This window comes from Saccharothrix ecbatanensis, assembly GCF_014205015.1.
Lineage (GTDB): Bacteria > Actinomycetota > Actinomycetes > Mycobacteriales > Pseudonocardiaceae > Actinosynnema > Actinosynnema ecbatanense.
In genome coordinates, this window is record NZ_JACHMO010000001.1 from 8,991,288 (window position 1) to 9,103,702 (window position 112,415).

Below are 112,415 nucleotides of genomic sequence, written 5' to 3' on the forward strand. Positions count from 1 at the left end.
AACCGCCGGTAGCCGTAATCACGGAAGACGCTGATCACGCCCTCCCACACATCCGGCACCTCGGCCTCCGGCACCCACGCGCCCAACCGCTTGCCGATCATCGGGTTCGTCGACAGACCACCGCCGACCCACACGTCGAACCCCGGACCGTGCTCCGGGTGATCCACACCGACGAACGCCACGTCGTGGATCTCGTGCGCCACATCCGGCAGACCCGAGATCGCCGTCTTGAACTTCCGCGGCAGGTTCGAGAACCGCGGATCCCCGATGTAGCGGCGCAGGATCTCGTCGATCGCCCCGGAACCGTCGACCACCTCGTCCTCGGCGATACCCGCCACCGGCGAACCCAGCACCACCCGAGGGCTGTCGCCGCACGCCTCCATCGTGGTCAGGCCCGCGTCCTCCAGCTTGCGCCAGATCGTCGGCACGTCCTCGATCCGGATCCAGTGGTACTGGATGTTCTGCCGGTCGGTGATGTCCGCCGTGTCCCGCGCATACGTCTGCGACAACTCGCCCAACAACGCCAACTGCTGCGTCGACAACCGGCCACCGTCGATCCGGACCCGGAGCATGAAGTACTCGTCGTCCAGCTCCTCCGGCTCCAACGTCGCCGTCCGCCCGCCGTCAATCCCCGGCTTGCGCTGGGTATAGAGGCCGTACCAGCGGAAACGGCCACGCAGATCGGCCGGGTCGATCGACTCGAAACCACCGTGGGCGTAGATGTTCTCGATCCGCGAACGCACGTTGAGCGGATTGTCGTCCTTCTTGCTCCGCTCGTTCGGGTTCAGCGGCTCGCGGTAGCCCAGCGCCCACTGCCCCTCACCTCGGCGCTGCTTGGTGCGCTGAGGCGTCGTCGTCGGGGGGACCATCCTCGTCCTCCGGGGATTCGGGGCGCTGGTGCGCGTGCGAGTCCCAGGACAGCCGTGGTGGGGGTCTCGTCAGCGCACCCGGCGCCGACGGGAACAAAAAGGCAGGCGCGGGTTATGCCGAACGACGGCACATCGCGCTGGAGACACGACGGAAGTCGACGTGGCGGCGGACCACCAGGCGGACTCCGGTCGATGTCATGTGCCTCAGCGTGCCACGCGTCCACCCCGTGGTCCACCGCCATCCGCATAGTGGGACGGCGGTCGCGGTGCTGGTAAATGGGACAATGGGCGTCATGCCCTCCGCCCTGCCGATCGGTGATCCCGCGCCCTCCGACGGCTCGCTGCCCGCCTCCGCCCTCACCCGTCTGGGCGACCGCCCGTTCGGTGTGTACGTGCACGTCCCGTTCTGCGCGACCCGGTGCGGCTACTGCGACTTCAACACCTACACCGCCGGTGAGCTGGGCACTTCCGCGTCACCGGCGTCCTGGCTGGAGGGCCTGCGGCGGGAACTCGATCTCGCGGCGGCCGTGCTGGGCGCCCCGCCGGCGGTCGACACGGTGTTCGTCGGCGGTGGCACACCGTCGCTTCTCGGCTCCGACGGGTTGGGCCAAGTGTTGCAAGCGGTCCGGTCGTCGTTCGGCCTGGCGCCCGGCGCGGAGATCACCACCGAGTCGAATCCGGAGTCGACTTCACCCGATTTCTTCACGGCCATCCGTGATGCTGGTTACACGCGGGTGTCGCTCGGCATGCAGTCCGCCGCACGGCACGTCCTCGCCGTGCTCGATCGGGTGCACACACCGGGCCGTCCGGTGGCCGCCGCGCGGGAGGCTCGCGCTGCGGGCTTCGACCACGTGAACCTCGACCTCATCTACGGCACGCCGGGCGAGACGGTGGCCGACCTCCAGGCGTCGCTGGACGCGGTGCGCGACGCGGGCGTGGACCACGTGTCGGCGTACGCGCTGATCGTGGAGGAGGGCACCGCGCTGGCCCGCCGGGTCCGCCGCGGCGAACTGCCCATGCCGGACGACGACGTGCTCGCGGACAAGTACGAGCTGATCGACAAGGCCATGACCGAGCAGGGCCTGCGCTGGTACGAGGTGTCGAACTGGGCCGCGTCGGCGGAGGCCGCGTGCCGGCACAACCTCCTGTACTGGCAGGGCGCGGACTGGTGGGGCGCGGGCCCCGGCGCGCACAGCCACGTCGGCGGCGTGCGCTGGTGGAACGTCAAGCACCCGGCGAAGTACGCCGAACTGCTGGCCAACGGCGCATCACCCGCCGCCGGCCGCGAGGTGCTCACCGACGACGACCGGCGGGTGGAACGCGTGCTGCTGGAGCTGCGCCTGGCCACCGGCCTGCCGCTCGACGTCCTCGACCCGGACGGCCAGGCCGAGGCCAAGTCCGCCGCCGCCGACGGCCTGCTCGACGCCTCGGCGCTGGACCAGGGGAACTGCGTCCTCACCGACCGGGGCCGCCTGCTCGCCGACGCCGTGGTCCGCCGCCTTACGTGAGCGTGGTCGCCTTGCTGTGGTCGCCTTGCTTGAGCGTGGTCGACGCCGACTCGCCGATCGTCCGGTAGCCCAGCGGCCCGTAGAGGCGGGTCACCTTCTCGTCCGGCTCGGTCTCCAGGAACGGCGTGCAGCCCGAGTCGAAGACCCGCGCGGTCAGATCGGCGCACACGGCCGACGCGACGCCACGCCGCCGGAACGACGGCAGCACCGCGATGCCCGCCACCTGCGACAGGTTGTAGCGCGGCGCGGTGTACGCCCCCGCGCCCACCGGTTCGCCGTTCAGACGGGCCAGCACGACCACGCCGTTGTCACGCAGCAGCGCGCGCTGCCGTTCCAGGTCCTCCTCGCCGGCGGTCTCGCCGACACCGAAGGCTGTGTTCTGCACCACCGACGCCGCGAGCAGATCCGCGTCCGACGTCACCGCCTCCACCACCAGCCCGTCCGGCAGCGGCGGCGCGTTCAGCACGTCGATCACCATCATCGGCAGCAGCTGGTCCACCGTGAACCCGGCCGCCTCCAGCACCTCGTCGATCAGCGGCGCCGGCCGCAGGTACTCCAACCTCGGCGTCCGCGACCGCTCGCGGAACGCCGTGACCAGCGCGTCCACCTCGGCGGGCGTCGCCGGGACACCGTCGTCGGGCACGGCGTAGTTCAAGAACAGGTGGTCGCTGTGCACGTCGAAGCGCACCAGGAACGGGCCGACGCGTTCGGCATCGGCCCTGATGGCGTCGCGCAGGGCGGCCTGGATCTCGGTGAGCACACAGCAACCTATCCGGGCATCCCGAACCCCGGCGACCGAGTTTTCCGATACCCGCCCCAACCTCCGTAAACTCAAGGTGAAGCAGTCCGACTTCCTGGAGGTGACGCGCGGTGAACGCTGACGAGCGCCGGTTCGAAGTGCTGCGCGCGATCGTCGCCGACTACGTGTCCAACCAGGAGCCGGTCGGCTCGAAAGCCCTGGTCGAACGGCACAACCTGGGCGTTTCGAGCGCGACCGTGCGCAACGACATGGCCTCGCTGGAAGAGGACGGGTACATCACCCAGCCGCACACCAGCGCGGGCCGCGTGCCGACCGACAAGGGCTACCGCCTGTTCGTGGACCGGCTGAGCGAGGTCAAGCCGCTGTCCACGCCCGAGCGCAGGGCCATCCAGAACTTCCTCGAAGGCGCCTACGACCTCGACGACGTGCTGCGCCGCAGCGTCCGGCTGCTGGCCCAGCTGACCCGCCAGGTCGCCGTCATCCAGTACCCGACGCTCAGCCGCTCCACCGTCCGGCACATCGAGGTGCTGGCCATCACACCGGCCCGGCTGATGCTGGTGCTGATCACCGACACCGGCCGGGTCGACCAGCGCTCGGTCGACCTCGGCGACGTGATCACCGAGGAGAACGTCGGCCGGATGCGGTCGCTGCTCAACGCGGCGATGGTCGGCCAACGCCTGTCCGACGCCTCCGCCGAGGTCGCCAAGCTGCCCGAGGACGTGCCGAACGAGCTGCGCGACGCGGTGCTGCGGGTGAGCACCGTGCTGATCGAGTCGCTGGTGGAGCACCCCGAGGAACGCCTGGTCCTGGGTGGCACCGCGAACCTCACCCGCAACGTGGCAGACTTCCCCGGTTCGCTGCGCCAGGTGCTGGAGGCGCTGGAGGAGCAGGTCGTGGTGCTCAAGCTGCTGGCCGCCGCCCGCGACCCCGGCAGGATCCTGGTGCACATCGGCGAGGAGAACGAAGCGGCCGAGATGCGCAGCACCTCGATCGTGTCCATCGGCTACGGAAGCCGGGACAACCTGCTCGGCGGGATGGGCGTGGTCGGGCCGACGCGCATGGACTACCCCGGCACGATGGCCGCCGTGCGAGCGGTGGCCAACTACGTGGGGGAGATCTTGACCGGACGGTGACGGCGGGGGGAACACCGCGGTCCCGCAGGACGTTTCGCACAGCGAGCGAGCGCGTGTCGCAGCGCGCTCGCAGGAGGAAACACGGTGGCGAGGGACTATTACGGCACGCTCGGGGTCTCCAAGAACGCGACTCCCGACGAGATCAAGCGCGCCTACCGCAAGCTCGCGCGGCAGCTGCACCCCGACATCAACCCCAACGAGGAAGCGCGCTTCAAGGAGGTGACCGCCGCCTACGAGGTCCTCTCGGACCCGAAGAAGCGGCAGGTCGTCGACCTCGGCGGCGACCCGTTGGACTCGGGCGGCGGCCGGGGCGGCGGCGACCCGTTCGCGGGTTTCGGTCTCGGCGACATCATGGACGCGTTCTTCGGCGCGGGCGGCGGTGGCGGACGTGGTCCGCGCAGCCGCGTGCAGCCCGGGTCGGACGCGCTGATCCGGCTGTCGATGACGTTGGAGGAGTGCGCGGCGGGCGCTTCACGTGAGCTGACCGTCGACACGGCGATCCTGTGCGACCGGTGCGTGGGCAGCGGCTGCGCGGACGGCTCGTCCCCGATCCGCTGCGACACGTGCGGCGGGCGGGGCGAGGTGCAGTCGGTGCAGCGCTCGTTCCTGGGCCAGGTCGTGACGGCCCGGCCGTGCCCGGTGTGCCGCGGCCTCGGCGAGGTCATCCCGGACCCGTGCCAGCAGTGCGCGGGTGACGGCCGGGTGCGGTCCAGGCGGACCATCTCGGTGCAGATCCCGCCCGGCGTGGCCGAGGGCATGCGCGTTCGGCTGGCCGGCCAGGGCGAGGTCGGCCCCGGCGGCGGACCGGCGGGCGACCTGTACGTCGAGGTCGAGGAGGTGCCGCACGAGGTCTTCGAGCGTGACGGCGCGAACCTGCACTGCTCCGTGCGCATCCCGATGACGACCGCGGCCCTGGGCGCGGTGCTGCCGTTGCAGACGCTGGACGGCGAGGAGGAGCTGGAGATCGAGCCCGGCACCCAGCCGAACACCGAGCTGGTGCTCACCGGGCGCGGCATGCCCCGGCTGAGGTCCAGCGGGCGCATCGACGGCCGCGGCGACCTGCACGTCCACCTCGAGGTCGTGACGCCGACCAAGCTGGACGCCCGGCAGGCCGAACTGCTGCGCGAACTGGCCGTGTCACGCGGTGAGGACGAACCGACGCTCGCGCACAACGGCAAGGGCGGCGGGGGGCTGTTCTCGCGGCTGCGCTCCGGCCGCAACCACCGGTGACGCTGCCGGTCTTCCTGGTCGCCGCGCTGCCGTCCGGCGCCGAGGCCGTCCTGGACGGGCCGGAGGGGCGGCACGCGGCCACCGTGCGCCGGTTGCGCGCGGGGGAGGAGCTGGTGCTCTCCGACGGCACGGGCGCCCAGGTGCGGTGCGTGGTGGCGGAGGCGTTCAAGGACTCCCTGCGGCTGCGCGTCGTCGAACGCTGGGTCGTGCCGCCGCCGTCCGTGCGGGTGGTCGTGGCGCAGGCGCTGGTGAAGGGCGACCGCGGTGAACTGGCCGTGGAGCTGGCCACCGAGGCGGGCGTGGACGGCGTCGTGCCGTGGCGGGCCTCGCGCTGCGTGACCAAATGGGAGGAAGGTCCGCGCGGGGCCAAGGCCCTCGAACGCTGGCGGAGCACCGCGCGTGAGGCGGCCAAGCAGGCTCGCCGCGCACGCGTGCCGTCGGTCGCGGAACCCGTTTCGACGTCCGGGCTGGCACGGTTGGCGTCGTCCTCGGCGGTGGCTTTGGTATTGCACGAAACTGCATCGGTGGGCATTGGATCGGTTCAGTTGCCCTCTTCGGGTGATGTGCTGCTGGTCGTCGGACCGGAAGGCGGCATCACCGACGAGGAATTGTCCACGTTGATCGGTGCGGGCGCGCAGGTCGTGCGACTGGGGCCTACCGTGCTGCGCGCGTCCACCGCGGCGGCCGTGGCTTTGGGTGCGCTGGGTGTGCTGACCGATCGCTGGGCGTAATGAAGCTTGCTCCCTTCTGGCGAACACCTGATGTAGGGGTTACGCTGATGGGCAGAGGGGTTGCCTTCGTTTAGCCGCGATCAGCCCTTCGACACCAGACTCGCCGGACACCTCCCCCCTCGGTCCGGCGCCGCCGCGTCGTGGTGGGACGACCCCCAGGTCCCACCGCGACGCGGCTTCTATTTTGTCTACGGGTGGTTTCGATTGCGCATCGTCTACGGGCCGCACCCGAGCCAGTTCGGGGAGTATTCCGCCCCGCCCGGTGAATCATTTCCCGTCATCGTGGTAATCCATGGTGGTTTCTGGCATCAGCGTTATGGGCTGGAGCTCGGCCGACCGCTCGCCGCCGACCTCGTGGCACACGGCGTGGCCGCGTACAACATCGAGTACCGGCGGGTAGGTGGCGGCGGCGGGTGGCCCGCGACGGGCGACGACGTGCTGGCCGCGATCGACGCCCTGGATCCCGCACTCGGCCCCGTAGTCACGCTGGGTCACTCCGCCGGCGGCCACCTCGCCGTGTGGGCCGCCGCCCGCCACCCGCGCGTGTCCGGCGCCGTCGCCCAGGCCGGGGTGCTCGACTTCCTCCAGCACCCGCAGATCACCCGCCGTGCGGCCGAACTCCTGGGTGGCACCCCCGCCGAAGTCCCGGCCCGCTACGCCGACGCGTCCCCGGCCGCCCAACTCCCGATCCCGAAGCCCCTGGTCCTGGTCCACGGCGAGGCCGACGAGGACGTGCCGTTCGCCCAGAGCGAGGCGTTCGCCGCCGCCTCCGGCGCCGAGCTGATCGCCCTCCCCGGCACCGACCACATGTCCCTGATCACCCCGGACACCGCAGCCTGGACCACCTGCCGCACCGCCGCCCTACGCCTGACCACCCCGTGAGTCCTACGTTCAGAACGCGTGAGTCGTACCTTCAGGACCACCGTGTCCTACGTTCAGGACCCCCGAATTCAACGCTCGCGTCGCCAGCGGCTGTTCTGAGCGTTCAACTCGGGGGTTCTGAACGTAGGACTCACGCGACGCGAACGTAGGACTCACGGGTGGGTTAGCCTGCGGAGCCATGTCCGACTGCCTGTTCTGCCGCATCGTCGCCCGCGAGATCCCGGCGACCGTGGTGCACGAGACCGACACCACGCTGGCGTTCCGCGACGTCGCCCCCCAAGCCCCGACGCACGTCGTCCTGGTGCCCAAGGCGCACGCCCCGGACGCCGTCGCGCTCGCCGCCGCCTCGCCCACCGTGCTGGACGACCTGTTCCTCGCCGCCGGTGAAGTGGCGAAGTCCGAAGGCATCGCGGACAGCGGCTACCGCCTGCTCTTCAACACCGGTGCGGACGCCGGCCAGACCGTCTTCCACGCCCACCTGCACGTGCTCGGCGGACGGCGGCTCGGCCCGCTGGCCTGACCGCCCTACCCCAGGGCCTGCATCACCGGGGCGTACAGCCGCGAACGGTCGCCGCCGAACGCCCCGCGCACCATCAGGTCGACCGTGTACCGCGGCGCCAAACCGCGCGCCACCAGCCACGACGCCAACGCCGGGTCCCCCACGTCCACCCGCACCGACGTCGCACCGACCGCCACGTCCGAGATCAACTCCGCCGCACGCCCGACCGACGGCGCCACCACCGGCCCCACCATCGTCACCGGCCCGTTGGCCCACGCCGCCACGAACCCGTCGTCGGCCACCCTCACCTGCGACGCGAACCCGAACAGCTCACCCCACATCGCCGACCGGTCCGTGCCGAACACCTCGGCGTCCGCCGCCACGACCTTCGCCCGGTCCGCGTCCTCCACCGGCCGTGACGTGCCCGAAGCCGTCCCGTCGAACGCCCCGACGTGCGCCGTCACCCGACCCACCGACCGGAACCCCAGCTTCTCGTACAGCGGCTTGCCGTACGAAGTCGCGTGCAGCGACACCACCGGCGTGCCCGCGAACGCCAGCGCGTGCTCCATCAACCGCCGCCCCAGCCCGCGCCCACCGTGGCTCGACGCCACCAGCACCATGCTGACCGCCGCGTGCTCGACCCCGAATCGGGTGATGATCACCGTGCCAACCAGCTCGCCCCCGTCGACCAGCCCGAAACCGGTTCCGACGCGCAGCAGGAACGCCCACTTGGCCGGTTCCGGCGACCACTGCCGGTCCAACCCGAGGCGAACGCAGGCGGGCAGGTCGTCGGGGGTGAGCGCGCGCAATTCCGTCACGCTCCGAGTGAACCCGCCGTGTCCAACCCGTTTCTTACTCCGGTGCGGACTGTCGGTGGGGACGGCTAGCATCGGACGCGGTAGGTCGAATTCACCAGAGCACGGCGCGAACGCGCAGGAAGAGGGCCCGAGGCCACGTGGCCGGTACCGCTGACAACACGCCGCAGGCAGGCCAGGCCGCGGCCGACGCCCAATCCAAGTTCGCCGTGCCCGACGGTGCGGTGCTCGCCCTGCTCGGGTCGCGTGACGAGAACCTCCGGCTCGCCGAGGAACTGCTGGACGCCGACGTGCACGTGCGCGGCAACGAGATCACGCTCTCCGGCCAGCCCGCCGACGTGGCGTTCGCCGAACGCGTGTTCTCCGAGCTGATCACCCTCGCCGGCCGCGGCCAGCAGGTGGGCCCGGACACGGTCCGCCGCACGGTCGCGATGCTGTCCGCGGGCACCAGCGAGTCGCCCGCCGAGGTGCTGAGCCTCGACATCATCTCCCGGCGCGGCCGCACGATCCGGCCGAAGACGCTGAACCAGAAGCACTACGTGGACGCGATCGACCTGAACACCATCGTGTTCGGCATCGGCCCCGCGGGCACCGGAAAGACCTACCTGGCCATGGCGAAGGCCGTGCAGGCGCTCCAGGCCAAGCAGGTCAACCGGATCATCCTGACCCGCCCGGCGGTCGAGGCGGGCGAGCGGCTCGGCTACCTGCCCGGCACGCTCTACGAGAAGATCGACCCGTACCTGCGCCCCCTGTACGACGCGCTGCACGACATGGTCGACCCCGAATCCATCCCGCGCCTCACCCAGGCGGGCACGATCGAGGTCGCCCCATTGGCTTATATGCGCGGTCGCACGCTTAATGATGCGTTCATCATCCTGGACGAGGCGCAGAACACGACGCCCGAACAGATGAAGATGTTCCTCACCCGATTGGGTTTCGGCTCGAAGATCGTGGTGACCGGCGACGTCACCCAAGTCGACCTGCCCGGCGGGCAGCGCAGCGGTCTGAAGGTCGTCCGGGACATCCTGGAAGGCGTGGAGGACGTCCACTTCTCCATCCTGACCAGCAGTGACGTGGTTCGCCACCGGCTGGTCGCGGACATCGTCGACGCCTACGAGAAGTGGCAGGTCGACCAGGACGAGGTCGACGCGCACCAGCACCACGCCGGACCCGGTGCGCGGTCGCGTGGACAGCGCCGGGGACGATAGGCGCCGTGAGCATCGAGATCGCGAACGAGTCGGGCGTCCAGGTGGACGAGTCGTCCATCGTCGCCGCCGCCAGGTTCGCCCTGGACCGGATGGGCGTCAGCCCGTTGGCCGAGCTGTCCGTCCTGCTGGTCGAGCTGGACGTGATGGCGGACCTGCACCAGCGCTGGATGGACCTGCCCGGCCCGACGGACGTGATGGCGTTCCCGATGGACGAGCTGGACTCGGCCCGCCGACCGGACGCCGCGGGCCTCGGCCCGGCGCTGCTCGGCGACATCGTGCTGTGCCCGGACTTCGCCAAGGACCAGGCCAAGAAGGCGGGCCACAGCCTGATCGACGAACTGCACCTGCTGACCGTCCACGGCGTGCTGCACCTGCTCGGCTACGACCACGCGGAGCCCGCCGAGGAGCGGGAGATGTTCACGTTGCAGAACCGCATCCTGGGCGACTTCCGCACCGCCGCGGCCGAGGCGGAGCGCAAGTCCGCGCAGCGCGAGGCCGATTCGAAGCTGCTCGGGGCGGTCGGTCTGGAGGACGCGGACCGGCCCGAGTCGACCCCCTGAGGCGGCCGAGGTGATAGGCAGTCCCACCGGCTTGCTGGTGTTGGCCGCGGTGTTGGTGTTGTCGGCGGGCCTGTTCGCGGGCGTGGACGCGGCGCTGGGCACGGTGTCGCGTGCCCGCGTCGAGGCGTTGCAGCGGCAAGGTCGGGCCGGCACCGGTCACCTGATCGCGCTGCTGGCCGACCGGCCGCGGCACGTGAACCTGCTGCTGTTGCTCCGACTGGGCTGCGAGCTGGCGGCGACGGTGCTGGTGACGGTGGTGTGCCTGGGTCTCATCGAGACCGACTGGGTGGCCATGCTGGTCGCCGGCCTGAGCATGCTCGTGGTGTCGTACGTGCTGGTCGGCGTGGGTCCGCGGACCATCGGTCGGCAGCACCCGTACGCGGTGACGCTGCTCGCGGCGGGTCCGATCCGGGTGCTCGGCCGGGTGCTGGGGCCGTTGAGCAAGCTGCTGATCCTGGTCGGCAACGCGATCACCCCGGGCAAGGGTTTCCGGGAGGGTCCGTTCTCGTCCGAGGTGGAGTTGCGCGAGCTGGTGGACATGGCGCAGGAACGCGGCGTCGTGGACGAGGGCGAGCGGGAGATGATCCACTCGGTGTTCGAGCTGGGCGACACGATCTCGCGCGAGGTGATGGTGCCGCGCACCGAGATCGTGTGGATCGAGCAGACCAAGTCGGTCCGGCAGGCGCTGGCCCTGTCGCTGCGCACCGGGTACACGCGGGTGCCGGTGATCGGGGAGAGCGTCGACGACATCGTCGGCGTGGTGAACCTCAAGGACCTGGTGCGGCTGACGTTGGCCGAGGAGCCGAACGGCACGACGGTGGCGGACGTGATGAAGCCGGCGTCGTTCATCCCTGACTCGAAGCCGCTCGCGGACCTGCTGCGGGAGATGCAGCTGTCGCGCAACCACCTGGCGATCGTGGTGGACGAGTACGGCGGCACGGCGGGGCTGCTCACCATCGAGGACATCCTGGAGGAGATCGTCGGGGAGATCACCGACGAGTCCGACACGGACGACCGGCCGCCGGTGGAGCACCTGACGGACGGCTCGGTGCGGGTCAGCGCGCGCCTGCCGGTGGACGACCTGGACGCGTTGTTCGGCACGGAGCTGGACGACCACGAGGTGGAGACCGTCGGCGGTCTGCTGGCCCAACGCCTGGGCCGGGTGCCGCTGCCGGGGACCGAAGCGGAGATCGCGGGTCTGCGGATGCGGGCCGAGGGCGGCAAGGACGAACGCGGGCGGATGCGCATCACGACGGTGCTCGTGCGCCCGGTGAACGGCGACGACAGCGAGGGGACCAACGGTGACTGACCTCGACCCCGAGGACCAGAAGATCATCACGCTGGCGCGTTCGGCGCGGGCCCGGACGGGAACGCCCGAGGGCGCGGCCGTGCGGGACACCGACGGCCGGACGTACGCGGCCACCACGGTCGCCCTGCCGTCGCTCAAGCTGACCGCGTTGCAGGCCGCCGTGGCCGCCGCCGTGTCCAGCGGGGCCGAGGGCTTGGAGGCGGCGGCCGTCGTCACCGCCTCAGGTGCCGTGGACGAGGACTCACTGGCCGCCGTGCGCGACATGACGGCCGATGCGCGGGTCTTCCGCGCCGACGCGTCCGGCGCCGTGCAGGAAACCGTGTAGGTGCGCGACTACATCACCGTGTGCCGTGGCTGCTGCTGCGGCACCGTCAAGAAGCACCCGGACTACGACCACGACGAGCAGTTGCGGCGGTTGCGGGAGTTGGCCGACAGCTCCGGCGGCCGGGTGCGCCTGCGCACCGCCGACTGCCTGGACGCGTGCGAGAACTCGAACGTGATCGTGGTGAAGCCGGCGGGCCAGAAGCCGGTGTGGTTGGGGTTCGTCCTGCACGACGCCGTGATGGACGACCTGGAGCGCTGGCTCGCCGACGGCGGCCCGATGCCGACCACTCTCGAGGTGAACCGCATCGCGGCGCCCGCGACGAAGGCCTAGAGCAGCACGCCAGCGCGACCGAGGTCGTGGTTGAAGAACGCGGACAGGGTCGACGCGGACGCCCGGTAGACGATCGCCTGGGAGGCCGGGTCGAGGACCAGGTAGGCGTCGGCGCGGGCGCGGTTGATCGCGTCGACCGGTCGGCTCGAATTCCACGACCGCGGCGTCCTGCCCGCCGCGAGGAGCGCCGACACGACGCCGGCAGGGCCGCAGTCCTCGCCCTGGTTGGGCCGGCCGTGGAACTGCGAGACCGGCACCAGCCGCCCGGTCTGGGTGCCGCAGTCCGGCACGCCCGGGATCCGGTAGTCGTAGCCGGTGGCCATGTACGCGTCGGCCAGGTAGCCGCGCAGCTCGGGCACGTAGTCCCACAGGTCGCTGGTGAACCCGCGCGTGTTGGTCACCGACTGGCCGCGCACCTGGCAGGAGATGTCGACGCGCCGGCGTGGTTGTCCGTGGCCCAAGTCGGCCGAGCTGTTCGGCATCCCGGAAGGCGCCGTGAAGTACTGGGCCAGTGTCGAGAAGTGGCGTCCGGAATGGCCCTCGCGGCACGCGTCGTTACGCGCTTTCCGGCGCTAAGAGGACTCACACGGCCAAGCGCGGCCTTGGTGTTCCGGAATCCTTGCCGAGGGTTGTCCCACCTGCTCCAACTGTCCCACCGGAAACTCCCCCAACTGTCCCTCGATGCTTTCTGGCCTGCGGTTATACGAGGAGGTGCGACATCATGGCGACCGGTCGGGCGTGCCGATGGGTGATTGTTTCGAAGAATCACAGGGGCAGGTTGCGGCGGCGGGTGCCAAAAGTTGATGTGATGGCATCACGGGATGTTCGGCGATCGAAGACGCCGACTGTTCAGGCATTGCATCCCGCGTTCGATGACTTCAACGCGGAGGGTGGCATGACCTCGACCAAGAGGGATCTCGCTGCTGAAAATGCTTTTTCTTCCAACAGTAAAGACATCATTGTCGTCGTCGACGCGACCCAGGTCGGAGGCAACAGCGATCAGAAGAACATCGTCAAGTATCAAGGTTTCAATCTGAATCAGAATGCATCGGAGAAGATCGACCCGGTGGTCACAGCCCTTTTTCTGGTAGAGGGCAGCCAGGAGGTCCACGTGTTCGAGGCCGCGCCTGTGGATATGCAGGGGACTCAGGTGCATGCCCCGGTTCCGCCTCAGGTGCGTGGCACCGGGATCACTTGGCTGGAAGATGACATGGGCAATCGCAGTAACGTTATCCGGGTCTTGGACGACTGGCCCGCGTCTGAGATGGCGGACACGGTCCGCACCGGTCGGCCTGCTGTCCGACTCGTTCGGCCGCGCCGGACCGCTACCGGGCGGTGCCGGGCGATGCCGGACCGGGACGAGGGGGTGCGGCGATCAGGGCGGAACCCGTTCACGACTACCTCAGGTGGCTCGGCCGGGGGGTCCGACCGGGTTCGGGGCTGTGCGGGCGTTCGAGGCCTTGACAGCCACTGACTAGGGCTGACGCGGCGCGGCCGGCGGGTGCGGGGACAATGGGCGGATGGATGGTTACCGTTCCGGGTTCGCGTGCTTCGTCGGCCGCCCCAACGCAGGCAAGTCGACGTTGACCAACGCGCTGGTCGGGACCAAGGTCGCGATCACGTCGAGCAAGCCGCAGACCACCCGACACACCATCCGGGGCATCGTGCACCGCGAGGACGGGCAGTTGGTCCTGGTGGACACCCCCGGCCTGCACCGCCCGCGCACGCTCCTCGGCCAGCGCCTCAACGACCTGGTCCGCGAGACGTGGACCGAGGTGGACGTGGTCGGGTTCTGCGTGCCCGCCGACCAGAAGGTCGGCCCCGGCGACAAGTTCATCGCCGCCGAGCTGGAGAAGATCGCCAAGCGGACCCCCGTCATCGGCATCGTCACCAAGACCGACCTGGTCAGCCAGCAGCAGGTCGCCGAGCAGCTGCTCGCGCTCCAGAAGGTGATGGACTTCGCCGACCTGATCCCGGTCTCGGCGGTGGACGGCTACCAGGTCGACGCCCTCGCCGACCTGGTGCTGGGCAAGCTCCCCGAAGGCCCGGCGCTCTACCCGGACGGCGAGCTGACCGACGAGCCGGAGATGACCCTGATCGCCGAGCTGATCCGGGAGGCCGCGCTGGAGGGTGTGCGGGACGAGCTGCCCCACTCGATCGCCGTCCTGGTCGAGGAGATGCTGCCCCGCGAGGGCCGCGACGACCTGGTGGACATCCACGCGAACGTGTACGTCGAACGTCCCAGCCAGAAGGCGATCATCCTGGGTCACCGCGGTGAACGCCTCAAGCAGGTCGGCATCACGTCCCGCCGGCACATCGAGAAGCTGCTCGGCACGCGCGTCTACCTCGACCTGCACATCAAGATCGCCAAGGACTGGCAGCGCGACCCGAAGCAGTTGCGCAGACTGGGGTTCTAGGTGGCGAACCTGTACCGGGACACCGGGGTGGTCCTGCGGGTGCAGAAGCTCGGCGAGGCGGACCGCATCATCACGCTGCTCACCCAGAAGCACGGCAAAGTGCGCGCGGTGGCGAAGGGCGTGCGCCGCACGTCGTCCCGGTTCGGCGCGCGGCTGGAGCCGTTCGGGCACGTCGACGTGCAGTTCTACCCCGGACGGTCGCTGGACGTGGTCACCCAGGTCGAGACGCTGGACGCGTTCGGCGTGGTCCTGGTGGACGACTACCAGCGCTACACGGCGGCGTGCGCGGTGCTGGAGACGGCCGACCGGCTGACGTCGGAGGAGGGTGAACCCGCCCTCCGGCTGTACCTGCTGGTCACGGGTGCTCTGCGGGCGCTCGCGGCGAAGGAGCGGGACGCCTCGCTCATCCTCGACGCCTACCTGATGCGGGCGATGGCGTTCGCGGGGTGGGCGCCGGCGGTGGACGACTGCGCGCGCTGCGGTGACCCGGGGCCGCACACGGCGTTCAACGTGCACGCGGGCGGCATGGTGTGCCCGCGATGTCGTCCGCCGGGCAGCGCCACCCCGTCCGCGGACACGCTGCGCCTGCTCGCCGCCCTGCTCCACGGCAGGTGGGATGTGGTGGAGGTCATCCCCACCGGTGCCCGGCGCGACGCCAGCGGCCTGGTCGCCGCGCACCTCCAGTGGCACCTGGAACGCCAGTTGCGGTCGCTGCCCTTGGTCGAGCGAAAGGCGCAGCCGTCCGACGGTTAGAGTCGCCTGCCCCACGAAAAGAGAGGACAGTCATGCTCCGCCGACGGCGGGTTGAGCACGCGAAGCGTGATCCCCGACCCCCGGAACCCCACCCGACCGGCGCCACGCCGCCCGTGCTGCCCGTGGACCTCGTGCCCCGGCACATCGCGATAGTGATGGACGGCAACGGGCGTTGGGCCAACCAGCGCGGCCTGTCCCGGGTCGAGGGGCACAAGCGCGGTGAGGCCGTCGTGGTCGAGGCGGCCAAGGGCGCCATCGAGATGGGCGTGAAGTGGCTGTCGCTGTACGCGTTCTCCACCGAGAATTGGAAGCGCAGCCCCGACGAGGTCCGCTTCCTGATGGGCTTCAGCCGCGACGTGATCCACCACCGCACCGACGAGCTGGACGAGCTGGGTGTGCGCGTGCGGTGGGCGGGGCGTCGACCCAGGCTGTGGCGCAGCGTCATCAAGGAGCTGGAGGTCGCCGAGGAGCGCACGAAGGAGAACGACGTGCTGAACCTCGCGATGTGCATCAACTACGGCGGCCGGGCCGAGGTCGGGGACGCGGCGCGGGAGATCGCCCGGCTGGTCGCCGCCGGGAAGATCAACCCGGAGAAGGTGGACGAGCGCACGCTCGCGAAATACATGTACCAGCCCGACATGCCGGACGTTGACCTGTTCATCCGGCCGTCCGGCGAGCAGCGCACGTCGAACTTCCTGCTGTGGCAGTCGGCGTACGCGGAGATGGTGTTCCAGGACATCCTGTGGCCGGATTTCGACCGGCAGGACCTGTGGCGCGCCTGTGAGGCGTACGCCATGCGCGACCGGCGCTTCGGTGGCGCCGTTGACAAGCCCGACGTGGAGGATTCGGAGTGACCGACGAGGACGCCGCGGTGACCGCGGAACTGCTCACCGCGGCCCGTGAGGCGTTGGAGATGTTCCACGAGGTGCACGTCGACGACGACGGGGCGCTGAGCTTCCAGCACGGTGAGGTGCCGTGCGCGGTGCAGGCGATGCGGTTGGCCGAGGGCCTGACCGTGCTCAGCCTGACGTGCGTGGTGGCGTGGGACCTGCCGAAGGACTCCAACCTGGCCGTGTCCGCCGCTGAACGCGCTGGTCAGGGCCTGTTCGGCACGCTTGGTGTGATCAATACCGAGCGGGGGATGGATGTGACGCTGCGCTACGCGTTCCCGGCCGAAGGGCTCAAGCCGGAGCCGTTGAGCACGCTGCTGATGTTGGTCGTGTCCACTGCTTCGCAGCTGCGCAACGAGCTGCTGGCCGGAACCGGGGACGGTGCCTGATGGCTGGTGTGATCGTGTACGAGCCCGATGACGAGACGGACATCGAGGGCCTGCCCTGGGCCGTCACGTTCGAGGCGTCGGCGGGGGAGGAGTGGGCCTCGTTCGTGTGCGGGCCTTACGAGCGGGACGACGCGGTGAAGCTGGCCGAGGAGGTGCTCGCCGCGAGCCGTGGCGTGACGGCCGTGGTGGAGCCGCTGTTGCCGGTGATCGAGGCGGCGGACGTGCTGGCGACCATCGCCGAACTGCGTGAAGAGGACGAGGCGGAGTGACGAGGACGAGTCTGTCCGCGTGACGATCACGCGGCGGAGTGACCCCCGGGTGGTTGCGGGGGCGTGAAGACCCGACGTAGGTCGGTGAGGCGCGGGCGGTGGTTCTGGCATCATCTCGAAAGTGACAATCACTGGCGAGATCCGTGGATCGCGCCCGCGCCGCCCACCGCCGCGTTGGAAGATCACTTCGCTCGAAGTGCTCTGCGTGCTGCTCGTGCTGGCGCTGGTGTTGCAGGACTGGCTGGTCGGCGTGCTGGACGTGGCGGTGCTGCGTACGGCATCCACCGTCTTCGTCGCGATCTGCGTGCAGGCCCTGCCGTTCCTCGTGCTCGGGGTGCTGATCAGCGGCGCGATCGCGGCGTTCATCCCGGCCAGCGCACTGCGCCGGGCGTTGCCGAAGAGAACCGCGTTCGCCGTCCCCGTCGCCGGGATCGCCGGAGTGGCGTTGCCGGGCTGCGAGTGCGCGTCCGTGCCCGTCTCCCGCCGCCTGATGCAGCAGGGCGTCGCACCCGCCGCGGCGCTGACGTTCCTGCTCGCCGCGCCCGCCGTGAACCCGATCGTGCTGGTCTCCACGGCCGTCGCGTTCCCCAACGCGCCGATGATGGTGCCTGCCAGGTTCGTCGGCGCGCTGCTCACCGCCGTGGTCATGGGCTGGCTCTGGACCCGCTTCGGCAAGGCGGAATGGATCGCCGAGCGCGCGCTGCGCCGACTGCCCGACAACGACGGCACGTCGCGCTGGGTCGTCTTCGCCGAGACCGCGCGGCACGACCTGGTCGACGCGGGCGGGTTCCTGGTGCTCGGCGGGGTGTTCGCGGCGGCGTTCAACGTGCTCGTGCCGCAGGCCTGGCTGGAGACGCTCGGCGGCCAGATCGTCCTGGCCGTGATCGTGATGTCGCTGCTGGCCGTGGTGCTGGCGCTGTGCAGCGAGGCCGACGCGTTCGTCGCGGCCTCCATGTCGGCGTTGCCGCTGCTGCCCCGGCTGGTGTTCCTGGTCGTCGGCCCGGCGGTCGACGTCAAGCTCATCGCGTTGCAGGCGGGCGCGTTCGGCAAGTCCTTCGCGCTGCGCTTCGCCCCGGCCACGTTCGTGGTGGCGATCGCGTCGGCCCTGGCGGCGGGAGCGGTGTTCCTGTGAAGCGTGACATCTCGGGAGGCGTGGTCAGCCATGAGGCGTGAGACGCAGAACATCCTGCTGGTGCTGCTCGGCGGCGCCCTGCTGAAACTGGCGTTGACCGGCACCTACCTGCGGTACGTCAAGGAGTCGTTGCAGCCTTGGCTGATCCTCACCGGGGCCGTCATGGTGGTGTTGGCGCTGGTGTCGGTCGTGCGTGACATCCGCGGTGGTGAGGAGCACCCCAGCGGGATCGAGCACGCCGGACACGAGCACGGGACGTCCCGGAGCCCGTGGATGCTGTTGCTGCCGGTCTTCGCGGTGTTCCTGATCAGCCCGCCAGCGCTGGGCGCGGACACGGTCAACCGGTCCGACCGCAACGCCGCGCAGGAGGCCAAGGCGTCGAACGGCTTCGCACCGCTGCCGTCCGACGAGGTCATCCCTCTCACCATCAGCGAGTTCGTCACCCGCACCGCGTGGGACGACTCCGGCTCCCTGGACGACCGCACGGTCAAGCTCACCGGGTTCGTCGTGCGCAAGGACGGCAACGTGTTCGTCGCCCGGCTGACCATCTCGTGCTGCGCCGCGGACGCCTCGCCGGTCAAGGCGAAGATGGTGGGTCAGGACTTCGAAGCGCTGCCCACCGACCAGTGGATCGAGGCCACCGGCCGGGTCGTGCCCGGCTCGGCGACCAAGGAGAGCGCGTTCGTGCCCACGTTCACCGTCTCCGAGGTGGTGCCGATCGCCGCGCCGGAGGACACCTACGAGGGCTGAGGGTTGGGCTACGAGGGTTGGGCCTTCCCGTTCTTCGCCGATCCAGAACCGGCGGCGCACTCGCGGCACGTGCCGAAGATCTCCACGGTGTGGCTGACCTCGACGAACCCGTTCTCCGCCGCGACGCGGTCGGCCCACTTCTCCACCGCCGGGCCCTCGACCTCCACCGTGCGGCCACAGCCCCGGCACACCAGGTGGTGATGGTGGTGCTGGGAGCAGCGCAGGTAGATCGCCTCACCGGAGTCCGTCCGCAGCACGTCCACCTCGCCGGCGTCGGCCAGCGACTGGAGCGTGCGGTAGACCGTGGTCAGGCCGATGCCCTCGCCACGTTTGCGCAGCTCCTCGTGCAGCTCCTGGGCGGATCGGAACTCGCCGAGCGAGTCGAGCAGCTTGGACACGGCGGTGCGCTGCTTGGTCGAACGCAGCCCGGGAACCGCGGTGGTCGGGCGCTCGCTTGTGGTCACATCTCCTCCGTCCGGGGGGTCCGGTCGGTCTGGTTGATACCACGCGGCCCCTCGTCGACATGGGTCACCGCGTCCACCACGATGTGCGAGAGGTGCTCGTCCACGAGTCGGTAGACGACCTCGCGGCCGTGCCGCTCGCCGTGCACCACGCCCGCGGCCTTCAGCACCCGCAGGTGCTGGCTGATCAGCGGCTGGGCCACGCCCAGTGCCTCGACCAGCTCGTGCACGCACCGGTCCGCCTCGCGCAGTTGCAGCACGATCGCGATCCGCACGGGCGCGGCGAGCGCTCGCAGCAGCTCACCGGCGGCGGACAGGGTCCGCGCGGCTTTCCGCGGCGCCGGCGGGGGCACGCGGCGCTCCGGGGAGTGCACGTGTTCGCCCCGCACTCCGACCGTCACGGCGCCTCCCACGTGGTATGGATTTTCACCACCGATACTACGGCGCTAGAGCACGGACACCATGATGAGCACCAGCAGGGCGAGCACGACCATCCTCAGACCGCGTGCGCCCGGTGTCAGCAGGGGCCAGGTGACGGCGAGCATCACCGCCACACCGAGGGCGAGCACGCCGAGCAGCAGTGCGCCGACCGCGCCCTGGAGCCACACGCCCACCCCGAACAGCGCCAGGACCAGCAGGAACACGACCGGCGCCGGCACACGTGCGAGCGGACCGGAGCCGGGGATCAGGGTGCGCTTCGGGTAACGAGCCACCGTGGCATCCTTGCACCGTGCTGCTCGTGTGCCGCTTCACCGTGGCGGAAACCGATTTCGAGGCGTTCACCGGGCGGGTCGACCGGGCGTTGTCGCTGCTCACGGCCCAGGCGGGCTGCCGGCGGGGTCAGCTGTCCAGGTCGACGGACGAGGCGGACCGCTTCGTGCTGACCGTCGAGTTCGACTCGGTGGTGGCGTACCGGCGCGCGATGTCGCCGTTCGACGTGCGCGAACACGTCATCCCGCTGCTGTCCGAGGCGAACACTGACGAACCGGCCGTCTACGAGCCGTTGCTGGTCGCGGCGGACGGCGCGGTTCAGCGTGAGGTGAGCCTGCTGGCACGTGACGCCGGCACCGTCCGCCTGGGTGAGGCCGCCGGCCCGACCACCCCGCGCTGACGGTCGAGGGGTCGCCTGATCGGGGGCCTCGACGGGGACAGGGTCGAGGGGCGCCGGCCGGGGAGGACTACCCTGGCAAGCCCGTTTCCCGTCCCTTTCTGCATCTCCCGATGGAGTGTCCGTGGCAGCCGATCGCATCGAGACCGTCGTCAGCCTGTGCAAGCGTCGCGGGTTCGTGTACCCGTGCGGCGAGATCTACGGCGGCACCAGGTCGGCCTGGGACTACGGTCCGCTCGGTGTCGAGCTGAAGGACAACATCAAGCGCCAGTGGTGGAACTTCATGGTGCGGGGCCGCGAGGACGTCGTCGGCTTGGACTCGTCGGTGATCCTGCCCCGCGAGGTGTGGGCCGCGTCCGGTCACGTGGACGCGTTCGTCGACCCGCTGATCGAGTGCAACTCGTGCCACAAGCGGTTCCGGCAGGACACGCTGGTCGAGGAGTACGCCGAGCGCACCGGCAAGGACGTCGCCGAGAGTGACGTGTCGGACGTGCCGTGCCCGAACTGCGGCACCCGCGGCCAGTACACCGAGCCGAAGATGTTCAACGGGCTGCTCAAGACGTACCTCGGCCCGGTGGAGTCCGACGAGGGCCTGCACTACCTGCGCCCGGAGACCGCGCAGGGCATCTTCACGAACTTCCTGAACGTGCAGACCACGTCGCGTCGCAAGCCGCCGTTCGGCATCGGCCAGATCGGCAAGAGCTTCCGCAACGAGATCACGCCGGGCAACTTCATCTTCCGCACCCGTGAGTTCGAGCAGATGGAGATGGAGTTCTTCGTCGAGCCCGGCACGGACGAGGAATGGCACCAGTACTGGATCGACGAGCGCAGCCGCTGGTACACCGAGCTGGGTATCTCCAAGGAAAACCTGCGGCACTACGAACACCCGAAAGAAAAGCTCTCGCACTACTCGAAGCGCACCGTCGACATCGAGTACCGGTTCCAGTTCGGCGGTCAGGAGTGGGGCGAGCTGGAAGGCATCGCGAACCGCACCGATTTCGACCTGAACACCCACTCGGACCACTCGGGCGTCGACCTGTCGTACTTCGACCAGGCCACCAACTCGCGCTACCGGCCGTTCGTGATCGAACCCGCCGCGGGTGTCGGCAGGCCGATGATGGCGTTCCTGCTGGAGGCGTACACGGAGGACGAGGCGCCGAACGCCAAGGGCGGCGTGGACAAGCGGGTCGTGCTCCGGCTGGACCGCAGGCTCGCGCCGGTGAAGGCCGCCGTGCTGCCGCTGTCGCGCAACGCCGACCTCTCGCCGAAGGCCAAGGACCTGGCCAACGCACTGCGCAAGCACTGGAACATCGAGTTCGACGACGCCGGCGCGATCGGCCGCCGCTACCGCAGGCAGGACGAGATCGGCACGCCGTTCTGCGTGACGGTCGACTTCGACACCCTGACCGACCACGCGGTGACGGTGCGGGAGCGGGACACGATGTCGCAGGAGCGCGTGTCGATGGACCAGCTGGAGGGCTACCTCGCCGCGCGCCTGATCGGCGCCTGACATCCGGTCCTCCGCGGTCAGCCCGCCGAGCGGTGTTCGGACGGGCTGATGCCGCGTTCCCGCTTGAACGCCGTGCTCAACGCGAACGCGGTGCTGTAGCCGACCTGGCGGGCCACCGAGCCCACGGTCGCGGACGGTTCGCGCAGCAGGTCGGCGGCCAGCGTGAGCCGCCAGTCGGTCAGGTAGGCCATCGGCGGTTCGCCGACGAGTTCGGTGAACCGCCGGGCCAACGCCGCCCGCGACACCCCGACCGCGTCCGCCAGCGAACCGACCGTCCACGGACGCGCCGGGTCGCCGTGCAGGAACCGCAACGCCCGCCCCACCACCGGGTCCGCGTGCGCTGTGTACCAACTGGGCGTGTCCGCCTCCGGCCGGCAGAACCACGACCGCAGGACCGAGATGAGCAGCAGGTCGAGCATCCGGTCGAGGACGGCTTCCTGGCCGGGTTCGTCCCGGGTGATCTCCGCCGCCAGCAGCGGCACGAGGGGCAGTTCGGCGCGCGGCACCACGAGGAACGGCGGCAGCACCGACAACAGCCGTCGGCTCACCTCGCCGTCCAGCTGGTAGGTGCCGCTGAGCATCACGACCGCGCCGTCGGGGTTGGCGCCCCACGTCCGCACACCCAGGCCCCACTGGTCGCAGAGCGCGGCGCCGTCCGGCGTGGTGCTGATCTCGCCGGGGTGGATCACCGCCTGCACGGGCGTGGCCGGGTCGTCCGCCAACGTGTACGGCTCGGGCCCGCGCAGCACCGCCACGTCACCGGCACGCAGCGGCACGGGAACGCCGTCACCGGCCACCAGACACCCGTCACCGCGCACCAACGCCACCACGCTCAGCGGCGCACGGTCCTCGATGCGGATCGAGTACGGCGGGTCGAGGACGGTCCGCATCAGGAACGCGCCCCGGGCGCGCGGCCCGTCCAACAGCCCGGCGAGTGCATCCACGATCCCCAGCCTAGAGACGCCCGCGTATGGATTCGAGCGTTCAGGCCATGGAAAGTCCACAGCCCGTCGACTTGACTGGTCGCATGTTCCCCACGGTGACGATCATCGCGGCCCTCGGCTGCGGGATGATGGCAGGAGTCTTCTTCGCGTTCTCCGCGATGGTCATGCCCGGTCTGCGACGGGCCGAGCCGGCGGTGGGCATCGCGGCGATGCGGGCGATCAACCTCGCCGTGGTGAACCCGGCGTTCATCGGAACGTTCGTCGGCACGGCGGTCGTAGGCGTCGTCGCCGCGTTCGAGGGCGACCCATGGGCATGGGCCGGCGCGGCCCTCTACCTACTCGGCGGAATCGTCCTGACCGGCGCATTCCACATTCCGCGCAACAACGAGCTGGAACGCCGGCCCACCCCCGAATACTGGACCCGCTACCTCCGCGAGTGGACCCCCCTGAACCACGTCCGCGCGCTCGCCTCGCTAGCGGCTGCCGCGTCGTTCATCCTGGCGGCCCTCGACTAGCTGTACTGCCCTGGGAGGTAGTGGGCGGTCCGAGGTGCACCGGGTGCTGCGCCGCTTGCGCCTGGCCCGGCTGGCGCACCTGGACCGGGGCACCCACCAGCGTCTTCGCACCCCACAACGGTCCGTCTCACAACCGCCGGATGTCGAGCGATTCCTCCTGTGCGGTTCCTGACGACTCGTCGCGGCGGACGATGTAGGCGCCGCCGGAAGGCCGCTCGGACACCGCTTCCACGAGTGAAGTGCCGTGGTAGACGAGCCCGGCGCCGTCGTCGGTGCAGTGGGTCACCGGCAGCGCGCCCGACGCGACCGCCTCGTGGATGGTCGGCCTGCGCGCCGCCTCCGAGTCGTAGTGGACCCCGCAGCCATAGGGCAGAAAGCCCAGACCGTTCGTGATCACCCGCAGTTCCGGCCCGAACGAGTCCGTCGAACCGCCCAGGTACCAGCAGATCGACCCGGCCGACACACCGCCGAGCACCACGCCGCTCTCCCACGCCGTGCGCAGAGCGGACCCGAGTTCGTGCACCGCCCACACCGCGAGCAGGTTCGCCACCGAACCTCCGCCGACCCACACCACGTCGTGCTCGCCGACCCAGCCGGTCAGATCCGTCGAAGGCGGCATGGTGAACAGGTTCAGGTGCGACACCTCCCAACCCGCCAGCTGACCCGCTTCGGACAGGTTCGCGTTGAACCACCGCTGGTCGCCCGAGGCCGTGCCGACGTGGCACAACCGGGGCTTGCGGCCCTGCACGCCGGACAGGTCGACGGCGTGGTGGACGAGTCGGTGGAACTCCAGTGGTGTCCGGTGCCCGGCGCGGAAACCACCTGAGGTCGCCACGATCGTCGGCTGGTCTGCTGCCATGCGTCCGATCCTGACACCCCTGTCCCCCGACCGGGTGTGGAATCATTCCCCGCCGTGACGTTCCTGCCGAGACTCCGACGGCTCGTGACTCGAACTGTGCTCGGTGGCCTCGTGATCGGGTTGCTCGTCGTCGGCGGCACGGCTTTCCGCGTGTGGCAGGTGGCCCGCGAGGACGACAGGACGCACGCCGACATGGCGGTGGTCCTCGGCGCGGCCCAGTACAACGGCGTGCCGTCGGAGGTGCTGGAGGCACGGCTGGAGCACGCGCGCCGGCTCTACGAGCAGGGCGTGGTCAGCTACATCGCCACCACCGGCGGCAGACAGCCGGGCGACAACTTCACCGAGGGCGAGGCCGGCCGGATGTGGTTGGAGGCGCACGACGTGCCCGCGGACCACATCCTCGAAGTCGGCGAGGGCACCGACACGCTGGGCAGCATCCGGGCGCTCGCCGCCGCCGCCCGCGCCAAGTCCCTCACCACCGCCGTGATCGTCAGCGACCCGTGGCACTCCCTGCGGGCCCGCACGATGGCCGAGGACGAGGGCCTGTCCGCGTGGACGTCGCCGACCCGCAGCGGGCCGAACGTGCAGACCCGCGAGACCCAGCTGTTCTACATCCGCCGCGAGACCGGCGCGCTGCTCTACTACCACCTGATGAAGGCCCCGGCCGGCGCCTTCGACGGCATCCTGCTCTGAGCACTTACCCTGGGCCGATGAGGCCGGGCACATGATCCAGGGCTACACCGGACACGACTCCGCGAGGCTGCTCCCAGAGCCGCCCAAGGGAGCGGTGCTGCCCGGTGCGCGCACGGAGCGGCGCACGCCGTTCTCCCGGGACCGGGCCCGGGTGCTGCACTCGGCGGCGTTGCGCAGGCTGGCGGGCAAGACCCAGGTCGTCGGCCCCAACGAGGGCGCCGAGGTGACGGGTGTGCCGCGCACCCGGCTCACCCACTCGCTGGAAGTCGCCCAGATCGGCCGTGGCATCGGCGAGGAGCTGGGCTGCGATCCGGACCTGGTCGACACGGCCGGTCTCGCCCACGACATCGGGCACCCGCCGTTCGGGCACAACGGGGAACGCGCGCTGAACGAGTTGGCCGGCTCGTGCGGCGGCTTCGAGGGCAACGCCCAGACCCTGCGCATCCTGACCCGCCTGGAGCCGAAGACCGCCAACGGCCTCAACCTGACCCGCGCGTGCCTCGACGCGGCCACCAAGTACCCGTGGACCCGCCGCCCCGGCATGGTCAAGTTCGGCGCCTACGACGATGACCTGGACGTGTTCACCTGGCTGCGTGACGGCGCTCCGGACCGTAAGCGCTGCCTGGAGGCCCAGGTCATGGACTGGGCGGACGACGTCGCCTACTCCGTGCACGACGTCGAGGACGGCGTGCTCGCGCACCGGATCCACCTGTCCGCGCTCGGCGACCCGGCGGAACGGGCGGCCATCGCGGGCCTCGCCGCCAAGCACTTCTCCGACGAGCCCGCGTCCACGCTCGAAGCCACCGCCGCCGAACTGCTCGAACTGCCCGTCATCGCCGAACTCGCGGAGTACGACGGCTCGCTGCGCGCCCAGGTCGCGTTGAAACGGCTCACCAGCGAGCTGGTCGGCCGGTTCGCGTCGGCCGCCGTCGGAGCCACCCGCGAGGTGCACGGCGACGGTCCGCTGAGCCGCTACCGGGCCGACCTGGTCGTGCCGCCCCAGGTCGCGGCCGAGGTGGCGCTGCTGAAGGCCGTCGCGGTGCGGTACGTCATGAGCGACCCGTCCCGGCTTGCCATGCAGGCCCTGCAACGGGAACTGGTCGCCGAGCTGGTCCACCTCCTGCTCGAACGCGCGCCGGACACGCTCGACCCCGCGTTCCACCCGGCGTGGGCCGCCGCCGGCACGGACGCGGAACGGCTGCGCGTCGTGGTGGACCAGGTCGCCTCGCTGACCGACGCCCAGGCCGTCGCGTGGCGGCGTGCGCTGGCGAACGGAACCCCCGGACGCCTGTGACCGGTGGCACACTCGAAGTCATGGGCGATGAGATGACACGACCGCCCGGCCGTCGGTGGCCGTGGCGCAGGCCGAGCCGCGAACCGGTGCACGTCGGCCGTGAGCTGCCATACGAAGACGGGTGGGACGACGAGCCCGGTGACGGTTCCGCCGGTGTGCGCGAACCACGCCACCCCCGGCCGCTCGGACCCACGAGCGGCGCGGGCGAACGTCCGATCCCGGACGAGCCCATCGCGGTAAAGGAGAGCCAGTGCCTGATCGAGCGCACCTGACGTTCGCCCTCACCCTGCACGACGCCGTCGCGCCCGATCGCACGCGCAACGCCTGCTGGTCGCCGTACTCGGTGGCCAGCGCCCTCGGCATGACCGCGCAGGCGGCGCGGGGCGAGACCGAGGCCGAGCTGGTCGCATTGCTCGGCACGGACCACGACAAGGTGATCAAAGGCGCGGTGGTCGGGGACGACGCCGTGTTCGCCGTCGCCAACACGCTGTGGGCGTCGGACGCGCTGCCGCTGAACGAGGGCTTCCTCACCGACCTGGCCGGGTGGCCGGGCGCGAAGGCGCGTTCCGCGCCGTTCGTCGAGGACCCGGAGGGCGCACGCAAGATCATCAACGAAGACGTCGCCGAGACGACGAACCAGCTGATCCCGGAGCTGCTGGGTGCCGGCTCGATCACGGTGGAAACGGTCGCGACCCTGGTCAACGCGCTGTACCTGAAGTGCGCCTGGACCGAGGAGTTCCCCGAGCACGACACCGCCGACCTGCCGTTCCGGGGCGCCGGGAACGTCCCGACCATGCGCCGTGAAGGAAACATGCGGTACGCGCGGCGTGCCGGGTGGGAGGCCGTGGCGCTGCCCGCACGCGGCGGTGTCGAGGCTGTCGTGCTGCTGCCCGAAGGCGACCTCGGCGGCACGGAAGGCGTGCCCGAGGTGCTGGAGGCGCTGGACCGGGACCGGATCGAACTGTTCCTGCCCAAGCTGGACCTGTCCGTGAACGCCTCGCTCGGCGACGCGTTGCGGCAGGTCGGCGTGCGCACCATGTTCACCGGCGAGGCCGACCTCACCGGGCTCAGCCCCGACCCCCGGCTCCGGGTGGACGACGTGATCCACGAGGCCGTGTTGAGGCTGGACGAGCAGGGCTTCGAGGGTGCGGCGGCGACCGCCGTGCTGATGCGGATGACGTCGTTCGTCCCGGCCGAGCCCGCCCGGACGGTCCGCGTCGACCGGCCGTACCTGCTGCTCGTCCGGCACGGGGAGACGGGCGCGATCTTCTTCTTCGCCCAGGTGGTCAAGCCGTAGAGCCGCAGCTGTCACGTCTGGGGCGCCCTCCTCGTCCACCGGGTGAAGACCCGAAACGAGGAGGGGACATGCCCAGGATCCCGGGCGTCACGACCAAGCAGGCCAACCCGCTGGTGAAGTTCGCCTACCGGTTCGCCAGGAAGCGGTTCGGCGCGGTGCCCGAGCCGTTCACCGTGATGGCGCACCACCAGAAGCTGTTCGTCGCGAGCGCGCGGCACGAGATGGCGGTGGAGAAGGCCGCCAAGACGCTGCCGGTGTCGCTGCGGGAGCTGGTGGTCTACCTGACCGCGGTGAAGCTCGGCTGCTCGTGGTGCGTCGACTTCGGCACCATGCTGATCAAGCACGAGGGCCTGGACATCGACCGGCTCAAGGAGATCCACGACTACCGGAACTCGGACAAGTACACCGAGCTGGAGAAGCTGGCCCTCGCCTACGCCGACGCGATGACCGAGACGCCCACCGCCGTCACCGACGAGCAGGTCGCCGAACTCGACCGGCGGCTGGGCCACAAGGGGCTGGTCGAGCTGACGTACCTGATCGCGCTGGAGAACCAGCGGGGCCGGTTCAACTCGGCGTTCGGCATCACCGACCAGGGCTTCACCTCGGGTGACGCCTGCCGGGTGCCGATGCCCTGAGGGCTCTACGCGGTACTGAGGCTCTACGCGGGGAACGGCACGTGGCCGAGCTTGTCCGGGTTCGACATGTCGTACACGCCGGTCACGAGGCCGTCCCGCACCGCGAACGCGCTCACCCGCGCCGTGAGGTCGCCCTGCGACGGGAACAGCAAACCCAGGTCGCCGTTGACCAGCACCGGCAGCCCGTCCATCTTGCCGCCGTACTTGCGCAGCAGGCCGAGCAGGAAGCGCGCCACCTTCTCCTGGCCGCTGACCACGTTGATCGCCGTCTTCGCCTTGCCGCCGCCGTCGCCGACGAGCACCACGTCCGGGTGCAGCAGGCCGATCACCGCGTTGACGTCGCCGGTGGCCATGGCCTGGAGGAACCGCTCCAGCATCTCCCGCTGCTCGTCCAACGCCACCCGCGGCGGCGGGTCGGCGTCGGCCGCCGCCTTGCGACCCCGTGAGGCGTGCTGACGGGCCGTGGCGACCGTGCAGCCCAACGCGTCGGCGATCTCCGCGAACGGCACGCTGAACGCGTCGTGCAGCACGAACGCCACCCGCTGCTCGGGCGTGAGCCGGTCCAGCACCACCAGCGCCGCCATCCGAACGCCGTCGTCGCGCACCACCGCGTCCAACGGGTCGTCCTCGCCCGATGTGACCAACGGCTCAGGCAGCCACTGGCCGACGTACCGCTCCCGCCGCACCGCCGCCGACCGCAGCCGGTCCAGGCAGATCCGCCCCACCACCGTGGTCAGCCAGCCGCGCAGGTCGCGGATCCCCGCTCGCGCCTCCTCGGTCAGGCCGGCCAGCCGCAGCCACGCCTCCTGCACCGCGTCCTCGGCGTCCGCCACGCTGCCGGTGATCCGGTAGGCCACGCCGACCAGGTGCGAGCGGTGGCCGGTGAAGGTCGAAGCCAGGGTCTGCTCGGCTGCGGTCACGAGCACCAGTCTGCCAGCACTAGACTCACCCGAGTGGCAGGACGCATCCGGGACAGCGACATCGCGTTGGTGCGTGACCGGAGCCGGATCGACGAAGTCGTGGGCGACCACGTCTCCCTGCGCTCGGCCGGCGGCGGCGCGCTGAAAGGCCTGTGCCCGTTCCACGACGAGAAGACGCCGTCGTTCAACGTCCGGCCCTCGCACGGCACGTTCCACTGCTTCGGCTGCGGCGAGGGCGGCGACGTCATCGCGTTCGTGACGAAGATCGAGCACCTCGGTTTCGTGGAGGCCGTCGAGCGTCTGGCCGACCGGGCCGGCATCCAGCTGACGTACGAGGGCGGCGGCACGACCGTCCAGCGCGACCGCGGCACCCGCAGCAGGCTCATCGAGGCGCACCGGGTCGCCGCCGAGTTCTACGCCGAGCAGCTTGCGACACCCGAGGCGTTGGCCGCGCGGGAGTTCCTCGCGGAACGCGGGTTCGACGAGGCCGCGGCCCGGACGTTCGGCTGCGGTTTCGCGCCCGCCGGCTGGGACAAGCTCACCAAGCACCTGCTCGGGCGCGGGTTCGAGCTGACCGAGCTGATCAAGGCCCAGCTGGTCAAGGAAGGCAGGCAGGGGCCGATCGACCGGTTCCACCGCCGGCTGCTGTGGCCGATCCGGGACATGGGCGGCGAGGTGGTCGGGTTCGGCGCGCGCCGGATCTTCGAGGACGACCAGATCCAGGCCAAGTACCTCAACACCAGCGAGAGCGTGATCTACAAGAAGTCCCAGGTGCTGTTCGGGCTGGACCTGGCCAAGCGGGAGATCGCCAAGCGCCGGCAGGCCGTGGTGGTCGAGGGCTACACCGATGTGATGGCGATGCACTTGGCGGGCGTGCCGACGGCGGTCGCGTCCTGCGGCACGGCGTTCGGCGCCGACCACATGAACGTGCTGCGCCGGCTGCTGATCGACGACTCGGTCAACGGCGAGGTGATCTTCACGTTCGACGGCGACGCGGCGGGGCAGAAGGCGGCGCTGAAGGCGTTCGAGGGTGAGCAGGCGTTCTCCGCGCAGACGTACATCGCGATCGCGCCGGACGGCATGGACCCGTGCGAGCTGCGCCAGGCCAAGGGCGACGTGGCGGTGCGCGACCTGGTGGCCCGGCGGACGCCGCTGTTCGAGTTCGCCATCAAGACCCGGCTGAAGGACTACGACCTGGACTCGGTGGACGGCCGGGCCGAGGCGTTGAAGACGATGGTGCCGTTCGTGGCGCAGATCAAGGACCGCGCCAAGCGGGACGGGTACGCGACGCGGCTGGCGTGGTGGGTCGGCTGGGAGGACGAGTCGGCCGTGGTCCGCCGGGTGCGCGAGACGGCGACCGGCCGTGCGCCCGCGCGTCGTGCCCAGCAGCCGGTGGACCCGAACCAGGGCGCGCTGGCGGTGGAGGTGGACGGTCCGACGCGTCCCGACCCGCGTGATCCGGCGTTGTGGGCGCAGCGGGAGGCGTTGAAGGCGGCGTTGCAGCTGCCGGAGATGGCCGGGCCGTACTACGACTCGTTGCCCGACGAGGCCTTCACCCACCCCGCGTACCTGGCGTTGCACCAGGCGATTCGGGAGGCGGGCGGCGCGTCGTCCGGGCTGTCGGGTCCGGCGTTCCTGGACGCGGTGTCGCAGGCGTGCCGGTACCAGGCGGTGCGGTCGGTGCTGACCGAGCTGTCCGTGGAGGCGTTGCGGGTCAAGGCGGACGACCAGTACCGGTACGTGCAGGGCGTGCTGGCGCGGTTGCAGCAGATCCTGGTGTCGGGGCAGATCACCGAGATCAAGTCGCGGTTGCGGCGGGTGTCGCCGGTGGAGGAGCCCGACGAGTACCGGGCCCTGTTCGGCGACCTCATCGCGCTGGAGGACTACCACAAGGCGTTGGGTCAACAGGCGGCGGGCGGACTGTGAGGAAACTGTTCCGGAAGGTGTTCGGCTCGGGTGCGCCCGAGGGGTTCAGCGGTGCTTTGGAGCGCGACGAGCACGTGCTGGCGTCGGCCGGGGTCGGGTCGGAATGGCTCGTGGCGACGACGTGCGGGCTGTGGCTGCCGGGTCCGCGCCGCGTCGGCTGGCACCTGATCAGCAAGGCCTCGTGGAGCGGGACCGCGTTGTCGGTGATCGAGTCGGTCGAGGACGGCACGGCCGGGGAGGCCGTGATCCTGCGCGACCTCGCGCCGCAGCGGTTCTCGTTGGAGACGCCGGGCAAGGTGCCGGAGGTCGTGCACGCGCGGGTGACGGCGTCGATCAAGTCGCGGGACCACAACGAGACCGTGGGGGCGTGGTTCGTCCAGCGCAAGGTGACCGGGCGGGACGGCGTCGTGTTGCAGGTGCGGCCGGATCCGGGCGCCGATGTGGAGCGGGTCCGGGAGGTCGCGGCCACGGTGGCGGCGAGGATCTCGAAGCTCCGCCCCGACTACTGAGCGCTCGTCGGCACTCGTCGGCTCTCGACGCGGCTAGCAGTACGGGCGTACTGTGAGCGGCACGTACTGCCGACTCGGAGTGGGTGCGCATGTGGGATCCCGGCCAGTACCTCGTCTTCGCCGACCACCGGTCGCGGCCGTTCCACGAGCTGGTGGCCAGGGTCGGCGCCACGTCACCGCGGCGGGTCGTGGACCTGGGGTGCGGTCCGGGGAACCTGACGGAGACCCTGGCGGCGTGGTGGTCTTCGGCGGTGGTGGAGGCGCTCGACTCGTCACCGGAGATGGTGGCCGAGGCGCGGGCGCGCGGGGTCGACGCGCGGGTGGGCGACGTGGCGTCATGGGAGCCCTCGCCGGACACCGACGTGGTGGTCACCAACGCGGTGTTGCAGTGGGTGCCGGGTCATGAGGACCTGTTGCGCCGGTGGGTGCGTGCGCTGCCGTCCGGTGCGTGGTTGGCGATGCAGGTGCCGGGCAACTTCTCCGGGCCGTCGCACGAGCTGGTGCGGTCGTTGGTCGACACTTCGTGGCCCGCGTTGCGAGGGCTGATGCGGCCGTCGCCGGTGCTGGACCCCGAGGGGTACGCGACCGTGCTGGACGGCTGTGCGGTGGACGCGTGGGAGACGACGTACCTGCAACGGTTGGAGGGGGAGGACGCCGTGCTGGAGTGGATCACCGGGACGGCGTTGAGGCCGATCCGGGCGGCGTTGGACGACGGGGAGTGGGCTGAGTTCCGGGCGGGGTTGGCGCCGATGCTGCGGTCGGCGTACCCGCGGCGGCCGGACGGCACGACGTGGTTCCCGTTCCGCCGGGTCTTCGCGGTCGCCCACGTGCCGTGACATGCCTTGCGCCGTGACATGCCTTGCGCCGTGACGTGGCTTGCGCCGTGACGTGGCTTGCGCCGTGACCGCCCCAAGTCCGGGACGGCCACGACTCACGACTTCCCTTCAGTTGGCCCGCGGGATGACGGGATCGCGCCGGTGCCCGTTGGCGTGGGGCTGGTGGCGGCCGAGACCCGTGGTCTCGCTCACCTTGGCGCGGACGATGCCGGCTGCGCCCTGGACGGCCGGGTGGTCGGCCAGGGTGCGGTAGGCGCGCACGATCTGGTCGTAGCGCTGACGTCCGGCGCGCGCCCCCAGGACGTAGCCGATGGCGGCGCCGAGCAGGATGCCCTTCATGAGGTGTCCTCTCCTCCGATCGTGCCTGATCACCACCCTTCCTACCGCAGCGGTAGGGGGGTGTGCGCGGGCACCGTTGAGCATGCGCTAGAGTTACGTCCTGTCGGGCCGGGCGGCCCGGTCTACAACAGAACATTCCCCCTTAGCTCAATGGCAGAGCATTCGACTGTTAATCGAAGGGTTACTGGTTCGAATCCAGTAGGGGGAGCGTGATGACACCCCAGGTCTCGCGACCTGGGGTTTTGTCGTGTCATGGGGTCGGGGTACCCGCGAGTCACCCGAATGTCACCCCACTTCGCCCGATTCTTGGGGCAGGCTGATCCGCATGGCAGATCGCTTCGCCAACCGTCGTCGGATCACGTCCTTGGACCCCGAGACCGACCACGCCGAGATCATGCGCATCTCGTCCGGGTACGAGTTCCCGTGGGACTACGTGCGGTCGTTGGAGTTCGCGCTGTTCAGGACGTACTGCGTGCCGTCGATCTCGGCGCTGCTGGCGCGGACGGGGGAGTTCGAGCGGCGGGCGCAGAAGCGGTACGACGACACGGCGTTGCTGATGGCGGAGTTGGTCGAGCACGGCTACGACTCGCCGCGCGGTCGGGAGGCGCTGCGCGTGGTGAACCGGTTGCACGGGCGGTACGAGATCTCGAACGACGACATGCGGTACGTGCTGTCGACGTTCATCTTCGACCCGATCGAGTGGATCACCAAGTACGGCTGGCGGCCGTTGACGGACCACGAGCGGCTGGCCGCGTTCCACTTCTACTCGGCCGTCGGTGTCCGCATGGGGATCAAGTCCCTGCCGCCCACCTACTCTGCGTACCAGGCGTTCAAGCGGGAGTACGAGGCCGAGCACTTCAGGTACAGCGACACGAACCGCGCGATCGGGCAGTACACGCTGGACCTGTTCTGCTCCTGGTACCCCGCGCCCCGGGCGGTGACGTCCCGGGCGGTGCTGGCCATGCTCGACGCCCCGATGCTGACCGCCTTCGGCTTCACCCCACCACCACCTCGGCTGACCACCGTCGCCCAAGCCCTTCTACACCTACGAGCCCACACCGTCCGCCTGCTCAGGCCCCGCCGGATACCCCGCCTGACGAACGACCCGAAGAACCGCACGTACCCCGGTTACCCGACGGGTTACCGACCGGCCGACCTCGGAGCCCCGTAGTTCCGGAGTGCACAGCTTGGTCACGCCGCACCGGGTTGTCGAGACGCGGGGGAACCCCCATCTGTACCCTCCAGAACCGCACGTCAGGGGGCGGTAGCTCAGCCGGTCAGAGCAGCGGACTCATAATCCGTCAGGTCGTGGGTTCGAACCCCACCCGCCCCACCGTCTGACCAGGCAAGACAAGGAATTCAGTACCTACTGAAGATCATTTGTCCATGTTGTTGTCCATGAACCTTCGGGTGACCATGAGGGCATGACAGCCCAAGACAGCAGCGAGGAGCGTCGCCGGAGGGGCAGCGTCCGGCGACGTGGCAACTCCCTACAGGTCCGTGTCTCCGCTGGTGTCGACCCCGTCACCGGAAAAGATGTCTATCTCACGGAGACCGTGAAGGGGGTCACCAGAGCGGCCTATAAACAGGCTGACAAACTGATGACCAAGCTTTTGGCTGAGGTAGATGAGCAACGTGCCACGAGCACCGCCGTGACTTTCTCCCACGCGATTGATGAGTGGTTGAAGAACGTAGAACTTGAGGACAACACCCGAGACAGTTACGTCGGTTACATCGAGCGCACGATCCGTCCGACCCTGGGCAAGGTGCAAATTCGCAAGCTGTCTGCCCGTGCTCTCGAAAGCTTGTACTCGGAGCTACGTCGGTGCCGCACCCGTTGCGATGGCAAGCCGTTCGTGGAAAAGCACAAGGTCTTGGGTGACCACGACTGCGTCAAGTCCAAGTGCAAGCCGCACAAGTGCAGTCCGATGGCTGCATCGTCCGTGAGGCAGATTCACGCCATCATCAGCGGCGTTCTGAACGCTGCGGTCCGATGGGAGTGGATCGCCAGCAGTCCGGCGAAAGTGGCTCAGAAGCCGAAGCAGAAGCCGCCGCAACCCGACCCGCCTTCGCCCGCCGATGCCGCGCGTCTGGTGGACGAAGCCTTCAAAATGGATGACGACTGGGGAACCCTCGTCTGGCTGGTGATGACCACCGGCGTCCGTCGCGGCGAGATTTGCGCGCTCCGCTGGTCGCGGGTGAACTTCGAAGAGGGCACGATCGACATTCGCCGGAGCTACACCCTGCGTCGCGGTATCGGCAAGGAAAAGGACACCAAGACTCACCAGATGCGCCGGATCGCGCTCGACAACGAAACCCTGGTGCTCCTCATGGAACATCGTCAGCGTTGCCGTGAACGGTTGGCTGAACTCGACATCGAGTTGACGCCGGACATGTACGTCTTCCTGGGTGTGCGCAAGGCCGATCCGACAGTTCCGTACTCGCCGCACGCGGTGTCGAGCAGGTACAAGGACATGGCCGAGCGGCTGAAGATCGACACGCACCTACACGCCCTCCGGCACTACTCGGCGACCGAGCTGCTGACCGCCGGTGTGGACCTTCGTACGGTGGCTGGTCGCCTGGGACATGGCGGTGGTGGTGCCACCACCTTGCGCGTGTACGCGGCGTGGGTCGCGGCTTCTGATCGCAAGGCGGCCGAGATCCTTGGTTCACGGATGCCCAAGCGCAAGCCGAAGTAGGTCAGCCGATCAGCGCTTCAAGCCGTCGCCGTTGACGGTTGGAACCGACCTGGGCCGCGAGAATTCGAGCGCGTTCCGCGTGGGCTTTTGCTTCGCCGAGTTCGCCATTCGCTGACAGAACGTCGACCATATCGACGCGTAGCGCCGTCTCAGCTCGGGTGAACGTCGGATCAAGCTGATCAAGTGCAGTTCCGAGTACGTCGATCGCCTCCGGTTCTCGGAGTCGTGCTAGGGCACTTCCTCGCCATCGCGTCAGATGAGTCTGGTCGAAAACCAGATAGGACGCGTCCGAGTCGGCTCGTTTGGGTGGCATCAGTCGAGCAGCTTTGTCGAATGTCTGCAAGCTGTCGGCTAGGCGGCCGTCTGCTGCAAGAGCTTCACCATGAGCGGCTGTCAGCCATGCAGCGAGAAGTGCAGGGGTGTCGTTCTGCGCGATGTGTAGAGCTTGGCCGGTGAGTTCAACGGCTGATCGAGAGTCGCCGATGTCGAGCAAGACGACGGCTTGGCCGGCGCAAGCGTAAGCCTCCAGCGGACGCGACTCCGCTACGCGTGCCGCGCTACGTGCTTGGTCGTAGTGCTGCCAAGATTCGCGCATGAAGCCCTGATCGAGGGATTGCCATCCGGCAAGCGCCGAGGCGTCGACAATCACCCGCGCCAACCCGATTCGAGCTTGCCCGTCAAGTACGTTGCTGAGGAGTTCCCACATCTGATTGATCTGGGCGCGCAGTTCGCCGAGCAGTGCCGACCCACCCAACTGACGATCAATGACCCGTGTCAGGTCGAGCTTCTGCTGAAGCAGCGAGATCGTCTGTTGATCGACTGCTCGTCCGGACGTGATCCGCGCCCGCAACTCCAACGCCTCGCTGGACCACAACTGAACCTCGGATGGTGCGGACGTGCTGGGTTTCAACAGTCGTTCGATCGGCACGCCGAGCATTTCCTCAAGCAGTCGCTTGGTGCCTGCCCGTACCGGTCCGAGCGGTCGGCCGTCGGCGCGTTGGCCAGATGCCAGGCGGTGGACGTGGCGGACGCTGAGCGTCGCGTCGATGCCGTGTTCGTAGGCGAACAGGTTGGCCTGTTCGCTGAACTCCTCCGCTGTCAGCCCGCGCTTGTGGAGCAGTTCGCCTAGCAGCGTTCGTCCGTGTCCTGACGCCATCGGTTGATCTCCATATCACCAATGTCAGCGCTGACCAGTCTATGCCCCCATAGGTCCTGTCGGGGCGCTGGCAGGTCATTTGCTCCTACTGGACCAGTGGGCAAGCTGAAGTCAGCGATTCGTCAAGGGCGGTGGTGATCGTGGTGTGGAGTGAGCTTGCGAGCGATTTCGGCGGGGTCGCGCTGTTTCTGGTGTGGCTCGTGATCCCCCTTCTCTACCTCGTCGCTGTCGGCAGGCGATACGTGCGGCAAAGCCAGGAGAACGCACAGGTGGCGGTGTGGGCGCGCGACGAGGTGTGCCAGATCCGCGAGGAGCAGAGGGAAGGTAGTCATGACCATGACACTGGTTAGTGACGGTGACCGGGGCGAGGGTGAGGAGCAGCGCGCGTCGCTGTTCGATGACCCGAAGATCGTTGCTGAGGTTCAGGAGCTGGTGAACGATCAGGCACCGCGTCTGTTCGCGGTGGTGCGGGAGACGTTCGACCCGGAAGACGTGCAGATCGCGGCGTGGGGGATGACCACCAAGACGGGTGTCGAGGTGATCCCGGTTCACGGTGGGGCGCGGATGAGCCTCCAGTCAGCGGAAACCGCTCTGATCTTCTTCCGAGCCGGCGGGCAGGCGGTTCCCCGTGTGGTGTGGGTCGGGGGCGAGGGTGGGAAGTAGCGGCCTGGCGAGTGCGCTGGAGTGCGTGGCGCGTGGGTGGCCGGTGGTTCCAGGTGCGTTGTGGGTCGATGAGACCTACGTCGATCCTGTGACGAACCTCGAATGTGAGTCTCTGGCTCTGTGCTTGCCGGCTATGGCGACGCTCGATCCGACGTTGGTTCGGCGGTTGTGGCCGGTGCTGGAGGAGGGCGTCACGCGTTCGACGCTGGCTGTTCTGGGTCCGGCGTTGGTCGCGTTCGCGGTGAAGCCGGAGCGGGCACGGCACGTGATGATCTCCGCGCCGTTCCGCGCTGCTCCGACGCCGGTGGTGATGCTGCCGCTTCCGGTGGTCGGCTTGACGGTGGAGTTCGCCGTGTTCGTGCTGTCGTCTACGGACGGGTTGGACGAGAAGTTCGTGATTCCGCCGGGGGCGACCCTGCCTCTGCCTCCGGTTGTGGTCGAGGGGTACGCGGCGCAGTGGCTCGTGTCGCCGGCCGAGTGCGAACGGCTGATGACCGGTCCGGAGTTGGCGCGTCTGCTGGAGACCTCCAACCGTCGTTAGTGGGATGGACGGTTGGTGCACGGGTGCCGATCGCCTCCCTCGCCGGCACCCGTGGGACGGGACGGCCGTGTGCGAACCATCCATCCGGATGGCTCGCACACGGCCGTTTCGCGTTGCGTGGGACGGGTGACCCGTCCCACGTCCCACCCGTCACAACAGCCTGTTTACACAGGTCAGAACCACTAATGAGGGTGTCCCAGCAGGTGTGACGGGATGGCAGGCTTGGGACGGGTCCGGTGACGGGTCAGTCGTCATCCTCGATCACCTCGCCATCCACAATCGTTCCGTCCCTGACTGCGGTCAGCGCCGCGCGGATGTCCGCGACGAGGTAGCCGCGTACCTGCCGCACACCGTCGTCCGTGGTGATCCGGTCGCGCGTCGGCCGGCACCCGAACTCACCCATGCGCAGACCGAACGCCGTTGGCTCGACATCCAATGCGGCCACGAGTTCCGCCGTAGGAACGAAGTCACGCCTACCGGGCTGGAGATCGTCCCCGAGATAGTCCACAACGGACGCCAGTGGTTCCGGCAACTCCGACTCGCCGGTCTGTTCGACCACGGTCCCGCCGCCGATGGCCCGTGCGACCGCAGCATGATCGAGTATCGGCCGGTTGTCCTGTCCGGCCGCGTGGCCGGACAACGTGCCCTCTGCCTCCCGGAGTGCGCGTCCTCGTGCGCAGATGGTTCGCCAGTCTTCGTTGGGCATGTAGTAGGTCCGTACGGTGGTTGCGAGTACGTCGGCTCCCGCTGTGGTCTCTCCGTCGGGTCGGAGGATGCCGACGCCCTTGTGCGTGGCGAGTAGTCGGCTGCTGTCGTAGCCGCGCGTATTCATCTGCTCGCCCAGGACGATGTTGCTGTCGCGCCAGTCCATAACCCGCAACGCGAACCGTGAGCCCAGTACCGCCCGCAGGTTGCTCGGGATGGTCTTGCTGTCCGGGCGTTGGGTCGCCAGGACGAGGACGATCCCGGCGGCCGGTCCCTTGCGCGCGAGCCACGTCAGCAACTCCCCGACGTACTCGCCTGCGGTGAGCTTCTTCTCCTGCACCTCCAACGGTGTCCGGTCCTCCAGCGGTATCTGCACCTCGTCAATGAAGATCGCGGTCACCGGCATGTCGAGGCTCGGGTCACGGGACATCGCCGGGGTGATCTTCGATTCCGGGCACATCTCGTCGTCAAGGTCCTGCATCCGGCGGTAGCGGCCCTGCACCTCGGCGACGAGTTCCACCAGCCAGTCCACGAGCGCCAGGACGTGAGTTGGTTCGTCGCCGGCCATGAACCGGTGCGCCACCCGTCCCGCCGCGTACCAGTCCTTCCCGGCTTTGAAATCGGCCACGTAGAGCCGCGTATACGGGTCCAAGATCAAGCCCGCGGCTGCCAACCTCGCCGCGAAAGTCTTGCCCTGCCTGGGAATCGCGCCCACGAGCAACGACGTCCACACCAACGGCAAGTCCACCCTGCGCTGCCGCGCGTCCCGGCCGAACGGCACCGGCCGCCACGCATCCCACCGCTCGACGCCGAGCAGTGGCGTCCGCAGCGGAGGCGACCCGTACGGGTCCTCATCGGCAACCCACAGCGCGACCCTGCCCGCATGGCCGCCATTGCCACGAACCCGCTCCACGATGAGCTGTACCTCGTCCACCGCGAGCGCCGACGCCAACGCCTCCCGGTTCTTGACCACATCGGCCGCCTTGCGGGTCGCGGGCAGATCCACGGTGACCGCCCACCCGTCACCCTGCCGCCTGGCACGCTCGACCAGCCTCAGGCTTTCGTCCTTGCCAATGAGCTTCGCGTCCCGGAACGCGTCCACGAGCACCTGAGGGTCCATCGTCCACGTCAGCGTCCGTGGTCCGGCCAGTACCGGTGTGCGACCGGGTGAGCCGTCCTTACGGCGGCCGAGCACCGCCAGGACCACCGCGACCACCCCGCCACCGGTCCACAGCACCCGATGCCCGTAGACGAGATCGAGCACCGCGACCACCACACCGGCGACCGCGACGAGGGCGCCGGTGACCCTCCACCGGAACAACGCCAACGCCCGGATGTCGGTGAACTTGTCCGCCAACTTCTCCGACTGCTCCGCAGCCGCCCGGTAGTCCGCGACCCGCACCCACAACCGCCACCACCGCACCACGACCACCAACCCACGCACCACCGCACCGACGAACCGGAACGGTGACCGCAGCACCGCCACCACAAGGTCCCTGATGGCTTGCACCACGAGCTGGCGCGACTTCAGGACGACAGGCACACGGGGTGAACGCTGCCACCACCCGGCGAACCGCCGCGCCCACGACATCCGCTCCGGTGGCGGCTGGTCGTTCACGAACTCACCGTCAAGAACCGCGTTCACGAGATTGCTCCGTGACGCCTGCACCGGGAGCGAACCGCTCTCGCCGTTCTCGCCGTTCACGACAGCTCACCCCGCTCGACCTGTCGTCCCAGCGTGGCCGCCAGACGGGACGACAGCCCACGCGAGCAACCGGTGACCTCACGGACCCAGGCCGGCGTCACCGTGGTCCCTGGTGCCCACGCTGCCCGCGCTGACGCCAAGTACTCGGCGAACGTCGTCCGACTACGGGTGTGTTTACTCCTGACGGTCGTACGCGGTCGGTGTTCATGAACGGCTACCGGCGTACTGCGGTCGGCTTCCTCGAACGCTGCCGACACTGCCTCCGTCAGCTTGTCCCGCAGGTCCGTGACGGCTTCCGCCGCGACGAACACCACGAGCGGCGGTACGGAGTGCAGCACGACCCCAGACACGGAACCGGCCGCGTATGACGCCCACGTGTTCATGACATAGGTGGCCGCAAGCGTGAACCACTTCGCCCGCCGCACCCACGGACCCGTCCGCACCCGGTACCGCGCGGTCACCTGCTCCGCCCGCAGGATCGCCAACAACACCAGCGACACGGTCGGGTCGAGCAGCCACGCGGCCATCCATGGCAGCGACCACACCGGCGCGTCACCGGCCGCGAAGTGCTGGACGTTGGTCATCGTGAACCCCAGACCGAGCACGATCCCTGCCCAGCACAACCGGTCCACCTGCGCCCGCACCCGCTCGACCCGCAACGCCACCACGTCCGGCCGCGCCTGGTGCGCCCGCAGCTCCGCAGCCTCTACCGCCTCCCGCGCGATCCGGGCCGCCGTGTTCTCGCCGGGCGTGGCGGGTGGCCGCCCGAAGGCGACCACCCTTCCCACACCCTTGGGTGTGCTCACCGCCGATCACTCCTGCGACGCGGACCGTCCACGGCAGTCACCGTCAGCGCCTTCGTGAGCGTGTAGCCGGAGAACAACGCCGGCAGACCCAACACCACCCACAGCAGCGTCGAGTCCCGACCATGGGTGACCACCAACCACTGAACACCCACGATCACGCCAGCCGTCACCACGACCCGACCCGTGAGCGACAGCAACCGCGCACCGGCACGCGCCGTGTCCGCCGCAGCCTTCGCCCGACGTGAGCCGGCCCGCCACACCATCACCAACGCCAGCAACACACCCACACCAGCGAGCACCTGCGTGACCGTCAGGTTGATCGTCATGACGACGGCCCACCCATCCGGCCACGCCGCGCCCGCCACACCGGATACAACGCCCGCCGATCCTCATCCGACAGACCACCCCACACCCCGACCGTGCCGGCACCGGCCGTACGCAACTCCAGTTCCAAACACGCACGCCGCGCCGGACACTCCGCACACAACCGAGCCGCCAACTCCCGATCGGTCATCTCCTCGTCGTCCCACTCCGGCGACTCGCCACCCGACACCAACCACAAGCACCGGCCGTCCCGCGTAACGATCTCCAACAACACCTCATCCGGCACACCCGCGAACCGATCGAGGTCCGCCGCGACCACCTCGAAGTAGCTCTCTCCGTTCACCACGAGGCACCCCCGTTCAGCCGAGCAACCTCACGGGCCGTCCGTCGCTCGGCAGCCACGCGGGCGACGTCCACGACTTCACCCGACGCGGAGGCCTGCTCTGCCAACTCTTCGACCGCACGTGCCGGGACCACGTAGCGGGTCCGAAGCCGAACGGCAGGGAAGGCGTTCTCACGGATTGCCCGGTAGACGGTCGCCGGGTCGACGCGCATGATCCGCGCGGCCTCAGCGACTGTGTAGAACAACGGTGAGCGGCTTGCCGCTCCACTTGTCGTACTCATTGGTCCGCCTTCGAAAGACTGATTTCACCGCTCGAAGCGCTGACATAAGCGTTGATTATCGGTCAATAGCCGCTGATGTCAGTGATCGCCCCGGAATCGGCCTGAACCTCGCGCTAACGTCGGCGCTGAGGCGGCGCACGGAGGCGGACGTGAAAGAGGATTGGTCGGCAGTCGCGGAGGCAGTCAACGCCCGCGCGGCCGAGCTGGCTTTGAAGCAGCGGGAACTCGCCGAGAAGTCGGGCGTCTCGCTGGCGATCGTGCGCGAGATCCAGCAAGGCAGAATCGAACGCCGACGCAATCCGCGCACTCTTGAAGCGCTGTCGATCGCGCTCGACTGGCACCCGCAGCACCTGACAGCGGTTCTCAACGGCCAGAACCCGCCGGAAGCGGACGTGACCGCGGTACCGGTCGACAACCCGGTAATCCCGTTGCTGAACACCATCATCCGCGAGATTCGCGGACTGCGGGCCCAACTCGGGACGCTCACCAACCGGCTTGACGACGAGGCGCGAAGAAAGGACTGATTCGCGGTAGTCGTTCGGCGGTTTCTGCGTCGCTGTCATGGCAACAGCAGACAGCCGAACAGGGGGACGAAATAATTGTCAGCGGCTAACGCGCCACATGTTAAGTGGAGTTAAGTTCGCAGGTCACGGCCTCAGGGGACGGGGGAGAGCGTGGCAGGACGAGGACGAGGTGACCCGCCGCGCACGCGGCTACAGGCCATCCGCAAGGAGTCCGGACGCACGCAAGCGCAGGTCGTCCGCTACTTCCTCACCAGGGGCAAGACTCTAGGCATCCCAGTAGCCAGCGAGTCGGCACTATCGGTCATGCTCTCCCGCTGGGAGAACGGTCGCGTAGAAGTAACTGACCCTGGCTACCAACGCCTATTCCGAGAGTTCTACGGCCGAACCAACGAAGAACTAGGCTTCGCACCAGAACACCAGAACCAATCGGCTGAAGAACTCCGCGACCGCTTGATCGTCGCACGCAACATCGACCGTGAAACCGTGGACCTGTTCCAACGCCAAGTCAACGACCTACGCAACTCGGACAAGAGGTTCGGCGCAGTAGTCGTTCTGGACCAGTTGAACAACCTCGTCCGCCAGATGGAGAGCGTCAAGACGTTCAGCGTGAGAACCCAACACCGCGAACGCTTGGCAGCCATCCTCACCGACGCCCGCACACTGGCCGGCTGGACAGCACTGGACCGAGGTTCGCAACTACAGGCGTGGCAGTACCACGAGGACGCCAAGGTATCCGCCCGCGAAGCAGACTCACCGTTCCTCCTTGCCCACGCTGCCGCCCAACAAGCGGTGATCCTCCTCGACATCGGCGAACCCACCGCAGCCGTCGAGCTGCTGGAGTACGCACGGCACGTAGCCGAGAACCGCGCACCATCCCTCCTGCGGACATGGCTTGCCGCCGCACATGGAGAAGGACTCGCAGCGGCCGGACGCCACGACGAGTCCCTACGTGCGTTCGATGAGGCACAAGGACTTCTGCCCGCGAACCCGGTAGACCCTGAGCTGCCCCACCTACTCCTCAGCGACGGTCACCTTGCAAGGTGGCGAGGCAGCGCCCTAGTACGCCTAGGCGACCAGGACGCCATCGGCAGCCTCGAAGCGGTAGCGCGAGAAATGGAGACCTCCCCGCGCTCAACCATCCGCGCCCAACTCCACACCTATACAGACCTAGCCTTCGCCTACGCCGCCGCAGGCGACAGCAGGGGAGCACTGGCCTACGCCGCCAAAGCCCGCCAACTAGCCACCCGCATCGGCTCTGACCGCCAACGCCAGCGTCTAGCCAAGTTGCAGCTACCCGAGATCGGCCGAACCGGCATTGCGTGAGGCCAAGTAGAACAACAGCGGCACAATCGCCCCCGATCCAAGCACCTCACCACGCTTGATCAGCTCCAACATCCGATCAATCGGAATCCACTCGATCCGCGCGGCTTCTTCGCCATCGGTAGGCTCGCCCACCTTCTCGGCATTTCGCCAGATGTAGGCATTCACCGGAGCGTCGACCATGCCAGGCAACGGCTGAAACGTAGCCATATGCTCCGGCTCGCCAACCGGCCGCCAACCGGTCTCTTCTACAGCTTCCCGCGCTGCCGTAGCAGCAGGATCTTCGCCTTCCTCAACCAGTCCACCAATGAGTTCATAACCCCACTGGTCAACAGCAAACCGATACCGCCACAGCGTCAAGACCTCTTCGCGCTCATTCAACAGCAGCGCAACCGCCACATGGTGCAGCTTGACCACGTGATGCTCAAACCGACTACCGTCCGGCGGTTCAACGTCAACGAGGTTGAGCCTGACCCACTGGTTGTCGTAGATGGCCCGCTCGCCGTGGACCTTCCACCTAAGTTCTTTCGGATACTCCGTCACGCGAGTAGGCTACTCGGGCTGCTCGATATCCGGTAGTTCGAGGTTCTTCATGGTCGGATACATGTGGCCTACCATGCTTTTGAAGCTTTCATGATAGAGTTTCTTGACTCTGGATGGTCTTGAGGGGCTTAGGTGTAGTTCGGACAAGAGGAAATCGCGGATCTGCATGTTGCGGAGGTTGGCGTTACTCTTTTTGTCGAGTATCTCTTTGAGGCTTTGGCCGCCGTTTTCTTGCAGACCCTCAATTATCTCCAACTCTTGGAGGTCGGCAATTTCGAGTGGCATAACGTCGCCTTCGGCGAGCAAGCCCCGCTTGCCAACCCTGTCTCGTAGTAGAGGAAGCGATATCGGGTTTACTGGGAAACCTTCGGTGAGAATAAGGAGAGGGAAGTACCGTCGACGGACGCCGGATGGCGGTAGCCCCGTGAGCTTTTCCTCGTACTCTCGAAGCGATGAGATAGTGGCGTCTATTTGTGCCACTTCCTCAACTAGCTTGTCTATGTCCGAGATGACTGCTTCATCGGACATCCCAGTAACAGATTCACGCCGTAGTTGGATAGTTGTTACTTCTGCCACAACCCAGGAATCGCCGTAGTCGATCGCCGCATCAGCGATCTTGATTCCTGGTGCGGAGTAAGCGGCTCGGAGTTCACGGTCGTGGTACGTGCGCCGGGACATTGCCGAGCTGCCTGTAAGGCTATCCAGAATCTCTGCCGCGTATATTTCGGCAAGTCGTCTCACGCAGTTTTCCACCCTGCTGGCGTATTTCTTGTCTTCGCTGGTGCCCGTGCTTTGTAGGGCAAACTTGACATCGAATAGTGGAAGCCAGCCGAAGATTCTCTTCATCAAGAGGTTTGGGTCAAGTACGACCATGGCTCCTTCATGGTCGCGTACTACTGGGTATCGACTAAACGAATCAAATGACCAACTCGTTGCGGCAAAGTCTGATTGACTGCATGTGTACTGTCGTAACACGTGAATGTCAATGGTGAAGGGTGCGAGAGCCTTCGATATGCGCTCCGTCGTCCATCCAAGCCCGGAAAGGTAAGTTGGCGAAATTATGTGCGGACCATTCATTGTGGCCGCCCTAAGTGCTAGACCTACTGCAAGAACGTCGCGTAATGGTGTGTCGGTAGCTCTGAGGTACGCTGCTTCCAGATCGAATACTTCTTTTGTTTCGAACTGCTCCTTGGATAGCTGGAGCCATGTTCGAATGAAGCGTGTAAGAGTGTGGGCTTCGTCCACATCTGCATTGAAGACTTGATTCGATATAAGTTCACGGCCGAGACTTCCTGGTACTTCGCTAATCTTCAACTCTGACGGGTAATCTTCTTCTTTTGTGAGGTGATCGGTTGCGGCTAGGTAGACGGCGACAAGGTTAGCTGGCTTGTTGGCGGACAGGTCCTTGCCGCAATAGAGCATTGCCTGCTGGGCCAGTGCAAGAAGCGCTTGAGGTACGATGAATCCTTTGAGCGGATCCTTCAGTAGGTTTAGAATTTTGGTCCGCGCTTCCCCTTTGAACCAGAGGTTCACGTAATGCTCATCTACCTCTGTTCGCGAGATTCCGGGTGACCGTAGTCGTGCCATCACTTCGGCAACGAATGCGAGAACGGGTTCGACGTTAATTCGGCCAAGCTCGCCACGGATGTACGTCTCGGGTACGTCGAACCCGAAAATTTCTCGTGTGGTTAAGTACACCAATATCTGGTCTATCGGTGCCGGACCCTGTGCTAGGTACTCGGGTATGATGAGCCCGTCAGCTCTCTGAACAAATCGTGACGCAATTGCACGAATTGCCGTGCCGTCGAAGTATGTGGCGTTATTGGAGATAGGTGCGATAAAGTTCGGCAAGCTTGTCGGTTCATGGCCAAGAAACGAAGTGAATTTGTCCGGCGAGTGGGCCGCGTTATCTGATGGCATCTGATCACGCCTCCTGACCTGATAACACTCCATCGCGCCTGTCCGCAGGACTATTACATCTCGCGTGGACGCGGGGTGGGTCAGATACGTGTAGCGCGTAGTGCCCATCGTCGGACTACGATCTTGTAAGAGGGTGCCAGTGATCAACAGCGACGGAGTCTACTGTGGACATGGCTGTCCACGGTTGTGTCCATGAACCACCGTCGACAGGGCCGGCCATGCTGCTAAGCGGATACACGAGGCTGGCCATAGTCGCTGGCTACGGCCATTTGCAGTGTGACCTTGGACACTCATAATCCGTCAGGTCGTGGGTTCGAACCCCACCCGCCCCACTCTGTTGTGCGGGGGTGCAACCCCCGCGCCCCGCCCGGCGGGCTCCGCCCCCGGACCCCCGCCGTGGCTTCGCCCCTGGCCCCCGCGTCGGGGGCTTCGCTGTGGCGCTGTCGCGCCTGCGCTTCGCCGGTGAAGCTCGCTGTGGTCCCGTTGCTCGCACTGGGCTTGGGCAGGGTGAGCAGCTGCGACGGCGATCGGGTCGACACGCCATTCACGTCCGTGTCGACCCGATCGGCCTCGCACCTACGCAGCCTGGTAGTCCGCCGCGCCGGGTGACCCGGTCGACTTGCCGCTCTTCGTCTTCGGGACGAACGGGATGTCGGCGAACTGGAGCTCGATGCCGTGGTGGTGCAGATCCTCGTTGAGCCGCAGCAGGTCGACCATGGAGAGCGTGAAGAGCTGCTTCACGCCCCACCGCCGCCCGCCGATCGCAAGGACGACCACCCGCGGCCTTTCGGTTACGCGGCGGCTGTTGTCGAGGAGGTGCACCTTGGCGTCGAGTTGCACCAGTGCCTCGGGCTCCATGCGCTGAGACCACGTCGACACACGGGCCTGCGTGAACAGGTGGCTTGCCGCAGTCGCCCTCGCCAACCACTTGATGTGGACGACTTCGTCCCTCGGACCGATCACGTCCGCCAGCTCGAACCTCGGGTGCATCGGCGTCCGGGCGAAGCTCTTGTCCAGGCAGAGATATCCCTCCTGCCGTGCGACCTGCTCGCAGTAGAGGTGCTCGTCTTCCTGCTTGCCCGTCGGCGTCCAGAGCGGGAACTCGAGGTCGCTCTTGTTGGCGACGAGCTCCGCCACCTGCTCCCGTACCCGCTCCACGGCCGCGCGCCCCAGTTCATACCACCGCCCCTGGTGCAGGCAGTAGGTGTGCTCGTCGATCGTGGTCTCGAACGCGATCCACCTGTCCATCGAGATCGGGCGGGTCAGCAATTCCTCGCCATACGCGTCGGCGCACGGGATGAGGCGACAGACCTTCAGCTCGCTCACCCGGGCCGGCACCGGGATGAGGTCGAACCGTTCGGTGATGGCGGCGATGTCGAGGTCGGCGTCGAGCTCGATCGGGCCGAAGCCGCCGACGTCGTTGGTGCGGTACGAGTTCGCCTCGTCCATCGCCCGCGCCGCCGCGGTCGGCCAGCACAGCCCGAGCGGCCCGAACCGGTCGTCACCGCCGAGCGCCACCGCGAGGTGGCCCTCCAGACGAGGGATCAGTGGGTCGTTCTCGTTCAGCGGCCGGACCTGGGCGATGAAGCGGAGCGGCGAGTTCTCGTCGCTCTCCTCCACGATGCGGCAGATCGCCTCCAAGTCCGCGAGGAACGTATCGGGGGAGTTGCCGATCTGGATGGACAGGGAGTTGCCGGCGCGGATCTGGTACTGCTTGCCGTCGGTCGCCTCGTGGTAGGTCAGGCCGTCCATGTTGGCCTTCCCGGCGATCCCGGTGACCAGCTCGCCCGCGGGTTCGAGGCGGAAGCCGGGCACGGTGCTGCCCGACGGGAACGAGATCTGGCTGCTGCGGGCGGAGATGTCGAGCAGGTTGCTGCTCACCGTGCGCAGCTTGGTCGGGTCGAGGCGCCGAATCGCGAAGAGCAGTCCGAATCCCTCGTCCATCCAGAGACCGTCGAGCAGGTGGCGCCCACTGCCGAAGGCGACCGCCATGACCCAGTCGCCGACGGGCACCAGGATGATCGCGAACGGTGTGGTGCTGCTCAAGTCCATGTCCCGGCCCGAGATGCGGTGGACGTGCTTTCCCCAGGCGGGCGCATCGATGGCACGCACACCGGCGATCAAGTGCGACTTGACGCCGCTGATCGTGATCTGTCCGTCGTATTCGACGGTGAGGCCGTCGGACTGCTTGATGTAGTCCTTCAAAGGCAGGCCGTAGGCGAACCGGTAGGCCGTCATCGGGGTCGAGGGGAGCGGTTGATTCGACAAATCAAAATCCTCTTCTTACGGCGCAGCAGAGCAGCGGGCATCAGGATCGGGGTGCCCTGAAGAAGCCCGCGGTGCTGCGGGATGTCGAGTGCGGTGCTTGAGACGGAGACGTCTGCGGGTGAGCGGGGCTAAGCCGCGCGCGGCTCGTGTGCCGGGTGTGTCACCGTGGGGAGGTATCGGAGCTCAAGGCCAGGCTGAAGGGCTGTGCGTCCGAACCACCCGGTCGTGCTGGCGCAAACGCTGGCCGTGGTCCTACTGGCAGCTCTACACTCAACGTCGTTCCTCCGATGCAGTCTTCTGGGTGCTACGCCAGGGAGATGTGGTTGGGACACCACGCGGTCCTCTGTTCGCGCAGAGGACCGCGTTCATATTTCCGGGGTCGTCTTGTGGCCCCGATACGAGCATGGCAAACCAAACGAGACATGGTCACCCTCGACGGCCCTTCTGCGCCGAGAAGTCTCCGATGCGCGCCGAGCGGCGTAGGCCATACGGTCCAGCCGATCGTGTCGAACTGAACCCGTTCTAGTGGTAGATCGATACCCTGAGATTTCCTACTGACCAGTTCGGGTGGAATGACAACGCTGTCGCTTCACTCGATCGAGTGAATGTGCCCCTGTGTTGTGACCGTGATTCCCGATAAGTGCGGTGCCCGCCGCCGTTCTTAAAGATCAAGTCGACGACGGGTGCTCTGATCCGGTGTGACCGGCCGGCCGTGGGTAGACCGTTCGTCGCGCCGTGCGACCCATTGGCCATCCACAGGGCACGGTCAGTCCACGCACGGGATGGGGGAGGGTTCGGTGGCGGCGCCTGACGTAGCGGCAGGTGGGGTCAGGGCGGCGGTTACGGCGGCGCGGAGGGTGGGTTGGGCGTCCGCTGTCGGATCGCTTTCCAGGGGCAGGGTGTGGAAACGGATGCCTGAGGTTCCTTGTGCCATGGAGAGGATGTCCCAGTCGGCCGAGAGGACCACGTGTTGCTTGGCGACCTCCGCCACCGGCCCCAGCGCGTTGACGCCCTGCGACCGGATCCGGTGCATCACCGCACTGATGAACGCCTGTTGACGACGCACGCGGTCCAGGTCGGCGTTTGCGAGGCCATGCCGTTGGCGGACGAACGCCATCGCCTGCGCGGCCGTCAGGTGTTGCCTGCCCGCCGGGAAGTCCGCGCCCGAGTACTCGTCGGACGTCGCCGCGTTCAAGCACACCTCCACCCCGCCCAACGCCTCCGCCAACCGGTAGAACCCGACCATGCTCACCTCGACGATGTGATCCACCGGCACCCCGAGCGACGACCCCACCGTCTCCACCTGCGCCCGACGCCCCGCCTCACGCCCCAGCCACTCGATATCCGCCGGGTCCCGGCGCACCTCCGCCAAGACGAGCCGCCGCTCCTCCGCCTCCTTCGCCCGCCCGTACGCCTCCTTCACCTTCCCGTGCTGCGGCCCACCGACTATCCCCAGCAACGGCACGTGGTTGTCTCGCGGCAAGGACAGGGCGACGGCCGCGGACCCGTCGGAAGGGACGTGTAGGAGGATCAACGTGTTCGCGTTGTACCCGCCACGGTCCACATCACCGGCGTGCAGCGCCGCCAGCACCTCGTCCGACGGCGCCCCGCCATCGAGATCCCGCCGCGTCGTCAGGCCCATCACCAACACGTTCATCCCGGACGTCGACTTCACGTCGTCCGCCCGCACCGCCAGCGACCGCCGCACGCCCGTGTCCACGTCCTGGTAAGTGGCCCAAGCCATCCCCGCCGCCACGAGCACCGCCGCCGACAGCAACACCCATGTGCCCCGCACCACGCCCAGCAAAGCCCGACTCAACATCGAGTACCCCCCTCGCGTCCCTAATCTAGATCCGTTCAAACGCTGGGGGCATGACGTGGCAGACCGCATGGCTCATCTGCCGAGCTTGGCGGCGCTCGCCGTATCGGCCGTCTTCACCGCCGTCGCCCACCGACTGGACGGCGAGCAACCCGGCCTCGTCTTCGGCGTCCTTGTGGTGTCCGGTGTGTTGCTCGCCGCCGCGATGGTTCGACCGATCGGCTTGTGGACCGTGGTGCCGGCACCCCCGCTGCTGTACGCGGGGCTTGTGACGGGTGTGTCAGTGTTGCAGGGAAAGTCCTTGGGGGAGTTGACGATTCTCGTCGCACCGCCGGTGGTCCGCGCGTTCCCCCACCTCGCGGTGGGTGTCGGCGTGGGGCTGCTGGTCGCGGCGGCGAGGCTGGGGGGAACGTGGTGGGGGAACAGGTCTTCGTCGACCGAACGGGAAGACGTCGTGGACTGATGAGGGCGGTGAGCATCGCGTTGGCGGCGTCGTTGTTGGGCCTGTCCACGCTGATCATGACGACCGTGTTGCCGCACGTCACGTGAGAGCCCACTGGGTCTCGTTGCTGCTGGGCCTCGGCTTGCTGATGGGCACCTTGAGCTTCCACGCCTACGCCACCTCCCTGCCCGACGAGCCCACGAGAGCCGCTGTCACAGCCGAATCGGTGGTCCAGGGCACGGTCGCGTTGGTGTTCCACGGCGGACCACATCCGAGATGGACGCCGCGGGTGCTCGACAGCCTGGCCGAACGCGGTCTGCGCGCGACGTTCTTCGTGGTCGGAGCACAGGTCAACGAGCACCCCGACCTCGTCCGGCGGATGGTCGAGGAGGGGCACGAGGTCGGCGTCTCGGGATTCCGCACGGGTGAGGCGACCACGTTGGGCATGGCGTTCGCGCAGAACGCCCTGGCCGACGCCGCGAACGTCCACACCGGACTCACCGAGGCCGACCCCGACACGCCGGACCTGCACCTCTACGACACCAGGGCCATCGCCGCGGCCGTGGGAACACCGGGCCACGTCATCCGGCTGCACGAGGCCAGCACCACTCCCGGCGTGATCGGCCTGCTCGCCGACGCGCTGCCCGACCACCGCTTCACCACCCTGACGACCGCCACCGGCCGGAGCGCCGCGATGACCGACGCCGGGTTCGGCGCACGGGTCACCGGCGCCGCCCAAGCCTGGTCACAACACCACGGCGACGTGCTCGCCACGCTCCTGAACGTCATCTGCGCGATCGTCGCCGTGTTCGCGTTGCTCCGCACCCTGATGCAACTCGGCCTGGCCCACACCGCACGCCGCCTGCACCGCGTGATCGAGGTGAAGCCGCACGCGCCGCCGGTGTCGGTGATCGTCCCCGCGTACAACGAGGCCGCGAACATCGCCGCCGCCGTCCGGTCGATCGTGAACTCCGAGCACCCCGCCGAGGTGGAGGTGGTCGTGGTCGACGACGGCTCGACCGACGGCACGGCCCAGGTGGTCGAAGCGCTGGGACTGCCCGGCGTGCGCGTGGTGAGCCAGCCGAACCGGGGCAAGTTCGCCGCCCTCAACGCGGGCATCGCGCTGGCCGAGCACGACGCGTTGGTGCTGGTGGACGGCGACACGGTGTTCGAGCGGGACACCGTCTCCAAGGTGGTGCGCCCGCTCGGCGACCTGGGCGTCGGCGCGGTGTCGGGCAACGTCAAGGTCGCCAACCGGGGTGGGCTGCTCGGCCGGTGGCAGCACCTGGAGTACTGCGCGGGCTCGAACCTGGACCGGCAGATCCTCAACGCGCTGGAGTGCATCCCGACCATCCCCGGCGCGATCGGCGCGTTCCGCCGGGCGGCGGTGGACGAGGTCGGCGGTATCAGCGCGGACACGCTCGCCGAGGACACCGACCTGACGATGGCGATCACCCGAGCCGGGTGGCGGGTGGTGTACGAACCGGCGGCGCGCGCGTGGACCGAAGTGCCGACGGGCCTGCGCGGGCTCTACAAGCAGCGGTACCGGTGGTCGTACGGCACGTCCCAGTCGATGTGGAAGCACCGGCGCGCGCTGCGCGAGGAAGGCCGGATGGGTCGGTTCGGGCTGCTGTACCTGCTCGTGTTCCACGTCGTGCTGCCAGTGCTCGCGCCCGCGCTGGACGTGTACGTGCTGTACGGGGCGTTCGTGGCGGACGCGCCGTGGGCGCTGGTGATCTGGACGGTGTTCCTGGCCGTGCAGACGGCGAGCGCCGGCTACGCGCTCCGGCTCGACGGCGAGTCGCTCAAACCGCTCTGGGCGTTCCCACTCCAGCAGTTGGTGTACCGGCAGCTGACGTACCTCGTGGTGGTCCAGTCGTTGGTCACGGCGTTGCACGGGACACCGTTGAAGTGGCAGACGGCGCGGCGCAGCGGGTTGGCGGAGGTGGCTGCCCGGTAGTACCGGAGGTGGCACCGGTGGTCCGGTGGTGCGCCCGCCGTTGCCGCTCCAGTTGAGACTGTGACGTTGTCCGAGGCCGTAGCCGCCCGCGTCGGGACCGGCGAAATCGCCTCCGGCGAACGGAAGACTTCCGGGCATGACCGCACCGTCTGCCCGACGCCACGACCTCGACGTCCTTCGGATCGGCGCCTTCCTGCTGCTGATCGCGTTCCACCTCGGCATGTTCTACGTGCCGTCGGACTGGCACGTGAAGAGCACCCACGTCACGCCGGCGCTCGAACCGTGGATGGACGCGCTCAGCCCCTGGCGCCTCAGCCTGCTGTTCGTGATCTCGGGCGTGGCCACCCGGTTCATGGCCGACAAGCTCGCGGCCGGAGCGCTGGCGGCCCAGCGCACGCGGCGCCTGCTCATCCCGCTGCTGTGCGGGATCGGGTTCGTGGTCGCGCCGCAGAGCTGGGCGGAGGTGGTGGAGAAGAACGGCTACACCGGGAGCTTCCTCGACTTCTGGCCCCGCTACCTGATGTTCGACCAGAGCTTCGGCATCGTCCTGCCGACCTACAACCACCTGTGGTTCGTCGCCTACCTCTGGTCCTACACGATGATCGTCCTGGCGGCGGCGCCGTTGCTGCCCCGGGCCGATCACTGGGCGGGCCGGGTGCTGGGGGGTGCGGGGCTGTTCGTCGTGCCGGTGCTGCTCTTCGGCCTGTACCGGGCCACGGCGTACCGGGCGTGGGGCGAGACGCACGTGCTCTGGGCCGACGGCTACGCCCACCTCCAGTACGGCACGGCCTTCCTGCTGGGCTTCCTGCTGGCGCGGCAGGACGCTGCCTGGGCCCTGCTGGAGAAGGCGCGCGCCGGGATGCTGGCCGCCGCCGTCGTGCTCGCCGTCGCCGGTCTGACGCTCGCGCGCCTGGGCGTCGACGACCTCCCTGGCTGGCCCGGCGCGGGCTGCGCCTTCCTGCGGGAGGCGTACGCGTGGGCCGTGATCTGCACCCTGTTCGGCTACGCGCGGCGTTACGTGCGCGGGGGGTCGCCGCTGCTCAGCACCCTCAACGAGGCGGTGTTCCCGTTCTACATCGTCCACCAGACGGCGATCGTGCTGGCCGGCCACCTGCTCAAACCGCTGGAGCTGCACGTGGCGGCCGAGGTGGGGATCATCCTGGCCGTCACCGTCGCCTCCGGCGCTGCGGCGTACCACCTCGCCCGGACCGTGCCCGCGCTGCGCGAGCCGCTCGGCCTGAAACCCCACACCCGCCGGGCGCGGCAGGTGAGCACAGCGGAGAAGTCGGGTTAGCGGACGGCGGGAGCCGCCCCGACGGCCTGGGCGGCTCCCGCGTCGGACCGAGCATGATCCCTTGACACCGTGTGGTAGCTGCCTGGTAGTACCAGAGGTAGCATCGGTGGTATGAAAATCAGTGTGAGCCTCCCGGAGGAGGACGTAGAGTTCGTTGATCGCTACCTTAGGCAACACCACAGCTCGTCACGGTCGTCGGTGATCCACCAGGCGATCACGCTGTTGCGTGAGGCGGGCCTGGAGAACGCCTACGCGAGCGCGTGGGAAGAGTGGGAAGCCGGGGGAGACGCCGACATGTGGGACGTGACCGCGCCAGACGGTGTGCGCGATGCGCCGCGGTGACATCTACTGGGTCGACCTGGAGCCGGCGCTCGGCGCCGAGGCGAACAAGATCCGCCCGGCCGTGGTCGTGAGCAACGACGCGGCGAACCGGGTCGCCGGACGGGGCGGCCGGGGTGTGGTGACGGTCGTGCCCATCACCTCCAACACCGCGAAGGTGTACCCGTTCCAGGTGCTGCTGCCGGCCAAGGACTGCGGGCTCGGCGCGGATTCGAAGGCGCAGGCCGAGCAGGTGCGCACGGTCGCCGCGGCCAGGCTCCGCGCCCGGATCGGCGAACTGCCGCCGGCGGTGCTCAAGCAGTTGGACGAAGCCCTGCGCGTCCACCTCGCGCTGTAGAGCCCCAAAAGCCCAAGAGCCGGGAACGAGCACTGCCGGGACCGCCCGAAGACGAGACGGCCCCGGCAGCTCACGTCACTCCACCACGCGGATGGCTCCGGCCGGGCACAGGTGCGCCGCGTCCCGCGCCTTCTTCTCCTGCGCGGCGCTGGGCGTCGGCTCCAGGAGGATGACCGTGCCGTCCTCCTCGTCCTGGTCGAACATCGCCGGGTCGGTCAACACGCACATGCCCGACCCCGCGCACAGGTCCGGATCCACTTCGATCTTCACTTAGAACTCCACCGGTAGCTCGTGTACTCCGTAGATCGTCATATCGTCCCGCATCCGCACCTCCGCCGCGGGCACTGCGAGCCGAAGGTTCGGGAACTCCCGGAACAACGCGGTGTAACCCACCCGCATCTCGATCCGGGCCAACTGCTGCCCGAGGCACTGGTGCACCCCGTGGCCGAACCCGAGGTGCCCGGACGCGGGCCGGCGGATGTCGAACTCGTCCGGCCGCTCGAACCGCGCCGGGTCCCGGTTGGCGGACGCCACCGAGATCGAGACCGACTCGCCGGCCCGGATCACCACACCGCCGATCCCGACGTCCTCCAGCGCGGTGCGGATGGTGCCGAACTGGATGATCGTCAGGTACCGCATCAGCTCCTCGACCGCGTTGTCCGCCAACGACGGGTCCGCGCTCAGCGCGGCCACCTGCTCGGGGTGCTGCAACAGCAACAACGTGCCGATGCCCAGCATGTTCGCCGTGGTCTCGTGACCGGCGATGAGGAGTAGCAGCCCCATGTTGGCGACTTCCTCGTCGGTCAGCTCACCGGTGGCGATCAAACCGGACAGCATGTCGTCGCCCGGCGTCTCGTGCTTGCTCTGTGTCAGCCGCAGCACGAACGCCTCCAGTCGCTCGAGCGCCGCCATGATCTCCTCGAACGAGGAGTCCAGCCGCAACGCCTGCGCGGTGTCCGCTTGGAACGATTCCCGCTGCTCGTAAGGCACCCCCAGTAGTTCGCAGATCACCAACGACGGCACCGGCAGCGCGAAGCCCGCCACGAGGTCCGCAGGCGAACCCGCGGCCCGCAGCGCGGCCAGGTGATCGGCCACGATCCGCTCGATCCGCGGCGTCAGCAGGTTCATCCGCCGCACGGTGAACTGCCCGGTCAACAGCTTCCGGTAGCGCGTGTGGTCCGGCGCGTCCATCCCGATGAACATCCCCGGTTTGGCCGCCGGGCGTTGTGCCATCGGCTGCCCGCCGACCAGGCGCGGCGAGTGGTGCAACTCGGCGCGGCTGCTGAACCGCCGGTCCGCGTGCACCTCCCGAGCCAGGTCGTAGCCGGTGACCAACCACCCCAGGTGCCCGTCCGGGAACTTCATCCGGCTGATCGGCGCCGTGCCGCGGAGCAACCCCAACTCCGCGGGCGGATCGAACGGCGTGCTGCGTGCGGTCGGCAGCTCTGAGTACAGCGTTTCGGTCATCTCGCACACCTCCCAGTGCGTTCAGGGACCTACTTCGCAACGTACAGAAGCTTCACGAATACGTGAAGTAAATATGCCGTCAATGATCGGAGGTAGTACGAGTGATAGCAGGTGTGCTACAAAATGTCCGAGAACTCTGACAAGGGGGAGGTGAGGGTCCTTGGTCATCGAGGTGCGGGACCTGCGGATGCGCTATGGCACGACGGACGTGCTGCACGGGGTCGACTTCATCGCGGGTCCCGGCGAAGTGGTGGCTCTGCTGGGGCCGAACGGCGCTGGCAAGACCACCACGATCGAGATCCTGGAGGGCTTCCGGCTGCCCTCCGACGGCCACGTCCGGGTGCTGGGCGTCGACCCGGCGACGGGTGACGAGGCCTGGCGGGCGAAGCTCGGCGTGGTGTTGCAGTCCTGGCGCGACCACGGCCGCTGGAAGGTGCGCGAGCTGCTGCACCACCTCGGCCGCTACTACGCGCCCTACGGCACGCCCCAGCAGTCGCGGCCGTTCGACACCGACGAGCTGATCGAGACGGTCGGCCTGACCGAGCACGCGCACAAGAAGGTCAGCCGGCTCTCCGGCGGCCAGCGGCGGCGGCTGGACGTGGCGATCGGCATCGTCGGCAAGCCGGAGCTGCTGTTCCTGGACGAGCCGACCGCCGGGTTCGACCCGCACGCGCGCCGGGACTTCCACGACCTGGTGCACCGGCTGTCCGACCTGGAGGGCATGACGATCCTGCTCACCACGCACGACCTGGCCGAGGCGGAGAAGCTGGCCGACCGCATCCTGGTGCTCGCGGGCGGCCGGATCATCGCCGACGGCAGCCCGGACCAGCTCAGCCGCCAGGTCGCGGGCAAGTCCGAGATCCGCTGGACGCAGGGCGGTCTGCGGCACGTGCACACGGCCGACGACGCGACGGCGTTCGTGCGGGACCTGTTCCGCCAGCACGAGACCGGCATCTCCGAGCTGGAAGTGCGGCGCAGCACGTTGGAGGACACCTACATGGCACTCGTGCAGCGGCACGAGAGCGGGCAGGAGAGGGAGGTGGCGGTCCTGTGAACACCAAGGCACAGGCCATCCGGCTCGGCGTGGACCGCGGGGTGCGCGAGTTCCGCCACTCCATGGGCAGTTCCGACCAGTTCTACAACGTGTTCACCGGGCTCGCCGCGCTGACCGTGCTGTGGTTCCAGCGCGACTCGTCCGTCGACGGCTCCGACATCTCGCTCGCCGCGCTCACCCTGCCCAGCCTGCTCGGCATGGGGATGGTGTTCGGCGCCCTGGTCGGGCCCGCGGGCCAGCTCTCGACGAACCGGGAGGACGGCACGCTGCTGCGCGCCAAGGCGGTGCCCAACGGCATGGTCGGCTACCTGGTCGGCCGGACCGTGCAGACGTCGCTGGACTCCCTCACCGGTCTGCTGATCGTGCTGGTGCCGGGCCTGTTCCTGGTGAACGTGCTGTCTGACGCCGGCGTGGGCGGCGTGCTCCGCCTGTTCGCCGTGCTGGCGCTCGGCATGGTGTCGATGCTGCCCTGGGGTGCGGTCGCCGGGTCGATCACCAAGAGCCCCGGCGGCGCGATGGGCATCACCATGCTGCCGATGATGGGCCTCGTGGCGATCTCGGGCATCTTCTACCCGATCACGGCGATGCCCGGCTGGTTGCAGGGCGTGGCCCAGGTGTTCCCGGTGTACTGGGCGGCGCACGGCGCCAGGGCGTCACTGCTGCCGGACGCGGCGGCGGTCGCGGAGATCGGCGGCACCTGGCGGATCATGGAGATGATCGGCGTGCTCGGGGTGTGGGCGGTGGTCGGTTTCCTGCTTGCGCCTACGATCCTGCGTCGGATGGCGCGCCGGGAGTCGGGATCGGATATGGAGCAGCGCCGACAGGCGGCGATGCAGAGGGTGCGATGAGCGAAAGCGTCTACAACCGGATCGCGATGCTGCGCGCGGAACGGGGTGTGTCCCGCCGGCAGCTGTCCGAGGCGTTGGGCATCCACTACCAGACCGTGGGCTACCTGGAGCGGGGCGAGTACAGCCCGAGCCTGTACCTGGCGCTGCGCATCGCGCAGTACTTCGAGGTGCCGGTGGAGGTCGTCTTCTCGACCGACCCGTTCCCGCGCCTGGGCAGTTCGGAGAGATCCGCGTAGACGAGCAGGGGGCGGCGCGTGTGAAGCGCCGCCCCCGTCACGCTCACTTCAGTTCGGACTCGATCACGTCGGCCGCCGCCGGCGTGCCACCGGCCGACCGGATCTCCGCCTTGATGGCGGCGAGCCGTTCGGCCACGGCCGGGTCGTCCGCCAACTCCAGCACCGCGGAGCGCAACCCCTCCGCGGTGACCTCGTCGCGCGGGATGTGCTTGCCGACACCGAGGTCGACCAGCCGCATCGCGTTCATGACCTGCTCGCCGATCGCGGGCACGCCGATCATCGGCACGCCGTGGTACAGGCCCTCCATCGAGCCGCCCATCCCGCTGTGCGTGATGAACACCTTGGCGTGGGCCAGGATCGCCAGCTGCGGCACCCACCGGTGCAGCTCGACGTTCGCCGGCGGCTCGCCCAGCTCGGCCGGGTCCACGAACTTGCCGATGTTGATCACGACCTGCCAGTCGAGGTCGCCGAACGCCTCGAAGCACCGGCGGTAGATCGCGGGCTCGTTGGTGTAGGCCGAGCCGAACGACACGAGCAGCACCGGCCGGTCGTCCGCCGGCTCCCAGGCGCCCTGGAACGCGCGGTCGTCCAGGCACGGCCCCACGAACGTGTACTTCGGGTGCACCGACTCGCTGTGCGGCTGGAACGACCGCGCGATGCTCACCACCGCCCGGTCCGGGTGGCTCACGTACGTCTGCGCCGGGATCGACACGCCCTCGGCGGCAAGCCACTCGTCCAACTCGGCGTAGAACGCGCGCACCTCGTCGTCGATCAGGTCGCCCATGTCGTCTTCCCAGCCCTCGTACGCGACGAAGGTCGGGGAGAACTGGATCGCCGGCACGCCCCAGCGGTCCGCGAGCAGGCGTGCGGTCCACGCGCCGATGTCGTACACGACGATGTCCGGCCGGTCGTCCGCGAACGCCGCTTCCAGCACCGGCAGCACGGCCTTGGCCTCGGTCAGGAACAGGTGCATGGCCGCCGCCATCCCGGCCGGCCACTCCTGGTCGTCGGTGGGCAGCGTGGTCGGGTAGACGACCGGCGTGGCGCCCGCCTGACGCACGATGTCCACGAATCCGGGATCGACCGCGTAGCTGACCCGGTGGCCCCGGTTCACCAGTTCGGTGACGACGGGCAGCGTCGGGTTGACGTGGCCGTGGCCGGGAATGTTGAGAAAAGCGATGTGCGACAAGGAAATCTCCACTGGCTGAAGGGTTGGCTCGAAGACCCCGTCACGCGTCACGCGTGGGGATGGACGGCTGACCCGAACTCAGAGGTAGAAGACCTGGAATCCGTACATGGGTCCACCATAGCGACGGCCGCGAGTCGTTTTTTCACGAGCGCGGCCCGAGCACGCCGCGCAATGCCGCACGCACCGCCTGGACCAGTTCGGCGCGGCTTTCCGGGGTGCCGGGAGTGGGTGCGCCTAGCGCTCCCGAGCCGACGAGCCGGTCGAACAGCAGGCCGTCGACGAACGCCACCAGTTCCCGGCCCTGCCGCTCCGGATCTTCCGCGCCCGCCGCCGCGAGCATCGTCTGGGCGCGGACGCGCGGCCGTTCGCCGTGGGCCAGGATGCCGCGCAGCTCGGGGTGGTGGGTGGCCTCCAGCAGGCACGCGTACCGGGCCAGGGTGCGTTCACGGCCGGTGGTCATCCACTGGTCGAGCACGTGCGCGATGCCCTCGGCGAGCAGGTCGGGGTCGAGCGGGGCGGTCGTGTCGAGCTCTTCGACCTCGGCGTTGTCCAGGTCTGCCAACCGCCGCACCACGCCTTCCACCAGCGCTTTGCGGGTGCGGAAGTAGGCGGAGGTGGACCCGAGGGGCACGCCGGCTTGCCCGTCCACCGCGCGGTGGGTCAGCCCGCGCATGCCCTTGGTGGCCACCACGTGGATCGCCGCGTCGGCCAGGGCGGCCATGCGCTCCGTCACAGTGCGTCCTCCTTCTACAGCTGTAGAGTACCGGCTATCTACAGCTGTAGAAGGAGTGGGGATGAAGGCGGTCGTGGTGGGTGGTGGCCTCGGCGGGGTCACGGCGGCGGTGGCGTTGCGCAAGGTCGGGTGGGAGGTGTCCGTGCTGGAGCGCGCGCCCGAGTTCGGCGAGGTCGGCGCGGGTGTGGGCGTGATGCCGAACGCGATGCGGGCGTTGGCGGCACTGGGGTTGGCCGACGAGGTGCGGCGGATCGGGACGCCGCGCGTGGCCGGTGGCGTCCGTGACCCGAGGGGGCGGTCGTTGACGCGCGTGGACGCGGCGCAACTGGAGCACATGGTGGCCGTGCACCGCGCGGACCTGCACCGCGTGCTGCGGTCGGCGTTGCCGGAAGCGTGCCTGGTCACCGACACCGAGGTGCGGTCGGTGGACGAGTTGGACGCGGACCTGGTCGTCGCGGCGGACGGCATCCGCAGCCGGATCCGGCAGGCGTTGTTCCCCGACACGCCCCAGCCGGTGTACGCGGGCACGACGGCGTGGCGGAGCGTGACGAGGGCGGAGTTCCCGCCGGACCTCGAGATCAGCCAGACGCTCGGGCCGGGCACGGAGTTCGGCGTGCTGCCGTTGGGTGACGGCAGGGTGTGCTGGTACGCGGCCACGGTCGCGCCCGCCGGTGGCCGATCGGATGACGAGTGGGCCGAGGCACGCCGGCTCGTCGGCGACTGGCACCACCCGATCCCGGCGCTGTTCGACGCGACCCCGCCGGAGACCGTGATCCGGCACGACATCCACGAGCTGGCGACGCCGCTGCCGACGTACGTCCGGGGTCGGGTGGCGCTGCTCGGAGACGCCGCGCACGCGATGACGCCGTACCTCGGACAAGGCGCGTGCATGGCGATCGAGGACGCCGTGGTGCTGGCCGCCGCGTGCGCGAAAGGCGATGTGTCGAACGCGCTCGCCGAATACGACCGGCAACGCCGTCCGCGCACTCAGGCGATCGCCAAGGCGTCCAGGGTGCTCGGGCGAGTGGGGCACAAGTTGCGCAACCCGGTGGCGGTCGCAATGCGTGACGCGGCCATGCGAGCGGTTCCCGCGAGAGTCGGAGTTCGCGGGATGACGAAGTACCTCGGCTGGGTTCCGCCGGAGTTGTCACTCTATAGGTGAAAAATGAACCGTGATGTAAATCACAGGTTACCGGGGTGATTCAAGCGGATAACGATCCAATATCACTCGTTTTCGCAGGATGCGTCACTCTTCTGCTGGATCAAGCGCTCACGGTGTGCCATCAACGGCCCGTTGTCTCGGCCCCTGAGTGCCCGAGGCGGCGGTGCAACAACCCCGAATGGGCAACTACGGTGTCCCGCCATGGCCCCCGTCCCCTTGTGTCCGGCTGAAGCCATCCCCCTGCGCGAGACCTCCGGTTGCGAGAACACCGTCGACCTCGCCGAGGCCGATGACTTCCTCCGTCAGCACCACACCGAGAACCCCGAACTCGGCCCCGTCGAACACCGCCTCGCCGAGGTGCACGCCGAGGTCGCCGCCACCGGCACCTATCGCCACACACCCGAAGAACTGACGTTCGGCGCACGTGTCGCGTGGCGCAACAGCGCGCGCTGCATCGGCCGGCTGTACTGGCGCAGCCTCAAGGTCCGCGACCTGCGTGACCTGCGTGATCCCAAGGAGATCGCGGACGAGTGCGTCGAGCACCTCAAGCTCGCCGCCAACGGCGGCAAGGTCCGCCCGGTGATCACCGTGTTCGCGCCGGACGAGCCCGGCCGGCCCGCGCCGAGGATCCTCAACGAGCAGTTGATCCGCTACGCGGGCTACCTCGGCCCGGACGGCGGGGTGCTGGGCGACCGGCGCAACGTCGACCTGACCGACAACGCCATCGGGATGGGGTGGCGCCCGCCCGCGCGAAGAGGGCCGTTCGACGTGCTCCCGCTGGTCGTGGAACGGGAGGACGCCGAACCGTCCCTGGTCGAACTGCCGCCGGACGCCGTGCTGGAGGTGCGGATCACGCACCCGGAACTGCCGTGGCTGGCCGAACTGGGTCTGCGCTGGCACGCCGTGCCCGCGATCAGCAACATGCGGCTGCGGATCGGCGGGATCGACTACCCGGCCGCGCCGTTCAACGGGTGGTACATGGGCACCGAGATCGGCGCCCGGAACTTCGCCGACGCCGACCGGTACGACCTGCTGCCCTACCTGGCCAAGCGAATGGGCCTCGACACGTCGTCGGTGCAGACGCTGTGGAAGGACCGGGTGCTGGTCGAGTTGAACCGCGCGGTGCTGCACTCGTTCTCGGCGGCCGGTGTGACGATCACCGACCACCACACCGAATCCGACCGCTTCCTCACCCACATCAAGAAGGAGGAGGAGGCGGGCCGGTCGTGCCCGGCGGACTGGACGTGGATCGTGCCGCCGATGTCGAGCGGCATCACCAGCGTCTTCCACCGGTACTACGACAAGCGCGAGCTGGTGCCGAACTTCTTCGCGGGCGATACCGAAGGCGTCTGCCCGGTGATCCACTGAGCCATCCGTGGAACAGGTCCAGGTCTCAACAAGACGTACGTACGGGTACTGTTAAGACCTGCGTGTGGCATAGATCACCTACGGCGGACTAGGGTGACTCTCCGTGAGAGTGGGCATACCCGTCGAGGCTCGGCCCGCCGAGCGCCGCGTCGCCGGTCTACCGGAAACGGTGACCACGCTGATCGGTGCCGGACTCACGGTGGACGTGCAGGCCGGGGCGGGCGCACACGCCCACGCCTCGGATGCCGCCTACCGCGCAGCCGGCGCGAACATCATCACCGACCACCCGGCCGGTCGATCCGATGTGATCGTCTCCGTCCAGCCACCGACCCCCGACCAGGCCGCCGCCCTCCGCGAGGGCGACATCACGATCAGCTTCCTCCAGCCGAACGCCGAGCCGGAGCTGATCGAGGTGCTCAAGGCCAACAAGGTCACCGCGTTCAGCCTCGACCTGCTGCCGCGGGTGACCAGGGCGCAGTCCGTCGACGCCCTGTCCTCCCAGGCACTGGTAGCGGGCTACCGCGCGGTGATCGAGGCGGCCAACCGGCTGCCGAAGTTCCTCCCCATGTTCACCACCGCGGCCGGCACCATCCCGCCGGCCAAGGTGCTCGTCCTCGGCGCGGGCGTGGCCGGGCTCCAGGCCATCGCCACCGCACGTCGTCTCGGCGCGGTGGTCGAGGCGTACGACATCCGTGCGGCGGCCAGGGAAGAGGTCAAGAGCCTCGGCGCGAGGTTCCTGGAGTTGGACCTCGAAACGCAGCAGGGCGTCTACGCGGAGGCCCAGTCCGAGACGTTCCTGGAACGGCAGCGCGAGCTGATCGCCGAACGGGTCGCCGCCTCGGACGTGGTCATCTCCACCGCCGCCATCCCCGGCCGCAAGGCGCCGGTGCTGGTCACCACCGACATGCTCAAGGCGATGGCGCCCGGTTCGGTGGTGGTCGACCTGGCCGCCGAGTCCGGCGGCAACGTGACCGGGAGCAGTCCCGGTGAGGAGACCTGGGTCGGCGAGGTGCTGGTCTACGGCGCGGAGAACATGCCCAGCACCATGCCCGTGCACGCGAGCAGGCTGTACGCGCGCAACGTGGCCAACCTCCTGATGATGATGACCAAGGACGGCCAGGTGACCCCCGACCTCACTGACGAGGTGCTGGCCGGCTGCTGCCTCACGCACGCGGGCGAGCTGAGGAGGGAGCTGCCGTGATCGACCTGTTGACGATCTTCGTGCTGGCCGTGTTCGTGGGCTTCGAGGTCGTGTCGAAGGTGTCCACCATCCTCCACACGCCGCTGATGTCCGGCGCGAACGCGATCCACGGCGTGATCCTGGTCGGCGCCATCCTCATCACCGGGCGTGCCGAGCACGCGCTGGAGATCACGCTCGGCCTGGCGGCGGTCTTCCTGGCCACGGTCAACGTGGTCGGCGGCTTCGTGGTGACCGACCGGATGCTGGAGATGTTCAAGGGCCACAGGGCGGTCAAGGCCGTCAAGGTCGAGAGCAACGGGCACAAGGAGACGGGGACATGAGCCCGACCTGGGTCCAACTCGCGTACCTGGCGGCGGCCCTGTGCTTCGTGCTGGCGCTCAAGGGCCTGAGCACGCCGAAGTACGCGCGTGCGGGCAACCTGCTCGGCGCGGCGGGCATGGCGCTGGCCGTGGTGACGGCGTACGTCCACGGCGCGGTCCACAACGGACTGCTGATCCTGGTCGCCGTCGCGGCGGGTGTGGCGGTGGGCATCCCGGCGGCGCGGTCCGTGAAGATGACCGCCATCCCGCAGATGGTGGCGCTGTTCAACGGCGTGGGCGGCGCGGCGGCGGCCCTGGTGGCGTTGACCGAGTTCCTGGAGGTCCCGGACGGCTCGGTGCTGTTCCAGGTCGCCACCGCGCTCACCGTGCTGATCGGCTCGGTCAGCTTCTCCGGCAGCGTGGTCACGTTCCTCAAGCTCCAGGAGATCATGACCACCCGGCCGGTGCTGCTGCCGGCGGGGCAGATGGTGGGCATCGGCGTGGCCGCGGCCAGTGCGCTGCTGGCGTTGTCCGTCGTGCTCAGCGGGAGCGGTCTGCTGCTGGTGCTGCTGGCGTTGGCGGGTCTCGCGCTGGGTGTGCTGTTCGTGCTGCCGGTGGGCGGCGCGGACGTGCCGATCGCGATCTCGTTGCTCAACGCGTTCACCGGCTTGGCTGTCGCCGCGTCCGGGTACGTGCTGGCGAACACCCTGCTGATCGTCGCCGGCACGCTCGTCGGCGCGTCCGGCACCATCCTGACCCGGTTGATGGCCCAGGCCATGGGGCGGCCGTTGACGAACATCCTGTTCGGGGCGTTCAAGCCCACCACGGCGGCGGCGCAGACCGACGAGCAGCGGACCGTGCGCTCCGGCACCGTGGAGGATGTCGCGATCCTGCTCGGCTACGCCCATTCCGTGCTGGTGGTGCCGGGTTACGGCCTGGCCGTGGCGCAGGGCCAGCACGCCGCACGGGAACTGGCGTCCGTGCTGGAACAGCGGGGCATCACGGTGCACTACGGCATCCACCCGGTGGCCGGCCGGATGCCGGGCCACATGAACGTCCTGCTCGCCGAGGCGGACGTGCCGTACGAGCAGTTGAAGGAGCTGGACGACGTCAACCCCGGTATCGGCAGCGTCGACGTGGTGCTGGTGGTCGGTGCGAACGACGTGGTCAACCCTGGTGCGCGGGACGAGCCGAGCAGCCCGATCTACGGGATGCCGATCTTCGACGTGGACCGGGCGAAGGCCGTGGTGTTCATGAAGCGCTCGATGCGGCCGGGCTTCGCGGGCGTGGACAACAGCCTGCTCTACAACCCCAAAACCACCATGCTGTTCGGTGACGCCAAGGAGTCGCTGACCAAGCTCCTAGCCGCCGTAAAACACGTCTAGCCCCCGTGAGTCCTACGTTCAGGCCCCGTGAGTCCTACGTTCGGAACCCCCGAGTTCAACGCTCAGAACGCGCGAGTCGAACGTTCAGGCCCCGCGAGTCGAACGTTCAGGCCCTGCGAGTCGAACGTTCAGGCCAGCCGCCCCGTGTTCTGAGCGTTGAATTCGGGGGTCCTGAACGTAGGACACGGTGGTCCTGAACGTAGGACTCGCGGGGCCTGAACGTAGGACTCGCGGGGCCTGAACGTTCGACTCGCGGGTTAGAGGAGGTCGTAGCCGGGGACGGCGGGGGCCAGGTGGTCACCGAACGCGGCGTCCACCTCGACCCGCGCCCACCACGCCTCACGCTCCGCCGTCGACACGTCCGGCACCACCACGGACACACCGGACGACCTGATCAGGCCCACCATCCGCGACATCGCGTCGTGCAGGAACGCCTCGGGCTGCTCGGCGAGCCGGCGCACCACCGACGGGTCGAGCACCAGCGAGTCCACCGGCAGCTCGCCGAGCAGCGACAGCTCCGCCTGCCCGCCGTTGAACCGGGTCAGCCCCACGGCGATCCCGTTGTCCCGCAACACCTGGGCGTTGTCCTCGCCCTCGCCGTCGAGCATCGCCCTGGTGTCCAGGAAGATCCGCAGCCGGGACGCGGGCAGCCCGGTGTCGTCCAACGTCCGCTTCACCGTGCGCACCAGGTCCTCGTCACGCGACTGCATCGGCGACAGCTCGAAGTACAGCAGGCCGAGTGCGTCCGACGACGCCGCGTCGCCCGCCGCCTCGTTCAACGCCCACTGGCCGAGCGCCAGGGACACGCCGGTCGCCTCGGCCAGGTCCAGGCAGTCGTCGTGCCCCAGCTCGTCCCAGCGGAGCCGGGCGATGTGCCCGAGCTGCTGCCGACCGGCCAGGTCCAGCACCGGCTGGTACTCGACCTCCACCTCGCCGCCGGCCACCGCGCCTGGCATCCGGGCGGCCCGCGACTGCCGCTCGCGCAACGCCTGGTCGGCGTGCCGGTCGTAGGGCAGCCACTGCCGCTTGCCCTTCGCCTTGGCCCGCTGGAGGGTCGCGCCGGCCGCGCGCAGCACCTCGGCCGCGTCCGACCCGGCGGGCGGCCGGTCCACCACGCCGATGCTCACCGACAGCGCCACGCCGTCGCCCATCGGCTGTTCGACCGTCGCCGCGATCCGCTCGACCATCTCGGGCACGGCCGGCGTGTCCGGCGAGTTGTCGATCACGATGGCGAACTCGTCGCCGCCCATCCGCGCGACCAACGCCTGTTCGTTCGCCACCAGGGCTTCGAGCCGCCGGCCAACCTCGGTGAGCAGCCGGTCGCCGACGGCGTGGCCGAGACCGTTGTTCACCACCGAGAACGCGTCCAGGTCGAGGCAGTAGAGCGTGATCCCGTGGCGTGACGCGCTGTGCAGCGACTCCAGCCGGGTCCTGAAGCGCTGCCGGTTGGACAGGCCGGTGAGCGAGTCGTGCAGCAGCTGGAAGTCCAGGTTCTTCTGCAAGAGGTGCAGTTCGCTGACGTCCTCGGCCATGGTCACGTGGTACGCGGGCTCGCCGTTCTCGTCCCGCAGCAACGACACCGCCAGGTGCACCCACACCGGCTCGCCGTCCTCACGCACCAGCCGCCGCTGCTCGCGCACCCGTTCCACGCGGCCCTCGCCCACCGCCCGGTACGTGGTCAGCAGGGCGTCCACGTCGGCCGGGTCGAACAGCTCGATCAGCCGCTGCCCCTCCAGGTCGGCCGCGTCCAGGCCGGTCATCTCGGCCAAGGCCGCGTTCGCCCGCACGCACTCGCCGCGCAGGTTCGTGATCGCGATGCCGAACGCGGACGAGTCGAACACCTCGCTGAACCGCGCCTCGCTGGCCCGGAGCACCCGTTCGGCCCGCCGGTTGGCCTCCAGCAGCGCCCGCTTGACCTCTTCCTGCTGGTCGAACGCGTCCAGCCGCATCGCCGTGGCGAAGCTGGTGCTGACGCTGCCCAGGATGGCGACGACCTTCTCCGCCAGCTGCGGCACGTCCTGGAGTTCGGGGATGAACAGCAGCGTGTGCCCGAGCACGTCCACCGTGCGGCGCAGCGACTCCGGGCCGGTGAAGTGCGCCTCGACCAACCGGTCGCCGACCACCTCGACCGGGTCGATGGTGAACGGCTCGGCCTGGATCGCGTCGGCGATCACGTTCACCAGGTCGAGCAGGTACAGCTCGATCTCGGCCGGCGACATCGGCACGTAGGCGGTCGGGTAGACCGCACGCATCCAGGTGCGCGCGATGTCCTGCCGCCGGGTCCTGACCGGTGGCGACTGCCCGCTCACGTCCCGCGGCTCACTTCTTCCGGCTCACTTCCGGGGGTTCACTTCCTGAGGTCTCACGTCTCGGGGCTTCACGTCTCGAGCGTCTTGAGGCGTCACGTCTTGAGGGTTCACGTCTTGCGGCCGACCCCGGCGAAGATCCCGGCCCGGTCCGCGTCCTCGTCGACGGCGCCGTCCTCCGGTCGCCACAGCGGCAGCGGGACCACACCCGGTTCGACCAGGTCGAAGCCCTCGAACAGGGCGGCGATCTCGGCGTGGCCGCGCGGGAACATCGGGTTCGCGCTGTTCTTCATCACCGCGACGATCCCGGCCATCTCCTCCGGCTGGAGGTCGGCGGTGAACTGGGACAGCGCCAGGTAGCTGCCGGGCACGACGGCGTCCCGGTACACGGCGACCACGCCCGCCGGATCGCGTTCCGGTGGCACGAAGTGGAAGACGCCGACGGTGAGCACGCCGACCGGCTCGCTGAAGTCGATCAGGCCCGTCTTCCGGACACCGGCGAGCACCGCGTGCGGGTCGGTCATGTCCTCCTGGAGGACGGCCGACTGGTCGTCGTGCTCCAGGATCATCCGGCTGTGCGCGACGGCGACGTCCTCGTAGTCCACGTACACCACGCGTGACTCGGGTGCCGCCTTCTGCGCGATCTCGTGCACGTTGCCGACCGTCGGGATACCCGAGCCCAGGTCGAGGAACTGCCGCACGCCCGCGTCGACCAGGTGCAGCACGGCCCGGCGCAGGAACGCGCGGTTGAGCCGGGCGATGGTGCGGGCGTTGGGCTGGGCGACGAGGAACTTCTCCGCCAGCGCCCGGTCGGCGGCGAAGTTGTGGCCACCGCCCAGCAGGTAGTCGTAGAGCCGCGCGGCGCTGGGCAGCCCGGTGTCGATGTTGCTCGGGACCCAGCTCAGCCGTTCCGCCACCGCATCCTCACCCGTGTGTGTGCAAAACCGAGGCTTAGCCCCTATGGGGCGAGGTTACTGATGTGGACCGGCGAGGGGGCAGGGGTGGGACCGGTTGCCCCTGATCGGCGTACACACAGTGAGGGATGCGACCACTGCGAGTGTCCAGAAAGCCACTCTGGGTCCGTACTGCGCGTGCATGAACAGCGGCAACGCCACCCCGAACGCGGTGCCGAGCGCACGGGCGAGGTTCACCAGGCCGCCACCCGATCCGGCATCACCCTGGGGGAGGGCGCCGAGGATGGTCGCGTTGTTGGCCGGCGTGAACAGGCCGAGCCCGAAGCCCAACGCGGCCAGTGCGATCGGGTGAACCTGCCAGGCCAGCGCCGCACAGGCCACTGTGGACAGTGCCGCGCCCGCCCTCGGCAGCTTGAGCGGGAGCGCCGCGCCGAGCGCGAACCCGACCGGGAGCGCGGTGAGCACCAGGCCGATGGCGAGTGGGCTGCCGCTGGACGTGAACGGCACCAGGACCAGCGGTCCGAACAGCACCAGGTACCCGCAGAACGCACCGAACAGCCCGCCCTTCACCCGGCGGACCAGCGGTTCGCGCCACACGTAGCCGACGCCCGCCGGCAGCGCGAGCAACAAGAGGAACGGGCTCGCGCCGGACAGCACCAGCAGCAACGCGGTGGTGGCCGTGGCGAGCAGGACGACGGCGATCCCGTCCACCGGCCCGACGCCGCGCTCGTGCGTGCGCGGGAGCAGGAAGTGGCCCGCGACCAGCGCGAGGACACCGATCGGGACGTTGATCGCGAACACCCACTGCCAGCCGAACGCCTCGACCAGCAGGCCGCCGACGGTCGGACCCAGCGCCAGCCCCAACGCCTGCGCGGTGGCCTGGACGCCCAACGCGCGACGCATCCGTTCGCGCGGCACGGCCGCCACCACCAGCGCCACGCTGTTGGCCTGCAACATCGCCGCGCCCAACGCCTGCACGACCCGGAACGCGATCAGCGTCTCCATGTTCGGCGCCAACGCGCACGCCGCCGACGCGCCGGTGAACACGACGAACCCGTAGAGGTAGACGAGCTTGCGCCCGCGCCGGTCCGACCACTTCCCGATGGGCGCGACGAGGGCGGCCAGCGTGAGCAGGTAGGCGAGCGAGACCCACTCCGGTGACGCGCCGAACTCGTCCCGCAATGCGGGCAGGGCGAGTGTGACCACGCTCGCGTCGAACTGCCCGAGGAACGCGCCGAGGCAGACCGTGGCGACCGCGAGCCAGGGCGCCCCTGACCAGGCGGCGACGCGTCGCGGACGGGGGGACTCCGCGACGAGCAGGCTGCGCCACGACCGATTCATCCTTGCCAGACTATATCGGTAACCGAGGTAATACCACCCAGTACGATTCGCGCATGTCAGACGAGGCACGCTCGCTCACCGACGTGGTCACGAGGCTGCGTCGGGCGTTGCGCACGAGCATCCGTTCGGAATGGCCGTGGGACGCCCTCCCGATGGCGCAGGTGGAGCTGCTCCAGACGCTCGCCGAGCGTTCGCCGATGCGCGTGGGCGACCTCGCGGCGGAACTGCGGCTCGCGCCCAACACGGTCAGCGGCCTCGTCGGCCAGCTGATCGAGAGCGGTCTGGTCGAGCGGGGCGGCGACCCGAGCGACCGCCGCGTGGCCCGGCTTTCGGTGACGCCGCAGGGGCATGAGCAGCTGGCCTTCTGGCAGGCCGCGCACGAGAAGCGCATCGGATCGGCGCTGGACAAGCTCGATCCGGCGGAACGCGCCGACGTGGTCCGCGCCTTGGCGGCTCTCGACCACCTGGTGGACCACCTGCGTGCGCACTGATCCCGAGGACCCGGAACCCCGGCCGGATCACGTGCACGTCGAGCCGGTCGACCCGGACGTCTCGCTCGACGTCCCGGCGCAACGCCGTGAGCTCGGTCCGGCGGTCCTGGCGGCCATCGCGCTGGGTGGCGGGCTCGGTGGCCTGGCCCGGTACGGCCTGTCCGGCGTCATCCCCGGCCCGTGGGGCTTCCTCCTGATCAACGTGCTGGGCAGCGCGCTGATCGGCGTCCTGATGGTGCTGGTGCCCCGGTTGCACCCGCTGGCCCGGCCGTTCCTGGGCGTCGGTGTGCTGGGCGGGTTCACCACGTTCTCGACGTACGCGCTGGACGCCGTGCACCTGGGCGCGTCGGCTTTCGTCTACCTGTTCGGGACCTTGTTCCTGGCGCTGGGCGCCACGTTCGCCGCCATGGCGTTGACCAGGAAGGTGTTCGGGTGACGGCGCTCCTGGTGTTCGTCGGCGCGGCCATCGGCGCACCGCTGCGCTACCTGACCGACCGCGTCATCCAGTCCTGGCACATGACCCGGTTCCCGTTCGGCACGCTGGCGGTGAACGTCGTCGGCTCGTTCGCGCTCGGCTGCGTGGCCGGCACGTCACCGCACCTGGTCGCGCTCCTCGGCACCGGCCTGTGCGGCGCGCTGACCACCTACAGCACGTTCAGCTTCGAAACCGTCCGCCTGGCCGAGGACGGCGCGTACTGGCAAGCGTTTGCGAACGCCGCCACCAGCATCGCCGCCGGCGTAGCCGCCGCTGCTCTCGGCTACGCCCTGACCTGACGCGGACTCACCCGTCCGCCGCCAGCCTCCCCAGCACCTCCGGCAGCTCGCCGGTGTAGACGACGCCGAGCCGTTGCGTGGCACGGGTCAGCGCCACGTACAGGTCGCTCGCGCCGCGCGGTGACTCGGCCAGGATGCCCGCCGGGTCGACCACCAGCACCGAGTCGAACTCCAGGCCCTTCGCGTCGGTCACCCCCAGCACCACGACCTGGGTGTCGAGATCGTCCGAAGCGCCCGGCACGGCGGCACGCAGCGACGCCACCGAAGCCGACGGCACGATCACCGCCAGCTTGCCGTCCCCGATCGCCGAGATCTCCTTGTCCACCACGGAAGGCAGCGCCTCGGACAGCGACGGCGCCCGCACGCACCACGGCTCGAACCCGCTGTCCCGCACCGAAGTCGGTGGCACCAGGTCCGGGTCGACCGAAGCCAGCACGTCCGCCGCCACGGCCATGATCTCCGACGGCGTCCGGTAGTTCACCGTCAGCTCGGTGAGCTTCCAGCGGTTCATCACGTACGGGGACAGCACCTCGCCCCACGACGACGCCCCCGCGATGTCGCCGGTCTGCGCGATGTCGCCGACCACGGTCATCGACTTGGACGGGCACCGCCGCATCAACGTCCGCCAAGCCATCGGGGACAGCTCCTGCGCCTCGTCCACGATGATGTGCCCGAACGTCCACGTCCGGTCCGCCGCGGCCCGCTCGGCCGCCGTCTCGTAGCGCTCCGCGCCGTGCCGCTCGGCCAGCTTGTAGGCGTCGACCAGGTCGGTCGCCATCAGGATGTCCGGGTCGGCGTCGTCCTCGAGGTCCAGGATGTCCAGCACGCCCTGCGCGTAGTCGATCGCCTGCCGCCGCTGCCGCTCGGTCCGCGCCTTGGCCTCGGTGTCGTCCTCGCCGAGCAGTTCCGCCGCCTCGTCCAGCAGCGGCACGTCGGCGGGCGTCCACTCGGAGCCGCGCGGACGGGCCAGCAGCGCGCGTTCGTCGGGGGAGAGCTTCGGGGTGGCCTTGGCGATCAGCTTCGGCGACGCGTAGAGGTCTTCGAGGAGCTGCTGCGGGGTCAGGTTCGGCCACAGCTTCGCGATCGCCGTCTGCACGCCCGGGTCCTCGCGCAGCTCGCGCCGGATGTCGTCGATGTCCGCCTGGTCCAGCAGGTGCCGACCCAGCCGGGACACGGCCTGCGACGCCAGCGTGGAGATGATCTCGCGCTGGAACGTCCTCCGCGCCTCGTTGTGCGGACGCCTGGTGCGCCGCGCACGCCCTCGCGCTTCGGTGATGGCCCGCCGGTCCAGCCGCAGCACGTCCTGCTCGAACGGGACCTCGACCAGGCCCGGCGCCTCCTGCCGGTCCCGGATCGCGTGCGCCACCACGTCCGCCATGCTGATCCGGCCCTTGAGCGCGGACGCCTCGGCGGGCTCGCGGCCGACGGCGGTCAGGCCGGGGAACAGCTCGCCGACGGTCGACAGCAGCACGCCCGTCTCGCCCAGCGACGGCAGCACCTGCCCGATGTACCGCAGGAACGTCGCGTTCGGCCCGACCACCAGCACGCCGCGCTTCGCCAGCTGCCGCCGGTGCGTGTAGAGGAGGTACGCGGCGCGGTGCAGCGCCACGGCCGTCTTGCCCGTGCCCGGACCGCCCTGCACGACGACCACGCCGTTCAGCTCGGTGCGGATGATCTTGTCCTGCTCGGCCTGGATGGTCGCGACGATGTCGCCCATCTGGCCGGTGCGGCTCGCGTTCACCGCGGCCAGCAGGGTGGCCTCGCCGGTCAGGCCCTCGGACGGGCGGTCGAGGTCGACCGAGTTGATGTCCAGCAGTTCGTCGTCGAAACCGACGACCTTGCGCTGCTTGGTCCGCAGGTGCCTGCGCCGGCGCACGCCGTCCGGCGCGGTGGCCGTGGCCAGGTAGAACGGGCGGGCGGCGGGCGCGCGCCAGTCCATCAGCAGCGGCTCGTACTCCTTGTCCTCGTCGAACAAGCCGATCCGGCCGATGTAGAACCGGTCGTCGGTGTGGAAGTCGAGCCGGCCGAAGCACAGCCCGTTCTCCACCGCGCTGTACTGCGCCAACTGGTCCGAGTACATGGCCACCGAAGTGTCCCGTTCGGACCGCATCTGGTGTGTTCCGCCGGTTTGCCGCAACGCCCCGGCCAGGCGCTTCGAGCTCTGTTCGCGGAGGTCGTCCAGCCTGCTGTACAGCATCGACACGTATTCCTGCTCCGACTCGGTTTCCGCGAGCCGGAGGTCATCGGAGGGGCTTGACAACGTGCCTCATTTCTGGATAGCGTGTTTTATCAGCCTGTGTCCCATTGCGGCTGACGGTTTCCTGCGGGCTTACAGTCCTGCGCCCGTCCTGCGCAGAACGTCTAATCTACTACACGTTCTTCGCCCCTGGCGCGCGAAAGCCGTAACCGAGCTGGTGTCCGCCGGCACGCCCCGTGAGGGCGGATCCACCCGATGAGCGGCTGTTGCCGGGCACGCGGGTGACACCTGTCGACACCGGCCGATCCCCCGGCACGCTGGGCGGGGTGAGAGAGAAGCGCCAGGAGCTGGCCCGGCTGTGCCGCGTCGTGGTCGACCGACCCCGGTGGGAGCTCGGGTTCGCGGTGGTCGTGTCCGTGTGGTCGTCGGTGTGGGTGGTGGGCCAGGCGTTCGGCGCACCGAGTCCGCTCGAGGTGCTGCCGGTGCGGTGGGCGGGACTGCCCACCGGGTGGCTCGACGCGACGCGCGACTGGTTCGACGGCCGCACCGGATTTCTCGCCGTGGTGGCCGGACTGCTTTGGGCGATGACGAGCGCGCGGCGACAGGCGTCGGCGTTGTTCGGCTGGCTCGCCGTGATGGCGGCGGCCCAGGACGTCGGCTACGTCGCGGTCCGCTGGGCGCTGCTCACATTCGCGGCGTACCTCGCGGTAATGGGTCTCGTGTCGATCACGGGTAGGCGGGCGTTCGTGGTAGACCGAATCGCAATCATTCCAAGGGACGTGGCAAGAGCGGGTGCGACCGCGATGGCGTTGTCGGCGGTGGTTCCCCTGGTCGCGCCAGGTCTGGCGCTTGTCCGGCTGGTCGGCCCCTACGTGACTCGGCCACCACGCCGTCGGGCCGGAGCGCCGATCGTCCGCGTCCCTTCCGCCGAACGGGCCCACCCGCCTGGCACACCCGGTGAAGTGCTGAAACCGGTGCCGGCGCAGCGCGGGTCGCGGTGATCCGGGGGCCGATTTCGCCCGGTCGATGGTTTTGCCGCCAAACAATTCGGTCGAGGAAGTCGAGCGAACCTCACATCACATTCCGGAATCGTCTGTTTGGGCTTACCGGTCCGTATCCATCAAGATGACCCCGTGCCAGAAAATCCCGCCGAAAACCGCTTAGCCAAGGTGATGCGTCGTCAGCCCGTTCAGCAGCGCGGCGCCGCCACGGTGACCGCGATTGTCGATGCCTGCGCGTCGCTGCTCAACGACTACGACTACGACGACATCACCACAGCCCGGATCGTCGAGCTCGCAGGCGTGCCAATTGGATCGTTCTACCAATACTTCCCGGACAAGCGTTCCGTTGTGCACGCGTTGGCGTTGCGCGGCATGGAGGACTACCTGGCCCGGGTCGAATCGCTGTTCACGGAGGGGCGGCTCTCGACGGACTGGCGGGCCGCGGTGCAGCAGGTCGTCGGCATCTACCTGCGGATGCTGGTCGAGATACCGGGCTTCGGCCGGGTCCGGTTCAGCGACATGCTCGACGGCCACCGGCTCGACGCGTCGGTCGACCAGTACGAGTTGATGGCCGAACGGCTGCGCGACCTGTTCGTCGGCCGCTTCGCGGTGCGCGGCGACGCGCCGGTCTCGTTGACGTTCCGGATGGCCGCCCAGACCGCCGACGCGATGTTCAAGCTGGCCGAACGGGTCGAGCCGGACGAGCGCCCGGTGGTGCTCCGCACCGCCGACCAGATGATCACGAAGATGCTGTCCGGGATCTTCGACACCGTCTAGGCGTCCGACGTCCAGGCGTCCGATGTTGCCGCCGCGGCCCGGGTGGTGTGGGGTGGAGCGGTGAGCGACGACTTCGACGTGATCGTGATCGGCGGTGGGCCGGTGGGCGAGAACGCCGCCGCCCGGACCGCCGCCGGCGGACTCCGCACCGCGCTGGTGGAAGCCGAACGCGTGGGCGGTGAGTGTTCGTACTGGGCCTGCATGCCGAGCAAGGCGTTGCTGCGCCCCGGCCACGCGCTCGCCGCCGCCCGCCGGGTGCCGGGAGTTCCGGTCGGTGACCGGCTGGACCCGGCGGAGGTGCTGAAGCGGCGCAACAGCTTCACCTCCGACTGGGACGACTCGGGCCAGGTCGAGTGGGCCGAGGGCGCCGGGTTGACCGTGGTCCGCGGCCGTGGCCGGCTGGCGGGGGAGCGGCGGGTCGAGGTCGACGGCCGGGTGCTGACCGCGACGAAGGCGGTCGTCGTGTGCACCGGCAGCGTGCCGCGCATCCCGTCGTTGCCCGGCCTGGCGGACGTGCCTTATTGGACGTCCCGCGAGGCGACCGCGGCGCAGGAGGTGCCCACGTCGTTGGTGGTGCTCGGCGGCGGCGTGGTCGGCGTCGAGATGGCGCAGGCGTGGGCCAGGCTGGGTTCGGAGGTCACGCTGGTCGTCTCCGGTGAACGGCCGTTGCCCAAGTTCGAGGCGTTCGCGGGCGATCTGGTCGCCGAAGGCCTGCGCGAGGACGGCGTCCGTGTCGTCACCGGCGTGAAGGCGACCGGTGTGTCCACTTCGGATGGCAGTGTGTCGTTGCGACTGTCCGACGACTCCTCGGTGTCCGGCGCGCACCTGCTCGTGGCCACCGGCCGCCAACCCGCCACCTTCGACCTCGGCGTCGAGCAGTTCGGCTTCACCGCCGGCAAGGCCCTGGAGGTCGACGACACCGGCCGGGTGTCCGGAGTGGACTGGCTGTACGCGGCGGGCGACGTCACCGGCCGCGCGCTGCTCACCCACCAGGGCAAGTACGCCGCGCGGGCGGTCGGCACGGCGATCGTCACCGGCGCCACCGACCCCGAACCGTGGACCGCGCCCGTCGCCACCGCCGACCACACCGCCGTGCCGCAGGTCGTCTTCACCGACCCGGAAGTGGCGTCGGTGGGCTGGTCGGAGGCGCAGGCCCGGGAGGCCGGGCTGGAGATCCGGGTGGTCGACCTGGACATCGCGGTGGCCGGGTCGTCCCTGCACGCCGACGGGTACCGGGGCAAGGCCCGGATGATCGTGGACGAGCGCAAGCGCACGCTGGTGGGCGTCACGTTCGCCGGCCCGGATGTCGCCGAGATGATCCACGCGGCGACCATCGCGATCGTCGGCGAGGTCACCGTGGACCGGTTGTGGCACGCGGTGCCGGCGTACCCGACGATCAGCGAGGTCTGGTTGCGGCTGCTGGAGGCGTACGGCTTGTAGCCGGTGGCGTTTGCCGGAACGCGGATACCGACACACGGACGCCACGCACACGATTGAGCAATATAGCGTGCCTGTGATCGTCCGAATGCCCTATCGCCCCTGCGGCCATAAAGCTTCTGAACCCAAAAGTGCGGTTCCGACTCATTACACTGAGGCCGTGACCAGGGGAACGGTGGCTGTCGCGATGGGCGCGGTGCTCTGGTGCGCGTTCGTCATCGCGACCACGTTCCTGCCGAGCGGGCCTTCGTGGCCGCCGACCGCGGTGTACCTGCCGGGGTTCCTGGTTCTCCCGGTCGTGCTCTACACGTTGTTGCGCGCGCGTTCCCACGCGTTGCTCTGCCTGGCCCACGTGCCGAAGTCGGTGATGTTCACCGGTTTCGCGATCGCGGTCGGCGGGTGGTTGTTCTCGTTCGGTCTGATCACCGGCAAACCGGGCACTGAAACGCTGTGCGCCGTGGCCGGGCTGGTGATCGTGCTGCACGTCGCGTTCGGATTGATCGGCGTCGGCATGGTCCGCACCGGCCGCTGACCACCCCTCGACCCCGGGCCACTCTCACCCTTGGGCGGCCGGCAGTCGCAGCGCCTGCTCGGCGATCGCCACCAGCTGCGGCGCGGCCGGGTCCGGCTCGCCCTCGATCCACACCACCTGCGTGATCCGCAGCTGCGCGCCCTTCACCGACACCCGGATCACCGACCGGTCGAACGACGCCGGCCCGCCGGACCACCCCTTGCCCTCGTGGACCATCGGGTTGACGCCACCGGCGCCCGCCTTCGACGCGACCGCGTGCAGCTCACCGGCCCGCGTCGCGTCCGGCAGGCTGAGCTCGGCGATCGCGATGCCCACCTTGCGGCCGTCCACCACGGTCTCGTACTGGCCACGTCTCAGCTGCATGCACATGTGGCCCGACAACCACGCCCGCACGTCGCCGAACGCGTGCGCGGCGCAGTCCTCGGTGCGGTCGGCGCCTCGCGGCGAGAAGTTCCGGCCGTCCACGACGACCGTTGTCGGCTGGGGTGAAGGCGTGGTGGTGGCCGCGCTGTCCGCCGTGTCGCCCGACGACAGCGAGGCGATCAAGGCGATGATCAGCAGCACTCCGACCACCGCACCGGCCACGTAGGGCAGCACCTTGCGGCTGGTCGTCGGCGCCGCCGTGATCTTCGGCAGCAGCATGGTGCTGGCCGACGCGAGGTCCGCCGTCGCGTCGGAGAAGCCCTCGGCGATCAGGTCCCGCCGGTCGGGCGGCGCGCCGGTCGGCGCCAGCACGGCGACCAGCTTGGCGGCGTGGTCGGCCGAGCAGGGCCGGTCGCTGGTGGCCAGTTCGCGTGCGGCGGCGAGCAGCGTAGTCGGCTTCGGGTGCAGGACCCGCACACCCCGGTTGAGGTCCACGGTCGGCTGCACGACCTGGCCGACGTACGGGCCGACGGCCACCACGGTCGTCACCGGCAGCGGCTCGCCGCGCATGTCCTGGATGCGGCGGGCGACGGAGGTGCTCGCCTCCAGTGCCTCGGCGGCAGGGCTCATCGCGCCGTCCGGGCGGGTCAGCGGCCAGCCGTCGATCTTCCACTGCCCGTTGAGCGGCGCTTCGAGCCTCAAGGCGGGGTCGGGCAGGTCCACGCCCACCACGACAAGCACACCGCGTGGCAGGACGATGACGGCCACCAGATCGCGGGGGCAGTCCGGCGGACGCACCCCGAGCAGCGCGACACCACCCAGCACGGCGTCGCCGACACCCCACGTGCTCAATGCGGCGCGCACGTCAGCGCCCACTTCGGACGGCTCGCTCCCGAGTCGGATCAGCCGCACAAGACCACCGCTTCCCACACGGTCGGACACGGTAGCGCCGTCGGTGCCCGGACTTCCGCGCGGATCGCGCGAGATGACGTTGCGTGACACCCATCACCTGAACGGGTGCGGCTCGTTAATGGGTTGCTCAACCCTGCATTGGAGGTCCGACAGTGATGCGCAACGCCGCCCTGCTCGCGGCGGGAACGCTGGCACTGTCCGTCGCGGTCGCCCCGTCCGCCTCGGCCGGTCTGCTCGCCCCCGTCTCGACATCGCTCGCCAGTCAGTTGTCCGGTGGTTCCGCCGGAACCGTCTTCGTCCACGGCACCGATCTCTCCGCCGCCGAACGCGCCGTGCGCGGGTCCGGCCTGAGTCGCATCACCAGCTTCGACCGCATCGGCGTGGTCGCCGCCCGCGGCACCGCCGCGCAGATCACCGCCGCCCGTGCCGCCGCCGGCGTGACGTACGTCGAGGCGAACCGGCCGATCGAGTTCACCGGGTCCACTTCGCACACCGCCACCCGCGGGCTCGAAGCGCGCCAGACCCTGACCGGCGCGAACGGCCAGGCCCTGGACGGCAGCGGCGTCACCGTCGCGGTGATCGACTCCGGGGTCGACCCGACGCACCCTGCGTTCCGGCAGCCGAACGGCCAAACCAAGATCGTCCGCAACCTCAAGAGCGTGTGCCTGGACGAGGCGAGTACCGGAACGGGCTGCATCCTCGACGTCCCGAACACCGTCGACACCGACCTGCTCGCGGTCGGCGGCCACGGCACGCACGTCACCGGCATCGCGGTCGGCAGCGACACCACGCTGACCGACGGCACGGTGGTGCGCGGCGCGGCGCCCGGCGCGAAGGCCGTGGTGATCTCGACCGGCGCGGTGCTGTTCATCATCGGCGCGGACGCGGCGCTGAACTGGGTGCTGGAGAACCACCGCGCGCCGTGCGGTGCGGGCGTTCCGGCGTCGGTGTGCCCGCCGATCAAGGCGATCAACAACTCCTACGGCCCGTCCGGCGGCGGGGCGTTCGACCCGAACTCGACCACGGTCAAGCTCCAGCGCGCGTTGGCGGCCGAGGGTGTCGTGACGGTGTGGGCGAACGGCAACGACGGCGGTGACGGCAGCGCGAACCTGTCCAACCCGCCCGGCCAGGACCCGACGCCCGGCGTGCTGTCAGTGGCGTCGTACCACGACCTCGGCACCGGCACCCGGGACGGCGCGGTGTCGGAGTACTCGTCCCGCGGTCTGGCGACGGACTCCTCGACGTGGCCGGACATCTCCGCGCCGGGCGAGGACATCACGTCGGCGTGCCGGCTGTACCTGGTGATCTGTGCGACGGGGCTCAAGCCGCAGAACGGGCCCGGCTTGCTCGACGTCGGCACGTTCAACACGATCAGCGGCACGTCGATGGCCGCGCCGCACATCACCGGCATCGTGGCGCAGCTGTTCCAGGCGAATCCGTCGGCCACGCCCGCGCAGATCGAGGCGGCGCTGAAGTCGACGGCGTACAAGTACGGTTCCGGCTACCGGACCGTCGGTTCCCACACGTCCAGCCATGACAAGGGAACGGGCTTGGTCGACGTCGTCGCCGCGGCTCGCGCGCTCGGCGCCGCTTGATCGGCCAGGCTTGATCGGCCCGCTTGATCAGTCGATCTCGAGCCACTGATCCACCAGCGTGTCCGGATGATCCCGGAAAGTGACCTCGCGGCCCGTAACCGGGCCGCGAGGTCGTCGTTTTAGGGTCGAAAGTCCTGTAACCGACCCGCCTGGGTGAGGAACGCGATGGTTCTTATGGCGGACTGAAGCCGCAGCGGGCAGAATGACCAAGTCGGGAATTCACAAGATCGTCCGTGTCATCGACAGGCCGTAGGGGAAGACGTCCCTCGTCGAGTAGCGGAGGTCAGCTGTGAGCACCCGTGGCAGCAGCAGTGGCGTGGTCTACGTCCACTCGTCGCCGTCTGCGGTCTGTCCGCACGTCGAGTGGGCGATCTCGGGCACCCTCGGTGAGCGAGCGGACCTCAAGTGGGCGGCGCAGCCCGCGGCGCCTGGGCAGTTGCGCGCCGAATGCAACTGGACCGGCGACGCCGGCACCGGGGCCCGACTCGTGTCCGCCCTCAGGGCGTGGCCGATGCTCAGGTTCGAGGTGACGGAAGACCCGAGTCCGGGAGTGGACGGCGTGCGGTACTGCTTCGCGCCCGTGCTGGGTCTGTGGCATGCGCGCACCAGCGCGAACGGCGACATCGTCGTGTCCGAAGACCAACTCCGATCCCTGGCCGCCCGCAGCAGGGGCGGCGAGTCGTTCGCGCACGGCGTGGACGAGATCCTGGGCGCGGCATGGGACGACGCCCTGGAGCCGTTCCGCCGCGCGGGCGACGGCGCCCCCGTCACCTGGCTCCACCGCGTGGGCTGAGCCGGTCCGCGCACCCCGAATTGTCAGACCCCGTCGGTAAGATCAAAGCAGGGGGTCCCCCGGCGGGGACCCCCGCGAAGCACTCCCGTGCGGGGACCCCGGCGAAGCATTCCCAGGCGGGGACCCCGCGAAGCATTTCCGTGCGGGCTGACGCCTCAGGGCTGGGGCGGGTCCTCGCCACTGCCATGTCGCGGACCGGTATGTTTCCGCGCCTCTACCTGTGACCGGACGATCACCGCCGCTGTGGCACGCTCGTGGTGTGTCCGCACGCCTGCTGCTGCCCGTCGTGCTCCTGGTCGCCGCCGCCACGGCCGGTGTCGGTGTGCTTGCTCGCGAGGTGTACCAGCGGCCTGCCCAAGCCCAGGGCGACCAGATCGCGGTGCCGAGTTCGGGGCCGTCCAGTCCCGTCCCGCGCAGTGCCCAACCCGGCAACGGCACCGTGCAGTTGAGCATCGACGCGTCGCAGCACCCGGACGGCCAACGCGTCCACACCGTGCTCCAGCAGTTCTTCGACGCCATCAACAACCACGACTACGGCCAGTGGGCCAGGACCGTGACCGCGCACCGGGTGAGCCAGACGCCGATGTCCCGCTGGATGTCGGACTACGAGAGTTCGCGGGACGGCACGATCCTGGTGCACCGGATCGAGTCGGTCACCCCGACCAGGCTGCGCGTGCTCATGACGTTCACCAGCACCCAGGACGTGGCCAAGGCCCCGGCCGAACTCCAGGCCGACTGCATCCACTGGCGCGTCGTGTACCCGATGCAGGAGGAGCGCGGCGCCCTCCGCGTGGACCTGGGCACCGAAGGCTCGACCTCGCAGTTCTCCCCCTGCTGACCCGAATGCCCCGGAATGCCCCCGGAAAGCCGGAAAGCCGAAAGGCACAGTGGGGTCGCCCCCCGACGGAGCGACCCCACCGAACGGCGGCGGAGCCGTGGGGGAGTGGAGCTAAAGGGGGATGTTGCCGTGCGCGCCACGCCCGGCGGGGGCCGCGGCCAGGGCCTGGGCCAACCTGCGACGGGTCTTGGTCGGCTCGATGACCTCGTCCACCACGCCGATCGCGATCGCACGCTCCACGCCGCCGGCGATCCGTTCGTGCTCCTCGACGAGCGAAGCGTGCAACGCCTCCCGCTCGTCGTCCGGCACGGCCGCCAGCTTCTTGCGGTGCAGGATGCCGACGGCGGCCTTGGCGCCCATCACGGCCACCTCCGCGATCGGCCACGCGAACACCGCGGTAGCGCCCAACGACCGCGAGTTCATCGCGATGTACGCGCCGCCGTACGACTTCCGCGTCACCAAAGTCACCCGCGGCACCACGGCCTCACCGAACGCGTGCAGCAGCTTCGCGCCCCGCCGCACCACGCCGTCCCACTCCTGGCCGACACCCGGCAGGTAACCCGGCACGTCCACCAACACCAACAGCGGCACGCCGAACGCGTCGCACATCCGCACGAACCGCGCCGCCTTCTCGGCCGACAGCGAGTCGAGGCACCCGCCCTTGCGGATGGGGTTGTTCGCGATCACGCCTACCGTCCGCCCACCGAGCCGGCCAAGTCCGACCACGATGTTCGGCGCCCACTTCGCCTGCAACTCCTCGAACGAGTCCGTGTCGAGGATCGCCGCCACCAGCGGCTTCACGTCGTACGCCCGCTGCGGCTGCTCCGGCAGCAACGCCCGCAGGTCGTCACCGTCCGGCACCGAGTGCAGGTCGAACACACCCGGCTGGGCGAACAGACCGGTGATCCGGCGGGCCCGCTCGTAGGCGTCCGGCTCGTCGGAAGCGATCACGTGCACCACACCGGACTTCCGCCCGTGCGCCTCCGCGCCGCCCAGCCCGTCCATGTCGATCTGCTCGCCGGTCACCGACCGCACCACGTCCGGCCCGGTCACGAAGACCTTGCCGGCCGGAGCCATGATCACCACATCGGTCAACGCGGGCCCGTACGCACCGCCACCGGCCGCCGGTCCGACCACCACGGAGATCTGCGGCACCCGACCGGACGCCCGGATCATCGCGGCGAACATCTGGCCCATGCCGTCCAGCGACTCCACGCCCTCCGGCAGCCGCGCGCCGCCGGAGTGCCAGACGCCGATCACCGGTGTGCGGTCGCGCACCGCGGCGTCGATCGCCTCCACGATGTGCCGACATCCCTCGGACCCGAGCGCCCCGCCCATCCGCGTCGCGTCACTGCAGTACGCCACGACCTTCGCACCGTTGATGCGCCCGCGCACGGCGTACATGCCGCTGCTGTCACGGGGCCGCAACGGCGCGATCGAGCCGGGGTCCAGCAGTTGCGCGAGCCGGACCTCCGGGTCGCGCGGATCGAGTACGGCATCGGCCTCCGGGTTCGCCGGGCGGGACGCAAGGGCAGTCATCGCGAAGCTCCTCGTAGACGTCTGTCAGGCCTGGGTGAACACGAGCGAGACGTTGTGCCCGCCGAACCCGAAGGAGTTGTTCACCGCGGCCACCAGGTCGATCTTGCGCGGCTCACCGGTGACGACTTCCAGGTGCACCTTCGGGTCCTGGTTCTCCAGGTTCAGCGTCGGCGGCACGATGCCGTCGCGGACCGACAGCAGCGTGGTGATCGCCTCCACCGCGCCCGAGGCGCCCAGCAGGTGGCCGTGGTTGCCCTTGGGCGCGGTCAGCACCGGGTGGTCGCCGATCGCCCGGCGCACCGCCTGCGGCTCGATCACGTCGCCCACCTGCGTGGACGTCGCGTGGCAGTTGACGTGGCCGATGTCGGCCTTGTCCACGCCCGCGACCTGGATCGCCTTCGCGATGGCCCGCGACTGCCCGATGCCCTCGGGGTCCGCCGCGGTGATGTGGTGGCCGTCGGAGCTGGTGCCGATGCCCGCGAGCTTGCCGTAGATCCGGGCGCCGCGGGCGCGGGCGAACTCCTCGCGCTCCAGCACCATGATCCCGGCGCCCTCGCCGAGCACGAACCCGTCCCGGTTCACGTCGAACGGGCGCGACGCGGCTTCCGGGTCGTCGTTGCGGGTGCTCATGGTCCGGGCCTGGATGAAGCCCGCCATGGTGATGGTGGTGATGCACGCTTCCGCCCCACCGGCCACGACCACGTCCGCTTCACCGGACTTCAGCATCCGGAACGCCCAGGCCAGCGCCTCGGCGCCGGACGCGCACGCCGACACCGGCGCGTGCACGCCCGCGCGTGCCTTCAGGTCCAGGCCGACGTGCGCGGCCGGGCCGTTGGGCATGAGCATCGGCACGGTCAGCGGCGACACCTTGCGCAGCCCGGCGGTCTCGATCAGGTCGTCCTGCTCCAGCAGCGTCATCGCGCCGCCGATGCCGGTGCCGACCACGACGCCCAGCCGCTCGGGGTCGACGCCGTCGTCGCCGAGCCCGGAGTCCGCCCACGCCTGGCGGGCGGCGACCACGGCGACCTGCTCGCAGCGGTCCAACCGGCGCGCCTCGACGCGGGGCAGCACCTCGGTGGGCTCGACCGCGAGCCGCGCGGCGATCCGCACGGGCAGCTCGAACCGCTCCGCGAACCCACCGATCAGCGGCTTCACACCGCTGCGGCCGGCCAGGAGCGCATCCCAGGTGGAGGCGACATCGCCACCGAGCGGGGTGGTGGCACCCAGCCCGGTGACGACGACGTCGTTGTTACTGGTCATGCTTTGCTGGCGATGTAGTTGACCGCATCGCCCACGGTCTTGAGGTTGGCCAGCTCGTCGTCCGGGATCTTCACGCCGAACTTGTCCTCGGCCTGCACGGCGATCTCCACCATGGACAGCGAGTCGATGTCCAGATCGTCCACAAAGGACTTGTCAACCGTCACGTCGGCCGCCTCGACACCGGCGACCTCCTCGACGATCTCGGCGAGTCCCTTCTGGATGTCCTCGTTGCTCACTGAAAGTCCCTTCCTTCTTCTTGCTTCGCCGGCTGGTTGGTCCCACCGGAGTCTGGGTGTGCGGTCATGGCAGTCGGACGACCTGTCCCGCGTAGGACAGGCCCGCTCCGAAGCCGACGAGCAGCGCCACGTCACCGCTGCGCACCTCTCCCGCCGCGCGCATGTGATCGAGCGCGAGCGGGATGGAAGCGGATGAGGTGTTGCCGGAGTCCACGATGTCACGTGCGATCACGAGGTCTTCACGCGCTCCCTTGGCGCGCAAGCGCTTCGCGATGGCCTCGACGATCCGCAGGTTCGCCTGGTGCGGCACGAAGACGTCCACATCGGACACGTCGATGCCGGCCAGCTCGATCGCCTGGAGCGCGATCGGCGCGATCTTGGTGGTGGCCCAGCGGAAGACCGCCTGGCCCTCCTGGAAGATGAACGACTCGCGGTCGGTGATCCGGATCATGTCCGCCAACTCGCCCGCGCTGCCCCACGCCACCGGGCCGATGCCCGGCTCGTCGGACGGACCGACGACCGCCGCGCCTGCGCCGTCGGCGAAGATGATCGCGGTGGACCGGTCGTCCTGGTCCACCCAGTCGGTCAGCTTCTCCGCGCCGATCACCAGCACGTGCTTCGCGGTGCCCGCGCGGACCAGGTCGGACGCGGTGCCCAGGGCGTAGCAGAAGCCCGCGCACGCGGCGTTCAGGTCGAACGCGGGGGAGCCGGCGATCCCGATCCGGTCGGCGACCTGCGCCGCCGCGTTGGGGATCTGGGTCGGCATGGTGCAGGTGGCCACGATGACCGCGCCGATGTCCGACGGGGAGAGGCCGGCGTCGGCCACCGCCTTCGCGCCCGCCTCGGCGGCCATGTCGACCAGCAGCTCGTCCGGCTTGGCCACCCGGCGGTTCGCGATGCCGACCCGGTCCCGGATCCACTCGTCCGAGGTGTCCATGCGGAGGCTGAGGTCGTGGTTGCTGACGATCGTCTCGGGCTGGTAGCTGCCCAGGCCGAGGATGCGGGTGCCGGCCCGGCCGGCGGGGATCGAGAACGTGGTCACCCGGTCACCTCGTCGGCCGCGGTGAGCAGGTCGACGACCCGGTCCAGCTCGTCGGGGGTCTTGAGGGCCAAGGTGGGGGTGCCCTTCAGCTCGCGTTTCGCCAGGCCGGTCAACGCGCCGGCCGGCGGCAGTTCGACCAGCGCGGTCACGCCGTGAGCGGCGAGGGCGGCCTGGCAGGCGTCCCACCGCACGGGGCTGGTCACCTGGGAGATCAGTCGGGCCAGCACCTCGGCGCCGTCGGACACCACCGCGCCGTCGGCGTTGGACAGCAGCGGCAGCGCCGGGTCCTTCACCACGATCCCGGCGGCACGGGTGCGCAGCGCCTCCTGGGCCGGCTCCATGAACTTGGTGTGGAACGCGCCGGCGACCTTGAGCGCGCGGACCTTCGCGCCGGGCGGCGGCTCCGCCACCAGCTTCTCCAGCGCGTCCAGCGGGCCCGCGGCCACGATCTGGCGCGCGCCGTTGAGGTTCGCGCCGACCAGGCCCAGCTGCTCCAGGTGCGCCAGCACCTCGTCCTGCTCGCCGAGGAGCACCGCCGCCATGCCGGTCGGCGTCAACGCGCAGGCGGCGGCCATCTCGGCGCCGCGCACGGCGGCCAGCGCGACCGCGTCGTCGGTGCTCATGACACCCGCGATGGCGGCGGCGGCCAGCTCGCCGACGGAGTGGCCGGCGATGATCGTGTCGGCGGGCAGCTCGACCCGGCGGCGCAGCTCCTCGTAGGCGAGCAGGGCGAGCGCGACGACCAGCGGCTGGGTCACCGAGGTGTCCTGGATCTCCTCCGCTTCGGCGGTCGTGCCGAGCCGGACGAGGTCGAGGCCGGTCGCCTCGGACCACGCGCCGACGCGCTCGGCGGCCCCTTCGAGTTCGAGCCAGGGGGCGAGCATGCCGGGTGTCTGGGACCCCTGTCCGGGGGCGAGGAGCGCGATCACCCGCTCACTGAACACTCTTTCGGCCGCATCCGGTGATGCCGCCACGGACGAAACCAACGTCCAGTGTTTGTAGGGTGTCTACAAATGTGACTCTAAGATGAACGTAGAACGACGTGATGTGTTGTCGAACTCGACCCAAATCGGACATGCGTCTTCCGTCACACTCGGTCGAGCGACCCCCGACCGGTCACCAAAGACCACGAGCACGGGCCAGTCGCCCCACGGACAGTGCGATGCGCAGCACCAGAGCGTCACGGGGGTCGTTGGCGTTCCTCCCGGTGAGCTCGGTCGCCCGCTTCAACCGGTAGCGGACCGTGTTCGGGTGCACGAACAACTTCCGCGCGCACGCCTCCAGCACGCCGCCGACCTCCAGGAACGCGTCCACCGTCTCCAACATCGAGCCGCCCGCCTCCTCCAGCGGCCGGGCCACCCGGTCCACCAGCTGCCACTCGGCCTCCGGGTCACCGGCCAGCGCGCGCTCCGGCAGCAGGTCGAGCGACCGCACCGGGCGCGGCGCGGCGGGCCACCCGACCACCGCGCGCAGCCCGGACAACGCGTCGCTGGCGCTGCGGTGCGCCTCGGCCAGGCTCGTCACGGTCGGGCCGGCCACCACCGGGCCGGGGCCGAACGCGTCCGAGATCCGGACCAGCGACTCGCCCCGTTCCGTCTCACCGCTCAGCACCACCACCAGGCGCGAGCCCTGGACGCTCAGGAGCACCGGCCGGCTGATCCGGGCCGCCCGGCTGCGCACCTCGAACACCACGGCCGGCGGGTCGTCCGACGGCGGGTTGCCCACCAGCACGGTCGCCTCGGCCGCCGGGTCCCAGCCCAGCGCGGTGGCGCGGGACAGCAACGACTCCTCGGCGTCCCCACGGACGATCCCGTCCACGACCAGCGCCTCCAGCCGGGCGTCCCACGCGCCGCGCGCCTCGGCCGCCGCCGCGTACGAGGTGGCCGCCGAGAACGCGATCTCCCGGCCGTACCGCAGCACGCCTTCGCTCAGCAGCGCGCGCTCCGCCTCGTTCTCAGCCAGTTGGGGGAGCTGCTGCTCGAACAGCTCCAGCGCGATCCGGACCAGCTCCACGGTCTGCCGCAGGCTCACCCACCGCGAGATGTCCTTGGGCGCGGACCGGAACGCCTCGGCGGTCAGCCGGATGGCCTGCTGCGGGTCGTGCAGCCAGGACACGAACCCGGCGACGCCGTTCTGGATCAGCAGCAGCACGCCCGCCCGCTGGTCGGCCGGCATGCGCCGGAACCACGGCAGGCGTGCCTCCATCTCGGCCACGCTCGCCGCGGCCAGGTCGCCCGACGCCCGTTGCAGCGTTCGCAAGGTGGCCCGCGACAGCGCGGCTGAGCTGGTCATACCCCAACGATCGCACGGGGCCGGATGGCCGACACCAACGAGTGACACAACCTGACGCTGTGCGTCGACCGCCCTACGGTCGGTGGCAATCGGACCGGCTCTTCGTGGAGGTGCTCGTGCGCAGGTACATGTCAGTCGGCCTGGCGGTGGCCGCGGTGCTGACGACGGGGATGACGCCGTCGTTCGGCACGCCGTCGTCCGGCTCATCGTCGTCCGGCACGTCCTCGTCGGGCACGGCACGCAGCGATCCGTTGGCCGAGTTCCACGGCCAGCAGCTCACGTGGTCGCCGTGTCGGCAGGGCCTGGAGTGCGCGGAACTCGTCCTGCCGCTGGACTACGCCCGGCCCGAGGCCGACCGGATCTCGCTGGCCGTCAGCCGGAAGAAGGCGGCGGACCCGGGGCGCAGGCGCGGCGTCCTGGTGCTCAACCCCGGCGGGCCGGGCGGATCGGGTCTGGACATGCCGTTGTTCCTGGCCCACACGGAAGCCGCGAAGGTGTACGACCTGATCGGCTTCGACCCGCGCGGTGTCGGCGGGTCGACCGCGCTGACGTGCCGCACGGTGCCGGAGTTCGCGGTGATGGACTCCCGACCGGCTGATTCCGAGTTCCCGAAGTGGGCCGCCGAGGCGCGGGCCGTCGAGGACGCCTGCCACCGCGCGGCGGGCGGCATCCGGCCGTTCATCAACTCCGCGAACACCGCGCGGGACCTCGACGTGGTGCGCGCGGCGTTGGGGGAGCAGAAGCTCAACTACCTGGGCTATTCCTACGGCACGTACCTCGGCGCGGTGTACGGGAGCCTGTTCCCGAACCGGCTGGACCGCAGCGTGCTCGACTCGTCCGTGCACCCGGAGTGGATCTGGCGCGAGCAGTTCCGGGCGCAGGCGGTGGCGATGCGGCGCAACGTCGAGGCGTGGGCGGCGTGGGCCGCGCAGCACCACGACCGGTTCAAGCTGGGCGCGACCGCGGACGAGGTGATGGCGTCCGTCGAGGGGGTCGCGGCGGCGCTCGCGGCGACACCGGTCGCGGACTACGACCGGACCAAGTTCGACGCCACGGTCGGCGTCGGCAGCCGCTACCGTCCACTGTGGTCGGAGCTGGCGAACGCGGTGGTCGCGTTGCGGGGCGGGAAGGCCTCCGAGGCCGGTGCGTTGATGGCGCGGTCGGCGCAGGAAGACCTGGTGTCCGGCGTGTTCAACACGGTGACGTGCGAGGTCGACTGGCCGACCGACGTGGAGACGTACTACGAGGACATGCGGGTCTTCCGGGACCGCTACCCGTACGGCTTCGGCGTCCTCCGCGCCGCGCCGACCACCTGCACGTTCCGCACGTTCACGCCGCCGGAGCCGGCCGTGGAGCTCAAGCGGGCGGGGTACCCCGTCGGGCTGATCGTGCAGGCGGAGGGCGACACCCAGACGCAGTACGAGAGCGGACCGGCGATGGCGACCCGGCTCGGGCACAACCTGATCACCGTGCTGGACGAGGGCAAGCACGGCATCTACGGCGGCAAGAACGTGTGCGTGAACAAGTCCGTCGACCGGTACCTGGTGGACGGCGTGCTGCCGGCCAGCAGCTCGGAATGCCCCGGTGACCCGAGGCCCGACCCGGCGCAGGAGTCTTCGGCGCAACACGTACAGGCATACCTGGACGGCCGGGGCGTGTCCGCCGGATTCTGAATCAGGCCCCGGGCCGAGACCCGGGAACCCCGACGCGAAAACGCCCGGCGCGAGAATCCCGCGCCGGGCGTTTCCCTCTCCCCGGTCCCCACCGGTGATTCCACTCTGGACTGTCCGGGCTGGAACCGCCACGTCAGTCACCCTTTCGTGCCACCACTTCAGGTTGCCGGGTGATGCGCACTGAGAAACGATCTCCACCACAAGCGAAATGCTAAGGAGGGTCGTCGTGGGTACCCAGATCACCGAAGGACTCGGACAGGCGTGGACGATGGTGGCCACGTTCGTGCCGAAGCTCCTCGGCTTCCTAGTGGTTCTGCTCATCGGTTGGCTGATCGCCAAGGCACTGGCCAAGGCCGTCGGCTTCCTGCTCAAGCGGGTCGGTTTCGACCGCCTCGTCGAGCGTTCCGGCCTCGGCGGCGCGAAGTCCCCGATCGACGCCTCCAACTTGATCGTCAAGATCGTCTACTACTTCGTGCTGCTGATCGCGCTCCAGCTCGCGTTCGGCGTGTTCGGCACGGGCAACGCGGTGAGCGTCCTGCTCAACGACGTCATCGCCTACCTGCCGCGCATCGTCGTGGCGATCATCCTGGTGCTCGTCACCGCGGCGATCGGCAAGGCGCTGAAGGGCCTGGTGACCGGCGCCCTGGGCAACCGCCCGTACACGAAGATGCTGGGCAACATCACGTACGGCTTCATCGTCGCGCTCGGTGTGATCGCGGCGCTGAACCAGCTCGGCATCGCCGTCGCGGTGACCATGCCGGTGCTGATCGCGGTGCTGGCCACGGTCGCGGGCGTGATCATCATCGGCGTCGGCGGCGGGTTGGTGCGGCCGATGCAGCAGCGCTGGGAGGGCTGGCTCAACAAGATCCAGGAGGAGACGGCGCACATCGCCCCGGCGCCGCGTCGCGAGCAGGAGCCCGTGACGGCGGGTGCGGGTGCGACCCGTGCCCCCGGCCGGGTCTCGCAGGGCCAGCAGGGCCGGATGGAACCGCCGACCCCGCCCGCCGGGATGCCGAAGCCGCCCGCAGAAGGCCGCTGACCCGGCTCCGATCCGGCTCCGGACTCCGGCGACTCGGTCCGGCTCCGACACCTGACGACTACGTGGCGACTACCTGACGACGCTCCAGACGCAGCGGCAGGCCCTCACCGCACCGGTGAGGGCCTGCCGTGTGCGGTCGGTCAGTCCAGCTCGTCCAGCACGTCTTCCCAGCTCACGTACGCGAACCCGGTGGTGTCCAGGTCGCCGGCGGCCGGGGTGCGCTCGCCGTCGTGCAGCACCAGCAGCCCTTCCGGGTAGTCCCGGCCGAGGTCGGCGGTCACCAGGTGCGCGCCGTCCGAGTGCTCGACCGAGTCGTTGCCCCGGCCGCTGCCCACCACGAACTCCCCGACGTACCGGTTGCGCCCGGTCCGCTCGTAGGCGACGAACCGCGAGTCGCCCTGGCTGGACGCGATCAGGTAGTCGTCACCGACGGCCAGCCCTTCGGCGTCCGCCGTCAGCCGCTTGCCCCCGAAGCCCGGGTCCGCGCCCGACACCGAGCACTCCTCGGTCTCCGGGTCGTAGCTCTGCGGCACGCCGAACGACCGCACCTTGTCGATCAGCACCGGCGTGCCGAACGCGGCGGCACGCAACGGGATGCGCCAGATGCCGACGTCCTCCTGAGCCGCGTACAGCACGCCGTGCTCGGAGTCGACCACCATGCCTTCCAGTTGCGGGCGCTCGCCCGGCTCACCGCACGGCGTCCACTCGGTGCCGTCGGGCAGCCGGAACGACGCCGGCAGGTCGATCGAGGCCACCACGGCGGTGCCCACCGAACGGTCCGGCCCGGCCACGACGTGCAGCAACGCCACCCTGGTCTCGTTGCGCCGGTTCGTCACGACCACCGGCGTGCGCCCGACGACACCGGCAGCCAACCCGTACGCGGTGTGCTGGTCGTCCACTTCCTCTTCCGACGCCGAGAACACCGGCCGCGCGCCGGGATCGGTGACGTCCCGGACGACCGACGCCCCCGCCGCCGCACCCCGCCCGTCGATCTCGTACACCCGGATCCGGTCCCGACCGCGGTCGCTGACGAACGCGAGGTCCCGCGCGCGTCCACCGACCGGCACCCGGCTCAGCACGTCCACGTTGTTGTACCGGCCGGGCTTGGCGTCTGGCGTCGGCGGCAAGGGCGCGGGGTAGGTGCCGAGCGTCCGACCGGACAGGTCGAACGCGGCCAGTCCGCCCTCCTTCAACGTGCCGAGCACCACGCTCTGCCGAGCCGAGCGCGGGTGCACCCAGATCGCCGGGTCGTCGGCGTCGGCGTTGGCCGGCGTCCCGGACGCGTCGTCGACGAAAGCGCGGGTCTGGGTGACCGGCACGACCTCGTCGGGGCCGGGGGAGGAGGCGATCAGCAGCGGCACCAGGGCGGCCATGAGCAGGATTCGCATTACGCGCAAGCTACGGGCGCTCGGTGTACGACGCCTGAAGTCGAGATGACACCTCCGCCGCCGGCCGAGGGCTGGGAATTCCGTGCTTTTCGTCATCTCGGGAACACGGACGCGCGGCCCGATGTCCGATGCGACAGAGAGACATGCGCTCCGGAGCGCGTCACGGTCGTCACCCGTGCCCCGGACCTGTCGGGGATGGAGAACGCGGTGCACGTCTTGTTGGAGCAGGGCTTCACGGTCTTCGGGCAGGAGGTCTCCTGGGCGGAGTTCACCGGCCAGGTCTTCGCGCTGGTGGTCGTCTACCTGGCGCAGAAACGCTCGCTCTGGACGTGGCCCGTGCAACTGGTCTCGGTCACGCTGCTGTTCGTCGTCTACCTGTCCGCCGAACTCGGCGGCACCGCCGCGCGCCAGGTGGTGATCGCGCTGATCACCCTCTACGGCTGGTGGGCGTGGACCCGCCGCCGGGACCCGGTGTTCGGCGTCGTCGTCCGCAAGGGCACCACCGTGGAACGCGTCGCCGTCGCGGTCGCGTTCGTCCTCGGCACGGTCGGCTTCGCGCTCGTCCTCGACGCGCTGGACGCCTCCTGGGCGCCGTGGCCGGACGCCGCGATCTTCGTCGGCACGATCCTCGCGTTCACCCTCCAGGGCTTCGGCCTGGTCGAGTTCTGGCTGGTGTGGCTGGTGGTGGACGCGATCGGCGTGCCGTTGCAGCTCCAGTCCGGGCTCTGGTTCAGCGCGTTCGTCTACACCATCTTCGCCGTGCTGGTGATCCGCGGCTGGATCGACTGGAACCGCGCGGCCAAGCAGACCACCTCGCGCGCCAAGGCCGCCACGACCTAACGCCCGTCCTCCACTTCCCGCACCCGTTCCGCGAGCGCTCGCATCAGCACTTCGACGGAATCCGGGTTGGCCAACGCGTGGCGCAGCATCTCCCGCATCACGGTGGTCAACTCGTCGTAGTAGGCCGAGGTGGGTCGGGTGCGGGCGGTGGCGACGGCCTCTCGCAGCCGCACCATCCCCGGTTCCCGGTACAGCGCCTTCAGACTGGGCGCGTACCCGGCCAGCCGGTACAGCTCCCGCTGCTTGTCCTCACCGGTGAGGAAGCGGATGAACTCGCGCGCCGTCTGCTGGTGCACCGAGCACCGCGACACGGCCAGGTTCCAGCCGCCGAGCGCGCTCGGGCCGGGCAGTTGGATCGCCTCCCACTTCCCGACGACCTCCGATTCCGACGGTTCGTTCAGCCGGGGCTGCACGTACGGCCAGTTCCGCATGAACAGCGCCTTGCCGGACTGGAACGCTCGCCGGCTCTCCTCCTCGCGGTACTCCAGGGCTTCCCGCGGGATCCAGCCCTTCTCGAAGCCGTCGGCCAGCGCTCGCACGCCCGCCTCCGCGTCCGGGGTATCGGGGTGCAGCGGATCGCCCTTGTGCGCCCAGATGGCTTCCATCGCGTTCACCACCACGCCCTCGTGGTTGGCGAATTGGCCGACGTAGCCTGCCAGCCCGTACTTCGGGCCGAGAGTCGAGGCGAGCCGCTCCAGGTCGCGCCACGTGCGCGGCGGTTGCTCGCGTTCGGCTTCGAGCACGTCCTTGCGGTAGTAGAGCAACCCCGCGTCGGTGCGCCACGGAATCGCCCACAGCCGGTCGTCGTACCGCGCGGCGCCCACGGCCCCGTCGAGCATGAGGTCGACGTCGAACTCGTGGGCGTCCAGCGGCTCCAGGTAGCCGCCCGCGGCGAACGCCGCCGTCCACACCGAGTCCATGTTCATCACGTCGTAGCACTGCGCTTCGTACGCGGACGGGTCCGGCACGCCGGCGAGGTCCTGTGCCCGGGCCATCAGTTGGGCCCGGTGGATGTCGGTGGACGGCGACATCTCCTTGAACGTCACCTCCTGGAGGAGGCGGTGGCGCGCGTTCCACTCCTCGACCGCCCGCACCACCTGCCGGTCGGCCGACGTGTCGTAGCCGTCCACGAACGTGATCGGACCTACCCCGTCGGTCGCCCCTTCCTCCACCGGCCTCGTACAGGCCGTCAGCAGCACCACCACCGCCGCGAGCACCCGAATCACGTCAACTCCCCCATATGGCCCTCGCGACGCTCTCCAGGGCCCGTTCAGGGCCCTCCGAGCCGGTTGTCCCATGGCACGTGCCGCCGCGGGCGTACGCGGCCTGGAACAGCGCGCCCGACTCCGCGCAGGCGCCGTCGACGAACCCGACCCCGACCGCCCGGACCGGTCCGCCCGCGTCGGGGTCGACCGCACCGATGGGCCGGGTCGCCAGCAGCACGACCACCTCCGCCTTCGCCCCCACGGCCGCGCTGAAGACGTCCTCGGCGAGCGGGACGTCGACCACCCGATCGGCCCGGCCGAGCAGCGGGAGCAGCCGCGCCGTGAACGCCGCCGCACCCTCCGAGCCGTCCGAGGCCACCGCGATCACCTTCGGCCGCCCCGCCGCGTCCCAGGCGGCGCGAATGGCGCCCGCGTCGCGCACGACGACGGTTTCGGCAGGCCGCGTCGGTCGTGGATCACCCTTCGCCCCCACGCCGCCATTCATGTCGCGGAAGCCCGCGCGCTTGAACGCCGACTGCGCCGGTGTCGAACGCAGGTGGTCCTCGAAGAGGTCCACGACCCGCCGGCGCCGCTCGTTCGGCGGCCGGTCGGTCCACTCCACCGCGACGAACGGGTGGTCCAGCACCACCGAAGCGCCCTGCGGGTACAGGATGAGGCACTTGTCGTTGTCGGCCACCGTCTTCTCCGACGCGACCAACGCGACGTTCCCCTCGCACGGCGGTTCGGTCGTCATGTTCAGGGCGGTCTTGTGCAGGAGCAGCGGAGCGTCGGTCCCGTCCACGGTCACCCGGCCCAGGGTCTTGTGCACCAGCGCGATCGCGGCGCCCAACCCCGCGCCGGACGAGGTGTCCACCGCGGCCACCGGTCCGACGTCGCGCCAGTGGAACTCGCGGTTGGGCCGCTCGACGCTCCCGGCGAGATCCGGCGCGACGCCCAGCACCACCGGTGACTGCGCGATGGCCGGCCGGTGGTCCAGCCGCACGGCCGCGTCCGGGATGTCGGACAGGGCCCGGGCCACCGCGTCGACCTCGAACGAGGCGTCCGGCAGCCACACGTGCGGCTCGGTCCCCTCGTTGACGAAGTCCTTGTCGTCCGCCCAGCCCCTGCCCAGCGCGGCGGCCGCGTCCTCGGCCGACGAACCCTTGGTGACCAGCACGCTGACACCCTTGCAGCGCTGGGGGTTGAACCGGCGGGACGCGCGTTCGAACTCCACCGCCTGCCGGATGACGGCGTCCTCCATCTCCGCGGAGGTGAGCACGTTGAGCTGCACTGGCGCCGGGCATGGCGGGACGGCGGCCGGTGCGGCGGCGAACGCGTTCGCCGTGCCCGACAGGAGCAGCAGCACGGCCAGCCCGAAACGCGCCCAGGGCGGCTTCCACGGCTTGCGGTGCTTCGTCCCGGCGGGCTTCGGTTTCGGCGGTGGGGCCGCACCGTTCGGCAGGTGCAGCCAGGCGTGCCCGTGCACCTCCTTGACGTCCACGTCGACCCGGCGGAACGAACTCGGGTCCATGCCGGGGTCCGGCCGGATCACCTCGTCGAAGATCCTCTGGGACACGATCAGCGCGAACAGCGCGGTGGAGCGGGCCAGCGCGTCCCGCAGCGGTTCGGCGTCGAGGAGGCGGAACGCCAGCGTCACGTCGTCGCCGACCACGCCGTGCTCGTCCTGCATCACCTCGCCCGCGGTGATCGCGATCCGCAGGCGGATCCGGGCCTCCTCGGTGCGGGTGGCGTTGTAGCGGCGCAACTTGCCCAGCAGGGCGTGCGGCACGCCGTCGACGACCTTGCTCTTGGGCACGTCCGGCGGCACCAGCACGAACACGCCGTCGCCGCGGTCCTCGTGGTGGGTCGCCGACCAGTCCAGACCGCAGTCCTCGAAAGCGCTCTCCAGCGCCGCGTACAGCCCACGCCGGATCTCCTCTTGGGGAATGCGGTGGCGCTGCCCGAACGCGGACACGTCGACCACGACGACCGTGCGGTGCAACACGTGCTGCTGCGTCCCCATCCGGCCCCTCGCTGGAACGCTGGGTCTGTTCGTCCAGTCTATGGGGTGGATCACATTCCGCACGGTCATCGGTGACATCGCGCAGGTCGGCCGCATTACTGCGGAAACGGCTCGGGGGCGGCTCCGCCAAGCGGAACCGCCCCCGAACCGGGTGTGGATCAGGCCAGGCCGGCGTCCGAAGTGGACGGGCCCGCCGCGTTCACGTCGTCGAGCTTGTACTTCTTGGCCGCCTGCACGACCAGCGACTGCTGGATCTCACCGCGCTTGGCCAACGCGGCCAGCGTGGCCACCACGACCGACTCGGCGTCGACCAGGAAGTGCCGCCGCGTCGCCGGCCGGGTGTCGGAGAACCCGAACCCGTCGGTGCCCAGCGTGGTCATGTCCGTCGGCACGTACGGCCGGATCAGGTCCGGCACGGCGCTCATCCAGTCGGACACCGCCACCACCGGACCGGCCGCGTCCGCCAGCACCTGCGTGACGTACGGCACACGCGGTTCCTGGTCGGGGTGCAGCAGGTTGTGCCGGTCGATCTCGACCGCCTCGCGGCGCAGCTCCGAGTACGACGTCGCCGACCACACGTCGGCCTGCACGCCCCACTCCTCGGCCAGCAACTTCTGCGCCTTGATCGCCCACGGCAGGCCCACGCCGGAACCGAGCAGCTGCGCCCGCGGACCGCTCTGCGCCGGTGCCAGCTGGTACCGGTACAGGCCCTTGAGCAGGCCTTCGACGTCCAGGTCCGCCGGCTCGGCCGGCTGCTGGTACGGCTCGTTGTAGACCGTCATGTAGTAGAAGATGTTCTCGGCGTTCTCGCCGTACATCCGCCGCAGACCGTCCTTGACGATGTGCGCCACCTCGAACGACCACGCCGGGTCGTACGCCACGACCGCCGGGTTGGTGTGCGCCAGCAGCAGCGAGTGCCCGTCCGCGTGCTGGAGGCCTTCACCCGTCAGCGTGGTCCGGCCCGCCGTGGCGCCCAGCACGAAGCCGCGCGCCATCTGGTCCGCCGCCGCCCACAGGCCGTCGCCGGTGCGCTGGAACCCGAACATCGAGTAGAAGATGTAGATCGGGATCATCGGCTCGCCGTGCGTCGCGTACGACGTGCCGGCGGCGGTGAACGACGCCGTCGAACCGGCCTCGTTGATGCCCTCGTGCAGGATCTGACCCTGCTCGCTCTCCTTGTACGCCAGCATGAGCTGGGCGTCCACGGAGGTGTACATCTGCCCGTTCGGGTTGTAGATCTTCTGCGCCGGGAACATCGAGTCCATGCCGAACGTGCGCGCCTCGTCCGGGATGATCGGCACGATGCGGTGGCCGATCTCCGGGTCCTTGGCCAGGTCCCGGACCAGCCGGACGAACGCCATCGTGGTGGCGACCTCCTGCTTGCCCGAGCCCCGCTTGATCACGTCGTAGACCTTGTCGCCCGGCAGCACCAGCGCCTTGGTCTTGGTCCGCCGCTCCGGCACGAACCCGCCGAGCTGCTTGCGCCGCTCCAGCAGGTACTGGATCTCCGGGGAGTCCTTGCCGGGGTGGTAGTACGGCGGCAGGTACGGGTCGAGGTCCTTGTCCTCGATCGGGATGCGCAGGCTGTCCCGGAAGTTCTTGAGGTCCTCGTGGGTCATCTTCTTCATCTGGTGCGTGGCGTTGCGCGCCGCGAAGTGCGGGCCCAGGCCGTAGCCCTTGATGGTCTTGGCGAGGATGACCGTCGGCTGGCCGTGGTGCTCGACCGCCGCCTTGTACGCCGCGTACACCTTGCGGTAGTCGTGGCCGCCGCGCTTGAGGTTCCACACCTCGTCGTCGGACATCGGCGAGACGAGCTCCTTCGTGCGCGGATCACGCCCGAAGAAGTGCTCCTTGACATAGGCGCCGTCGTTCGCCTTGTACGTCTGGTAGTCGCCGTCCGGCGTGGTGTTCATCAGGTTGACCAGCGCGCCGTCGCGGTCGGCGTGCAGCAGGGCGTCCCACTCACGGCCCCAGATGACCTTGATGACGTTCCAGCCCGCGCCGCGGAAGAACGCCTCCAGCTCCTGGATGATCTTACCGTTGCCGCGGACCGGGCCGTCGAGGCGCTGGAGGTTGCAGTTGACCACGAAGGTCAGGTTGTCCAGTTGCTCGTTCGCCGCGACCTGGAGCAGGCCGCGAGACTCCGGCTCGTCCATCTCGCCGTCGCCCAGGAACGCCCAGACGTGCTGGTCGGACGTGTCCTTGATACCGCGGTCGTTCAGGTAGCGGTTGAACCGCGCCTGGTAGATCGCGTTCATCGGGCCGAGGCCCATGGACACAGTGGGGAACTCCCAGAAGTCCGGCATCAGCCGCGGGTGCGGGTACGACGGCAGGCCGCCGCCCGGTCCGGCGTGCGAGAGCTCCTGGCGGAATCCGTCCAGCTGCTCGGCGGACAGCCGGCCTTCGAGGAAGGCTCGGGCGTACACGCCGGGAGAGGCGTGACCCTGGATGAACACGTGGTCACCGCCGCCGGGGTGGTCCTTGCCCCGGAAGAAGTGGTTGAAGCCGACTTCGTACAGGCTCGCCGACGACGCGTAGGTCGAGATGTGACCGCCGACGCCGACGCCGGGGCGCTGCGCGCGGTGCACGGTCATCGCCGCGTTCCAGCGGACCCAAGCCCGGTAGCGACGTTCCACCTCCTCGTCGCCCGGGAACCACGGCTCCCGTTCGGTGGGGATGGTGTTCACGTAGTCCGTGCTGGTCAGCGAAGGAACGCCGACGTGGCTCTCCCTGGCCCGTTCGAGCAGGCGCAGCATCAGGTAACGGGCACGCTGCTGCCCGCCGCCCTGGAGCGCGGCGTCGAACGACTCCAGCCACTCCGCGGTCTCCTCCGGATCGATGTCCGGGAGGTGGGCGGCCAGACCGTCACGGATGACGCGTACCCGCTCGGGGGTGTTCTGCGGGGCCAAGGGATCTCCTCGTTCCGGTGTCTTCTGACTCCATCGTTGCTCGACACACACGTTCCCGTCACCGCTACCGGTGAGTAGTTCTGGATCGTGTCTCTCGCGCGCGCGGATAGGAGGTATGTAGAGCCTGCCTCATCCGGTCGGGGGACCGCACTCTGGGGTACCCGATGCGGCGTGTCTTGGCCGTTACGGTTGCGCGTGGCAGGGCTGACAGTGTTCGCTAGCCGCGACTGGTAGTGACATCGCGCGGCAGTCGTACCCGACTGCCGCTCTTGTGTACTTGGAGGAGTGGAAGCCGTGGTCGCCGCGGAAGACGCCGGCAAGATCGGTGTCGCCGACAGGCTCGGGATCGAACCGGGCAGCGTGGTCCAGGAGATCGGCTGGGGAGAGGACGTGGACGACGCCCTCCGTGCCGCGATCGAGGAGCGGGTAGGCGGTGATCTGCTCGATGAGGACTCCGACGAGGTGATGGACGTCGTCCTGCTGTGGTGGCGCGAGGACGACGGCGACCTCACCGACGCCTTGATCAGCGCCACCACGTCCCTGGCCGACGACGGCGTGATCTGGGTGTTGACGCCCAAGACGGGGCGGGACGGGCACGTCGAGCCGAGTGACATCGCCGAGGCCGTGTCCACCGCGGGGCTCGCCCAGACCTCCAACATCACGGTGGGCGGTGACTGGTCTGCGACCAGGCTCGTCTCACCGAAGTCGGCCAAGACGAAGCGCTAGCCGACGAAGCGCCGACCGTCCGGGCGTGTGCCTGGTCGAAGTGCGCACCGCCATGCCCTAGGCTCGATGGCGGGCTCCCCGATCGGGTGGAGCCCGTTCTTCGGGTTGCTCCGGGTTGCTCTGGTGGAGGGTTTGCATGGTCGCGGTCGGTGCGGAGGCTCCTGACTTCACGCTCAACGACTACAACAAGCAGCCGGTGACGCTCTCCTCGTTCCGCGGTTCGAGGCACGTGCTGCTGGTGTTCTACCCGTTCGCGTTCAGCGGGATCTGCACCGGCGAGCTGTGCCAGGTGCGCGACGAACTGGCCGCGTACGAGGACGAGAACGTGCAGGTCGTCGGTGTGTCCGTGGACACACCGTTCAGCCTGAAGGCGTGGGCCGCGGAACAGGGCTACCAGTTCCCGCTGCTGTCGGACTTCTGGCCGCACGGTGCGGTGGCGCAGGCGTACGGCGTGTTCAACGAGAAGGCCGGCCTGGCCAACCGCGGCACGTTCCTGATCGACACTTCGGGCGTGGTCCGGTACGCCGAGGTGAACGCCCCTGGTGAGCCCCGTGACCAGGAGGCGTGGAAGAAGGCCGTGGCGGCGCTCGCCTGATAACTTCCCGGTGCCGGCCCGCCATGGTCGGCCCGCGTTCGGGGGCGCGTAGCTCAGCGGAAGAGCACTCGGTTTACACCCGAGCGGTCGCAGGTTCGAATCCTGCCGCGCCCACTGTGCCTTGCGGGGGTGCAACCCCCGCACCCCGCCCGGCGGGCTCTGCCCCCGGACCCCCGCCGTGGCTCTCGCCCCTGGCCCCCGCACGTCGTCGGGCGCTGCTTCAGCGCTTCGCGCCTTCGCCTCGCCCTCTCAATCCTCGCCTCGGTCCCGTTGCGTGCTTCGGGTCTCACACCGTCGACCTGGGCAAAGCGGCTTGCGGCAGCGAGGAGACACGGTGGCCTACACCTACCGCGCACTCGTCCTCCGCCACGGCCACCTGCTGTACCTCGACTTGCCGAGACCGACCAAGGGCTTCCGCGTCCAGCTCGACTACGGCCAAGCGGGCATCCGACGGATGAACACGCTGGACTTCTTCGCGAGCAGCCAGGTCTCCCGTGTCGAGCACTCCAGGCGCAGCGACGAGCCGAAGACCGTGAACATCAGCTTCGACGGCTGGATGTTGCCGCGGGCTGGGGTGGCGTTCGTGTGGGTGTTGGAGGAGGGGGTCGACGCGCCGTCGTAGTCCCGATCGACGCCGACACCTATCGTGTTGTAATAAGCCATGTCTGCGGGCAGCGAGAACCCAATCAAGAGTCAGGCTGAAGACACGCTTGAGCGTTCTGATGCGGCGAAGCACTTGGCCGACGAGCTTCGCAGCCTCGACGCGAGCGAGGGAAGCGTCGTCGCTCTCCTCGGCCCATGGGGATCCGGGAAGACGTCGTTCGTCAACCTGGTACGCGAACATCTCGCTGCGACCTCGGAAGTCCCGATTCTCGACTTCAATCCGTGGATGTTTTCTGGTGCGGAGCAGCTCGTCGATTCGTTCTTCGTTGAGATCGCTGCACAGCTTCGCCTCAAAGACGGCAAGCTCGGGAAGATTGCCGACGAGATCGACAAATACGGCGAGCTTCTGTCGCCGCTCAGTGTCATACCGTTCGTTGGCGGCTGGATCGACCGTCTTGGCAAGGCTGGTAAGTCGCTGAAGAACTTCCAGGACCGACGCAAGCAGAGCGTCAGTATTCGACGCAAGGAACTTGCTACAGAGTTGGCCAAATTGGAAGTGTCCATCGTGGTCGTCATCGACGACATCGATAGGCTTGCTACGGCCGAGATTCGCGACATATTCAAGCTTGTGCGCTTGACTGCTAGCTTCCCCAACGTCATCTATCTGCTCGCCTTCGACCGCAAGCGAGTCGAGCAAGCGCTTAGTGAGAGCGGTATTGAGGGGCGTAACTTCCTCGAGAAAATCGTCCAGCTTCCTGTCAACCTCCCGGCTGTGCCGCAGCGAACCCTTCTGCGGCAATTGGGTTCGGAGGTTAATGGGGTGCTGAAGGAGTTCGGTGAGATCGAGCCCTTCGATCAGGACCGCTGGCGCGATCTGCTAGCCGAGATTCTTCTTCCGTTGCTTCATAACGTCCGTGATGTGAAAAGATATGCGGCATCAGTCCGTGGAACTGTCCGAGGACTGAAGGGGTACATCGACCTCGGCGACCTGCTCGCACTAGAGGCGGTTCGGGTTTTCCTGCCGGATACCTTTGCGGCGGTCGAGCAAGCTCAAGTGGCGCTTACCAGTCCAGCACCCAGTTCTAGTGACCGTGACTATACGCGCGAGCGGTACAAAGAGGTAGTGCAGACCGTGATCGAATCGTCCGGGGACGACCGTGGTGTAGTCGAATCACTCATACGGCGAGTCTTTCCCGCAGCCGGTCGGCATATCGGCAGTAATACTTACAGCGGTGAGTGGTCAACTACGTGGCTTCGTGCACGCCGAGTAGCTCATGTCGACGTACTTAGCTTGTACTTGGAACGCGTAGTCAACGCTGGCTTGGCAGCCTTTGTCGATGGTGAACGAGCCTATGCTTTGCTCGGCAATGGCGATGAACTCGACCGCTTCCTGCACTCCATCAGTCCAGAGCGTCAGGAAGACGTCATCGCAGCTTTGGAGGAGTGGGAAGGCGAGTACCCGGCAGAAGCAGTGCTGCCCGGGACCGTCGTATTGCTGAATCTCCTGCCAGTGCTGCCTGAGCGTGAGCAGCACACGCTATACACCACAGACCCGCGGCTGTCCATCGTCCGTGTAGTTCTTCGGTTGCTGCGCATGCTGCCCTCGGTAGAGGCAGTGGAGCAGCTCGTAGAAGGCAGCTGGACCAACATTCGTACCATTGATTCTCGAGCCGAGCTGGTCCGCATGGTCGGGCATCGAGAACACGAAGGACATAAGTTGGTTTCAGTTGAGGCAGCCTCAAGTTACGAGCGGCGGCTAGGACGCGACTTCATCGAGTCGAGTGCAGATGATCTTCTTGCTGATCGCGACATTGTGCATACTTTTCATGTAATGTCGCGATTGAGTGATGTAATGATTTCGGAGCTCGAAGTTTTGAGCGACCCGCGAATCGTCCGGGAACTCTTGCTTCACTCCTGCGCTGAGACCCGAAGCCAGAGTATGGGGAACCGGGCGGTGCACAAGTCGCCGCGTTTGATGTGGGATAGTCTTGTTGGCTTCTTTGGGTCTGATGAGCGCTTGTATGCGGCTATCGATGCGATGAAGTCGGCCTTGACCACTGATGAAAAGCTGGAGAAGGTGCTTGTGCTTGTCGACAAGTACCGCACAGGCTGGCGACCCAGAGATTTCGGGAGTGATGGCAACGAAGCTTGATGTCTAGTCCTTCTGCCGCTCTTCTTACGTGCAGGTGATGCCTCGTCAAGCGCTGGGCCCAGCTCACCGACCACCAGCTCGCCGTGCTCCGACGCGTCGGTAATCCGGACGATCAGGTGACAGCTCGAGACTCCGCCTTGGTAAGCACCGTGTACGCCCACTTGGTCAACGCGCCGTGGATGGGCCAAGTGACGTTCAGGCGGTTTCCAGCGAGCGAGACAGGCGGACAAGTAAGTGAGTATCAAGGATTCCCTCGGCAGCGCCGATAACCTCACTGCGTTCATGGTGGCAAGCGTGATTCTCTGGCGTACCGGGCGCGAGTGGTACCGCCGTACGTTGGGGGCCAAGCGTGTCCTACGTCAGAAGCTCGACAGTCTGTCCTGTGGGAACCCAGTCGTATATGTGGACACGCTGTTTGGGGCACCTGTCTACCGTGACTCGATCAAGGTCGAAGCACGCTACAGCTCCCACAGGGTGCAACGGGAAGACGAAGTCGACCTACGGGTGTATCGCACCAAGTACGGTTGGTTGACTGTTCACTTCATCGAAGGCATCACCTACGCCTACGCCTTCACCTTGACGAGTAAGCGGTTCCGATACAAATTGGCGCTCCAGACGTATGGTCAGATGCAGGGTTTCCTCGGACGTACCGTCTTCGATCAGAGCGATAATGCGCACTACCCTGAGAGCGGTGAGCTCTTTATGGGAGCATCGACGCATGGCTACACCGAGGTACGGTATTTTGGTCGGCCAGGTCTCTACCAGAACTACGGACTGTCCGTCACGATGATCGGTTGGCGGAAAAGTCCAACCTTACTTGCCGATCGTGTATCGGTAACTTGGGGACGATTTGACCAGGTGGAGCGAGAAATCGCTGATACCGTGAGTCGGGATGGTCGCCATGAAGCTATTCGAAATGTCCGCGCCAAGATGGCACCTGATACATTTACGGTATTCGATGCTGACTTCAGGTATGAAATTTATGATGGGGTTCGGGCTAGCGGTGCCGTAGACTACGACCGCCTGATGATCCTAATGAAGGGGGAGGTTCGCAGCCGCTGAGGAGTGCCGAGACGGATTGGCTGCACTGTTGACACCGCGACAAGCGCAGGATCATAGACGGTGCCTTTCAACGTCTAGAACGAGGACTACGTTGACGACACACACCCAGACATCTAGTGTGCAGTAGGTTTCGCTGCGTCAGCTTCGACGGAATCGAAAGTGGTCTCCACTATCGCTAACTCGAACCGTCAGTCGCAAGCTTCACATAGAGTCGCTCAAGTCTTGCAATCCTATCTTCAAGTGACGTAACCACAAAAGGTTTTTCTTTCTCGTTCGTAAGATCAGTGGCATTATGACGACTTTTGTGGTGGAGTTTGGGTGATATGTCTTTCAGTGAAGCAGCCTTCGGCTTCACTGTGCGGTATAACCCATAACTCTCTAAATTCCATGAGCCTCTTCCTTGCATCAGGAAGGAGTTGCCTTCAGAAATTCTCCCCCTTATGGCGCTAATACTCACATTGCGTTTCTCTGTCAGTGAAGATGCTTCAATGTATTTGGTGGACTACGCAAGACTTCTGCACTTGGCTGACTCTTCGGGCTTTTGGGATGGCAATATTGCACTGAGTGGCCAGGTGCGCTTATTCTGCAACGGGGAGATGTTAACTGCCGGCTCCGGCAACACAAGGCGCGTGCCAGGTTAAGAAATACAAGACCCAAAACCCACTAGTCTTCTGCTCCTCCACCCACTCTGCGTTCGTCGCTGGCCGCATCCTCACGCCTGCTGCCTTCAACTTCCGCCACACCGTCCCGTCGTTGACGTCGAACCGCCGGGCGATCTTCATCAGTGACCAACCCTGTTGGTAGAGCTCGACGGCTGCCTCGACCTGCGCAGCTGTCAGCGCCGGGGAGTCGTGTCAATGCCACGGCTGTGCAAGTGGCGGCCCACGGTTGCTCGGTGCACCCCGAACCGCTTTGCCAGCGTCTTGACGCCTGGTGAGTGGTCGTGTCGCTACTCTGGGCACCACACCCCGGCAGCGGTGGAAAAGGTGGGGACATGGTGTCGCCTGAGCCAGCGGACATCGGACTCCGGATCAAGCAGCACCGGCAGCGGGCAGGAATGTCACGACCGGTGCTCGCCGGACTCGTCGGCAGGTCCGCCGAGTGGCTCAAGGCCGTGGAGAACGGCAGGTTGCAGGCCCCGAGACTCCCCATGTTGCTCCGCCTGGCGCACGCGCTGGGCATTGCCGACCTGGCCGAACTGACCGGCGGTCACACCGTGCCGGTTCAAGTCTTCGCGGGAGAGCGCCACCCGGCGTTGTCGGAGGTCCAGCGCGCCCTCACCGACTATCACCTGGCCACAGTCATGCCGTCGCCGGATCTCGACCACATGTCGGTGCGGCTCGACATGGCTTGGCGGGTTCGGCACTCAAGCCCTGATCACCGAACGCAACTCGGGTCATTGCTCCCCGGATTGATCCGAGACGCGCAGAACGCCGTACGCGAGTTGAGCGGTGAGGAGCGCAGGAACGCACGACGGGTCCTCGCGGGTGTCTACCGACTGGCGGACTTCTACGTTGCCTACCAGCCCGCTCCGGAACTGGTGTGGATGGTCGCCGACCGTGCGTTGGCGGAAGGGTATGAAGCCGACGACCCGTACGCCATCGCAGGTGGCGCATGGGCCATGGTTCAAGCGCTCAGGGATGCCGGCCGGTGGGATGAGGCCGTGGTGCTCGCCACCGACGCCGCACGCGGGATGGAGCCGCACTTCGCCCGTGCTCCAGCCGACTGGCGAGGGCTGTGGGGAGCACTGCATGCGGAAGTGGCGTACGTGCACGCGCGGCGCGGTCGTCATGGGCAGGCTTGGCAGGCATGGGAACGTGCCGAGCGGGTGGCGAGCGGTCTGGGCTCCGGTTACCGCCACGTGCAGACGTCGTTCAGCGTTGCCGTCATGGGGGCGCACGCGACCACGCTCGGCGTCGAGTTGCGCCGCTCCGGCGAGGCGATCCGGGCGGCGGAGTCCTTCGACCCCAACGACATTCCGTCCCTCGCGCGCCGCAGCCGCCACTTGATCGAGACCGCGCGGGCGCACTTCCAGCGCGAGGAACGCCATGCGGTGTTGGCGCTGCTGGACCGGGCGGAACGGACGGCATCAGAGACGATCAAGTACAACGGGTTCGCCCGCGAGATGCTTCTTGATCTCGCCGCGCAACCGCCGACTGGGATGCGTCGAGACGTGCGTGACCTCTGCGAACGGATCGGCTTGCGGGCCGCCTAACCCGATCGTGTGGGGGTAGAACATGTACCCCGTGCCATGCCGCAGCCTGCATAGCGTTGCCATCCCGGACTGAATGGGAGGTGACGGCATGACGGCCGCGTACAACTACGTGACCGCAGTAGTGCAATTTTTTCATGGACTGCCATTGCCCGGTTTCCGGGCGGTGTGGCGTGATTGCTCGCGGACGACAGATCGGGGCCGGTTGTGACCGCCCTCGGGCTGTGGGTTCCCGCGTCCGCATGTCCGCACCGAGGCGGCGACCTGTTCCTGCAAGTGCGGTCGGAGCAGGAAGCAATCTTCCAGTGCCGCCTCTGCGGTTCGGTCTGGGACCACCGGACCGTCCCGGAATCGGTCGTGGAGCGAGTGAATAGAATTCTGGAAACCGGCGAGTTCAGACCCGTGACGCAACTCCTTGGCCTCTAGTGTCGTGGCTGGGGAGCCGTCTACCTGGTGCTTAGTGGCACTTGTGCTGCATGGGGCACATGCTTGCGTGCGCATGCTGCCTCGCCTCAAGTAGGCCCTCAGGGGCTCGTCATAATATTTAAGATAATCTATCGAAAAGAGCAACAGTCCCATGAAAAGTGATGTCGGCGTCCGCGTCCGGACGAGCGCAGAGATCGACGTTAGCTGCACAATCGAGTACGAGGTTGTCGGTAAGCAAGCGTTCTTCTCGTTTGCGGACGGCGCGATCTGTCTCATGTTCACCGACGAGCGGGCCTTCAAGAAATTCATGGCTGAGGCCATGGAGGTCTTGGCCACGCCCGGACTCGGCGAACCCGACGCCACGAGCATCGGTGGCTAATGTGTGAACCGTCGTACTGCGGAGCCCACAAGGCAGGCATTGCGCGGTCGGTGCCGGCACGTGGCCTCTCGGCAGTGCAGGCGGCACGGTGACGAAGGGTTCGTGCCGTCGCATGGGGTGCCGGGGGTTCGGTATGACGAAGGCACGGCGCGCTTCGGGTGCTTGTTGTGCTTTCGCCGAGCCGCGCTGGGGCCACGTGGGTCAGGGGCGGGTTCGGCTGATCTCGTGCCAACGTCCCTCGCGGAGGCGGTAGGTGTGGCGGTCGATGGTCGTCTCGAACGTGATCCAGCGGTCCAGGGGGATGGGGGTGGTGAGTAGTTCCTCGCGGTTGCGGTCGGCGCAGGGGATCAGGCGGGCCTGTTTCAGCTCGTCGGTCCTGGCGAACTGGGGGATGCGGGCGAACCGGGCGGTGATCACCTTGACGTCGAGCGTCGGGTCCAGCGGCACCGGGCCGTAGCCGCCTACGTCGTTGGTGCGGAACGTCACCGTCTCCCCGGCCCGCGCCACGGCGGCAGTCGGCCAGCGCAGGCCCAGTGGGCCGAACAGGGTGCTGCCGCCCAACGCCGCCGCCAACCGACGCTCCAGGGCGGGCAGCAGGGGGTCGTCACCGGTCAGGGCGCGGATTCCGGCGAAACGGCGCAGTGGTGCGGTCGGCTCGATGATGTCGTGGATGGTGTTCACAGCGTCCAGGAACTCCTTCGGTGCGCAGGGGTGGAAACCTATTCGGAAGGATTCGTCTTGGGTCCTCCGACAATGGTCCAGAAATGGGCGCTCGGAGTGGAACGGTCGGCGAGCGGCCCGCTGTCTGAGCCCAGCGGCCCACGGCCGTGTAGGGCCGATGAAGTGCGGCGATGGAGCCGGCAGGCGCGTCCGTGCACGCAGAGGTGAGCGGTTGGGCGATTCGGGTGGATGTGCGGCCGTAGTGCTGTCACCCGATCGAGTGATGAACGGGTATTGCGCGTAACGTTGATCCGGTGGGATGTCCGGAATGCCCAGGCGTGGTCGAATGGTCACGTCGGCACCGCCGGTTGTCGATGCCGGCGAATGGGTCCGACTGTTCGCATTGACCGGCACCCGGACCGTTCGGCGCACCAGGGCGTCCGCTTGTCCCATGGTGGGCCGGATGGGTCATTAGGGGCTGCTAACCCGGTCCCCCTATGTGACATCCCCCTATACCGGCCGGTCCGGACGACGTAACTTCCTGGTCATGACGCCCAGGACCGTCACCGCGGTGATCGGTGCCGCGTTCTTCCTGGCCGGGTTGCTGATCATGGTGCTGCCGCTGTCCACCGACTCGCCGTCGGGCATCCCGGTCGCGTGCGGCAACAGCCTGGGGGTCGGGTTCGACGAGATCGCGGTCGAGGCCGACGGCGCCGCCTTCGTGGAGATCTGCGGCCGGTTGCGCGTGGAGCGGCTCGCTTGGGCCGCACCCGTCGCCGTGGTGGGCGTGCTGCTCCTGGTCGGCAGCATCGTGGTGCGGCGGCGGTCGTCCGCGTAGCTACCTACGAGTAGCTTCTACCACATGACGTGGATGGTCTACGGAGCCAACGGGTTCACCGGCACGCTCGTCGCGGAACTGGCGGTGCGGCGCGGGCTGCGGCCGGTGCTGGCCGGGCGTGATGCCGTCAAGGTGCGTGCGCTGGCCGAACGGCTGGGCCTGGAGCACCGGATCTTCGACCTCGACCACGCCGTCGCGGCACTCGAGGACGTCGACGCGGTCGCCCACTGCGCGGGCCCGTTCTCGGCCACTTCAGGCCCGATGGTGGCGGCCTGCCTCGCGTCGCGGACGCACTACGTCGACATCACCGGCGAGATCGACGTCTTCGAAGCGGTGGCCCGGCAGGACAAGGCGGCCAAGGACGCGGGTGTGGTGTTGCTGCCCGGCGCGGGGTTCGACGTCGTTCCGACCGACTGCGTCGCGGCCATGCTGCACCAGTCGCTGCCCACGGCCACGCACCTCGACCTGGCGTTCGTGGTCCAAGGCGGCGCCAGCGCGGGTACCGCCCGGACGGCCGTCGAGGGTTCGGGTGGCGGCGGGAGGGTCCGTGAGAACGGCGAGATCCGCGGCGCGCGACTCGGTCACCGCCGCCGCACCGCCCACTTCCGCGACCGGCCCCGTGACGTGGGCGCCATCCCGTGGGGCGACGTGAGCACCGCCTACCGGTCCACCGGCATCCCGAACATCACCACGTTCACGACGCTGCCCGGCGTGCTGAGCAAGCTCCAGCCGTTCACCGCGCCGCTCCTGCGCACCGGCCTGGGCCAGCGGCTGGGCAAGGCGGTGGCGAAGCGCATCCCCGGGCCGAACGACGGCACCAGGGGACGGACCCGCTGCGAGGTGTTCGGCGAGGTCTGGGACGACGAGGGCAACCGGGCCCGGCTCGCGCTCACCGGCCCGAACGCCTACGACCTCACCGCGGACTCGGTGGTCAAGGCGATCGAACGCCTCGGCGACACCCCGCCCGGCGCGCACACGCCGTCCAGCGCGTTCGGAGCGGACTACGTCCGAGCGCTGGACGGCGTGGTGGTCGGCGAGGCCGAGGTGGTGTCAGCGGGCGGACAGCAGTGAGGTGATCTCCTGCGCCGCGCCGCCGGCCTGGAGCAGGTGCTGGAGGTTCTCCGGCAGCACGTCGCCGCGCTTCTGCACGGCCTGCGCGTACAGCCGCCCGGCGCGGTAGGACGAGCGGACCAGGGGACCGGCCATGACGCCGGAGAACCCGATGCCCTCGGCGGTCTCCTTGTGCGTCACGAACTCCTCCGGCTTCACCCAGCGCTCCACCGGGTGGTGCCGGGGCGAGGGCCGCAGGTACTGCGTGATGGTGATGATCTCGCAGCCCGCGTCGTACAGGTCGTTCAACGCCTCGGTGACCTCGTCCGGCGTCTCGCCCATGCCCAGGATCAGGTTGGACTTCGTCACCAGACCGGCCTCACGGGCGGCGGTGATGACCTCCAGCGACCGCTCGTAGCGGAACGCCGGCCGGATCCGCTTGAAGATTCGCGGCACCGTCTCCAGGTTGTGCGCCAGCACCTCGGGCCGGGACGAGAACACCTCGGCCAGCTGCTCGGGCACCGCGTTGAAGTCCGGGATCAGCAGCTCGACGCCGGTGCCCGGGTTCAGCTCGTGGATCTGCCGGACGGTCTCCGCGTACAGCCACGCGCCGCCGTCCTCCAGGTCGTCCCGGGCCACACCGGTCACGGTCGAGTAGCGCAGCCCCATGGCCTGCACCGACTCCGCCACCCGCCGCGGTTCATCGCGGTCGAGGTCGGCGGGTTTGCCGGTGTCGATCTGGCAGAAGTCGCAGCGACGGGTGCACTGCTCGCCACCGATCAGGAAGGTGGCCTCCCGGTCTTCCCAGCACTCGTAGATGTTGGGACAACCGGCCTCTTCGCACACCGTGTGGAGACCCTCGCGTTTGACCAGGCTCTTGAGCTCCCGGTACTCGGGGCCCATCTTCGCCTTGGTCTTGATCCACGAGGGCTTCTTCTCGATGGGCGTTTGGCTGTTGCGGACTTCCAGCCGCAGCAGCTTCCGACCTTCAGGTACGACGGTCACGGCTTCAACCCTACGTCACGAGGGGTCCGGCGCCACGCCTGTGAGCTTGGCCGTCAGGTCCCACAGCCGGGCCGCCGCGAGCTCGTCCCGGGCGGCCGTGGTGGACCCCGCCGGCGCCGGGTGGCCGCGCATCCCGCGGAACCCGTCCGGCCCGTAGTAGCCGCCCGGCTCGACCTTCGGCGAGGTCGCCGCGTAGAGCTGCGGCAACGCGCCGACCTCGACGGACTGCGAGAAGAAGTCGGTGATCTTGGCGCCGAAGCCGAGCAGCGGGTTGCCCCTGGCCCGCGCCATGTTGGCGCTCAGCTCGGTGGCGGTGAGACCGGGGTGGGCAGCGACGGACGTCACGTCCACGCCCGCGGCCCGCGTGCGCCGGTCCAGCTCGCGCGCGAACAGCAGGTTCGCCAGCTTCGACTGCCCGTACGCGCCCCACGCCGTGTACCGGCGCACCTCGTAGTTCGGGTCGGCGAGGTCGATCTCGCCGATTTGGTGGGCCAGGCTGGACACGGTGACCACGCGCGAGCCCGGCCGGGTGCGCAACGCGGGCATCAGCAGCCACGTCAGCGCGGCGTGGCCGAGGTGGTTGGTGCCGAACTGGCGCTCGAACCCGTCCGCGGTGCGGCCCAGCGGCACGGCCATGAGGCCGGCGTTGTTGACCAGCACGTCCAGCGCGTCACCGGTGCGTTCACGCACCAGGGCTGCCGCCGCGCGGACCGACGACAGGTCGGCCAGGTCCAGCGACACCAGTTCGGCCTTGCCGCCGGTGGCCAGCACCTGCTCCAGCGCGCGTTGCCCTCGTTCGGCGGATCGGCACGCGAGCACGACGTGCGCGCCCCGGCCCGCCAGCACCTCGGCGGTGCGCAGGCCGAGGCCCGAGTTCGCCCCGGTGACCAGCACGGTGCGTCCGCTCTGGTCGGGGATGTCCGTGGTATCCCACTTCCGGGCAATCCATTTCGGCATGCTTAATACCTACAGGCGTTCAGGCGCTCTTGGCGAGCCTGCGGCGCCTGCCCGGCACGAGGGTGGCCGGGGCGCTGCGGATCAGGCCGGCGAACGCCGCTCCGACACGGGTGATCTCGGCGGTCGGCTCGGACAGTTCCGCCAGACCGGCGGTGAGCGCCAGCAGGCGCTGTTCACGCTCGATCGCCTCGGTGGACGTCAGGTGCGCGTCGAGCACCGCGCGCAGCACGGGCTGTTCGGCCGCAAGCACGCGCCACGTACGCGTGACGGTCTCCACGCGGTCGTCGTCGGTGTCCTCCAGCGCCGTGCCGAGCCGCCCGGTGAGCTGCCGCATCCAGCGGTAGTGCAGGGCCAGGAGCAGGTCTTCCTCGGTGGCGAACAGGTCCCGGTCGAACGTCAGGGGCGCCGCGGGATCCCCCGCCGCGGCGCGGAGCACGGCGTCCAGAGCGTCACGACGTCGGTAGAAATCGGTCCAACCCATGATCACGCCTCCTCTC

Annotated in this window: 117 protein-coding genes and 3 tRNA genes (1 of these 120 only partly in view); 75 read left to right on the plus strand and 45 right to left on the minus strand. The window is 68.8% G+C overall.

The window, feature by feature from the left end; all coding sequences use genetic code 11:
• Nucleotides 1-869, minus strand: the 5' portion of a protein-coding gene (locus F4560_RS40035; protein ID WP_184928234.1) for a nitrite/sulfite reductase. 814 nt of this gene lie to the left of the window's left edge; only the first 869 of its 1,683 coding nucleotides appear in the window; its start codon is at nt 867-869; the stop codon falls past the left edge of the window.
• 293 nt (nt 870-1,162) lie between these two features.
• Here F4560_RS40035 and hemW point away from each other — a divergent pair, with 293 nt between their 5' ends.
• Nucleotides 1,163-2,377: a radical SAM family heme chaperone HemW gene (gene hemW / locus F4560_RS40040; RefSeq protein WP_184928235.1), complete on the plus strand. Its 1,215-nt coding sequence runs from the start codon at nt 1,163-1,165 to the stop codon at nt 2,375-2,377.
• Here the strand turns inward: hemW and F4560_RS46405 are convergent.
• Complete coding sequence (locus F4560_RS46405) at nt 2,370-3,137, minus strand: GNAT family N-acetyltransferase (RefSeq protein WP_184928236.1); 768 nt, start codon at nt 3,135-3,137, stop codon at nt 2,370-2,372. The genes hemW and F4560_RS46405 overlap by 8 nt on opposite strands.
• Nucleotides 3,138-3,247: 110 nt before the next feature.
• Between F4560_RS46405 and hrcA the strand changes: the two genes are divergently transcribed.
• The 5 genes from hrcA (at nt 3,248) to F4560_RS40070 (ending at nt 7,633) form a co-directional block, all read left to right on the plus strand.
• A complete protein-coding gene (gene hrcA, locus F4560_RS40050; RefSeq protein WP_184928237.1) occupies nt 3,248-4,270 on the plus strand; it encodes a heat-inducible transcriptional repressor HrcA in 1,023 nt (340 codons plus the stop codon).
• Between the two features lie 84 nt (nt 4,271-4,354).
• Complete coding sequence (gene dnaJ / locus F4560_RS40055; RefSeq protein WP_184928238.1) at nt 4,355-5,500, plus strand: molecular chaperone DnaJ; 1,146 nt, start codon at nt 4,355-4,357, stop codon at nt 5,498-5,500.
• Entirely contained in the window at nt 5,497-6,231 is a 735-nt protein-coding gene (locus F4560_RS40060) for a 16S rRNA (uracil(1498)-N(3))-methyltransferase (RefSeq protein WP_184928239.1), read from the plus strand. Before dnaJ ends, F4560_RS40060 begins: the two co-directional genes overlap by 4 nt.
• 282 nt (nt 6,232-6,513) lie before the next feature.
• The gene (locus tag F4560_RS40065; protein ID WP_376775394.1) at nt 6,514-7,113 is read left to right on the plus strand and encodes an alpha/beta hydrolase family protein; all 600 of its coding nucleotides are present in this window, start codon (nt 6,514-6,516) and stop codon (nt 7,111-7,113) included.
• A gap of 178 nt (nt 7,114-7,291) precedes the next feature.
• Nucleotides 7,292-7,633: a histidine triad nucleotide-binding protein gene (locus F4560_RS40070; RefSeq protein WP_184928241.1), complete on the plus strand. Its 342-nt coding sequence runs from the start codon at nt 7,292-7,294 to the stop codon at nt 7,631-7,633.
• Between the two features lie 5 nt (nt 7,634-7,638).
• Here F4560_RS40070 and F4560_RS40075 read toward each other — a convergent pair whose 3' ends face one another.
• Nucleotides 7,639-8,430: a GNAT family N-acetyltransferase gene (locus tag F4560_RS40075; RefSeq protein WP_312869765.1), complete on the minus strand. Its 792-nt coding sequence runs from the start codon at nt 8,428-8,430 to the stop codon at nt 7,639-7,641.
• A 137-nt stretch (nt 8,431-8,567) separates the two neighbouring features.
• Between F4560_RS40075 and F4560_RS40080 the strand changes: the two genes are divergently transcribed.
• The 5 genes from F4560_RS40080 to F4560_RS40100 are packed head-to-tail and all read left to right on the plus strand — an operon-like array spanning nt 8,568 to nt 12,159.
• Entirely contained in the window at nt 8,568-9,635 is a 1,068-nt protein-coding gene (locus tag F4560_RS40080) for a PhoH family protein (RefSeq protein ID WP_184928243.1), read from the plus strand.
• Nucleotides 9,636-9,640: 5 nt separating this feature from the next.
• Nucleotides 9,641-10,195, plus strand: a complete 555-nt coding sequence (gene ybeY, locus F4560_RS40085) for an rRNA maturation RNase YbeY (protein ID WP_184928244.1) — start codon at nt 9,641-9,643, stop codon at nt 10,193-10,195.
• A 13-nt stretch (nt 10,196-10,208) separates the two neighbouring features.
• The gene (locus tag F4560_RS40090; protein ID WP_184929676.1) at nt 10,209-11,504 is read left to right on the plus strand and encodes a hemolysin family protein; all 1,296 of its coding nucleotides are present in this window, start codon (nt 10,209-10,211) and stop codon (nt 11,502-11,504) included.
• Nucleotides 11,497-11,829, plus strand: coding sequence for a cytidine deaminase-like protein (locus F4560_RS40095; RefSeq protein ID WP_184928245.1), 333 nt, complete (start codon nt 11,497-11,499; stop codon nt 11,827-11,829). The genes F4560_RS40090 and F4560_RS40095 overlap by 8 nt, the downstream gene beginning before the upstream one ends.
• Nucleotides 11,830-12,159 carry a (2Fe-2S) ferredoxin domain-containing protein gene (locus F4560_RS40100; RefSeq protein WP_184928246.1) on the plus strand — a complete coding sequence of 110 codons (330 nt, stop codon included), beginning with the start codon at nt 11,830-11,832 and terminating at the stop codon, nt 12,157-12,159.
• On the opposite strand, the gene F4560_RS40105 is transcribed toward F4560_RS40100, so the two are convergent.
• On the minus strand, nt 12,156-12,641 hold the full coding sequence (locus F4560_RS40105; protein WP_246477944.1) for a hypothetical protein: 486 nt from the start codon (nt 12,639-12,641) through the stop codon (nt 12,156-12,158). The genes F4560_RS40100 and F4560_RS40105 overlap by 4 nt on opposite strands.
• 239 nt (nt 12,642-12,880) lie before the next feature.
• Here F4560_RS40105 and F4560_RS40110 point away from each other — a divergent pair, with 239 nt between their 5' ends.
• From F4560_RS40110 to F4560_RS40145, 8 genes are all read left to right on the plus strand, one after another.
• Nucleotides 12,881-13,633 (plus strand): hypothetical protein, encoded by a 753-nt coding sequence (locus tag F4560_RS40110; RefSeq protein WP_184928247.1) that lies wholly within the window; start codon nt 12,881-12,883, stop codon nt 13,631-13,633.
• 46 nt (nt 13,634-13,679) lie between these two features.
• Nucleotides 13,680-14,576: a GTPase Era gene (gene era / locus F4560_RS40115; RefSeq protein WP_184928248.1), complete on the plus strand. Its 897-nt coding sequence runs from the start codon at nt 13,680-13,682 to the stop codon at nt 14,574-14,576.
• Nucleotides 14,577-15,329 (plus strand): DNA repair protein RecO, encoded by a 753-nt coding sequence (gene recO, locus F4560_RS40120; RefSeq protein WP_184928249.1) that lies wholly within the window; start codon nt 14,577-14,579, stop codon nt 15,327-15,329.
• A 32-nt stretch (nt 15,330-15,361) separates the two neighbouring features.
• Nucleotides 15,362-16,183 (plus strand): isoprenyl transferase, encoded by an 822-nt coding sequence (locus F4560_RS40125; RefSeq protein WP_184928250.1) that lies wholly within the window; start codon nt 15,362-15,364, stop codon nt 16,181-16,183.
• Complete coding sequence (locus tag F4560_RS40130) at nt 16,180-16,608, plus strand: YbjN domain-containing protein (protein ID WP_312869766.1); 429 nt, start codon at nt 16,180-16,182, stop codon at nt 16,606-16,608. The genes F4560_RS40125 and F4560_RS40130 overlap by 4 nt, the downstream gene beginning before the upstream one ends.
• Nucleotides 16,608-16,877 carry a hypothetical protein gene (locus F4560_RS40135; protein WP_184928251.1) on the plus strand — a complete coding sequence of 90 codons (270 nt, stop codon included), beginning with the start codon at nt 16,608-16,610 and terminating at the stop codon, nt 16,875-16,877. Before F4560_RS40130 ends, F4560_RS40135 begins: the two co-directional genes overlap by 1 nt.
• A 121-nt stretch (nt 16,878-16,998) precedes the next feature.
• Entirely contained in the window at nt 16,999-18,009 is a 1,011-nt protein-coding gene (locus F4560_RS40140; protein WP_184928252.1) for a permease, read from the plus strand.
• Between the two features lie 30 nt (nt 18,010-18,039).
• Nucleotides 18,040-18,759, plus strand: coding sequence for a TIGR03943 family putative permease subunit (locus tag F4560_RS40145; RefSeq protein WP_184928253.1), 720 nt, complete (start codon nt 18,040-18,042; stop codon nt 18,757-18,759).
• A gap of 8 nt (nt 18,760-18,767) precedes the next feature.
• Here F4560_RS40145 and F4560_RS40150 read toward each other — a convergent pair whose 3' ends face one another.
• The 3 genes from F4560_RS40150 to F4560_RS40160 are packed head-to-tail and all read right to left on the minus strand — an operon-like array spanning nt 18,768 to nt 19,933.
• Nucleotides 18,768-19,223 (minus strand): Fur family transcriptional regulator, encoded by a 456-nt coding sequence (locus F4560_RS40150; protein ID WP_184928254.1) that lies wholly within the window; start codon nt 19,221-19,223, stop codon nt 18,768-18,770.
• Nucleotides 19,220-19,621: an ArsR/SmtB family transcription factor gene (locus F4560_RS40155; RefSeq protein ID WP_184928255.1), complete on the minus strand. Its 402-nt coding sequence runs from the start codon at nt 19,619-19,621 to the stop codon at nt 19,220-19,222. Before F4560_RS40155 ends, F4560_RS40150 begins: the two co-directional genes overlap by 4 nt.
• Nucleotides 19,622-19,666: 45 nt before the next feature.
• Nucleotides 19,667-19,933, minus strand: coding sequence for a hypothetical protein (locus F4560_RS40160; protein ID WP_312869767.1), 267 nt, complete (start codon nt 19,931-19,933; stop codon nt 19,667-19,669).
• A gap of 17 nt (nt 19,934-19,950) precedes the next feature.
• Here F4560_RS40160 and F4560_RS40165 point away from each other — a divergent pair, with 17 nt between their 5' ends.
• Nucleotides 19,951-20,331 carry an antibiotic biosynthesis monooxygenase gene (locus F4560_RS40165; RefSeq protein ID WP_184928256.1) on the plus strand — a complete coding sequence of 127 codons (381 nt, stop codon included), beginning with the start codon at nt 19,951-19,953 and terminating at the stop codon, nt 20,329-20,331.
• A 121-nt stretch (nt 20,332-20,452) separates the two neighbouring features.
• A complete protein-coding gene (locus F4560_RS40170) occupies nt 20,453-21,838 on the plus strand; it encodes a glycine--tRNA ligase (protein ID WP_184928257.1) in 1,386 nt (461 codons plus the stop codon).
• 17 nt (nt 21,839-21,855) lie between these two features.
• On the opposite strand, the gene F4560_RS40175 is transcribed toward F4560_RS40170, so the two are convergent.
• Nucleotides 21,856-22,782 carry an AraC family transcriptional regulator gene (locus F4560_RS40175; protein ID WP_184928258.1) on the minus strand — a complete coding sequence of 309 codons (927 nt, stop codon included), beginning with the start codon at nt 22,780-22,782 and terminating at the stop codon, nt 21,856-21,858.
• A gap of 95 nt (nt 22,783-22,877) precedes the next feature.
• Between F4560_RS40175 and F4560_RS40180 the strand changes: the two genes are divergently transcribed.
• Nucleotides 22,878-23,297 (plus strand): anthrone oxygenase family protein, encoded by a 420-nt coding sequence (locus tag F4560_RS40180; RefSeq protein ID WP_312869769.1) that lies wholly within the window; start codon nt 22,878-22,880, stop codon nt 23,295-23,297.
• Nucleotides 23,298-23,424: 127 nt separating this feature from the next.
• On the opposite strand, the gene F4560_RS40185 is transcribed toward F4560_RS40180, so the two are convergent.
• Nucleotides 23,425-24,156, minus strand: coding sequence for a Type 1 glutamine amidotransferase-like domain-containing protein (locus F4560_RS40185; RefSeq protein WP_184928260.1), 732 nt, complete (start codon nt 24,154-24,156; stop codon nt 23,425-23,427).
• Between the two features lie 84 nt (nt 24,157-24,240).
• On the opposite strand from F4560_RS40185, the gene F4560_RS40190 reads away from it, so the two are divergent.
• The 5 genes from F4560_RS40190 to F4560_RS40210 all read left to right on the plus strand — a co-directional run bounded on the left by F4560_RS40190 (nt 24,241) and on the right by F4560_RS40210 (nt 28,075).
• Nucleotides 24,241-24,849: a YdcF family protein gene (locus F4560_RS40190; RefSeq protein WP_312869770.1), complete on the plus strand. Its 609-nt coding sequence runs from the start codon at nt 24,241-24,243 to the stop codon at nt 24,847-24,849.
• Between the two features lie 31 nt (nt 24,850-24,880).
• The gene (locus F4560_RS40195; RefSeq protein WP_184928262.1) at nt 24,881-26,143 is read left to right on the plus strand and encodes a deoxyguanosinetriphosphate triphosphohydrolase; all 1,263 of its coding nucleotides are present in this window, start codon (nt 24,881-24,883) and stop codon (nt 26,141-26,143) included.
• Between the two features lie 20 nt (nt 26,144-26,163).
• Nucleotides 26,164-26,415 carry a hypothetical protein gene (locus F4560_RS40200; protein ID WP_184928263.1) on the plus strand — a complete coding sequence of 84 codons (252 nt, stop codon included), beginning with the start codon at nt 26,164-26,166 and terminating at the stop codon, nt 26,413-26,415.
• A complete protein-coding gene (locus F4560_RS40205; RefSeq protein WP_184928264.1) occupies nt 26,394-27,440 on the plus strand; it encodes a serpin family protein in 1,047 nt (348 codons plus the stop codon). Before F4560_RS40200 ends, F4560_RS40205 begins: the two co-directional genes overlap by 22 nt.
• Before the next feature lie 68 nt (nt 27,441-27,508).
• On the plus strand, nt 27,509-28,075 hold the full coding sequence (locus F4560_RS40210; RefSeq protein WP_184928265.1) for a carboxymuconolactone decarboxylase family protein: 567 nt from the start codon (nt 27,509-27,511) through the stop codon (nt 28,073-28,075).
• A 23-nt stretch (nt 28,076-28,098) separates the two neighbouring features.
• Here the strand turns inward: F4560_RS40210 and F4560_RS40215 are convergent, their stop codons facing one another.
• Nucleotides 28,099-29,001: a sigma-70 family RNA polymerase sigma factor gene (locus tag F4560_RS40215; RefSeq protein ID WP_376775395.1), complete on the minus strand. Its 903-nt coding sequence runs from the start codon at nt 28,999-29,001 to the stop codon at nt 28,099-28,101.
• 27 nt (nt 29,002-29,028) lie between these two features.
• Here F4560_RS40215 and dnaG point away from each other — a divergent pair, with 27 nt between their 5' ends.
• From dnaG to F4560_RS40230, 3 genes are all read left to right on the plus strand, one after another.
• A complete protein-coding gene (gene dnaG, locus F4560_RS40220) occupies nt 29,029-30,921 on the plus strand; it encodes a DNA primase (RefSeq protein WP_184928267.1) in 1,893 nt (630 codons plus the stop codon).
• On the plus strand, nt 30,918-31,430 hold the full coding sequence (locus F4560_RS40225; protein ID WP_312869771.1) for a hypothetical protein: 513 nt from the start codon (nt 30,918-30,920) through the stop codon (nt 31,428-31,430). The genes dnaG and F4560_RS40225 overlap by 4 nt, the downstream gene beginning before the upstream one ends.
• An 89-nt stretch (nt 31,431-31,519) precedes the next feature.
• Nucleotides 31,520-32,266, plus strand: a complete 747-nt coding sequence (locus tag F4560_RS40230; RefSeq protein WP_184929680.1) for a trans-aconitate 2-methyltransferase — start codon at nt 31,520-31,522, stop codon at nt 32,264-32,266.
• A gap of 108 nt (nt 32,267-32,374) precedes the next feature.
• On the opposite strand, the gene F4560_RS40235 is transcribed toward F4560_RS40230, so the two are convergent.
• Nucleotides 32,375-32,605 (minus strand): hypothetical protein, encoded by a 231-nt coding sequence (locus tag F4560_RS40235; RefSeq protein WP_184928268.1) that lies wholly within the window; start codon nt 32,603-32,605, stop codon nt 32,375-32,377.
• Nucleotides 32,606-32,741: 136 nt separating this feature from the next.
• Between F4560_RS40235 and F4560_RS40240 the strand changes: the two genes are divergently transcribed.
• The 4 genes from F4560_RS40240 to F4560_RS40255 all read left to right on the plus strand — a co-directional run bounded on the left by F4560_RS40240 (nt 32,742) and on the right by F4560_RS40255 (nt 35,304).
• Nucleotides 32,742-32,813, plus strand: a tRNA-Asn gene (locus F4560_RS40240).
• 117 nt (nt 32,814-32,930) lie between these two features.
• The gene (locus F4560_RS40245; RefSeq protein ID WP_184928269.1) at nt 32,931-33,776 is read left to right on the plus strand and encodes an oxygenase MpaB family protein; all 846 of its coding nucleotides are present in this window, start codon (nt 32,931-32,933) and stop codon (nt 33,774-33,776) included.
• Nucleotides 33,777-33,863: 87 nt separating this feature from the next.
• Nucleotides 33,864-33,938, plus strand: a tRNA-Ile gene (locus F4560_RS40250).
• Between the two features lie 91 nt (nt 33,939-34,029).
• Nucleotides 34,030-35,304: a tyrosine-type recombinase/integrase gene (locus tag F4560_RS40255; RefSeq protein ID WP_184928270.1), complete on the plus strand. Its 1,275-nt coding sequence runs from the start codon at nt 34,030-34,032 to the stop codon at nt 35,302-35,304.
• A gap of 1 nt (nt 35,305) precedes the next feature.
• Here F4560_RS40255 and F4560_RS40260 read toward each other — a convergent pair whose 3' ends face one another.
• Nucleotides 35,306-36,460 carry an NsdA family TPR-like regulatory protein gene (locus F4560_RS40260; RefSeq protein ID WP_184928271.1) on the minus strand — a complete coding sequence of 385 codons (1,155 nt, stop codon included), beginning with the start codon at nt 36,458-36,460 and terminating at the stop codon, nt 35,306-35,308.
• Between the two features lie 131 nt (nt 36,461-36,591).
• Between F4560_RS40260 and F4560_RS40265 the strand changes: the two genes are divergently transcribed.
• The 3 genes from F4560_RS40265 (at nt 36,592) to F4560_RS40275 (ending at nt 37,664) form a co-directional block, all read left to right on the plus strand.
• Nucleotides 36,592-36,810: a hypothetical protein gene (locus tag F4560_RS40265; protein ID WP_184928272.1), complete on the plus strand. Its 219-nt coding sequence runs from the start codon at nt 36,592-36,594 to the stop codon at nt 36,808-36,810.
• Nucleotides 36,791-37,123 (plus strand): hypothetical protein, encoded by a 333-nt coding sequence (locus F4560_RS40270; RefSeq protein ID WP_184928273.1) that lies wholly within the window; start codon nt 36,791-36,793, stop codon nt 37,121-37,123. The genes F4560_RS40265 and F4560_RS40270 overlap by 20 nt, the downstream gene beginning before the upstream one ends.
• A gap of 133 nt (nt 37,124-37,256) precedes the next feature.
• Nucleotides 37,257-37,664 carry a hypothetical protein gene (locus F4560_RS40275; protein WP_184928274.1) on the plus strand — a complete coding sequence of 136 codons (408 nt, stop codon included), beginning with the start codon at nt 37,257-37,259 and terminating at the stop codon, nt 37,662-37,664.
• Between the two features lie 244 nt (nt 37,665-37,908).
• On the opposite strand, the gene F4560_RS40280 is transcribed toward F4560_RS40275, so the two are convergent.
• The 5 genes from F4560_RS40280 to F4560_RS40300 all read right to left on the minus strand — a co-directional run bounded on the left by F4560_RS40280 (nt 37,909) and on the right by F4560_RS40300 (nt 41,828).
• Entirely contained in the window at nt 37,909-39,960 is a 2,052-nt protein-coding gene (locus F4560_RS40280; protein ID WP_246479173.1) for an FtsK/SpoIIIE domain-containing protein, read from the minus strand.
• A 110-nt stretch (nt 39,961-40,070) separates the two neighbouring features.
• Nucleotides 40,071-40,862 (minus strand): hypothetical protein, encoded by a 792-nt coding sequence (locus tag F4560_RS40285; protein WP_184929682.1) that lies wholly within the window; start codon nt 40,860-40,862, stop codon nt 40,071-40,073.
• Between the two features lie 14 nt (nt 40,863-40,876).
• Complete coding sequence (locus F4560_RS40290; protein WP_184928275.1) at nt 40,877-41,206, minus strand: hypothetical protein; 330 nt, start codon at nt 41,204-41,206, stop codon at nt 40,877-40,879.
• Nucleotides 41,203-41,547 (minus strand): WhiB family transcriptional regulator, encoded by a 345-nt coding sequence (locus F4560_RS40295; protein WP_312869772.1) that lies wholly within the window; start codon nt 41,545-41,547, stop codon nt 41,203-41,205. Before F4560_RS40295 ends, F4560_RS40290 begins: the two co-directional genes overlap by 4 nt.
• Entirely contained in the window at nt 41,544-41,828 is a 285-nt protein-coding gene (locus F4560_RS40300) for a helix-turn-helix domain-containing protein (RefSeq protein WP_184928277.1), read from the minus strand. Before F4560_RS40300 ends, F4560_RS40295 begins: the two co-directional genes overlap by 4 nt.
• A 149-nt stretch (nt 41,829-41,977) precedes the next feature.
• On the opposite strand from F4560_RS40300, the gene F4560_RS40305 reads away from it, so the two are divergent.
• Together F4560_RS40305 and F4560_RS40310 are read left to right on the plus strand one after the other, a co-directional pair.
• The gene (locus F4560_RS40305) at nt 41,978-42,352 is read left to right on the plus strand and encodes a helix-turn-helix domain-containing protein (protein ID WP_184928278.1); all 375 of its coding nucleotides are present in this window, start codon (nt 41,978-41,980) and stop codon (nt 42,350-42,352) included.
• A gap of 303 nt (nt 42,353-42,655) precedes the next feature.
• Nucleotides 42,656-43,675: an NsdA family TPR-like regulatory protein gene (locus F4560_RS40310; protein ID WP_221483811.1), complete on the plus strand. Its 1,020-nt coding sequence runs from the start codon at nt 42,656-42,658 to the stop codon at nt 43,673-43,675.
• Here the strand turns inward: F4560_RS40310 and F4560_RS40315 are convergent.
• From F4560_RS40315 to F4560_RS40330, 4 genes are all read right to left on the minus strand, one after another.
• Nucleotides 43,643-44,215 (minus strand): NUDIX hydrolase, encoded by a 573-nt coding sequence (locus tag F4560_RS40315; RefSeq protein ID WP_184928280.1) that lies wholly within the window; start codon nt 44,213-44,215, stop codon nt 43,643-43,645. The genes F4560_RS40310 and F4560_RS40315 overlap by 33 nt on opposite strands.
• A gap of 9 nt (nt 44,216-44,224) precedes the next feature.
• Nucleotides 44,225-46,243, minus strand: coding sequence for a hypothetical protein (locus F4560_RS40320; protein ID WP_184928281.1), 2,019 nt, complete (start codon nt 46,241-46,243; stop codon nt 44,225-44,227).
• A 468-nt stretch (nt 46,244-46,711) separates the two neighbouring features.
• Entirely contained in the window at nt 46,712-48,373 is a 1,662-nt protein-coding gene (locus F4560_RS40325) for a TIGR04141 family sporadically distributed protein (RefSeq protein WP_184928282.1), read from the minus strand.
• A 796-nt stretch (nt 48,374-49,169) separates the two neighbouring features.
• Nucleotides 49,170-50,225, minus strand: a complete 1,056-nt coding sequence (locus F4560_RS40330; protein ID WP_184928283.1) for an LCP family protein — start codon at nt 50,223-50,225, stop codon at nt 49,170-49,172.
• A 67-nt stretch (nt 50,226-50,292) separates the two neighbouring features.
• Between F4560_RS40330 and F4560_RS40335 the strand changes: the two genes are divergently transcribed.
• The 5 genes from F4560_RS40335 to F4560_RS40355 all read left to right on the plus strand — a co-directional run bounded on the left by F4560_RS40335 (nt 50,293) and on the right by F4560_RS40355 (nt 54,594).
• A complete protein-coding gene (locus F4560_RS40335) occupies nt 50,293-50,685 on the plus strand; it encodes a DUF6542 domain-containing protein (RefSeq protein ID WP_184928284.1) in 393 nt (130 codons plus the stop codon).
• An 82-nt stretch (nt 50,686-50,767) separates the two neighbouring features.
• Nucleotides 50,768-52,624, plus strand: a complete 1,857-nt coding sequence (locus F4560_RS40340; RefSeq protein WP_312869773.1) for a bifunctional polysaccharide deacetylase/glycosyltransferase family 2 protein — start codon at nt 50,768-50,770, stop codon at nt 52,622-52,624.
• A gap of 136 nt (nt 52,625-52,760) precedes the next feature.
• Nucleotides 52,761-53,918 (plus strand): acyltransferase family protein, encoded by a 1,158-nt coding sequence (locus F4560_RS40345; RefSeq protein ID WP_184928285.1) that lies wholly within the window; start codon nt 52,761-52,763, stop codon nt 53,916-53,918.
• A 111-nt stretch (nt 53,919-54,029) separates the two neighbouring features.
• Nucleotides 54,030-54,260 carry a DUF8778 family protein gene (locus F4560_RS40350; protein WP_184928286.1) on the plus strand — a complete coding sequence of 77 codons (231 nt, stop codon included), beginning with the start codon at nt 54,030-54,032 and terminating at the stop codon, nt 54,258-54,260.
• The gene (locus F4560_RS40355) at nt 54,247-54,594 is read left to right on the plus strand and encodes a type II toxin-antitoxin system PemK/MazF family toxin (protein ID WP_184928287.1); all 348 of its coding nucleotides are present in this window, start codon (nt 54,247-54,249) and stop codon (nt 54,592-54,594) included. The genes F4560_RS40350 and F4560_RS40355 overlap by 14 nt, the downstream gene beginning before the upstream one ends.
• 75 nt (nt 54,595-54,669) lie before the next feature.
• Here the strand turns inward: F4560_RS40355 and F4560_RS40360 are convergent, their stop codons facing one another.
• Both F4560_RS40360 and F4560_RS40365 read right to left on the minus strand, forming a co-directional pair.
• The gene (locus tag F4560_RS40360) at nt 54,670-54,864 is read right to left on the minus strand and encodes a ferredoxin (protein WP_184928288.1); all 195 of its coding nucleotides are present in this window, start codon (nt 54,862-54,864) and stop codon (nt 54,670-54,672) included.
• Nucleotides 54,865-56,061 carry a cytochrome P450 gene (locus F4560_RS40365; RefSeq protein ID WP_184928289.1) on the minus strand — a complete coding sequence of 399 codons (1,197 nt, stop codon included), beginning with the start codon at nt 56,059-56,061 and terminating at the stop codon, nt 54,865-54,867.
• 187 nt (nt 56,062-56,248) lie between these two features.
• Here F4560_RS40365 and F4560_RS40370 point away from each other — a divergent pair, with 187 nt between their 5' ends.
• From F4560_RS40370 to F4560_RS40380, 3 genes are read left to right on the plus strand one after another with little or no spacing between them, the layout of a single operon-like run.
• Nucleotides 56,249-57,115 (plus strand): ABC transporter ATP-binding protein, encoded by an 867-nt coding sequence (locus F4560_RS40370; protein ID WP_184929684.1) that lies wholly within the window; start codon nt 56,249-56,251, stop codon nt 57,113-57,115.
• Nucleotides 57,112-57,963, plus strand: coding sequence for an ABC transporter permease (locus F4560_RS40375; RefSeq protein WP_184928290.1), 852 nt, complete (start codon nt 57,112-57,114; stop codon nt 57,961-57,963). Before F4560_RS40370 ends, F4560_RS40375 begins: the two co-directional genes overlap by 4 nt.
• On the plus strand, nt 57,960-58,199 hold the full coding sequence (locus F4560_RS40380; RefSeq protein ID WP_033437276.1) for a helix-turn-helix transcriptional regulator: 240 nt from the start codon (nt 57,960-57,962) through the stop codon (nt 58,197-58,199). Before F4560_RS40375 ends, F4560_RS40380 begins: the two co-directional genes overlap by 4 nt.
• A 43-nt stretch (nt 58,200-58,242) precedes the next feature.
• On the opposite strand, the gene F4560_RS40385 is transcribed toward F4560_RS40380, so the two are convergent.
• Together F4560_RS40385 and F4560_RS40390 are read right to left on the minus strand one after the other, a co-directional pair.
• Nucleotides 58,243-59,400 (minus strand): macrolide family glycosyltransferase, encoded by a 1,158-nt coding sequence (locus F4560_RS40385; protein WP_312869774.1) that lies wholly within the window; start codon nt 59,398-59,400, stop codon nt 58,243-58,245.
• Nucleotides 59,401-59,530: 130 nt separating this feature from the next.
• Nucleotides 59,531-60,121: a TetR/AcrR family transcriptional regulator gene (locus tag F4560_RS40390; RefSeq protein ID WP_312869775.1), complete on the minus strand. Its 591-nt coding sequence runs from the start codon at nt 60,119-60,121 to the stop codon at nt 59,531-59,533.
• Nucleotides 60,122-60,182: 61 nt separating this feature from the next.
• On the opposite strand from F4560_RS40390, the gene F4560_RS40395 reads away from it, so the two are divergent.
• The 5 genes from F4560_RS40395 (at nt 60,183) to F4560_RS40415 (ending at nt 65,536) form a co-directional block, all read left to right on the plus strand.
• Complete coding sequence (locus F4560_RS40395) at nt 60,183-61,283, plus strand: FAD-dependent monooxygenase (protein WP_221483812.1); 1,101 nt, start codon at nt 60,183-60,185, stop codon at nt 61,281-61,283.
• Between the two features lie 201 nt (nt 61,284-61,484).
• Entirely contained in the window at nt 61,485-62,651 is a 1,167-nt protein-coding gene (locus F4560_RS40400; RefSeq protein ID WP_184928292.1) for a nitric oxide synthase oxygenase, read from the plus strand.
• A 103-nt stretch (nt 62,652-62,754) separates the two neighbouring features.
• Entirely contained in the window at nt 62,755-63,852 is a 1,098-nt protein-coding gene (locus tag F4560_RS40405) for a Re/Si-specific NAD(P)(+) transhydrogenase subunit alpha (protein WP_184928293.1), read from the plus strand.
• Nucleotides 63,849-64,172, plus strand: a complete 324-nt coding sequence (locus F4560_RS40410; protein WP_446692426.1) for an NAD(P) transhydrogenase subunit alpha part 2 — start codon at nt 63,849-63,851, stop codon at nt 64,170-64,172. The genes F4560_RS40405 and F4560_RS40410 overlap by 4 nt, the downstream gene beginning before the upstream one ends.
• The gene (locus F4560_RS40415; RefSeq protein ID WP_184928294.1) at nt 64,169-65,536 is read left to right on the plus strand and encodes an NAD(P)(+) transhydrogenase (Re/Si-specific) subunit beta; all 1,368 of its coding nucleotides are present in this window, start codon (nt 64,169-64,171) and stop codon (nt 65,534-65,536) included. Before F4560_RS40410 ends, F4560_RS40415 begins: the two co-directional genes overlap by 4 nt.
• Nucleotides 65,537-65,793: 257 nt before the next feature.
• On the opposite strand, the gene F4560_RS40420 is transcribed toward F4560_RS40415, so the two are convergent.
• The 3 genes from F4560_RS40420 to F4560_RS40430 form a co-directional block, all read right to left on the minus strand.
• Entirely contained in the window at nt 65,794-67,845 is a 2,052-nt protein-coding gene (locus tag F4560_RS40420; RefSeq protein WP_312869776.1) for a diguanylate cyclase domain-containing protein, read from the minus strand.
• Between the two features lie 107 nt (nt 67,846-67,952).
• Nucleotides 67,953-68,759: an SAM-dependent methyltransferase gene (locus tag F4560_RS40425; RefSeq protein WP_184928295.1), complete on the minus strand. Its 807-nt coding sequence runs from the start codon at nt 68,757-68,759 to the stop codon at nt 67,953-67,955.
• 54 nt (nt 68,760-68,813) lie between these two features.
• Nucleotides 68,814-70,097 (minus strand): MFS transporter, encoded by a 1,284-nt coding sequence (locus F4560_RS40430; protein WP_184928296.1) that lies wholly within the window; start codon nt 70,095-70,097, stop codon nt 68,814-68,816.
• 53 nt (nt 70,098-70,150) lie between these two features.
• On the opposite strand from F4560_RS40430, the gene F4560_RS40435 reads away from it, so the two are divergent.
• From F4560_RS40435 to crcB, 3 genes are read left to right on the plus strand one after another with little or no spacing between them, the layout of a single operon-like run.
• On the plus strand, nt 70,151-70,588 hold the full coding sequence (locus F4560_RS40435) for a MarR family winged helix-turn-helix transcriptional regulator (RefSeq protein ID WP_184928297.1): 438 nt from the start codon (nt 70,151-70,153) through the stop codon (nt 70,586-70,588).
• Complete coding sequence (locus F4560_RS40440; RefSeq protein ID WP_312869777.1) at nt 70,578-71,024, plus strand: fluoride efflux transporter FluC; 447 nt, start codon at nt 70,578-70,580, stop codon at nt 71,022-71,024. The genes F4560_RS40435 and F4560_RS40440 overlap by 11 nt, the downstream gene beginning before the upstream one ends.
• A complete protein-coding gene (gene crcB / locus F4560_RS40445) occupies nt 71,021-71,362 on the plus strand; it encodes a fluoride efflux transporter CrcB (RefSeq protein WP_184928298.1) in 342 nt (113 codons plus the stop codon). Before F4560_RS40440 ends, crcB begins: the two co-directional genes overlap by 4 nt.
• A gap of 7 nt (nt 71,363-71,369) precedes the next feature.
• On the opposite strand, the gene F4560_RS40450 is transcribed toward crcB, so the two are convergent.
• On the minus strand, nt 71,370-73,622 hold the full coding sequence (locus F4560_RS40450; protein WP_184928299.1) for a HelD family protein: 2,253 nt from the start codon (nt 73,620-73,622) through the stop codon (nt 71,370-71,372).
• A 263-nt stretch (nt 73,623-73,885) separates the two neighbouring features.
• Between F4560_RS40450 and F4560_RS40455 the strand changes: the two genes are divergently transcribed.
• The 4 genes from F4560_RS40455 (at nt 73,886) to F4560_RS40470 (ending at nt 77,306) form a co-directional block, all read left to right on the plus strand.
• On the plus strand, nt 73,886-74,560 hold the full coding sequence (locus F4560_RS40455; protein WP_184928300.1) for a hypothetical protein: 675 nt from the start codon (nt 73,886-73,888) through the stop codon (nt 74,558-74,560).
• A 171-nt stretch (nt 74,561-74,731) separates the two neighbouring features.
• The gene (locus F4560_RS40460) at nt 74,732-75,337 is read left to right on the plus strand and encodes a TetR/AcrR family transcriptional regulator (RefSeq protein ID WP_246477945.1); all 606 of its coding nucleotides are present in this window, start codon (nt 74,732-74,734) and stop codon (nt 75,335-75,337) included.
• A gap of 78 nt (nt 75,338-75,415) precedes the next feature.
• Entirely contained in the window at nt 75,416-76,777 is a 1,362-nt protein-coding gene (locus tag F4560_RS40465) for a dihydrolipoyl dehydrogenase family protein (RefSeq protein ID WP_184929691.1), read from the plus strand.
• Nucleotides 76,778-76,934: 157 nt separating this feature from the next.
• Nucleotides 76,935-77,306 carry a hypothetical protein gene (locus F4560_RS40470; RefSeq protein ID WP_184928301.1) on the plus strand — a complete coding sequence of 124 codons (372 nt, stop codon included), beginning with the start codon at nt 76,935-76,937 and terminating at the stop codon, nt 77,304-77,306.
• Between the two features lie 24 nt (nt 77,307-77,330).
• Here F4560_RS40470 and F4560_RS40475 read toward each other — a convergent pair whose 3' ends face one another.
• Complete coding sequence (locus F4560_RS40475; protein WP_184928302.1) at nt 77,331-78,581, minus strand: hypothetical protein; 1,251 nt, start codon at nt 78,579-78,581, stop codon at nt 77,331-77,333.
• Between the two features lie 155 nt (nt 78,582-78,736).
• Here F4560_RS40475 and F4560_RS40480 point away from each other — a divergent pair, with 155 nt between their 5' ends.
• The 3 genes from F4560_RS40480 to F4560_RS40490 all read left to right on the plus strand — a co-directional run bounded on the left by F4560_RS40480 (nt 78,737) and on the right by F4560_RS40490 (nt 81,807).
• Nucleotides 78,737-80,176 carry a S8 family peptidase gene (locus F4560_RS40480; RefSeq protein ID WP_184928303.1) on the plus strand — a complete coding sequence of 480 codons (1,440 nt, stop codon included), beginning with the start codon at nt 78,737-78,739 and terminating at the stop codon, nt 80,174-80,176.
• Between the two features lie 289 nt (nt 80,177-80,465).
• Nucleotides 80,466-80,969: a DUF3145 domain-containing protein gene (locus tag F4560_RS40485; RefSeq protein WP_106614970.1), complete on the plus strand. Its 504-nt coding sequence runs from the start codon at nt 80,466-80,468 to the stop codon at nt 80,967-80,969.
• Between the two features lie 259 nt (nt 80,970-81,228).
• Nucleotides 81,229-81,807 (plus strand): hypothetical protein, encoded by a 579-nt coding sequence (locus F4560_RS40490; protein WP_312869780.1) that lies wholly within the window; start codon nt 81,229-81,231, stop codon nt 81,805-81,807.
• 111 nt (nt 81,808-81,918) lie between these two features.
• Here F4560_RS40490 and F4560_RS40495 read toward each other — a convergent pair whose 3' ends face one another.
• The 6 genes from F4560_RS40495 to F4560_RS40520 all read right to left on the minus strand — a co-directional run bounded on the left by F4560_RS40495 (nt 81,919) and on the right by F4560_RS40520 (nt 88,176).
• Nucleotides 81,919-83,346 carry an acyl-CoA carboxylase subunit beta gene (locus F4560_RS40495; protein ID WP_184928304.1) on the minus strand — a complete coding sequence of 476 codons (1,428 nt, stop codon included), beginning with the start codon at nt 83,344-83,346 and terminating at the stop codon, nt 81,919-81,921.
• Between the two features lie 24 nt (nt 83,347-83,370).
• Nucleotides 83,371-84,606 carry a beta-ketoacyl-[acyl-carrier-protein] synthase family protein gene (locus F4560_RS40500; protein WP_184928305.1) on the minus strand — a complete coding sequence of 412 codons (1,236 nt, stop codon included), beginning with the start codon at nt 84,604-84,606 and terminating at the stop codon, nt 83,371-83,373.
• Entirely contained in the window at nt 84,603-84,842 is a 240-nt protein-coding gene (locus tag F4560_RS40505) for an acyl carrier protein (protein WP_184928306.1), read from the minus strand. Before F4560_RS40505 ends, F4560_RS40500 begins: the two co-directional genes overlap by 4 nt.
• A 64-nt stretch (nt 84,843-84,906) precedes the next feature.
• Nucleotides 84,907-85,884: a beta-ketoacyl-ACP synthase III gene (locus tag F4560_RS40510; protein WP_184928307.1), complete on the minus strand. Its 978-nt coding sequence runs from the start codon at nt 85,882-85,884 to the stop codon at nt 84,907-84,909.
• Entirely contained in the window at nt 85,881-86,828 is a 948-nt protein-coding gene (locus F4560_RS40515; RefSeq protein ID WP_312869781.1) for an ACP S-malonyltransferase, read from the minus strand. The genes F4560_RS40510 and F4560_RS40515 overlap by 4 nt, the downstream gene beginning before the upstream one ends.
• A gap of 172 nt (nt 86,829-87,000) precedes the next feature.
• On the minus strand, nt 87,001-88,176 hold the full coding sequence (locus F4560_RS40520) for a PucR family transcriptional regulator (protein ID WP_184928309.1): 1,176 nt from the start codon (nt 88,174-88,176) through the stop codon (nt 87,001-87,003).
• A gap of 116 nt (nt 88,177-88,292) precedes the next feature.
• Here F4560_RS40520 and F4560_RS40525 point away from each other — a divergent pair, with 116 nt between their 5' ends.
• A complete protein-coding gene (locus F4560_RS40525; protein ID WP_312869782.1) occupies nt 88,293-89,849 on the plus strand; it encodes an alpha/beta fold hydrolase in 1,557 nt (518 codons plus the stop codon).
• Between the two features lie 226 nt (nt 89,850-90,075).
• Entirely contained in the window at nt 90,076-90,888 is an 813-nt protein-coding gene (locus tag F4560_RS40530; protein WP_184928310.1) for a mechanosensitive ion channel family protein, read from the plus strand.
• A gap of 140 nt (nt 90,889-91,028) precedes the next feature.
• Here the strand turns inward: F4560_RS40530 and F4560_RS40535 are convergent, their stop codons facing one another.
• Nucleotides 91,029-92,276 (minus strand): phytase, encoded by a 1,248-nt coding sequence (locus F4560_RS40535; protein WP_246477946.1) that lies wholly within the window; start codon nt 92,274-92,276, stop codon nt 91,029-91,031.
• A gap of 207 nt (nt 92,277-92,483) precedes the next feature.
• Here F4560_RS40535 and pnuC point away from each other — a divergent pair, with 207 nt between their 5' ends.
• The gene (gene pnuC, locus F4560_RS40540; protein WP_184928311.1) at nt 92,484-93,116 is read left to right on the plus strand and encodes a nicotinamide riboside transporter PnuC; all 633 of its coding nucleotides are present in this window, start codon (nt 92,484-92,486) and stop codon (nt 93,114-93,116) included.
• Here pnuC and F4560_RS40545 read toward each other — a convergent pair.
• The 3 genes from F4560_RS40545 to aceE form a co-directional block, all read right to left on the minus strand.
• Entirely contained in the window at nt 93,113-94,342 is a 1,230-nt protein-coding gene (locus F4560_RS40545; RefSeq protein WP_184928312.1) for an extracellular solute-binding protein, read from the minus strand. The two genes, pnuC and F4560_RS40545, sit on opposite strands and share 4 nt — an antisense overlap.
• A gap of 1 nt (nt 94,343) precedes the next feature.
• Entirely contained in the window at nt 94,344-96,344 is a 2,001-nt protein-coding gene (locus F4560_RS40550) for a substrate-binding domain-containing protein (RefSeq protein WP_184928313.1), read from the minus strand.
• A gap of 158 nt (nt 96,345-96,502) precedes the next feature.
• Nucleotides 96,503-99,253, minus strand: a complete 2,751-nt coding sequence (aceE, locus tag F4560_RS40555) for a pyruvate dehydrogenase (acetyl-transferring), homodimeric type (RefSeq protein ID WP_184928314.1) — start codon at nt 99,251-99,253, stop codon at nt 96,503-96,505.
• 294 nt (nt 99,254-99,547) lie between these two features.
• Between aceE and F4560_RS40560 the strand changes: the two genes are divergently transcribed.
• The 6 genes from F4560_RS40560 (at nt 99,548) to F4560_RS40585 (ending at nt 104,391) form a co-directional block, all read left to right on the plus strand.
• Entirely contained in the window at nt 99,548-99,979 is a 432-nt protein-coding gene (locus F4560_RS40560; RefSeq protein ID WP_184928315.1) for a DUF3052 domain-containing protein, read from the plus strand.
• Between the two features lie 136 nt (nt 99,980-100,115).
• A complete protein-coding gene (locus F4560_RS40565) occupies nt 100,116-100,574 on the plus strand; it encodes a peroxiredoxin (RefSeq protein ID WP_184928316.1) in 459 nt (152 codons plus the stop codon).
• A gap of 42 nt (nt 100,575-100,616) precedes the next feature.
• Nucleotides 100,617-100,688 (plus strand) — tRNA-Val (locus tag F4560_RS40570).
• A gap of 220 nt (nt 100,689-100,908) precedes the next feature.
• A complete protein-coding gene (locus F4560_RS40575) occupies nt 100,909-101,196 on the plus strand; it encodes a hypothetical protein (protein WP_184928317.1) in 288 nt (95 codons plus the stop codon).
• A 39-nt stretch (nt 101,197-101,235) separates the two neighbouring features.
• Nucleotides 101,236-103,329 (plus strand): KAP family P-loop NTPase fold protein, encoded by a 2,094-nt coding sequence (locus F4560_RS40580; protein WP_184928318.1) that lies wholly within the window; start codon nt 101,236-101,238, stop codon nt 103,327-103,329.
• 234 nt (nt 103,330-103,563) lie between these two features.
• Entirely contained in the window at nt 103,564-104,391 is an 828-nt protein-coding gene (locus F4560_RS40585) for an ETEC_3214 domain-containing protein (protein WP_184928319.1), read from the plus strand.
• Between the two features lie 599 nt (nt 104,392-104,990).
• Here the strand turns inward: F4560_RS40585 and F4560_RS46755 are convergent.
• Entirely contained in the window at nt 104,991-105,230 is a 240-nt protein-coding gene (locus F4560_RS46755; protein ID WP_376775437.1) for a helix-turn-helix domain-containing protein, read from the minus strand.
• Between the two features lie 155 nt (nt 105,231-105,385).
• On the opposite strand from F4560_RS46755, the gene F4560_RS40590 reads away from it, so the two are divergent.
• Both F4560_RS40590 and F4560_RS40595 read left to right on the plus strand, forming a co-directional pair.
• Complete coding sequence (locus tag F4560_RS40590) at nt 105,386-106,606, plus strand: helix-turn-helix domain-containing protein (RefSeq protein ID WP_184928320.1); 1,221 nt, start codon at nt 105,386-105,388, stop codon at nt 106,604-106,606.
• Between the two features lie 574 nt (nt 106,607-107,180).
• A complete protein-coding gene (locus tag F4560_RS40595; RefSeq protein ID WP_184928321.1) occupies nt 107,181-107,408 on the plus strand; it encodes a hypothetical protein in 228 nt (75 codons plus the stop codon).
• A gap of 201 nt (nt 107,409-107,609) precedes the next feature.
• On the opposite strand, the gene F4560_RS45240 is transcribed toward F4560_RS40595, so the two are convergent.
• Nucleotides 107,610-108,521: a TIGR04141 family sporadically distributed protein gene (locus F4560_RS45240; protein WP_246477947.1), complete on the minus strand. Its 912-nt coding sequence runs from the start codon at nt 108,519-108,521 to the stop codon at nt 107,610-107,612.
• 94 nt (nt 108,522-108,615) lie between these two features.
• Between F4560_RS45240 and F4560_RS40605 the strand changes: the two genes are divergently transcribed.
• On the plus strand, nt 108,616-108,906 hold the full coding sequence (locus F4560_RS40605; RefSeq protein ID WP_184928323.1) for a hypothetical protein: 291 nt from the start codon (nt 108,616-108,618) through the stop codon (nt 108,904-108,906).
• A 24-nt stretch (nt 108,907-108,930) separates the two neighbouring features.
• Nucleotides 108,931-109,977: a saccharopine dehydrogenase family protein gene (locus F4560_RS40610; RefSeq protein WP_184928324.1), complete on the plus strand. Its 1,047-nt coding sequence runs from the start codon at nt 108,931-108,933 to the stop codon at nt 109,975-109,977.
• Here F4560_RS40610 and lipA read toward each other — a convergent pair.
• Genes lipA through F4560_RS40625 form a run of 3 tightly spaced genes read right to left on the minus strand, consistent with a single transcriptional unit; the run spans nt 109,957 to nt 112,399 of the window.
• Entirely contained in the window at nt 109,957-110,961 is a 1,005-nt protein-coding gene (gene lipA / locus F4560_RS40615) for a lipoyl synthase (protein ID WP_184928325.1), read from the minus strand. The genes F4560_RS40610 and lipA overlap by 21 nt on opposite strands.
• Nucleotides 110,962-110,976: 15 nt before the next feature.
• Nucleotides 110,977-111,918 carry an oxidoreductase gene (locus F4560_RS40620; RefSeq protein WP_184928326.1) on the minus strand — a complete coding sequence of 314 codons (942 nt, stop codon included), beginning with the start codon at nt 111,916-111,918 and terminating at the stop codon, nt 110,977-110,979.
• A 19-nt stretch (nt 111,919-111,937) separates the two neighbouring features.
• Entirely contained in the window at nt 111,938-112,399 is a 462-nt protein-coding gene (locus F4560_RS40625; protein ID WP_184928327.1) for a hypothetical protein, read from the minus strand.
• Between the last annotated feature and the right edge of the window lie 16 nt (nt 112,400-112,415).

Bases quoted from the DNA above. Each gene is read 5' to 3' on its own strand.
- F4560_RS40135 (WP_184928251.1), top strand. From the start codon at position 16,608: ATGGCTGGTGTGATCGTGTACGAGCCCGATGACGAGACGGACATCGAG.
- F4560_RS40370 (WP_184929684.1), top strand. From the start codon at position 56,249: ATGCGCTATGGCACGACGGACGTGCTGCACGGGGTCGACTTCATCGCG.
- F4560_RS40535 (WP_246477946.1), bottom strand. From the start codon at position 92,276: ATGCGAATCCTGCTCATGGCCGCCCTGGTGCCGCTGCTGATCGCCTCC.
- F4560_RS40335 (WP_184928284.1), top strand. From the start codon at position 50,293: ATGGCTCATCTGCCGAGCTTGGCGGCGCTCGCCGTATCGGCCGTCTTC.
- F4560_RS40110 (WP_184928247.1), top strand. From the start codon at position 12,881: ATGGCGACCGGTCGGGCGTGCCGATGGGTGATTGTTTCGAAGAATCAC.
- F4560_RS40300 (WP_184928277.1), bottom strand. From the start codon at position 41,828: ATGAGTACGACAAGTGGAGCGGCAAGCCGCTCACCGTTGTTCTACACA.
- F4560_RS40260 (WP_184928271.1), bottom strand. From the start codon at position 36,460: ATGGCGTCAGGACACGGACGAACGCTGCTAGGCGAACTGCTCCACAAG.
- F4560_RS40325 (WP_184928282.1), bottom strand. From the start codon at position 48,373: ATGACGGCCTACCGGTTCGCCTACGGCCTGCCTTTGAAGGACTACATC.
- F4560_RS45240 (WP_246477947.1), bottom strand. From the start codon at position 108,521: ATGGGACAAGCGGACGCCCTGGTGCGCCGAACGGTCCGGGTGCCGGTC.
- F4560_RS40350 (WP_184928286.1), top strand. From the start codon at position 54,030: ATGAAAATCAGTGTGAGCCTCCCGGAGGAGGACGTAGAGTTCGTTGAT.
- F4560_RS40245 (WP_184928269.1), top strand. From the start codon at position 32,931: ATGGCAGATCGCTTCGCCAACCGTCGTCGGATCACGTCCTTGGACCCC.
- F4560_RS40270 (WP_184928273.1), top strand. From the start codon at position 36,791: ATGACCATGACACTGGTTAGTGACGGTGACCGGGGCGAGGGTGAGGAG.
- F4560_RS40310 (WP_221483811.1), top strand. From the start codon at position 42,656: ATGCTCTCCCGCTGGGAGAACGGTCGCGTAGAAGTAACTGACCCTGGC.
- F4560_RS40105 (WP_246477944.1), bottom strand. From the start codon at position 12,641: ATGCCGAACAGCTCGGCCGACTTGGGCCACGGACAACCACGCCGGCGC.
- F4560_RS40345 (WP_184928285.1), top strand. From the start codon at position 52,761: ATGACCGCACCGTCTGCCCGACGCCACGACCTCGACGTCCTTCGGATC.
- F4560_RS40415 (WP_184928294.1), top strand. From the start codon at position 64,169: ATGAGCCCGACCTGGGTCCAACTCGCGTACCTGGCGGCGGCCCTGTGC.
- F4560_RS40460 (WP_246477945.1), top strand. From the start codon at position 74,732: ATGCGTCGTCAGCCCGTTCAGCAGCGCGGCGCCGCCACGGTGACCGCG.
- F4560_RS40355 (WP_184928287.1), top strand. From the start codon at position 54,247: ATGCGCCGCGGTGACATCTACTGGGTCGACCTGGAGCCGGCGCTCGGC.
- F4560_RS40625 (WP_184928327.1), bottom strand. From the start codon at position 112,399: ATGGGTTGGACCGATTTCTACCGACGTCGTGACGCTCTGGACGCCGTG.
- F4560_RS40500 (WP_184928305.1), bottom strand. From the start codon at position 84,606: ATGACCAGTAACAACGACGTCGTCGTCACCGGGCTGGGTGCCACCACC.
- F4560_RS40255 (WP_184928270.1), top strand. From the start codon at position 34,030: ATGACAGCCCAAGACAGCAGCGAGGAGCGTCGCCGGAGGGGCAGCGTC.
- F4560_RS40145 (WP_184928253.1), top strand. From the start codon at position 18,040: ATGAGGCGTGAGACGCAGAACATCCTGCTGGTGCTGCTCGGCGGCGCC.
- F4560_RS40275 (WP_184928274.1), top strand. From the start codon at position 37,257: ATGGCGACGCTCGATCCGACGTTGGTTCGGCGGTTGTGGCCGGTGCTG.
- F4560_RS40580 (WP_184928318.1), top strand. From the start codon at position 101,236: ATGTCTGCGGGCAGCGAGAACCCAATCAAGAGTCAGGCTGAAGACACG.
- F4560_RS40610 (WP_184928324.1), top strand. From the start codon at position 108,931: ATGACGTGGATGGTCTACGGAGCCAACGGGTTCACCGGCACGCTCGTC.
- F4560_RS40365 (WP_184928289.1), bottom strand. From the start codon at position 56,061: ATGACCGAAACGCTGTACTCAGAGCTGCCGACCGCACGCAGCACGCCG.
- F4560_RS40200 (WP_184928263.1), top strand. From the start codon at position 26,164: ATGGGCGATGAGATGACACGACCGCCCGGCCGTCGGTGGCCGTGGCGC.
- F4560_RS40595 (WP_184928321.1), top strand. From the start codon at position 107,181: ATGAAAAGTGATGTCGGCGTCCGCGTCCGGACGAGCGCAGAGATCGAC.
- F4560_RS40280 (WP_246479173.1), bottom strand. From the start codon at position 39,960: ATGTCGTGGGCGCGGCGGTTCGCCGGGTGGTGGCAGCGTTCACCCCGT.
- F4560_RS40185 (WP_184928260.1), bottom strand. From the start codon at position 24,156: ATGGCAGCAGACCAGCCGACGATCGTGGCGACCTCAGGTGGTTTCCGC.
- F4560_RS40380 (WP_033437276.1), top strand. From the start codon at position 57,960: ATGAGCGAAAGCGTCTACAACCGGATCGCGATGCTGCGCGCGGAACGG.
- F4560_RS40495 (WP_184928304.1), bottom strand. From the start codon at position 83,346: ATGACTGCCCTTGCGTCCCGCCCGGCGAACCCGGAGGCCGATGCCGTA.
- F4560_RS40605 (WP_184928323.1), top strand. From the start codon at position 108,616: ATGACGCCCAGGACCGTCACCGCGGTGATCGGTGCCGCGTTCTTCCTG.
- F4560_RS40590 (WP_184928320.1), top strand. From the start codon at position 105,386: ATGGTGTCGCCTGAGCCAGCGGACATCGGACTCCGGATCAAGCAGCAC.
- F4560_RS40235 (WP_184928268.1), bottom strand. From the start codon at position 32,605: ATGAAGGGCATCCTGCTCGGCGCCGCCATCGGCTACGTCCTGGGGGCG.
- era (WP_184928248.1), top strand. From the start codon at position 13,680: ATGGATGGTTACCGTTCCGGGTTCGCGTGCTTCGTCGGCCGCCCCAAC.
- F4560_RS40330 (WP_184928283.1), bottom strand. From the start codon at position 50,225: ATGTTGAGTCGGGCTTTGCTGGGCGTGGTGCGGGGCACATGGGTGTTG.
- F4560_RS40210 (WP_184928265.1), top strand. From the start codon at position 27,509: ATGCCCAGGATCCCGGGCGTCACGACCAAGCAGGCCAACCCGCTGGTG.
- F4560_RS40395 (WP_221483812.1), top strand. From the start codon at position 60,183: ATGAAGGCGGTCGTGGTGGGTGGTGGCCTCGGCGGGGTCACGGCGGCG.
- F4560_RS40435 (WP_184928297.1), top strand. From the start codon at position 70,151: ATGTCAGACGAGGCACGCTCGCTCACCGACGTGGTCACGAGGCTGCGT.
- F4560_RS40195 (WP_184928262.1), top strand. From the start codon at position 24,881: ATGATCCAGGGCTACACCGGACACGACTCCGCGAGGCTGCTCCCAGAG.
- F4560_RS40620 (WP_184928326.1), bottom strand. From the start codon at position 111,918: ATGCCGAAATGGATTGCCCGGAAGTGGGATACCACGGACATCCCCGAC.
- F4560_RS40430 (WP_184928296.1), bottom strand. From the start codon at position 70,097: ATGAATCGGTCGTGGCGCAGCCTGCTCGTCGCGGAGTCCCCCCGTCCG.
- F4560_RS40290 (WP_184928275.1), bottom strand. From the start codon at position 41,206: ATGACGATCAACCTGACGGTCACGCAGGTGCTCGCTGGTGTGGGTGTG.
- hemW (WP_184928235.1), top strand. From the start codon at position 1,163: ATGCCCTCCGCCCTGCCGATCGGTGATCCCGCGCCCTCCGACGGCTCG.
- F4560_RS40550 (WP_184928313.1), bottom strand. From the start codon at position 96,344: ATGGGGACGCAGCAGCACGTGTTGCACCGCACGGTCGTCGTGGTCGAC.
- F4560_RS40230 (WP_184929680.1), top strand. From the start codon at position 31,520: ATGTGGGATCCCGGCCAGTACCTCGTCTTCGCCGACCACCGGTCGCGG.
- F4560_RS40070 (WP_184928241.1), top strand. From the start codon at position 7,292: ATGTCCGACTGCCTGTTCTGCCGCATCGTCGCCCGCGAGATCCCGGCG.
- F4560_RS40480 (WP_184928303.1), top strand. From the start codon at position 78,737: ATGCGCAACGCCGCCCTGCTCGCGGCGGGAACGCTGGCACTGTCCGTC.
- F4560_RS40520 (WP_184928309.1), bottom strand. From the start codon at position 88,176: ATGACCAGCTCAGCCGCGCTGTCGCGGGCCACCTTGCGAACGCTGCAA.
- F4560_RS40320 (WP_184928281.1), bottom strand. From the start codon at position 46,243: ATGGGCACTACGCGCTACACGTATCTGACCCACCCCGCGTCCACGCGA.
- F4560_RS40565 (WP_184928316.1), top strand. From the start codon at position 100,116: ATGGTCGCGGTCGGTGCGGAGGCTCCTGACTTCACGCTCAACGACTAC.
- F4560_RS40125 (WP_184928250.1), top strand. From the start codon at position 15,362: ATGCTCCGCCGACGGCGGGTTGAGCACGCGAAGCGTGATCCCCGACCC.
- F4560_RS40400 (WP_184928292.1), top strand. From the start codon at position 61,485: ATGGCCCCCGTCCCCTTGTGTCCGGCTGAAGCCATCCCCCTGCGCGAG.